112 protein-coding genes and 2 riboswitches (1 of these 114 running past the window's edge) are annotated in these 115,343 nt (G+C 40.0%); of the genes, 42 read left to right on the plus strand and 70 right to left on the minus strand.

Annotated features, from left to right (window positions below; genetic code table 11):
* Positions 1 to 127 precede the first annotated feature (127 nt).
* Both MLE13_RS02905 and MLE13_RS02910 read right to left on the minus strand, forming a co-directional pair.
* The gene (locus tag MLE13_RS02905; protein ID WP_240747963.1) at positions 128 to 769 is read right to left on the minus strand and encodes a pentapeptide repeat-containing protein; all 642 of its coding nucleotides are present in this window, start codon (positions 767 to 769) and stop codon (positions 128 to 130) included.
* 68 nt (positions 770 to 837) lie between these two features.
* Entirely contained in the window at positions 838 to 1,527 is a 690-nt protein-coding gene (locus tag MLE13_RS02910; RefSeq protein ID WP_240747964.1) for a universal stress protein, read from the minus strand.
* Positions 1,528 to 1,845: 318 nt separating this feature from the next.
* On the opposite strand from MLE13_RS02910, the gene MLE13_RS02915 reads away from it, so the two are divergent.
* From MLE13_RS02915 to MLE13_RS02965, 11 genes are all read left to right on the plus strand, one after another.
* Entirely contained in the window at positions 1,846 to 4,248 is a 2,403-nt protein-coding gene (locus MLE13_RS02915; RefSeq protein WP_240747965.1) for a Na+/H+ antiporter subunit A, read from the plus strand.
* On the plus strand, positions 4,235 to 4,657 hold the full coding sequence (locus tag MLE13_RS02920) for a Na(+)/H(+) antiporter subunit B (RefSeq protein ID WP_008498308.1): 423 nt from the start codon (positions 4,235 to 4,237) through the stop codon (positions 4,655 to 4,657). The genes MLE13_RS02915 and MLE13_RS02920 overlap by 14 nt, the downstream gene beginning before the upstream one ends.
* Before the next feature lie 3 nt (positions 4,658 to 4,660).
* Positions 4,661 to 4,999, plus strand: coding sequence for a Na(+)/H(+) antiporter subunit C (locus tag MLE13_RS02925; protein WP_240747966.1), 339 nt, complete (start codon positions 4,661 to 4,663; stop codon positions 4,997 to 4,999).
* Complete coding sequence (locus MLE13_RS02930; protein ID WP_240747967.1) at positions 4,992 to 6,476, plus strand: Na+/H+ antiporter subunit D; 1,485 nt, start codon at positions 4,992 to 4,994, stop codon at positions 6,474 to 6,476. The genes MLE13_RS02925 and MLE13_RS02930 overlap by 8 nt, the downstream gene beginning before the upstream one ends.
* 30 nt (positions 6,477 to 6,506) lie before the next feature.
* Positions 6,507 to 6,992, plus strand: a complete 486-nt coding sequence (locus MLE13_RS02935) for a Na+/H+ antiporter subunit E (protein ID WP_240747968.1) — start codon at positions 6,507 to 6,509, stop codon at positions 6,990 to 6,992.
* A complete protein-coding gene (locus tag MLE13_RS02940; protein WP_008498305.1) occupies positions 6,989 to 7,273 on the plus strand; it encodes a Na(+)/H(+) antiporter subunit F1 in 285 nt (94 codons plus the stop codon). Before MLE13_RS02935 ends, MLE13_RS02940 begins: the two co-directional genes overlap by 4 nt.
* Positions 7,251 to 7,601: a Na+/H+ antiporter subunit G gene (locus tag MLE13_RS02945; protein ID WP_240747969.1), complete on the plus strand. Its 351-nt coding sequence runs from the start codon at positions 7,251 to 7,253 to the stop codon at positions 7,599 to 7,601. Before MLE13_RS02940 ends, MLE13_RS02945 begins: the two co-directional genes overlap by 23 nt.
* 211 nt (positions 7,602 to 7,812) lie before the next feature.
* Positions 7,813 to 8,508: a DUF1538 domain-containing protein gene (locus tag MLE13_RS02950; protein ID WP_240747970.1), complete on the plus strand. Its 696-nt coding sequence runs from the start codon at positions 7,813 to 7,815 to the stop codon at positions 8,506 to 8,508.
* The gene (locus MLE13_RS02955; protein ID WP_240747971.1) at positions 8,505 to 9,233 is read left to right on the plus strand and encodes a DUF1538 family protein; all 729 of its coding nucleotides are present in this window, start codon (positions 8,505 to 8,507) and stop codon (positions 9,231 to 9,233) included. Before MLE13_RS02950 ends, MLE13_RS02955 begins: the two co-directional genes overlap by 4 nt.
* Entirely contained in the window at positions 9,230 to 9,937 is a 708-nt protein-coding gene (locus MLE13_RS02960) for a P-II family nitrogen regulator (RefSeq protein WP_240747972.1), read from the plus strand. The genes MLE13_RS02955 and MLE13_RS02960 overlap by 4 nt, the downstream gene beginning before the upstream one ends.
* Before the next feature lie 195 nt (positions 9,938 to 10,132).
* Positions 10,133 to 11,323 (plus strand): CDP-glycerol glycerophosphotransferase family protein, encoded by a 1,191-nt coding sequence (locus MLE13_RS02965; protein WP_240747973.1) that lies wholly within the window; start codon positions 10,133 to 10,135, stop codon positions 11,321 to 11,323.
* A 69-nt stretch (positions 11,324 to 11,392) separates the two neighbouring features.
* On the opposite strand, the gene MLE13_RS02970 is transcribed toward MLE13_RS02965, so the two are convergent.
* Entirely contained in the window at positions 11,393 to 12,148 is a 756-nt protein-coding gene (locus MLE13_RS02970; protein ID WP_240748275.1) for an exodeoxyribonuclease III, read from the minus strand.
* A gap of 242 nt (positions 12,149 to 12,390) precedes the next feature.
* Between MLE13_RS02970 and MLE13_RS02975 the strand changes: the two genes are divergently transcribed.
* Positions 12,391 to 13,668, plus strand: a complete 1,278-nt coding sequence (locus MLE13_RS02975) for an MFS transporter (RefSeq protein WP_240747974.1) — start codon at positions 12,391 to 12,393, stop codon at positions 13,666 to 13,668.
* Positions 13,669 to 13,729: 61 nt separating this feature from the next.
* Here MLE13_RS02975 and MLE13_RS02980 read toward each other — a convergent pair whose 3' ends face one another.
* From MLE13_RS02980 to MLE13_RS03030, 11 genes are all read right to left on the minus strand, one after another.
* Positions 13,730 to 14,557, minus strand: coding sequence for a YkuS family protein (locus MLE13_RS02980; RefSeq protein WP_240747975.1), 828 nt, complete (start codon positions 14,555 to 14,557; stop codon positions 13,730 to 13,732).
* A gap of 84 nt (positions 14,558 to 14,641) precedes the next feature.
* Positions 14,642 to 15,130, minus strand: a complete 489-nt coding sequence (gene thiW / locus MLE13_RS02985) for an energy coupling factor transporter S component ThiW (protein ID WP_240747976.1) — start codon at positions 15,128 to 15,130, stop codon at positions 14,642 to 14,644.
* The gene (gene thiE / locus MLE13_RS02990) at positions 15,127 to 15,780 is read right to left on the minus strand and encodes a thiamine phosphate synthase (protein WP_240747977.1); all 654 of its coding nucleotides are present in this window, start codon (positions 15,778 to 15,780) and stop codon (positions 15,127 to 15,129) included. The genes thiW and thiE overlap by 4 nt, the downstream gene beginning before the upstream one ends.
* Positions 15,764 to 16,609, minus strand: a complete 846-nt coding sequence (thiD, locus tag MLE13_RS02995; protein WP_240747978.1) for a bifunctional hydroxymethylpyrimidine kinase/phosphomethylpyrimidine kinase — start codon at positions 16,607 to 16,609, stop codon at positions 15,764 to 15,766. Before thiD ends, thiE begins: the two co-directional genes overlap by 17 nt.
* Positions 16,606 to 17,391: a hydroxyethylthiazole kinase gene (thiM, locus tag MLE13_RS03000; RefSeq protein WP_240747979.1), complete on the minus strand. Its 786-nt coding sequence runs from the start codon at positions 17,389 to 17,391 to the stop codon at positions 16,606 to 16,608. The genes thiD and thiM overlap by 4 nt, the downstream gene beginning before the upstream one ends.
* Position 17,392: 1 nt before the next feature.
* Positions 17,393 to 18,076 (minus strand): thiaminase II, encoded by a 684-nt coding sequence (gene tenA / locus MLE13_RS03005; protein ID WP_240747980.1) that lies wholly within the window; start codon positions 18,074 to 18,076, stop codon positions 17,393 to 17,395.
* A 92-nt stretch (positions 18,077 to 18,168) separates the two neighbouring features.
* A riboswitch (TPP riboswitch) is annotated at positions 18,169 to 18,272 on the minus strand.
* A gap of 122 nt (positions 18,273 to 18,394) precedes the next feature.
* Entirely contained in the window at positions 18,395 to 18,952 is a 558-nt protein-coding gene (locus tag MLE13_RS03010; protein ID WP_240747981.1) for a SurA N-terminal domain-containing protein, read from the minus strand.
* A gap of 161 nt (positions 18,953 to 19,113) precedes the next feature.
* Positions 19,114 to 20,187 (minus strand): 23S rRNA (adenine(2503)-C(2))-methyltransferase RlmN, encoded by a 1,074-nt coding sequence (gene rlmN / locus MLE13_RS03015; protein WP_240747982.1) that lies wholly within the window; start codon positions 20,185 to 20,187, stop codon positions 19,114 to 19,116.
* 444 nt (positions 20,188 to 20,631) lie between these two features.
* Positions 20,632 to 22,146 carry an acetyl-CoA hydrolase/transferase family protein gene (locus MLE13_RS03020; RefSeq protein ID WP_240747983.1) on the minus strand — a complete coding sequence of 505 codons (1,515 nt, stop codon included), beginning with the start codon at positions 22,144 to 22,146 and terminating at the stop codon, positions 20,632 to 20,634.
* Positions 22,147 to 23,235: 1,089 nt separating this feature from the next.
* Positions 23,236 to 23,880, minus strand: coding sequence for a LytTR family DNA-binding domain-containing protein (locus MLE13_RS03025; protein WP_240747984.1), 645 nt, complete (start codon positions 23,878 to 23,880; stop codon positions 23,236 to 23,238).
* Positions 23,881 to 23,975: 95 nt separating this feature from the next.
* Entirely contained in the window at positions 23,976 to 25,478 is a 1,503-nt protein-coding gene (locus MLE13_RS03030; RefSeq protein WP_240747985.1) for a succinate CoA transferase, read from the minus strand.
* A gap of 321 nt (positions 25,479 to 25,799) precedes the next feature.
* Here MLE13_RS03030 and MLE13_RS03035 point away from each other — a divergent pair, with 321 nt between their 5' ends.
* Both MLE13_RS03035 and MLE13_RS03040 read left to right on the plus strand, forming a co-directional pair.
* Positions 25,800 to 26,999, plus strand: coding sequence for an MFS transporter (locus MLE13_RS03035; protein ID WP_240747986.1), 1,200 nt, complete (start codon positions 25,800 to 25,802; stop codon positions 26,997 to 26,999).
* Between the two features lie 156 nt (positions 27,000 to 27,155).
* Entirely contained in the window at positions 27,156 to 28,043 is an 888-nt protein-coding gene (locus MLE13_RS03040; protein ID WP_240747987.1) for a MerR family transcriptional regulator, read from the plus strand.
* Between the two features lie 52 nt (positions 28,044 to 28,095).
* On the opposite strand, the gene MLE13_RS03045 is transcribed toward MLE13_RS03040, so the two are convergent.
* Together MLE13_RS03045 and MLE13_RS03050 are read right to left on the minus strand one after the other, a co-directional pair.
* On the minus strand, positions 28,096 to 28,281 hold the full coding sequence (locus MLE13_RS03045) for a hypothetical protein (RefSeq protein ID WP_008498283.1): 186 nt from the start codon (positions 28,279 to 28,281) through the stop codon (positions 28,096 to 28,098).
* 92 nt (positions 28,282 to 28,373) lie between these two features.
* On the minus strand, positions 28,374 to 29,672 hold the full coding sequence (locus MLE13_RS03050) for an NCS2 family permease (RefSeq protein ID WP_240747988.1): 1,299 nt from the start codon (positions 29,670 to 29,672) through the stop codon (positions 28,374 to 28,376).
* Positions 29,673 to 30,051: 379 nt separating this feature from the next.
* Between MLE13_RS03050 and MLE13_RS03055 the strand changes: the two genes are divergently transcribed.
* Positions 30,052 to 30,981, plus strand: a complete 930-nt coding sequence (locus MLE13_RS03055; protein WP_240747989.1) for a nuclease-related domain-containing protein — start codon at positions 30,052 to 30,054, stop codon at positions 30,979 to 30,981.
* A 1,281-nt stretch (positions 30,982 to 32,262) separates the two neighbouring features.
* Here MLE13_RS03055 and MLE13_RS03060 read toward each other — a convergent pair.
* The 6 genes from MLE13_RS03060 to MLE13_RS03085 all read right to left on the minus strand — a co-directional run bounded on the left by MLE13_RS03060 (position 32,263) and on the right by MLE13_RS03085 (position 40,316).
* Positions 32,263 to 33,474: a NupC/NupG family nucleoside CNT transporter gene (locus MLE13_RS03060; protein ID WP_240747990.1), complete on the minus strand. Its 1,212-nt coding sequence runs from the start codon at positions 33,472 to 33,474 to the stop codon at positions 32,263 to 32,265.
* 261 nt (positions 33,475 to 33,735) lie between these two features.
* Positions 33,736 to 36,783, minus strand: a complete 3,048-nt coding sequence (locus MLE13_RS03065) for an efflux RND transporter permease subunit (protein WP_240747991.1) — start codon at positions 36,781 to 36,783, stop codon at positions 33,736 to 33,738.
* A 100-nt stretch (positions 36,784 to 36,883) separates the two neighbouring features.
* The gene (locus tag MLE13_RS03070; protein ID WP_240747992.1) at positions 36,884 to 37,129 is read right to left on the minus strand and encodes a hypothetical protein; all 246 of its coding nucleotides are present in this window, start codon (positions 37,127 to 37,129) and stop codon (positions 36,884 to 36,886) included.
* A gap of 371 nt (positions 37,130 to 37,500) precedes the next feature.
* Positions 37,501 to 38,667: a TraB/GumN family protein gene (locus tag MLE13_RS03075; protein ID WP_240747993.1), complete on the minus strand. Its 1,167-nt coding sequence runs from the start codon at positions 38,665 to 38,667 to the stop codon at positions 37,501 to 37,503.
* 133 nt (positions 38,668 to 38,800) lie between these two features.
* The gene (ypfJ, locus tag MLE13_RS03080) at positions 38,801 to 39,646 is read right to left on the minus strand and encodes a KPN_02809 family neutral zinc metallopeptidase (RefSeq protein WP_240747994.1); all 846 of its coding nucleotides are present in this window, start codon (positions 39,644 to 39,646) and stop codon (positions 38,801 to 38,803) included.
* 58 nt (positions 39,647 to 39,704) lie between these two features.
* Positions 39,705 to 40,316 carry an SAM-dependent methyltransferase gene (locus MLE13_RS03085; protein ID WP_240747995.1) on the minus strand — a complete coding sequence of 204 codons (612 nt, stop codon included), beginning with the start codon at positions 40,314 to 40,316 and terminating at the stop codon, positions 39,705 to 39,707.
* Positions 40,317 to 40,422: 106 nt separating this feature from the next.
* Positions 40,423 to 40,601, plus strand: a riboswitch (Lysine riboswitch).
* 128 nt (positions 40,602 to 40,729) lie between these two features.
* Between MLE13_RS03085 and dapA the strand changes: the two genes are divergently transcribed.
* Positions 40,730 to 41,620, plus strand: coding sequence for a 4-hydroxy-tetrahydrodipicolinate synthase (gene dapA, locus MLE13_RS03090; RefSeq protein ID WP_240747996.1), 891 nt, complete (start codon positions 40,730 to 40,732; stop codon positions 41,618 to 41,620).
* A 51-nt stretch (positions 41,621 to 41,671) separates the two neighbouring features.
* Here the strand turns inward: dapA and MLE13_RS03095 are convergent, their stop codons facing one another.
* The 4 genes from MLE13_RS03095 to rpmG form a co-directional block, all read right to left on the minus strand.
* Positions 41,672 to 42,610, minus strand: coding sequence for a GGDEF domain-containing protein (locus MLE13_RS03095; protein WP_240747997.1), 939 nt, complete (start codon positions 42,608 to 42,610; stop codon positions 41,672 to 41,674).
* A gap of 11 nt (positions 42,611 to 42,621) precedes the next feature.
* On the minus strand, positions 42,622 to 43,422 hold the full coding sequence (locus tag MLE13_RS03100) for an alpha/beta fold hydrolase (protein ID WP_240747998.1): 801 nt from the start codon (positions 43,420 to 43,422) through the stop codon (positions 42,622 to 42,624).
* A 276-nt stretch (positions 43,423 to 43,698) separates the two neighbouring features.
* A complete protein-coding gene (gene rpsN, locus MLE13_RS03105) occupies positions 43,699 to 43,968 on the minus strand; it encodes a 30S ribosomal protein S14 (protein ID WP_240747999.1) in 270 nt (89 codons plus the stop codon).
* A 48-nt stretch (positions 43,969 to 44,016) separates the two neighbouring features.
* A complete protein-coding gene (rpmG, locus tag MLE13_RS03110; protein WP_240748000.1) occupies positions 44,017 to 44,166 on the minus strand; it encodes a 50S ribosomal protein L33 in 150 nt (49 codons plus the stop codon).
* Positions 44,167 to 44,355: 189 nt separating this feature from the next.
* Between rpmG and MLE13_RS03115 the strand changes: the two genes are divergently transcribed.
* Positions 44,356 to 44,919, plus strand: a complete 564-nt coding sequence (locus tag MLE13_RS03115; RefSeq protein ID WP_240748001.1) for a general stress protein — start codon at positions 44,356 to 44,358, stop codon at positions 44,917 to 44,919.
* A gap of 132 nt (positions 44,920 to 45,051) precedes the next feature.
* On the plus strand, positions 45,052 to 45,843 hold the full coding sequence (locus MLE13_RS03120; protein WP_240748002.1) for a DUF2382 domain-containing protein: 792 nt from the start codon (positions 45,052 to 45,054) through the stop codon (positions 45,841 to 45,843).
* A 38-nt stretch (positions 45,844 to 45,881) separates the two neighbouring features.
* Here the strand turns inward: MLE13_RS03120 and MLE13_RS03125 are convergent, their stop codons facing one another.
* Both MLE13_RS03125 and MLE13_RS03130 read right to left on the minus strand, forming a co-directional pair.
* On the minus strand, positions 45,882 to 46,508 hold the full coding sequence (locus MLE13_RS03125; RefSeq protein WP_240748003.1) for a Yip1 family protein: 627 nt from the start codon (positions 46,506 to 46,508) through the stop codon (positions 45,882 to 45,884).
* A 118-nt stretch (positions 46,509 to 46,626) separates the two neighbouring features.
* On the minus strand, positions 46,627 to 47,733 hold the full coding sequence (locus MLE13_RS03130) for a mechanosensitive ion channel family protein (protein WP_240748004.1): 1,107 nt from the start codon (positions 47,731 to 47,733) through the stop codon (positions 46,627 to 46,629).
* Between the two features lie 256 nt (positions 47,734 to 47,989).
* Here MLE13_RS03130 and moaC point away from each other — a divergent pair, with 256 nt between their 5' ends.
* Entirely contained in the window at positions 47,990 to 48,475 is a 486-nt protein-coding gene (gene moaC / locus MLE13_RS03135) for a cyclic pyranopterin monophosphate synthase MoaC (protein ID WP_240748005.1), read from the plus strand.
* Between the two features lie 100 nt (positions 48,476 to 48,575).
* On the opposite strand, the gene MLE13_RS03140 is transcribed toward moaC, so the two are convergent.
* The gene (locus MLE13_RS03140) at positions 48,576 to 50,663 is read right to left on the minus strand and encodes a carbohydrate-binding domain-containing protein (protein ID WP_240748006.1); all 2,088 of its coding nucleotides are present in this window, start codon (positions 50,661 to 50,663) and stop codon (positions 48,576 to 48,578) included.
* Between the two features lie 173 nt (positions 50,664 to 50,836).
* Here MLE13_RS03140 and MLE13_RS03145 point away from each other — a divergent pair, with 173 nt between their 5' ends.
* The 4 genes from MLE13_RS03145 to MLE13_RS03160 all read left to right on the plus strand — a co-directional run bounded on the left by MLE13_RS03145 (position 50,837) and on the right by MLE13_RS03160 (position 54,318).
* On the plus strand, positions 50,837 to 51,523 hold the full coding sequence (locus MLE13_RS03145; RefSeq protein WP_240748007.1) for a response regulator transcription factor: 687 nt from the start codon (positions 50,837 to 50,839) through the stop codon (positions 51,521 to 51,523).
* Complete coding sequence (locus MLE13_RS03150; protein ID WP_240748008.1) at positions 51,516 to 52,793, plus strand: sensor histidine kinase; 1,278 nt, start codon at positions 51,516 to 51,518, stop codon at positions 52,791 to 52,793. Before MLE13_RS03145 ends, MLE13_RS03150 begins: the two co-directional genes overlap by 8 nt.
* 98 nt (positions 52,794 to 52,891) lie before the next feature.
* On the plus strand, positions 52,892 to 53,590 hold the full coding sequence (locus MLE13_RS03155; protein WP_240748009.1) for a polyphosphate polymerase domain-containing protein: 699 nt from the start codon (positions 52,892 to 52,894) through the stop codon (positions 53,588 to 53,590).
* A 44-nt stretch (positions 53,591 to 53,634) separates the two neighbouring features.
* Positions 53,635 to 54,318: a DUF4956 domain-containing protein gene (locus tag MLE13_RS03160; protein ID WP_240748010.1), complete on the plus strand. Its 684-nt coding sequence runs from the start codon at positions 53,635 to 53,637 to the stop codon at positions 54,316 to 54,318.
* A gap of 78 nt (positions 54,319 to 54,396) precedes the next feature.
* Here the strand turns inward: MLE13_RS03160 and MLE13_RS03165 are convergent, their stop codons facing one another.
* The 5 genes from MLE13_RS03165 to modA are packed head-to-tail and all read right to left on the minus strand — an operon-like array spanning position 54,397 to position 58,089.
* Complete coding sequence (locus tag MLE13_RS03165; RefSeq protein WP_240748011.1) at positions 54,397 to 54,897, minus strand: MogA/MoaB family molybdenum cofactor biosynthesis protein; 501 nt, start codon at positions 54,895 to 54,897, stop codon at positions 54,397 to 54,399.
* A gap of 18 nt (positions 54,898 to 54,915) precedes the next feature.
* Complete coding sequence (locus tag MLE13_RS03170) at positions 54,916 to 55,935, minus strand: ThiF family adenylyltransferase (RefSeq protein ID WP_240748012.1); 1,020 nt, start codon at positions 55,933 to 55,935, stop codon at positions 54,916 to 54,918.
* 60 nt (positions 55,936 to 55,995) lie between these two features.
* Positions 55,996 to 56,634, minus strand: coding sequence for an ATP-binding cassette domain-containing protein (locus MLE13_RS03175; protein ID WP_240748013.1), 639 nt, complete (start codon positions 56,632 to 56,634; stop codon positions 55,996 to 55,998).
* Positions 56,635 to 56,638: 4 nt separating this feature from the next.
* A complete protein-coding gene (modB, locus tag MLE13_RS03180; protein WP_240748014.1) occupies positions 56,639 to 57,322 on the minus strand; it encodes a molybdate ABC transporter permease subunit in 684 nt (227 codons plus the stop codon).
* Entirely contained in the window at positions 57,319 to 58,089 is a 771-nt protein-coding gene (gene modA, locus MLE13_RS03185; protein ID WP_240748015.1) for a molybdate ABC transporter substrate-binding protein, read from the minus strand. Before modA ends, modB begins: the two co-directional genes overlap by 4 nt.
* A 197-nt stretch (positions 58,090 to 58,286) precedes the next feature.
* Between modA and MLE13_RS03190 the strand changes: the two genes are divergently transcribed.
* Together MLE13_RS03190 and MLE13_RS03195 are read left to right on the plus strand one after the other, a co-directional pair.
* Complete coding sequence (locus tag MLE13_RS03190) at positions 58,287 to 59,225, plus strand: Gfo/Idh/MocA family protein (RefSeq protein ID WP_240748016.1); 939 nt, start codon at positions 58,287 to 58,289, stop codon at positions 59,223 to 59,225.
* Between the two features lie 227 nt (positions 59,226 to 59,452).
* The gene (locus MLE13_RS03195) at positions 59,453 to 60,124 is read left to right on the plus strand and encodes an HAD family hydrolase (RefSeq protein ID WP_240748017.1); all 672 of its coding nucleotides are present in this window, start codon (positions 59,453 to 59,455) and stop codon (positions 60,122 to 60,124) included.
* Between the two features lie 42 nt (positions 60,125 to 60,166).
* On the opposite strand, the gene MLE13_RS03200 is transcribed toward MLE13_RS03195, so the two are convergent.
* The 4 genes from MLE13_RS03200 to MLE13_RS03215 all read right to left on the minus strand — a co-directional run bounded on the left by MLE13_RS03200 (position 60,167) and on the right by MLE13_RS03215 (position 63,724).
* Positions 60,167 to 61,225 (minus strand): LLM class flavin-dependent oxidoreductase, encoded by a 1,059-nt coding sequence (locus MLE13_RS03200; RefSeq protein WP_240748018.1) that lies wholly within the window; start codon positions 61,223 to 61,225, stop codon positions 60,167 to 60,169.
* 247 nt (positions 61,226 to 61,472) lie between these two features.
* Positions 61,473 to 62,711: a CynX/NimT family MFS transporter gene (locus tag MLE13_RS03205; RefSeq protein ID WP_240748019.1), complete on the minus strand. Its 1,239-nt coding sequence runs from the start codon at positions 62,709 to 62,711 to the stop codon at positions 61,473 to 61,475.
* A gap of 225 nt (positions 62,712 to 62,936) precedes the next feature.
* Positions 62,937 to 63,329, minus strand: coding sequence for an RDD family protein (locus MLE13_RS03210; RefSeq protein WP_240748020.1), 393 nt, complete (start codon positions 63,327 to 63,329; stop codon positions 62,937 to 62,939).
* A gap of 5 nt (positions 63,330 to 63,334) precedes the next feature.
* Positions 63,335 to 63,724 (minus strand): DUF4181 domain-containing protein, encoded by a 390-nt coding sequence (locus tag MLE13_RS03215; protein WP_240748021.1) that lies wholly within the window; start codon positions 63,722 to 63,724, stop codon positions 63,335 to 63,337.
* Positions 63,725 to 63,813: 89 nt separating this feature from the next.
* On the opposite strand from MLE13_RS03215, the gene MLE13_RS03220 reads away from it, so the two are divergent.
* Both MLE13_RS03220 and MLE13_RS03225 read left to right on the plus strand, forming a co-directional pair.
* Entirely contained in the window at positions 63,814 to 64,158 is a 345-nt protein-coding gene (locus MLE13_RS03220) for a hypothetical protein (protein ID WP_240748022.1), read from the plus strand.
* A 76-nt stretch (positions 64,159 to 64,234) separates the two neighbouring features.
* Positions 64,235 to 64,846 carry a hypothetical protein gene (locus tag MLE13_RS03225; RefSeq protein ID WP_240748023.1) on the plus strand — a complete coding sequence of 204 codons (612 nt, stop codon included), beginning with the start codon at positions 64,235 to 64,237 and terminating at the stop codon, positions 64,844 to 64,846.
* A 14-nt stretch (positions 64,847 to 64,860) separates the two neighbouring features.
* Here MLE13_RS03225 and MLE13_RS03230 read toward each other — a convergent pair whose 3' ends face one another.
* Positions 64,861 to 65,595, minus strand: coding sequence for a glucose 1-dehydrogenase (locus MLE13_RS03230; RefSeq protein ID WP_240748024.1), 735 nt, complete (start codon positions 65,593 to 65,595; stop codon positions 64,861 to 64,863).
* A 157-nt stretch (positions 65,596 to 65,752) separates the two neighbouring features.
* On the opposite strand from MLE13_RS03230, the gene MLE13_RS03235 reads away from it, so the two are divergent.
* A complete protein-coding gene (locus MLE13_RS03235) occupies positions 65,753 to 66,337 on the plus strand; it encodes a TetR/AcrR family transcriptional regulator (protein WP_240748025.1) in 585 nt (194 codons plus the stop codon).
* Positions 66,338 to 66,454: 117 nt separating this feature from the next.
* Here the strand turns inward: MLE13_RS03235 and MLE13_RS03240 are convergent, their stop codons facing one another.
* Both MLE13_RS03240 and MLE13_RS03245 read right to left on the minus strand, forming a co-directional pair.
* Positions 66,455 to 66,637, minus strand: a complete 183-nt coding sequence (locus MLE13_RS03240) for a hypothetical protein (RefSeq protein WP_240748026.1) — start codon at positions 66,635 to 66,637, stop codon at positions 66,455 to 66,457.
* 145 nt (positions 66,638 to 66,782) lie between these two features.
* Entirely contained in the window at positions 66,783 to 67,151 is a 369-nt protein-coding gene (locus MLE13_RS03245; RefSeq protein WP_240748027.1) for a DUF4181 domain-containing protein, read from the minus strand.
* Positions 67,152 to 67,516: 365 nt separating this feature from the next.
* On the opposite strand from MLE13_RS03245, the gene MLE13_RS03250 reads away from it, so the two are divergent.
* On the plus strand, positions 67,517 to 68,758 hold the full coding sequence (locus tag MLE13_RS03250) for an AI-2E family transporter (RefSeq protein WP_240748028.1): 1,242 nt from the start codon (positions 67,517 to 67,519) through the stop codon (positions 68,756 to 68,758).
* Between the two features lie 37 nt (positions 68,759 to 68,795).
* Here MLE13_RS03250 and MLE13_RS03255 read toward each other — a convergent pair whose 3' ends face one another.
* Positions 68,796 to 69,218, minus strand: a complete 423-nt coding sequence (locus MLE13_RS03255) for a MarR family winged helix-turn-helix transcriptional regulator (RefSeq protein WP_240748029.1) — start codon at positions 69,216 to 69,218, stop codon at positions 68,796 to 68,798.
* A 110-nt stretch (positions 69,219 to 69,328) separates the two neighbouring features.
* Between MLE13_RS03255 and MLE13_RS03260 the strand changes: the two genes are divergently transcribed.
* A complete protein-coding gene (locus tag MLE13_RS03260; RefSeq protein WP_240748030.1) occupies positions 69,329 to 70,315 on the plus strand; it encodes a YhdH/YhfP family quinone oxidoreductase in 987 nt (328 codons plus the stop codon).
* Positions 70,316 to 70,474: 159 nt separating this feature from the next.
* Here MLE13_RS03260 and MLE13_RS03265 read toward each other — a convergent pair whose 3' ends face one another.
* From MLE13_RS03265 to MLE13_RS03275, 3 genes are all read right to left on the minus strand, one after another.
* Positions 70,475 to 70,921, minus strand: a complete 447-nt coding sequence (locus MLE13_RS03265) for a methionine sulfoxide reductase (RefSeq protein ID WP_240748031.1) — start codon at positions 70,919 to 70,921, stop codon at positions 70,475 to 70,477.
* A 100-nt stretch (positions 70,922 to 71,021) separates the two neighbouring features.
* Positions 71,022 to 73,919, minus strand: a complete 2,898-nt coding sequence (locus MLE13_RS03270) for a DUF3427 domain-containing protein (protein ID WP_240748032.1) — start codon at positions 73,917 to 73,919, stop codon at positions 71,022 to 71,024.
* A gap of 31 nt (positions 73,920 to 73,950) precedes the next feature.
* On the minus strand, positions 73,951 to 74,355 hold the full coding sequence (locus MLE13_RS03275; RefSeq protein WP_240748033.1) for a (deoxy)nucleoside triphosphate pyrophosphohydrolase: 405 nt from the start codon (positions 74,353 to 74,355) through the stop codon (positions 73,951 to 73,953).
* Between the two features lie 223 nt (positions 74,356 to 74,578).
* Here MLE13_RS03275 and MLE13_RS03280 point away from each other — a divergent pair, with 223 nt between their 5' ends.
* The 3 genes from MLE13_RS03280 (at position 74,579) to MLE13_RS03290 (ending at position 80,721) form a co-directional block, all read left to right on the plus strand.
* Positions 74,579 to 75,370, plus strand: a complete 792-nt coding sequence (locus tag MLE13_RS03280) for a putative hydro-lyase (protein ID WP_240748034.1) — start codon at positions 74,579 to 74,581, stop codon at positions 75,368 to 75,370.
* A gap of 361 nt (positions 75,371 to 75,731) precedes the next feature.
* The gene (locus MLE13_RS03285; RefSeq protein ID WP_240748035.1) at positions 75,732 to 78,074 is read left to right on the plus strand and encodes a putative bifunctional diguanylate cyclase/phosphodiesterase; all 2,343 of its coding nucleotides are present in this window, start codon (positions 75,732 to 75,734) and stop codon (positions 78,072 to 78,074) included.
* Between the two features lie 256 nt (positions 78,075 to 78,330).
* Positions 78,331 to 80,721 carry a putative bifunctional diguanylate cyclase/phosphodiesterase gene (locus MLE13_RS03290; RefSeq protein ID WP_240748036.1) on the plus strand — a complete coding sequence of 797 codons (2,391 nt, stop codon included), beginning with the start codon at positions 78,331 to 78,333 and terminating at the stop codon, positions 80,719 to 80,721.
* Between the two features lie 84 nt (positions 80,722 to 80,805).
* Here MLE13_RS03290 and MLE13_RS03295 read toward each other — a convergent pair whose 3' ends face one another.
* From MLE13_RS03295 to MLE13_RS03315, 5 genes are all read right to left on the minus strand, one after another.
* The gene (locus MLE13_RS03295) at positions 80,806 to 81,399 is read right to left on the minus strand and encodes an NADPH-dependent FMN reductase (RefSeq protein WP_240748037.1); all 594 of its coding nucleotides are present in this window, start codon (positions 81,397 to 81,399) and stop codon (positions 80,806 to 80,808) included.
* A gap of 2 nt (positions 81,400 to 81,401) precedes the next feature.
* Positions 81,402 to 82,385: a ring-cleaving dioxygenase gene (locus MLE13_RS03300; RefSeq protein ID WP_240748038.1), complete on the minus strand. Its 984-nt coding sequence runs from the start codon at positions 82,383 to 82,385 to the stop codon at positions 81,402 to 81,404.
* Between the two features lie 237 nt (positions 82,386 to 82,622).
* Positions 82,623 to 82,955, minus strand: a complete 333-nt coding sequence (locus tag MLE13_RS03305) for an ArsR/SmtB family transcription factor (protein WP_240748039.1) — start codon at positions 82,953 to 82,955, stop codon at positions 82,623 to 82,625.
* A 28-nt stretch (positions 82,956 to 82,983) separates the two neighbouring features.
* Complete coding sequence (locus MLE13_RS03310; protein WP_240748040.1) at positions 82,984 to 84,729, minus strand: SulP family inorganic anion transporter; 1,746 nt, start codon at positions 84,727 to 84,729, stop codon at positions 82,984 to 82,986.
* A 179-nt stretch (positions 84,730 to 84,908) separates the two neighbouring features.
* Positions 84,909 to 85,472: an NADPH-dependent FMN reductase gene (locus MLE13_RS03315; protein ID WP_240748041.1), complete on the minus strand. Its 564-nt coding sequence runs from the start codon at positions 85,470 to 85,472 to the stop codon at positions 84,909 to 84,911.
* Positions 85,473 to 85,793: 321 nt separating this feature from the next.
* Between MLE13_RS03315 and MLE13_RS03320 the strand changes: the two genes are divergently transcribed.
* On the plus strand, positions 85,794 to 87,830 hold the full coding sequence (locus tag MLE13_RS03320; RefSeq protein ID WP_240748042.1) for a PAS domain S-box protein: 2,037 nt from the start codon (positions 85,794 to 85,796) through the stop codon (positions 87,828 to 87,830).
* Positions 87,831 to 87,936: 106 nt separating this feature from the next.
* Here the strand turns inward: MLE13_RS03320 and bglA are convergent, their stop codons facing one another.
* Positions 87,937 to 89,376: a 6-phospho-beta-glucosidase BglA gene (gene bglA / locus MLE13_RS03325; RefSeq protein ID WP_240748043.1), complete on the minus strand. Its 1,440-nt coding sequence runs from the start codon at positions 89,374 to 89,376 to the stop codon at positions 87,937 to 87,939.
* 13 nt (positions 89,377 to 89,389) lie between these two features.
* The gene (locus MLE13_RS03330) at positions 89,390 to 91,285 is read right to left on the minus strand and encodes a beta-glucoside-specific PTS transporter subunit IIABC (protein ID WP_240748044.1); all 1,896 of its coding nucleotides are present in this window, start codon (positions 91,283 to 91,285) and stop codon (positions 89,390 to 89,392) included.
* Between the two features lie 168 nt (positions 91,286 to 91,453).
* On the opposite strand from MLE13_RS03330, the gene MLE13_RS03335 reads away from it, so the two are divergent.
* The 5 genes from MLE13_RS03335 (at position 91,454) to MLE13_RS03355 (ending at position 96,151) form a co-directional block, all read left to right on the plus strand.
* Positions 91,454 to 92,155, plus strand: coding sequence for a GntR family transcriptional regulator (locus MLE13_RS03335; protein ID WP_240748045.1), 702 nt, complete (start codon positions 91,454 to 91,456; stop codon positions 92,153 to 92,155).
* Between the two features lie 89 nt (positions 92,156 to 92,244).
* Positions 92,245 to 92,919, plus strand: a complete 675-nt coding sequence (locus tag MLE13_RS03340) for a response regulator transcription factor (RefSeq protein ID WP_240748046.1) — start codon at positions 92,245 to 92,247, stop codon at positions 92,917 to 92,919.
* Positions 92,916 to 94,286, plus strand: a complete 1,371-nt coding sequence (locus MLE13_RS03345; RefSeq protein ID WP_240748047.1) for a sensor histidine kinase — start codon at positions 92,916 to 92,918, stop codon at positions 94,284 to 94,286. The genes MLE13_RS03340 and MLE13_RS03345 overlap by 4 nt, the downstream gene beginning before the upstream one ends.
* A 154-nt stretch (positions 94,287 to 94,440) precedes the next feature.
* Positions 94,441 to 95,475, plus strand: coding sequence for an ABC transporter permease (locus MLE13_RS03350; RefSeq protein ID WP_240748048.1), 1,035 nt, complete (start codon positions 94,441 to 94,443; stop codon positions 95,473 to 95,475).
* Between the two features lies 1 nt (position 95,476).
* On the plus strand, positions 95,477 to 96,151 hold the full coding sequence (locus MLE13_RS03355; protein WP_240748049.1) for an ABC transporter ATP-binding protein: 675 nt from the start codon (positions 95,477 to 95,479) through the stop codon (positions 96,149 to 96,151).
* Positions 96,152 to 96,219: 68 nt separating this feature from the next.
* Here the strand turns inward: MLE13_RS03355 and MLE13_RS03360 are convergent, their stop codons facing one another.
* Positions 96,220 to 96,669: a DUF2231 domain-containing protein gene (locus MLE13_RS03360; protein ID WP_240748050.1), complete on the minus strand. Its 450-nt coding sequence runs from the start codon at positions 96,667 to 96,669 to the stop codon at positions 96,220 to 96,222.
* Positions 96,670 to 97,225: 556 nt separating this feature from the next.
* On the opposite strand from MLE13_RS03360, the gene MLE13_RS03365 reads away from it, so the two are divergent.
* A complete protein-coding gene (locus tag MLE13_RS03365) occupies positions 97,226 to 99,511 on the plus strand; it encodes a putative bifunctional diguanylate cyclase/phosphodiesterase (protein WP_346429150.1) in 2,286 nt (761 codons plus the stop codon).
* Between the two features lie 65 nt (positions 99,512 to 99,576).
* Here the strand turns inward: MLE13_RS03365 and MLE13_RS03370 are convergent, their stop codons facing one another.
* From MLE13_RS03370 to MLE13_RS03435, 14 genes are all read right to left on the minus strand, one after another.
* Positions 99,577 to 100,215 (minus strand): class I SAM-dependent methyltransferase, encoded by a 639-nt coding sequence (locus MLE13_RS03370; protein WP_240748052.1) that lies wholly within the window; start codon positions 100,213 to 100,215, stop codon positions 99,577 to 99,579.
* Between the two features lie 77 nt (positions 100,216 to 100,292).
* On the minus strand, positions 100,293 to 100,877 hold the full coding sequence (locus MLE13_RS03375; RefSeq protein ID WP_240748053.1) for a DJ-1/PfpI family protein: 585 nt from the start codon (positions 100,875 to 100,877) through the stop codon (positions 100,293 to 100,295).
* 324 nt (positions 100,878 to 101,201) lie between these two features.
* The gene (locus tag MLE13_RS03380) at positions 101,202 to 102,221 is read right to left on the minus strand and encodes a CobW family GTP-binding protein (RefSeq protein WP_240748054.1); all 1,020 of its coding nucleotides are present in this window, start codon (positions 102,219 to 102,221) and stop codon (positions 101,202 to 101,204) included.
* Positions 102,218 to 102,547, minus strand: a complete 330-nt coding sequence (locus MLE13_RS03385; protein WP_240748055.1) for a hypothetical protein — start codon at positions 102,545 to 102,547, stop codon at positions 102,218 to 102,220. Before MLE13_RS03385 ends, MLE13_RS03380 begins: the two co-directional genes overlap by 4 nt.
* A gap of 107 nt (positions 102,548 to 102,654) precedes the next feature.
* On the minus strand, positions 102,655 to 103,539 hold the full coding sequence (locus tag MLE13_RS03390) for a polysaccharide deacetylase family protein (RefSeq protein ID WP_240748056.1): 885 nt from the start codon (positions 103,537 to 103,539) through the stop codon (positions 102,655 to 102,657).
* Between the two features lie 59 nt (positions 103,540 to 103,598).
* Positions 103,599 to 105,089: an NCS1 family transporter gene (locus MLE13_RS03395; protein WP_240748057.1), complete on the minus strand. Its 1,491-nt coding sequence runs from the start codon at positions 105,087 to 105,089 to the stop codon at positions 103,599 to 103,601.
* 94 nt (positions 105,090 to 105,183) lie between these two features.
* A complete protein-coding gene (locus tag MLE13_RS03400; protein WP_346429153.1) occupies positions 105,184 to 106,053 on the minus strand; it encodes a carbon-nitrogen hydrolase family protein in 870 nt (289 codons plus the stop codon).
* A 161-nt stretch (positions 106,054 to 106,214) separates the two neighbouring features.
* Positions 106,215 to 107,885, minus strand: a complete 1,671-nt coding sequence (locus MLE13_RS03405) for a sigma 54-interacting transcriptional regulator (protein WP_240748059.1) — start codon at positions 107,883 to 107,885, stop codon at positions 106,215 to 106,217.
* A gap of 235 nt (positions 107,886 to 108,120) precedes the next feature.
* Complete coding sequence (locus MLE13_RS03410) at positions 108,121 to 108,546, minus strand: DUF4064 domain-containing protein (RefSeq protein WP_240748060.1); 426 nt, start codon at positions 108,544 to 108,546, stop codon at positions 108,121 to 108,123.
* Between the two features lie 22 nt (positions 108,547 to 108,568).
* On the minus strand, positions 108,569 to 109,525 hold the full coding sequence (locus MLE13_RS03415) for an ABC transporter permease (protein ID WP_240748061.1): 957 nt from the start codon (positions 109,523 to 109,525) through the stop codon (positions 108,569 to 108,571).
* Entirely contained in the window at positions 109,518 to 110,438 is a 921-nt protein-coding gene (locus MLE13_RS03420; RefSeq protein ID WP_240748062.1) for an ABC transporter ATP-binding protein, read from the minus strand. The genes MLE13_RS03415 and MLE13_RS03420 overlap by 8 nt, the downstream gene beginning before the upstream one ends.
* Positions 110,439 to 110,560: 122 nt before the next feature.
* Entirely contained in the window at positions 110,561 to 110,728 is a 168-nt protein-coding gene (locus MLE13_RS03425; protein ID WP_240748063.1) for a Fe3+ hydroxamate ABC transporter substrate-binding protein, read from the minus strand.
* Positions 110,721 to 110,942, minus strand: a complete 222-nt coding sequence (locus tag MLE13_RS03430) for a hypothetical protein (RefSeq protein WP_240748064.1) — start codon at positions 110,940 to 110,942, stop codon at positions 110,721 to 110,723. The genes MLE13_RS03425 and MLE13_RS03430 overlap by 8 nt, the downstream gene beginning before the upstream one ends.
* 20 nt (positions 110,943 to 110,962) lie before the next feature.
* Entirely contained in the window at positions 110,963 to 111,208 is a 246-nt protein-coding gene (locus MLE13_RS03435; protein ID WP_240748065.1) for a hypothetical protein, read from the minus strand.
* Between the two features lie 155 nt (positions 111,209 to 111,363).
* Here MLE13_RS03435 and MLE13_RS03440 point away from each other — a divergent pair, with 155 nt between their 5' ends.
* The gene (locus MLE13_RS03440) at positions 111,364 to 111,915 is read left to right on the plus strand and encodes a winged helix-turn-helix domain-containing protein (protein WP_240748066.1); all 552 of its coding nucleotides are present in this window, start codon (positions 111,364 to 111,366) and stop codon (positions 111,913 to 111,915) included.
* Positions 111,916 to 111,925: 10 nt separating this feature from the next.
* On the opposite strand, the gene MLE13_RS03445 is transcribed toward MLE13_RS03440, so the two are convergent.
* Together MLE13_RS03445 and MLE13_RS03450 are read right to left on the minus strand one after the other, a co-directional pair.
* A complete protein-coding gene (locus MLE13_RS03445; RefSeq protein ID WP_240748067.1) occupies positions 111,926 to 112,321 on the minus strand; it encodes a hypothetical protein in 396 nt (131 codons plus the stop codon).
* 8 nt (positions 112,322 to 112,329) lie between these two features.
* Positions 112,330 to 113,139, minus strand: a complete 810-nt coding sequence (locus MLE13_RS03450) for an MFS transporter (RefSeq protein WP_240748068.1) — start codon at positions 113,137 to 113,139, stop codon at positions 112,330 to 112,332.
* Positions 113,140 to 113,297: 158 nt separating this feature from the next.
* Between MLE13_RS03450 and MLE13_RS03455 the strand changes: the two genes are divergently transcribed.
* Complete coding sequence (locus tag MLE13_RS03455) at positions 113,298 to 114,827, plus strand: FAD-dependent oxidoreductase (RefSeq protein WP_240748069.1); 1,530 nt, start codon at positions 113,298 to 113,300, stop codon at positions 114,825 to 114,827.
* Positions 114,828 to 115,005: 178 nt separating this feature from the next.
* On the opposite strand, the gene MLE13_RS03460 is transcribed toward MLE13_RS03455, so the two are convergent.
* Positions 115,006 to 115,343 carry the 3' portion of a DUF4181 domain-containing protein gene (locus MLE13_RS03460; protein WP_240748070.1) on the minus strand. Its footprint extends 73 nt past the window's final position, so the window shows 338 of its 411 coding nt (coding positions 74-411); the start codon falls outside the window, past its right edge; it ends in the stop codon at positions 115,006 to 115,008.

Below are 115,343 nucleotides of genomic sequence, written 5' to 3' on the forward strand. Positions count from 1 at the left end.
TCAAAACTGTCGGGGTTTTTATAGTTATTCGAAAAATTATCTCATTTCATTTCGCTTCATTCAAGGATATGATCATTCAATAATTGTTCCAGGAGACCACGACTCATTAAAATTTCCTTCTATAATATTAGTCATTTGCTATAATCATTCCCATTTGACGAGCGAAAGCGATTGCTTGGTCCGTGGAGACGGTGCATCCTTGAAGTTTATCTATCGACACTTGAATGCTTTCAAACGTATTGGTGCTAAGGTCGATTCCTTTCAGACTTGTTTGCGTAAAGTTAATGTCATTCATATCGCACAACCGAAATTCGCTGCTCTTTAGTTCCATTTCATAAAAGTCTGCAAACCGCATAGAAGAAGAAACAAAGCTCACAGTATTGCATAAGGTAAAACCAAATGTGGCATAGTTTAAAATACATTCTTCAAAAAGCGTATGACGAATTCCTGCTTCTGCAAAATTAGCCCCCATCAATTTGGAGTTCCGAAATTCAGTTCGATGAAAAACTGCACGACTCATGTCCATATTTGATAAATCGCAATTTAAAAAAACCACATCAACAAACTCCGAACGTGGCCAACTGGTTTCAAGAAAAGTGACGTTTTCAAATACAACTCTGTCTATATGTAGCGCTTCCTCTATATTCAAGTCAATAGTTTCTTGTGAAATTCGGCAATTGCTTATGTAATGATCATCCAATGCTTCAACAAAAGACTGCATCTCTAATTCTTTTGGGAGCAGTGGTGTTAACCTTTTCGTTTTCCTCATGACGTACCCTCCTCCTACATACAAAAAAGACTGCCCCAATGAAGAAGCAGTCTTTTGTTGTGGTGTATTTATTTTTTCACTAATTCTTTCCCTAAACATTCATCAATGATTTCAGGCAATTCGATTCGATCTTCTGTTACTTCAACTTGATATATCTTATTGTCGTGCATGAATTTAAAGATTCCGTTATCAAAATCGGTACCGATTTCTTTAAAGAAAATCCCTTCAAGCTGACAATTTTTCGATTGTGTAAAGTTGACCTTGTAACTATCGTCATCTTTCATCAAGTAACAGCGTACACCTTTTTCAAACTCGTCACCTTCAACGCCTTTAACTGTGCGCGCTACGGAAACAACATGCAAGTCTACAAATGGAATTTCACGAAGCAACAAGTTCAAGAATGAACCTTTTGTGATTTCTTCCCATCTACTTCTCGCCGTCTGTCCCATGACAATTTGCGTGATATTGCAATCATGCGCAACATCCCCGATGACTTTTGCAGTCGGGCGTTTTTCATTATCACGAACAATAAATTCCTCAGCATCATATTCTTCAGCAAGCTCTCTCCATCTTTCAATATAAGAGATTTTTTCAGCATCAAACTCATCAACAGACCTTGAATCTACCGTTAAAATATACAACGGACAATCCAGCATAGTAGCAAGCTTATTACCCCGATTGATCAACCGTTCACCATTCGGCCCGTAAAAAACACATACCAAAATACTTTCATCCATTCGTCCTCTGATTTTTTTCATCTATGTTCACCTCACTGAAAATATAATCTATACATCGACATTCAAAACTATGAAATTATACTTCTTCCAATAGAGGAAATCAAGTGTTCCAGGCTTTCTCGGAGTTTTTAGTCAGCTCACGCTCTATAGATTCCCCGTCGGCATTAGCTGACAAATGAAAATCAGACTGATTTCCTGTATAATTTAGATTGATTGCTTTACGAACCCTTACTATAGTACAAGACGGGCCAAGCGTAAACCTTTTGTCCTCATTATATACCCGCTTCTTCACTTTTACATTTAAAATTACTTAACTAGTCTAATACAGGAGGTTTTGCTGTGTACCTATTGATCTTGACCATTCTAATCCCTTTTTTCTTTTCTGCCCTTATCCCGCTTATACATAACCGAGTTGGATCAATTCACCTTGGCTGGCTCGTACTGCTTGTTCCGCTTGTTTTGTTTAGCATTTTCACAGCCCAAATCCCCGCTATTTCTAATAGTGATATATTGATGCAAACTGTTCATTGGATTCCTTCACTAGGCATTAACTTTACCGTTTACCTTGACGGTCTCAGTTTAATCATGGCTTTACTAATCACGGGTATGGGAGCTCTTGTCGTTCTCTATTCTATCTACTATTTATCACCATCCGATTCTTTTCCGCATTTTTACGCCTACCTACTGCTCTTTATGGGCGCAATGTTGGGGATTGTCTTATCTGATAACCTCCTTGTATTGTATGTCTTCTGGGAATTAACTAGTATTTCTTCTTTCCTATTAATTGCTTTTTGGTACCATCGTAAAAATTCACGTTACGGAGCACAGAAATCATTATTGATTACAGTGTTTGGTGGATTTGGCATGCTCGCTGGATTCTTAATGTTGCACTCTATGACTGGAACTTTTAGCATCCGGGAAATTATTGCTACGATTGCCCAATATACAGATCATGCACTTTTTTATCCAGCAATGTTCTTAATACTGCTTGGTGCATTTACTAAATCGGCACAATTCCCTTTTCATATATGGCTACCCGATGCAATGGAAGCACCGACACCTGTCAGTGCTTACTTACACTCAGCCACAATGGTTAAAGCCGGTATTTATCTAGTTGCCCGCTTTACTCCAATTTTTGCTGGCAATGCCGCTTGGTTTTGGACAGTTACACTTGTCGGCCTTGTCACCTTATTCTGGGGAGCGTATTGCGCTGTCCGACAAACCGATTTAAAAGCGCTTCTAGCTTATTCAACAATTAGCCAATTGGGCTTGATTATGAGCTTATTTGGTCTTGGTTCAGCAGCTTTGCACTTTGGTGATGGTGAACAAGGAGCATTATACGGTTTAGCTATTTTTGCCGCCCTTTTCCATATGGTCAATCACTCCACATTTAAGGGTGCCCTTTTCATGGTAGTTGGAATTGTCGATCACCAAGTCGGAACACGCGACATACGGCGATTGGGAGGATTAATGGCCGCTCTTCCAATCACCTTCACATTTGCTGTGATTGGTAGCTTTTCAATGGCTGGACTACCATTTTTAAATGGCTTCTTAAGTAAAGAAATGTTTTTCACAGCTTCAGTTAATGCGGCAGGACTTCCTGTATTTGGCGCACCAACATGGGGGTTAGTCATTCCAATTATTGCGTGGGTCGCTTCGGTATTCACTTTTGTGTACTGTATGATTTTCGTATTCCGCACCTTTTTTGGGACACCTCATTTGAAAAAGGCCGATAGAAAACCCGTTGAACCAACGTTAGGGATGCTCGTTTCTCCAGCTATACTTTGCGTATTCATTATTGGCTTGTTTTTTGCGCCAAACTTGTTGGGCGACTATTTATTGAGACCTGCATTGAACGGCATACTCCCAGGAATTTCTGGTGCTACTCCTCATATTTCTGCATGGCACGGTTTTAATACAGAATTATTTATGACCTTAGGTATTGTCGTTATCGGAACAGTTCTTTTCCTTACTTTACGCAGTTGGATTAAAATCATCCGCCTTCAACCAGCAGGATGGACTTTCACCGCTGTTTACAACTCATTTCTGAAGAATTTGAAAAAAGCATCTAACTGGATTACTACGCATTATATGACAGGCCACTTACCTTCTTATTTTGCTTATATCTTTATGTTCTTTATTTTAATAGCTGGAGGCACTCTCATATACACCGGAGCACTATCCATTGATTTGACTTCAGACTCGCCTATTAGTGTTTATGAAGGTTTGCTTGCAGCGGTGATGGCGATTGCGGCAATTAGCATCCTGTTTGCTAAGTCACACCTTGCTGCAATTTTATTGAATGGGGTTTTAGGCTTTTCAATCGCTATTTTCTTTGTTCTCTTCCGCGCACCAGATTTGGCACTAACACAGCTTGTTATCGAAACCGTTACAACTGTATTGTTTCTGTTATGCTTTCTTTTTTTACCGGAATGGACAGCGGAAGACTCGTCAAAACGAACAAAACTTCGAAATGCCCTGATTGCTATCGGTGCTGGCGTGACCATCACGTTAATCGGCTTGACCGTCAATAGCGGAAAGTTATTCGACAGCATTTCAGGTTATTTTGAAAATTCCTATGAACTTACGGGTGGAGACAATATTGTCAATGCGATTTTGGGAGACTTCCGAGCCTTTGATACGATGCTTGAATCTCTTGTGTTGTTTATTGCTGGTCTCGGAGTCTATACATTAATTCGCCTAAAGCTTGGAAAGGGGTCCGGAAAAGATGAACATCAATGATGTGATATTAAAAACGGTATCAAAAGCTGTTGTTCTAATCATTTTAACATTCGGCATTTATTTGTTTTTTTCCGGACATAATCAACCAGGTGGCGGATTCATTGGTGGTTTAGTTATTGCGTCTGCTTTTGTATTGATGTTCTTATCCTACGATTCAGAAACCGTCAGTGAGGCATTGCCGATCGATTTCAAAAAACTTTCTGGGCTTGGCGTATTACTCGCCATGACGAGCGGAATAGCGCCAATGTTCTTAGGCGGTGCTTTTCTAAGTCAAAGTTTCGGATATTTTGATTTGCCGATTTTCGGAAAAACCGAATTGGCCACTGTTACCATATTCGAAGCCGGTATCGCATTAACTGTAATTGGCGTTGTCGTGAATATTATTCTTAGTATAAGTGAGGATGAGTAGCCTGTGGAATCATTGATCATTGTTTTGGTCGGCGTCCTTACCACGGTCGCCATCTATCTTGTTTTATCCAAAAACGTCGTTCGCGTCATATTAGGGACAGCCATTTTATCTCACGCAGTCCACCTTCTCATCTTATCGATGGGTGGTTTAAAACTTGGAACTGTCCCATTACTCGGAGAAGAAGCCGTCAATTATGTAGATGCCTTGCCTCAAGCCTTGATTTTAACGGCCATTGTCATTAGCTTCGCTGTTACGGCATTTATACTTGTCCTTGCTTACCGTGCCTATCAGGAATTGGGAACCGATAATTTAGGGGCTATGCGAGGTTCTGATGATGAATAATATATTAGTTCTTCCAATGCTGCTCCCGATTATTGTAGGTGTTTTACTTATATTCCTACGGACTTACGGTCGAATTCAAGCTTGGATCAGTTTAATTGCCATGGCATTAACCGCTGGTATTTCAGGATATCTTCTGCAAAAGGTTCAAACAGACGGTATTATCCGACTGGACTTTGGTGGATGGGAGCCGCCTTTTGGCATCTTATTTGTCGCTGATTCCTTTGCTGTTTTGCTCGTACTGACGTCTAGTATTATTACGGCTATTTGTTTGAGTTACGCTCTTATTTCTACTAGCAAAGAACTGCAAACCATGTATTTTTATCCCACCGTGCTGTTTCTTATAGCCGGTGTTAATGGTTCTTTTTTAACCGGTGATTTGTTTAATCTATTTGTTTGTTTTGAAGTGATGTTATTGTCCTCTTATGTATTACTGACTTTAGGTAATTCCAAACGGCAACTGCGTGAAGCGATTAAGTATGTTTCCATTAACATCGTTTCTTCTTGGTTTTTCTTAGTTGCTTTAGCGTTTCTTTATGGAGCTATCGGCACTTTAAATATGGCGCATTTGGCGGACCGTGTTGCGGAAGTGGGGCAAACCCCATTACTAACTACCATCAGTATCGTCTTTTTAATTGTTTTCAGTTTAAAAGCCGGCTTGCTTCTTTATTTCTGGTTGCCAGGCTCTTATAGTTCGCCACCTATTGTCACCTCTGCCCTTTTCGGTGCATTGCTGACCAAAGTCGGCATTTATGCTCTATTTCGTGTTTTTTCACTGATTTTTCACCATCAGCCAGAAATCACACATACTGTCATCGGCATTATGGCTGCACTGACCTTAATTGGCGGAAGTCTCGGAGCGATTTCTTTTAATGATCTTCGCAGCATTGCCGCTTACAACGTTGTCGTTGCAGTTGGATTTATATTAGTCGGATTAGCCATTGCAACGCCCGCTGCAATTGAAGGGTCTATTTACTACATCATCCACGATATGGTAGCAAAAGCTCTGCTATTCCTACTTATCGGGACCATGATTACATTAAGCGGCACGTCAAAAATGGCAGGTATGAGTGGTCTTATGAAAAACTATCCTTTACTAGGGTGGTCCTTCTTTATTGCCATGCTATCACTTGCCGGTATTCCTCCGCTCAGCGGTTTTATCGGTAAAGTCCTAATTTCGAGTGCTGCTATCGACAACGGTTCGTATGTATTGTTGGCATTGTCCTTACTATCAAGTATTTTTGTCCTTTACTCTTTGCTTCGTGTTTTTAAGAATTGCTTTTGGGGCGAAACCATTGTTAGTAAAGAAGAGCAGTTGCCATTACGCAGAGGTGTATTAATCCCGTGCTTAGTATTAGTCGGTTTAACAATTCTTATCGGCTTGGGCACAGAAATTATGTCTCCTTATGTAACCGATGCTGCAGAAACATTAGTAAACCCTAGCGTTTATATTGATGCTGTATTAGGTAAAATCCAGTAATCCACCATCTATTGAAAGGAGTGAATTAGAGTGCCGGCTCAGTTTCTATTAAATATGACGATTGCGTTCTTATGGACTTTGTTGATGGATGAAGATGCTTTTTATGCCACAACTTTTTTGACGGGTTACTTAATCGGAATCGGAATTCTTTTCTTGATGCATCGTTTCTTTGGAACAAAGTTTTACTTATTGCGTTTGTATTCCACTATTAAATTATTATTTATTTTCATTTCAGAACTTTTCCAATCCAGTCTGCTAATTATGAAACAAATTTTAAGCCCACGACTAAAAATAAAACCCGGTATCTTCACTTATGAACATAGTATGGAAGGTGATTACGAACTAACGACACTTGCACTTTTACTAACCTTGACCCCTGGTTCTGTTGTTATGGAAGTATCGCCTGACGGAAAAACTTTCTATATTCATGCAATGGATGTAGAAAGTTCTCGAGATTCTGTATTAAAGTCTATTAAGGTATTTGAAAAAGCAATTATGGAGGTGACGAGAAATTGATTGATACAATATTGACGATTGCCCTCTCTCTTTTTATCCTAGCCATCATTTTGGCATTGTATCGCATTATCCGCGGTCCCTCCATGCCAGACCGCGTAGTAGCACTGGATATGATTGGCGTGAATCTGATCTCAGGTGTAGCTGTATTTTCCGTCGTTCTCAGTACACACGCATTTCTCGAAGTCATCCTAATTGTTGGGATACTGGCATTTATCAGTACCCTTGCGTTAGCGCGCTTTGTTGAAAGGGGCGATATCGTTGAGCATAAACATAATCGGTGAATATTTCGGGGTTTTCCTCATTTTAATCGGCAGTATGATGGCGGTCATTAGTGCGATCGGAATTATTCGGTTGCCAGATGTTTACACTCGTTCACATGCAGCTACTAAAAGTTCCACGTTGGCTGTATTGTTATCATTGTCTGGCACATTTATTTATTTCTGGGCAACAGAAAACTTTATCAGCGTTCGACTTCTGCTCGGTATAACGTTTGTCTTTTTAACAGCTCCTGTATCAGGTCACTTACTAACACGAGCAGCTTATCGATCGAACGTTAAACTAGCCAACGCTTCCACAGAAGACGCACTGGAAAAGTTATTTAAGAAATAAACAAATGCTCTATTCATAAACTATAGACATACTCGTTTGATTCGAGTTGTTTGTAGTTTTTTTAGTTAGAGAAATTCGCTCCGAACAATTTCGATAGAACAAAGCCAATCAACTATAATTTAAACGACGTTTTTTTATCAATAAAGCAAAAGTTTACCAAAAATAGAGATAGGGAATAGTGAGAGAAAAAGAGTTTAAGAAGGGATAATCGATGGAAAATGTGAGAGACACTTTTAAAGAAGTTGCCGCCGCAATCCTTCCGGTTACCACCGTTGTCATTTTATTGCAGCTTATTTTTATCCGAATTCCTTTTGAAGCGTTAATCCAGTTTCTTATTGGGGTCGCGTTTGTTAGCGTTGGGTTTTTCTTATTCCTTATAGGTGTGAATGCCGGGCTCTTGCCCATTGGCGAAATGATCGGTAGAAAACTTCCCAGCACAAAGAAAGTCGGTTTTATTATCGCAACAGGGTTTTTGCTTGGGCTTGTAGTAACAATCGCAGAACCCGACGTCCGTATCCTCGCAAAACAAATCGAAGAGACGTCTGAAGGGACTGTCAGTGCCCCAATCCTGATTTGGTCGGTCTCACTTGGACTCGCTATCTTCGTAGCATTAGCGATGGTTCGCACCATCTTTAGAATTCCTCTCCATTACTTGCTCTTCGGTGGTTATACCTTAGTTTTTCTATTATCTTTTTTTGTTCCAAAAGATTTTATCGCGATTTCGTTCGATGCAGGAGGTGTGACAACAGGCCCAATGGCAGTTCCTTTCATTTTAGCGCTCGGGATTGGTGTTGCATCTGTTTTGCGCCTCGAGACTGAGAACTCTGGTGAGAAATTCGGGTTAATCGGCCTTGCATCTATCGGTCCTATCTTGGCAGTTATGTTGCTGGGGGTGTTATTCAGGTGAACATCCAAATTTTCCAAGGATTTCAAACGGTCATGCTAGAAGTGAGTATTGCGCTACTTCCTTTGTTGGTGTTTTTTGCAGCTTTTCAAATCTTCTTGTTAAAATTACCTAAGCAACGCGTCCTGCAGGTTGGCCTTGGGTTTATTTTGACCTTTTTTGGTCTTTCTTTTTTTATCCAAGGAGTTCATGTCGGCTTTATGCCTATTGGAACAATGATTGGAGAAAGGCTAGGCAGTCGAGATTATAAGTGGGTCTTAATCCCGATTGGTTTTGTCCTTGGCTTTTCTGCTACTTTTGCTGAACCGGCAGTTAGTATTATGACAGATGAAGTCGACCAAGAAACAGGCGGTTATATTTCTCGGAAAATGATGCTTTACACGTTATCCATGGGAGTCGGCATTTCTATCGCCTTATCCATGTTACGAATTTTGACGGGTTGGTCGCTTTGGTATTTCATCATTCCTGGTTATTTATTGGCCTTTATACTGGTGTTTTTTTCAACCCAAACTTTTATTGGCATTGCTTTTGATTCAGGAGGAGTCGCAACCGGTCCTATGACAGTCACTTTTCTTGTTGCTGTCACCGTAGGGATTTCTTCTGTTATTAAAGGGAGCGACCCAATGACTGATGGTTTTGGCATGATTGCTCTTGTCGCTCTTACTCCAATCATAGCGGTACTTATACTAGGCATAATTTTCACTAAAAAAGGTGGGAAAACCAAATGATTCTTAATCATAGATTAATGATCGCCATCGTTAAAAGAGGCCAATCACGCGATGTAATTGCTGCAGCAAAAAAAACTGGAGTAGATGGGGCGACTATTATATACGGAGAAGGAATGGGAAGAAACGAAAAACCAACGTTTCTCGGCTTACCTGTAACTCACGAAAAAGATATTATTCTATTTGCATTAGATGGCGACAATGAAACGGCTATAGCAAAAGCCGTATCTTCAGCAGGCAGCTTGGGTAAGTCTGGTCACGGTCTTGGATTTACAATTCATTTGAGTAAATTGCTCGGAGTACCCCACCTATCCCATCGTCAAGACGATCGGAAAAGAAAGAGAGGTTTAATCAATTTGGACTCTGAAATGACAGCTTTCCAACTAATTGTAACCATTGTAAATTCAGGGGATTCTGCAGCTGTTGTGAAAGCTGCTGCAGAAGCGGGTGCAGAAGGCGGCACCATCTTAAATGGCCGCGGGACAGGTGTCAACGAACAGCAAAAATTTATGAACTTTACCATTGACCCTGAAAAAGATATCGTACTTACATTAATCCCCAATAGCTATGCTGAAAAAGTGGTTAAAAGTATTGAAGAGGCTATTGATTTGAACGCTCCTGGCAAAGGTATCTCTTTTTTAATTGATGTGGAAAATGTATTTGGTGTTAACCACTCTTCTTTAAGAAATCAGAAATCGGATGTCTAACTCACTAAATTCAGACCTCCGTAAATAGGTCTTACAAGCCGATATGCCTTGATGGCTCGCCGGCTTTTTCTTACGTGCGTTCAATGCGCTAATTGCCCAAGTAAACCTCAATAATTTACATGAAGTCAAAATAGACAAAGTACACATTATATGAAAAACTAAAGAAATGATAACTAGCAGAAAGCAGGGTTTTAAATGAGTGTAGAGTTAAAGGAAAAAGGCCGTTTAGATGCCTTAAGTGTATTTTTTAAAGTGTCAGCTGCCTATACCCTGTCTTTGTTTACGAAAAAGAAAGACAGAAAGAAAATTGTTTTGATAGGAGGAAATCTAGGGGAAAAATATGAAGATAATGCCGCAGTTTACCATAAATACTTACTAAACAACCATAAAGAACAAGTGACTGCTTACTGGATGTATGATCCGAAAACCACGTATGCCAAAGATCAAAAAATCGAAAATGCGGTACCGCTTGGGAGCTTTAAAAACTATTTACTTTTTTTCCAAGCTGACTATACGTTTCATGGACATTCTCTTCTTTACGATATCGCTCCAGCAGCAGATAAATTTCTTTTTCTTAACCGCAAAACAATCATTACTCACATTAGCCATGGTATTGAAGGATTTAAGAAAATACTCATTCAAAAAGAAGATATTCCTTTATTAAAAAGAACCGATTATTTTAATTGTGCTTCTCAATATGAATACAACTTAAAGCTACATGAATGGAAAATGCCCGAGCATAAATTGATTATCACAGGTTTTCCTCGGTTTGATCGGTACCCGCCTCAACAACCCGCTAAAGAAGTTAAAAATATTTTGATGATGATGACTTGGCGCGAATGGCTTTTCGACTTAACAAAAGAAGAATTTATCGATAGTCCTTATTTTAAAACTACGACTGGTTTACTGCAGCATGAAGGCATTCAAAAACTGTTAGCGGAACATGACATTCGGTTAAATATTGCGCTGCATCCATTTATGAAAAAATTTGAAGGCTATTTCACAAATCTATCTAACGATGAACAACGTGTTACATTCCTCGATTTCAATAAACAAACAATTGCGCAATCCATTGATCAAAACGATATGTTATTAACGGATATCACAAGTGTATCGTGGGATTTTCTTTACTTAAATAAACCGATTATTTTCTATATGTTTGATCAACAAGAATATTTAGAAAAACGTGGAGCCTATTTAAACATGGATACCGATCTATCTGGGTATAAAGCAAACTCTATCGACCACGTTTACGATTACTTAAAAAAAATAGTCGAAGAAAAAATCACTTGGAATGAATGGTACCCAAAAGCAACCGATTATTTCGATTACTTCGATCAAGACAATTGTAAACGTTTGACTCATCGTGTCATGAATTTACAATAGTTCCACGTGAAACTATTAAAAACCAAAATAAAAGGACGCAGAAAAGCGGTATGCTTTTCTACGTCCTTTTTAATATTCTACTTGTAACTCGACAGGGCAATGATCAGAACCCCATATATCTTTGTGTATTTTCGCACTTTGAAATTTTGGTGCTAGTCGTTGAGATGCTAAGAAATAATCGATTCGCCATCCCACATTTTTCTCGCGGCAGTTAGATCGGTACGACCACCAAGAATAATGTCCTTCTTCTTCAGGGTAGAAATGACGGAACGTATCAATAAATCCACTTTCTAAAAACTGCGTCATCTTCCCACGTTCTTCCGGGGTGAAGCCAGAATTCTTTTTATTAGCTTTTGGATTTCTCAAATCGATTTCTTCATGTGCCACGTTTAAATCTCCGCATAAAAGTACCGGCTTATGATTGTCTAGTGACTTTACGAATGACAAAATAGCCTCTTCCCACAATAACCGATAGGCCAAACGCAACAAGCCATGCTGAGAGTTTGGCGTATAAACGGTGATTACATAATAATTATCGAATTCTAGTGTAATGATTCGGCCTTCTGTATCGAGCTCTTCTAAACCCAATCCGTATTGAATCGATAACGGCTTTTGTTTTGTAAAAATCGCGGTACCTGAATATCCTTTTTTATGAGCATAATTCCAATACATATAATAACCAGGAAGGTCCATTTCGATTTGTCCTTCTTGTAATTTAATTTCTTGCAAGCAAAATACATCTGCATTTACTTCAGTAAAAAAATCCATAAAGCCTTTTTTCATAACCGCCCGAAGGCCGTTAACATTCCACGAAATCAACTTCAACATTTACCCCTTCTTTCTCTTTTCTCAATTTTAAACGAAGCTTTACTTAGACTCAACAAATCGCTAGTAGCTACTCAATATATGTAAAATTTCTGTATTTTCTTAAATATTCTGCATCATTCATATGGAACTTCTTGTACAATAAAACTATCTTACAAAGCACAGCGTCACTCGTCGCAAATTTGAGTCTCTTGAATGCCAAGTATTCAATTGAGCTCCTCAGAGACAAAGGGGATTAAACCATGAAAAAGTATTCAAAAGAAGAAAAAAGCTGGGCGTTATACGATTGGGGAAGCTCTGCTTATTCTATTATTATTACGACAGCCGTGTTCCCAATTTACTATAAAGCTTCAGCTACTGGAGCGGGTGTTAGTTTATCCGACTCTACAGCTTACTTAGGGTATACGATTGCGATCTTCACGTTCATATTAGCGATGATTGGACCTATATTAGGCACTATCGCTGATTACGAAGGCATGAAAAAGCGCTTTTTTGTCGGTTTCTTTTTGTTAGGAACCATTTCAACAGCTCTACTAGCTTTTATACCAAATGAAAATTGGTTATTGATGTTAATTTGTTACGTATTCGCTGCTCTTGGCGCGACCGGTGCTAATTTATTTTACGATGCATTTATTGTAGACGTCACGACAGAAAAACGTATGAACAGCGTCTCCTCTTTTGGTTACGGATTGGGGTATATCGGCTCAACGATTCCATTTATCCTCTCAATCGCAATTATTCTATTGTCCCAAAATGGGGTACTGCCCATTTCCGTGACCATCGCTAGTCGAATCGCATTTTTAATCACTGCCATTTGGTGGATTATTTTCTCAATTCCGATGTTCCGTCACGTTAAACAAGTTCACTATATTAAACGAGAACCACGTCTTGTGCGCCAGAGCTTTAAACGCCTAGGTAAAACAATCCGAGAAATCCGTCAATACCGCGCGTTAGTGTTATTTTTAATCGCTTATTTCTTTTATATTGATGGGGTCGGAACAATTATTGCCTTATCGACTGCTTATGGAACTGATTTAGGTTTGGATTCATCGAGCTTGCTAATTGTCTTGTTTGTTACGCAAGTAGTGGCTGCTCCATTTGCCATTCTTTATGGTCGTTTGGCTAACCGATTTACAGGCAAAAAAATGCTCTATGTGGGAATTTGCGTTTATATCGTGATTTGCATTTACGCCTTTTTCCTTGAGACCATTACAGATTTTTGGATTCTTGCTATGCTTGTAGCAACGAGCCAAGGGGGTATTCAAGCACTAAGCCGTTCTTATTTCGGCAAACTTGTTCCGAAAGAAAATTCCAATGAATTTTTTGGCTTTTATAATATTTTCGGCAAGTTTGCAGCAATCCTAGGACCGTTGCTTGTAGCCGTTACTTCTCAAGTAACCGGCAAATCCAATATGGGCGTATTCAGCCTTGTTGTCTTGTTTGTAATCGGACTCATTGTCTTATCTCGCGTACCTGAACCAAAAGCTCATGAATCCATAGATGAAGTATCAAACGTGTAAAGTGATCAGTTTGAACTCAAAAAGGTGCCTTCCAACTAAGTTGGAAGGCACCTTTTAATGATTATTTTTTATTGTGATCTTCAGCTTTTACCGTTACGTTGCCTGCATTGTCTTTTGTGATAGTAGCATCTTTTAAATCGACAACTTCAGTTCCGCTTTCTTCTTTATCCGCTTCTTTATTAGCTTTTTTAATTTCTTTTTCTACTGTTTTTTCAGCTTTTTCATGCTCTTTTTCAGCTTTTTCTTCTTGTTTTTCTTCTTTTTTCATTGTTTTCTCTTGCTCTTTAACTTCTTTTTCAATCGCTTTTTCTTGTTTCTTTACTTCTTTTTCTTCTTGTTTTTCTAGACGTTTGGCCTTAAGTTCATCGGCTTTGCCTTTAGCTGTTTCTTTTATATCATTTGTTCTTTCTTTTAGTTGGTTGGCTCTTTCTTTCACTTGATCTATTGCCCCACCCGAACCTTCAGCGTTCTCTTCTTTTAACGTAACTGCTTTTTCTTTAACGATTTCTTGAAGTTCTTTACCGCTTTTCGGCGCTAGTAATAGTCCTGCTGCCGCTCCGATTACTGCACCCGTTGCAGCACCGATTAAGAATCCTCCGCCTCCGCCACTTTCTTTGCGATCGGTTTCAGTGGATTGTGGGTTATGAATTTTCCCACCGCGTACAAGACGCTCTTCTACTTCTTCTACGATTTCATATAATGTACGACCTTTAGCTTCAACAAGCGATACGCTCATGTGATAATCAGCTAAATCTGCCTGATCTCTTACAACAATCACGTCATAATCAGTTGAATCTGATTTCTCCTCTAGCATATCTGCCTGATAACCCTTTTTCTCTAGTGCTTCGCGTACTGATGTAAATGGATGCTCAACTGCAACTTTTACCATATTCTGTCCACTCCCTTTATTAAATTCTATATCTATTCTTTTTCCCTAATTGGAAAATAATAAACATTCACTTAAATTTAATCTCTATTGCCATACTTGCAGTGTGTTTACTTTGCGCAATCGCACGACCAATAGCATACCTAATATGGCGCCGGTTAAGCTAGAGATGAAAAAAGGAGGAATAAAAAACAAAGCTCCGAATTCTGTGCCTAATAAAAGTCGAGCGTAAGGGACTGCTATTAAAGAAGCGATGATACCTGTCCCTACTACTTCACCTATTGCAGCGAACCAAACTTTACCGAACTTGGCATACATAACGCCTGCCAAAAGTGCACCAATCATACCACCTGGAAAAGCTAATAGTGAACCTGTGCCAGTCAATACTCGAACGGTTCCGGTCAAAAAAGCAATTAATACCGCAGGACCTGGACCAAAGAGAACTGCCGCCATCACATTGACTGCGTGTTGTATTGGATACGCGCGGGCAATACCCGCAGGAAAATAAACAAAAGCAGAACCTGCCACTCCTATCGCAACAAACATAGCCATTAAGATTAGTTTTTTTGTGTTCATCTTCCAATCCCTTCTTTACAAGATAGTTGAAAAGCCTCTACTTGTTTGGCAATATCGGTCGCATTCGCTATTGCCGAAATAACTGCAAGACCTGATACACCAGCCTTCCACACTTGATCAGCGTTTTCTGGTGTAATTCCTCCAATGCCCACAATTGGCAATTGGGGAAATTCGCGTTTGACTGCTATTATTTCTTCGACCCCCGCAGGCTTTTTCGCATCAGTTTTAGAAGTCGTACCAAAAACAGGACCCATTCCAACATAATCAGCGCCGTCTTGAATAGCTAGCCTTGCTTCATCTACAGAATGAACAGAAACACCTAATAATTTATTTTCTCCAATCAGCTGACGTACTTGAGAAGCTGTTTCGTCATCTTGACCTACATGAACACCATCAGCCCCGATACTACACGCTAATTCGATATCATCATTAATGATAAATGGAACTGAGTAGCTTTGACATAATTGTTGACAACGCAACGCAAAATCTCGTAATGCTGCACCTGTTAAAGCTCCCTTTCCTTTTTCACGCAACTGAAAATGCGTGATGCCTCCTTCAAGCGCTTCCTCTAATATGCTCAAAGGGTCTCTTGCCCCTGAATTTTGAGAACCTATTACAAAGTAAATGGCAGGTTTATTGGAAAACCTCAATTTTATTTACCTCTGTCTTTTCGTGTCTTCTCATTTGGTAAGCTCCGTGATTAGTAGGACCATGACCTTTGCCAATATTCAGTGGGTCACTGAGCGCTGCTTGGATAAACTCCTTCGCCGTCAAAATCGCTTCTTTCAGTCCCCGACCTTTAGCGAGCTGGGCCGTTACTGCCGCTGCGAATGTACAGCCCGTGCCATGTGTTTGGTTTGTCGCAATGCGAGCGGCACGGAATACTGCCGATTCACCGTTCAAATGTAAAAAATAATCTTCCGCATACTCTGGGTCTGTTCCATGTCCACCTTTAATGACAACCGCTTGCGCTCCTAATGATAAAATCCGCTCTGCTGCACGGCGGCGGCTAAAAACATCTGTAATAGAAATGCCGGTTAAAGCTTCTGCTTCTGGAATGTTCGGTGTGACTAATAATGCTAAAGGCAATAAATGTGTTTTTAATGCTGCTACAGCAGCTGGTTGCAATAAATCAGCTCCGCCTTTTGCAATCATAACCGGATCTACGACTAGATTTTTCCACCCGTATTGCTGGATTGCCTTAGCTGTTTCTTGAATAATTTCAGGATTGAATAGCATGCCTGTTTTCAAAGCGCTAATGTCAAAATCGTCGCCTACTGCCTCTAATTGTGTTTGAATCGCTTGGACCGACATCGGATAAATGGCATTTACACCTGTTGTGTTTTGGGCTGTGACCGCAGTGATTACAGAAGTCCCGTAAACACCTAGCTCTTGAAACGTTTTTAAATCGGCTTGGATGCCCGCCCCTCCTCCTGAATCTGAACCTGCTATAGTCAAAGTTTGTGGCGTTTTTTTCATACCGTCTCCTCCTGCAAAGAAATTCGCTTGCTTACTTCCCTTTCCGTCAAGCTGAATAATTGATTCATAAAAGCTTGCTGAAAGTCCCCAGGCAATTGGGATTCTTGACGAGCTTGTTCACCTGCAATTGCGTAAAAGCGTAAAACATCACGAACGATTTCTACCGGTTTTTTAGTGGATACAGCAAGACCTGCAGCTACCACGCTACTCAATAAACAACCAGTCCCCGTAATAGAGGCCATCATTGGGTCTCCATAAGGGATTTCCATAACGGATTCCCCGTCTGTCACGATATCTACTGGTCCTGTGACTGCTACGAGTAATCCTAATTTTTTCGAAGTGGTAACAGCAAGCTGTTTAACGTCTAGAGAGCCTTCTCCGGCGTCAACGCCTTTTGACTCCCACTGTTCCCCAGCTATTGCCGCAAGCTCTCCTGCGTTGCAACGAAGAACGTTAACGTGTACTGTTTCTAAAATTTCGTAAACAGCCTTTAGACGAAAGTCACTTGCACCTGCTCCCACAGGATCTAGTACGACCGGAATCCCTAATTGATTGGCTTTTTTTCCAGCAATCAACATGCTTTTTAGCGATTCAGCATGCAAAGTTCCGATATTTAAAGACAAGGCTTGAGATAATGCGGCAAGTTCTGCTGCTTCTTCAGGAGCTTCTCCCATAATGGGCGATGCGCCGATTGCTAAAAGACCATTCGCTTGAAAATTTGATACCACATGATTGGTGATGCAATGAACCAGTGGATTTTTTTCTTTTATTAACTGCAACATATTAGACACCCACTTTTTCAATTGTCTCTATAGACCATGTTTCTTTTCTCCACGCTTGATCCCAAAAGTTTAATTCGTAATAGCTACTTTTTTGAAAATGGTCTTTTAGTTCTTTACGTCGCGCTTCTGGTAACTCTTCTGCTAACTGATTCATCCGTTCGATTTGTTCATTAACAAGCTCCCCAAATTCTTCGGAACCGTATGTTTCAATCCAACGATCATAAATCGGATGATTAGGCTCAGCATTTTTCAAACGTTCGCCGATTTCATAGTACAACCAATAACAAGGTAAAATAGCAGCCAATACATCTGCTAATTCTCCGGCAGATGCGCGATACATATGAGAGACATATGCGTACGCTGTAGGAGAAGGCTCGAATGCTGCCCAATCTTCCTCTGTCACTTCTAATATTTTCATAAATGATTGATGTAGAGATAATTCGGCAGTACTTGTATGTGCGGCATGAATCGCAAAGCGTTGAGTCGTTTCCAAATCTTTTGCTTTAGACGCACCAATTGCCTGTATTTTTGCGAAATGGGATAAATAATAAGCGTCTTGCATGACATAAAAACGGAATATATCGACCGGCAATGTCCCATCTTCAATTCCTTTAACAAATGGATGATCAAAACTCGCCTGCCATAGGTGGTCACATTCTTTTCTTACTTCTTTACAAAAAGTCATTTCTCCATCTCCCTTTTCTGTGTTCATTTACACAAAATAAAAACGCCGCTCCCCAATAAAGGGAAGCGGCGTATGCAGTCGATAAGAAAATAGCAGACGGTCCGCCACTTCCCTCCGCTGGTATGATCCAGATCAGGTTCAAAGGGTCCGAGCTTATGCTCGTCTCAGCCGATATCCGGCTCCCCTAGTGGTGTTTTTATTTATGTTTTCGACATCACTATATCATAGTTTCTGAGAATACTATAGTCTTTATAAAATTCTTCTTACTGATAAAAGATACAAAACTAGATTTTTATCGCTAGTCTACTCTACTAGATATTAATCAATTAACACTTCTATTTCTTTCTCATTTTCTTCTACCAGTTCTTCTACTAAATTATTGTATTCTTCTCCAAATTCCTCCATCCACTTTGGGTCGTTAATGTCTCCCCCACCTAATTTTTCTTCAAGATACGTATTGATATAAGCATTTTGTTGATTGAGTTTTTTAGCGTATTGTTGTTGAAATTCTTCGGGTGTCATACCTAATTTTTTCGCTTGAGCGATGGCATATTTACGAACTTGTTTACTGCCTTCATCTTCTGTGTTTTCAGGAGGGAGTTTTTCAAAATCATCCTGATTTTCTTCAGTCATTAAATGAGGAGAAATATCAAGATTCATTTCTTGTACTTCTTGTTTGATCAGTTCTGCCACTATTACCGAATCTAGATAATCTAATGCGGTTTCATCAGAATACAAAAAACGCAAATCACCTATCGTAATCTCATGACCGTCTACAGTAGCTGCTACTTCATTATCATCGTATGTTGAAACATCGCTACAGCCAGCTAAAACGATTGTTCCAAGTAAAAGTACTATGAACAGAATCTTCTTCAATTCCTCACTCCCCTTATTAGCTTAAAGTTAACTAATTCATCCTATAAAGATGAATACGCTCTTAACGTTCGATAAGTTTCATGAATTAAACAAAAAAGACCACAAACAACTCGAGTTGTTTGTGGTCTATGGTTCCTGAAAATCAGGAATCCTGCTGTTTATTAAACTGTTACTTCTTTTTTATCTTTTTTGATTTGTTTGCTTCGTAATTGACCACAAGCAGCATCGATGTCTGCGCCTTGTTCGTGACGTACGCCACAGTTAATGCCTTTTTTCTTCAATGCATCATAAAACGCACTGATTGCTTCTGGTGTACTTTGTTGATATTGATCGTGCTCATCAACTGAGTTGTATGGAATCAAGTTCACGTATGACAAGTGACGCTTGTCTTCTAGCAATTTCGCTAATTGATTTGCTTCTTCAACGTGGTCATTCACATCACGCAATAAAATATATTCAAACGTGATACGACGATTCGATTTTTCCAAGTAGTAATCGATAGAAGCCATTAGCTTCTCGATTGGATATGCTTTGTTGATTTTCATGATACGCGTACGCAATTCATTTGTTGGCGCATGAATTGAAATTGCAAGATTTACTTGCAAGCCTTCGTCTGCGTAATCGTAAATTTTCGGCACAATCCCACTAGTAGAAACCGTGATGTGGCGAGCTCCAATAGCCAAGCCTTTTTGCGAGTTTACAATGTTTAAGAAGCCCATCAAATTCGTATAGTTATCGAATGGTTCACCGATACCCATGACTACGATATGGCTGACACGTTCGTCTTTTTGTTGTGTATCAAAATGCGCTTGTACTTGCATAATTTGCTCGACAATTTCGCCCGCATTTAAATCGCGGCTCTTTTTCAATAGTCCGCTGGCACAGAAACTACAACCAATGTTGCAACCAACTTGTGTTGTTACACACACAGAATTTCCGTATTTAAAGCGCATCAATACCGTTTCAATCAAGTTGCCGTCATGCATTTTGAAAAGGAACTTGATAGTGCCGTCTGCAGATTCTTGTTTAACCGTTTCTTTTAACGTACGAATCGAAAAGTTGTCTTCAAGCAATTGAATACACTCTTTCGAAAGATTGTTCATTTCCGCAAATTCAGTGACACGTTTAATATACAACCAATCCCATACCTGCTCCGCACGGTATTTTTTTTGGCCGTTTTCTAAAAACCATTCTTTTAACTGGTCTATCGTTATTCCATAGATGGAATTTTTCATTTTAGAACCCTCATTTCAAATTTCACAATTGCTTATTATAATACTAAAAATATCGCTTGACAACAACTATTTTTGTTTAGACAGAAAAATCTGATAAAAAAACCGTGTCATATCAAGGGCTTAAGAAATAGCTTGGGTAAAAAGAAATGAACTCTTTGAGCTCATTTCCCTATTTAAACCGATAAAAATGAGAAAAACCAGGCGCTTTTAGCAAACCTGGTTTTGGTGGCTTATAAATAAATTGAGCTGTGCGGCTGAAAAAACGCCGCTTCGCCAGAGTGTCTTATGCCCGTCGAATCTACACGGGAGCCTCCACTTTCCTTCTTGTCTAGCTCCAGCGCCCAGCTCTTTGGGTCATAAGCCAACCCGACTGTGCGGCAAAGAAAGCCGCTTCGTCGGTTCGTCTTATGCCCGTCAGAGCTACACGGGCGCTTCTGCTTTTCTTTATACTAATTGCTCTTTTTTCTGTAGCATGGTGCCGTTTTTCGCTAGGTCGGTGTACCAGGAGAAAGCTTTTTCTAACACGTGCGGTGTTTGTCCGCCGCGTGTTAATGCTTCGTCGTAATACTCACGAAGTTGAGCACGATAAGTCGGATGAACGCAGTTAGCCAAAATCACTTCTACACGCTCACGCGGTGCAAGTCCGCGAAGATCTGCATACCCTTGCTCTGTTACTACTACATCTACATCGTGTTCTGTATGGTCTACATGGGAAACAAACGGGACAACGCTTGAAATGTTGCCGCCTTTGGCAATTGATTTCGTTACAAAAATCGCCAAGCGCGAGTTTCGAGCAAAATCACCGGAACCGCCGATGCCGTTCATCATTTTTGTACCCGATACATGTGTTGAGTTAACGTTTCCATACATATCAAATTCTAATGCCGTATTGATCGCTATTAATCCGAGTCGGCGGATAATTTCAGGATGATTGGAAATTTCTTGTGGACGCATTACGATTTTATTGCGATAGTTTTCAAATTCACCATACACTTGTTTCATTTTTGGTTCGGATAACGTAATCGAACAACAAGATGCAAAGCTTACTTTTCCGGCATCCATTAAATCAAAAACAGCATCCTGTAATACTTCTGAGTACACTTCTAAATCTTCGAATTCAGAATCAATCATGCCGTGCAAAACGGCATTAGCGACCGATCCAATACCTGATTGCAATGGAGCCAATTTCTCCGTTAATCGCCCTGCACGAACTTCCGAACGTAAAAATTCAAGTAAATGATCCGCCATGATTTTTGTTTCTTCGTCAGGTGGCACGATAGTTGATGGTGAATCCAATTGTTCAGTGAAAACAATTCCACGGATTTTTTCCATGTCGACTGGAATACCTTTCGTTCCGATGCGTTGATCAACTGCTGTCAACGGAATCGGTAATCGTTCACCTTGTTTTCCTGTATCGTAAATATCATGAATGCCTTCAAACAATTCCGGCTGTGCCGTATTGATTTCCACAATGATGTTTTTTGCGTGCTTGGCAAACACAGCAGAGTTTCCAACGGAAGTTGTTGGAATGATCATGCCGTCTTCTGTAATCGACAAGGCTTCCACAATGGCAAAATCAATCGTCTCTGTCACTCCTGTACGAATCCATTCTGCCGTATGTGATAAATGATGATCGACAAACAACATGTCACCTTCGTTGATTTTTTTGCGCATGGTCGGTTCTGCTTGGAAAGGTAAGCGTTTGTTCACAATACCCGCTTCTGCAAAAAGTCGATCAACATCAGAACCTAAAGAAGCACCAGTAAAAACATTTACTTTAAAGCGTTCATTTTCTGCTCGCTTAACTAGCGCTAAAGGAACCGCTTTCACGTCGCCTGCTCGTGTAAAGCCGCTTAGTCCAAGCGTCATGCCGTCTTGTATCCATGAAGCTGCTTCTTGCGGAGTCACTACTCGTTCTTGTAACTGTTTCGCTTTGATTCGGTCTAATTTCTTTTCCATTATTTATCACTCTCTTTCACTATTTGTTTTAATTGTTCGTCGGATTAAATAAAGCGTTTTCATAAGTTTGCGCTCCCTTCAAAATCGCATAGCTTCTAAAAAGGGTGTAATGTTTGCATTATCTAGTAACACTTAATTATTAGATAATTTTAACTTATTCTTTTGCATCACCGATTTTTACAGCGTGGAAAAGCGTTTAATGCTACAAAGCAGTAAATCAAATGCTTTAAGCAGCATATTTTTCACAACAAACATAAAAATGCCTGTCCGTAAAAATTGGACAGGCACTTTTATTATTTTTCTTTGTGACAGTTTTTTGTCGGAGCTACATGGCTGCTTTCGCTTTTCTTATTGTCTAGCTACAGCAGCCAGTTCCTCGGGTCATAAGTCGTCCTGGCTGTGTGGCTGGAAATACGCCACTTCGCCAGACCGTCTTATGCCTGTCGGAGCTAACCGGCTGTTTCCGCTTTTCGTTTTGTCTAGCTACAGCAGCCAGCTCCTCGAGTCGCTTCAGCCTTTCCTGCAATGGCATAAACCGCCATTACCTGAAAGGCTTCCAGCGCTAGTCGGAGCTACATGGCTGCTTTCGCTTTTCTCTTTGTCTAGCTACAGCAGCCAGCTCCTCGAGTCGCTTCAGCCTTTCCTGCAATGGCATAAACCGCCATTACCTGAAAGGCTTCCAGCGCTAGTCGGAGCTACATGGCTGCTTTCGCTTTTCTTATTGTCTAGCTACAACAACCAGCTCCTCGGGTCATAAGTCGGTCTGGCTGTGTGGCTGGAAATACGCCACTTCACCAGACCGTCTTATGCCTGTCGGAGCTAACCGGTTGTTTCCGCTTTTCGTTTTGTCTAGCTACAGCAGCCAGCTCCTCGAGTCGCTTCAGCCTTTCCTGCAATGGCATAAACCGCCATTACCTGAAAGGCTTCCAGCGCTAGTCGGAGCTACATGGCTGCTTTCGCTTTTCTCTTTGTCTAGCTACAGCAGCCAGCTCCTCGAGTCGCTTCAGCCTTTCCTGCAATGGCATAAACCGCCATTACCTGAAAGGCTTCCAGCGCTAGTCGGAGCTACATGGCTGCTTTCGCTTTTCTCTAGAACCCTAGAAGTTTTCTGAAGTAGCTTGAATAGGACTGGCTGACGGGGATTTTTACGCCGTTGTCCATTGCTAGCATGAATGTCGAATGTGTATCTGGGTAAATTTCTTTTATATGATGCACATTGACGATAAACGATCGATGACAACGGATAAACGATTCGCGTGGTAGCAAGAATTCAAATTCTTGAAGCGAGTTTTTATTTGTGCCGGAATATCCTTCTGCGTATACATGGGTTTTGCGGTCTTTTACTTCCAAATATTTTACTTCTGTAAATGGAATTGGTTTCCAGCCATCCGGACTTTTCACCGTTACCACCGATTTCCCTTCTGTAAATGCTGGGTAAATGGCCATAACACAACCTTGGAGTTCACCTTCGTGCTCAAATGGCACCGCCATGCCGTGATAAGGTACGCCAAAAATTTCGCGATTGATAAACTCAGATGTTTTCTGATTGGCCTGCAATGCTTTGTGGGCAATAGTTCCTGGCTTGACTGGATCTCCAGATTTGATTTTCAAATCTACTCGTTTGCTTGGGCGATAATATATGTACTCTTTTGTATTTGTTACAGCTATTGAAATTTCATCAGAAAACAATTCTCCCATAACGTCTAATAGCGAACCTAGTGTAAAGCTTTTCATCGTAACCCTCCCGTTTCGAATCCATGTTTCGATTATACATGAAAATCTTTTCTTCTATTTAAAAAAACCAGCCCGTAAAAGGCTGGTTTCAAAAGTTACTCTGATAGCAACATGCTGCCGTTAGTCGCTAAATTGGCATGCCATGAAAATGCTTTTTCTAAAACGTGTGGTGTTTGACCGCCACGTAATAAAGCTTCGGCATAATAAGCACGCATTTGTTCTCGGTACATCGGGTGGACGCAGTTTTCAATAATGATAGGCACTCGCTCACGCGGAGCCAGTCCACGCAAGTCTGCATAACCTTGCTCAGTCACCACAATGTCCACATCGTGCTCCGTATGATCAACATGCGGAACAAATGGCACTACACTTGAGATAATGCCTTCTTTAGCAATCGATTTCGTTACAAAAATCGATAATCGGGCGTTACGCGCAAAGTCTCCAGATCCACCGATACCGTTCATCATTCTTGTGCCAGATACATGTGTTGAATTCACGTTGCCGTATATATCGAACTCTAACGCAGTATTAATCGAAATTAATCCAAGTCGGCGAATAATTCCGGGGTGATTGGTAATTTCTTGTGGCCGTAAAAGAATTTTGTCTTGATATTTTTCAAAATCCCCAAATACTTGTGCCATTTTTTCTTTAGACAAAGTAATAGAAGATGCCGAAGCGAATTTCACTTTCCCTGCATCAATCAAATCAAAAACGGCATCTTGAAGAACTTCTGAATATACTTCCATATCGTGAAACTCCGAATCGACCAACCCGTGAAGAACCGCATTCGCTACTGAACCAATGCCAGATTGCAAAGGAGCAAGTTGATTGGTCAACCTTCCTGATGCTACTTCCGCTCTTAAGAAATTCAATAAATGTCCTGCCATCATTTCCGTTTCCTCATCTGACTGCAAAATCGTTGATGGCGAATCGGCTTGCTCAGTAAAAACGATTCCTCTCACCTTTTCCAGGTCAACCGGTATTCCGATTGTTCCAATCCGGTCGTGAACATGTGTTAACGGAATCGGCGAACGTTGCCCTTGCTTGCCAGGTTCATAAATATCATGAACCCCTCTAAATAGCTCAGGCTGCGAAAGATTGATTTCAATAATAACGTTTTTCGCATGTTTGACAAAAACCGACGAGTTGCCGACTGAAGTAGTGGGAATAATCATGCCGTCTTCTGTAATCTCCAATGCTTCAATAACAGCAAAATCGATTGGCTCTATAACTCCCGCTCGAATCCATTCAGCCGTCTGAGACAAGTGGTGATCAACAAACATGATGTCACCGTTATTTATTTTTCTACGCATTGCTGGATCTGCTTGAAATGGCACTCGTTTATGAACGATTCCTGCTTCTGCCATTAATTTATCGACATCCGAGCCTAAAGAAGCTCCTGTAAAGACATTCACTTTAAACTGCTCTGTTTCGGCGCGACGAACCAATGCATAAGGGATTGCTTTAGCATCTCCTGCACGTGTAAATCCGCTTAACCCGAGTGTCATTCCATCTTTGATCCAAGACGCTGCCTCATCAGCAGATACAACTCGGTCCTGTAATTCCATGGCTTTTATCCGATGAAGTTTATTGTCCATCCTTATCACCTTTCGAAGGCTTTAGTTTTGTTAGCCTGTACATTAATTATATCTTATTCGCCTCATTCTCAAGAATAGCTAGACTCCTCCAGAAGGATTTCTGTCCATGTTTCTTCACAATCCTGCAACAATATAAAGCGCTAAACCCTTAAGCCAATCCTTATTTCTTGCAATAAAAATAAAAATTACTTCACTCCGATAATGAATGGAAAAAATAGCAAGTCAATTCTATTGACAATCGTTTTACAGCTGAAATACTATAGAAAAGTTGTAGAAAATAAATTCACGAAAATTTATATAGAAGAAAAGAGGCTAACTGCCATGTCGCCAGATCAAAAGAAGAAAATTTTTATTTTGATGATTAATATGTTCATCGCGGTCGCAAGCTTTGGCATTGTCATACCGATTATGCCTTCCTATCTTGTATCCATTAATCAAGGCGGTATGGCAGCTGGCTTAATGATTGCTATTTTCGCCGCTTCCCAATTTCTTTTTTCGCCGATTGCCGGAAAATGGGCAGATCAATACGGTCGTCGAAAAATGATTATTTATGGGTTACTCGGCTTAACCCTTTCTATGTTTGTGTTCTATGCTTCCGACTCTATTTGGACATTGTATTTCTCTCGTGTTATTGGGGGAATCGGAGCGGCGATGCTAATTCCTGCCATTTTTGCTTATATCGCAGACATCACGACATTTGACCAACGTGCAAAAGGCACGAGTCTTGTTTCTGCCTCGATGTCTCTTGGCATTGTTGTCGGACCAGGCATTGGCGGGTTTTTAGCAGATTACTCGTTAAAGCTGCCTTTTCTCGTTTCAGCACTCGTCTCTTTGGCCGCTGTTATTTTCTCTGTCTTATGGTTAAAAGAATATGATGCGACGGATGCCAATCCGGCACTTGCCGCTAAATTAACCGACGAAGAATCCATGTTCACCAAAATCGGACGCTCTACGAAGATGCCTTATTTCATTCCGTTGATTATTACGCTCGTCATGAGTTTTGGGTTACTGGCATATGAATCCGTAGTTGGACTCTATTTAGACAATCAATTCAATTCCACTGCGAAAGATATCGCCTTTATGATTACCGCAACCGGAATTGTCAGCGTGATTGTGCAATTGTTTGTGGTTGACCGCATCGTTCGCCGTTACGGCGAAGTTGCTATTCTTGTTACATTTCTTGGAGTGGCGGCGTTTGGTTTCTTGTTATCTCTTTTTGCCGGAAGTTATGCGATGTTCTTTGCAGTTTCGCTTGTGATTTTCTTAGCCACTTCTATTTTGCGTCCTGTTTTGAATACGTTAATCTCAAAAATGGCTGAAGGCGAAGTTGGATTTGCGATGGGTATGAACAACGCCTATATGAGTATTGGCAATGTAGCAGGTCCTTTACTTGCGGGAATTTTATACGATGTCAATATCGTCTTCCCGTTCATTCTAGGTCTTATGATGTTGCTACTGACACTTGCAATTACAGTCGTTTGGCAACGTTCGCGTGCTGTAAAAGCATCTACTATTGGTTAGTTACGGGTTCTCTCAGGAGAACCCGTTTTTTAGATAGTTAAAATAAGTTTTTATTTTCGGAAGCTTAGCGCTCGGCTCCGGCTTTACGGGTCATTTTATACGTTGTATAATATTTGTACAACATCAACTATAAATCTATAGAATGAAGGTAATGCTATGTATAACATTAAAGCAGCTGCCAAAATCTTAGATATGCCGAAAGTGACAATTCGTTCGTGGGAAACGCGCTACAGTGCGATTACTCCTGCCCGAACAGAATCTGGACATCGCTTGTATTCGGATCAAAATCTGGAAGATTTGAAATGGCTTAAAATACAAGTACAGGACAAAGGTATGAAAATCAGTGAAGCTGTAAAAAAATTACACGCTTCGCGTCACCAATTCATTGCGCCTAAAGAAGAGCTTTCTCAAAATGATAACTCGGAATATAACGAACAAATAAAGCAACTTTTTCAAGCTGCCGCTGAAATGGATACTGAACGCTTTAATTATTTATTGGATTTGCACTTTTCTTTATTCCATCACCAAACAGTCTTTTTTTCAATCATTGCACCGTTAATGATTCGTATTGGAGAAGCTTGGGAAGATGGTATCATCAGTGTCGCTCACGAGCACATGATCACGCATATTGTCCAGCAACGCTTTAATCAGTTTTTCCGTGTTTTCCCGACCTCGCCAACCTTACCAAAAGTGATGGCGCTTAGCCCAAGCGGTGAACAGCATCAATTAGGCTTGCTTCTATTTACTTTGTTTTTGCGGGAAAATGGTTTTTCTGTCGTTTATATCGGACCCGATACACCACTTGAAGGATTAGAAGAAATGGTCGTTAAACACAATTTCAAATTAATGTGTATCTCAGTCGCTTCTCCAGCATTGATGAAGTTAGCTAATCAGTACATGGACACCTTATCTAAAGCTAAGCCAGAAATGCAGTTTATTCTTGGCGGTCAAGGCGTCGAAACAAAGCTGGATGAAAACAATCGCTGGTACCTTGGTACCGATTTAAAAGTTTGGCAACAATGGCTAGCTGAGCAAAAGTTTTAATCTTATAAAAAACGCCCTCAATAATTAAATTGAGGGCGTTTTTCGTATGATTTTATTGCCAATCAAGATCTTGGTAATCTTTCTGATAAGGTCCATTGTCTGTGACTTCTGAGTGATAAAGCGCTTTTAACGCAAAGCCTTTTTCAAGCTCCATCTCATCCTTCAGCACTTTCAACCGTTTTTTCAATTCCGGATGATCACTGACCAATTGCTCCATTTTGGATTTGTTGTATTTCATCTGTATCCGCTCCTTTTGAATCTTCTTGTCTTTATTGTACACTGCTACAGAAAAAAACGCACTTGCTCAGCAAGTGCGTTACTGTGTATTGATTATCCTAAATAATGAAAAATGAAATTCGCTAAGAATAAACTAGCGATGACATAAAGCGTCGGAGATACTTCGCGTCCTCTGCCGACAGCAATTTTTAAAATCGGGTACATAATAAAGCCGATCGCGATTCCATCAGCAATGCTGTACGTAAACGGTATTAACGCCACAATCAGCAAAGCCGGAAAGCTTTCGCTCATATCTTTCATATCGAGGTTTTTGATGTTTTGAAGCATCAAAAAGCCGATGATGATCAAGATTGGTGCAATTGCACTATCTGGAATCAGTTTGATGACCGGAATGAAAAACGAAGCAATGAGAAATAACAGTCCTGCCGTAATCGACGTTAGTCCAGTCCGACCGCCAGCTGTCATGCCGGCAGCACTTTCAACTGTCGCGACAGTTGGACTTGTACCGAAAATTCCAGACGTCATTGCAGACACAGATGTCGCCTGGAAAGCACGACTGAATTTCTCAGGACGCTCGATAAACGCCACTTGCCCATGAACCAGTCCAATGTTTTCAAACACCAACACCATTGTCAGTGAAAATACCGCCACCCAAAATGTTGTGGATAAGATATTGCCAAAAGACAAAGCGCCAAATACTGCAAAAGCTTCTGCCGCATTGATCGAAGACTCGTTCATGCTGCCTAAATCGATGAGTCCGAAAAATGCAGCAATGATGGTTCCAACGACAATGGTAATCAGGAAGTTCCCTGGCACGTTGCGGATAAACAAAACTACCGCAATAATGACCGTCAGTACTGTCGCCAATACGTGTGCATCAGCTAGTGAACCAAGTGCCAAAATCGAACTCGTGCCTCGCTCAACAATGCCGCCTTTTTCCAGACCGATTAACATTAAGAACAAGCCGAGTCCGACAGTAATGGCTTCTTTCAGCGAATGCGGCACTGCAGCGCTCAGCATTTTCGCAAAACGCGTAAAGGCTACCGCCACAAAGATCACGCCTGACACAAATACAACCGCTAGCGCTTCTTGCCACGACAAGCCCATTGACTGAACCATTGTGTAAGAAAATAGCGCATTAATGCCCATACCTGGCACTAACAAAATCGGTGCATTGCCCCAAAAACCCATGAGCAAACAGCCAAAAACCGATGCCACAATCGTCGCAACAATTGCTGCTTCAAGCGGCATGCCTGCTTCCGACAAAATCAGCGCATTGACGGCTATAATGTAGACCACCGTAAAAAAGCCGATTAAGCCCGCTGTCATTTCACGCTTAACTGTCGTGTCATTTTCCTGAAGACCGAAAAACCGATCCATCCAATTAAACATAGTCATAACCTTCTATTAAATTAGCCCTCTCCCTACCCGCTCTGCCTATCGAAATAGGTAAGCCAAGGTAGGAGTGTAATCTAAAATGAAGACGCTGTCAAGATGGGGCTAGCTGTGTAGCGGGTGATCGCATTTTTGTGGCCGTGCGTATTTCTCGCGGGCCGCGCGTATTTTCTTCGCATCGTGCGTATTTCTCGCGGGCCGCGCGTATTTTCCGGGAAACGTGCATAAGAGCAAGTCGTTTGGTTTTGTCGCTTTTCGCTAGCGAAAAGCCGGTAATTAGGGTCTTGAAAATAAGCTTTTGCAGGACCGATGAGAATGCTATAATTCTAGTAATTCACACAAAGGAGGAATTCATATAACAAAAACAATTGGTTTATTGTCACAAGCAGAAGCTTTAGCACTATTGCTCACTAGGCTCAGCCCTCAACACCCACAGCGACAGTTTCTTGAGCAACAACTCTCCTGGACGACCGCTGGCAAACGTGGCGAAGAACGTATCAGAAGAAAATTTAACGAGTTTTATATGGAGGAAGATTTCCGTATTTTATGGGATGTAAATTTGAAAATCGGTACTTGGTCTGTGCAAATGGACGGGCTCCTGCTTACTGAAAAAGGAGCAATTATTATCGAGTCCAAAAACATTAGTGGACAGCTACATTTCGATGAAAAGACGGGCGAATTTTCTCGCGTTAATTTAGCAGGCGAGCGCTCCGTTATGGAAAACCCGAAAATCCAACTGAGGAAACACATTCGCTTCCTCACACATTATTTTAAAATGAAAAAAATTAATTTACCGATTTCTGGACTGATCGTCTTTACTGCGAAAGATTGCGAATTTATTTCCAAGCCGCAAGGCGTTTATGTATGCAAAACCTATCAAATGATTGAATACTTGCTAAGAATTCTGCAGGCTTTCCCCCTTGAAGCCGAAAATTGCAAACTGGCGAAAATCCAGAAATTGATTTTGACCAATCAAACCCCTTATGAACAACCCCCTTTATGTAGCTACTACTTTATTGACCCCAAAGAACTGCAGTCCGGCGTTCAATGCGATTCCTGTCAGTCTCTCGGCATGCTAAGACTGAATAAAAACTGGATGTGTAAAAATTGCGGTTTTCGAAATCCTTCAGCTCATCTTTTGGCAATCCAAGAATACTTCAGTTTTGTTGAAACCACTATTACCAATCAAAAATTTCGCGAGTTTTGCGGATTTGAATCTAGATCCGTAGCTACGAGGATGCTAAGTCAGCTCGATTTAAATAGAGTGGGAGAATCAAAAGCTCGCTCTTATCACTTGCGTAAATAAAATGTAAGCCTCTCACTCAAGTGAGAGGCTTTTTTGCGTTTCGCGGACCCGTTCGCGCGTATTTTTTGTGGAGCGCGCATAAGCGTCTCGCCACCGCGCGCAAGCTTTTTCCTGCGTGCATATCCGCTCCTGGACCGCGCGTATTTCTCTAGAACCATTCATAAGCCTCCGCTCACCGCGCATATGACGCTTCCAAGACCTCCCACTCTCCCCACGCCAAAACCAAAACACGAATGCCCCGCTTTTCGCGAGCGAAAAGCACTAAAACCCACACATCGTCGCCACTCGCTACGCTCTACGTAGAAAGAAATGTTTCTCCCTAACCCGTTCGCGCGTATTTTCTGTGGAACGCGCATAAGCGTCTCGCCACCGCGCGCAATTTTTTTCCTGCGCGCATATCCGCTCCTGGACCGCGCGTATTTCTCAAGAACCGTGCATAAGCCTCCGTTCTCCGCGCATATGACGCCTCCAAGACCTCCCACTCTCGCCACATCAAAACCAAAAGCACGAATGCCCCGCTTTTCGCGAGCGAAAAGCACTAAAACCCACACATCGTCGCCACTCGCTACGCTCTACGTAGAAAGAAATTCTTGTCCCGAACCCGTTCGCGCGTATTTTTTGTGGAGCGCGCATAAGCGTCTCGCCACCGCGCGCAAGTTTTTTCCTGCGCGCGTATCCTCTCCGGGAGCGTGCATATTTCTCAAGAACCGTGCATAAGCCTCTGCTCACCGCGCATATGACGCTTCCAAGACCTCCCACTCTCCCCACGCCAAAACCAAAAACACGAATGCCCCGCTTTTCGCGAGCGAAAAGCACTAAAACCCACACATCGTCGCCACTCGCTACGCTCTACGTAGAAAGAAATTCTTGTCCCGAACCCGTACGCGCGTATTTTCTGTGGAACGCGCATAAGCGTCTCGCCACCGCGCGCAAGTTTTTTCCTGCGCGCATATCTTCTCCCGGACCGCGCGTATTTCTCTAGAACCATTCATAAGCCTCCGCTCACCGCGCATATGACGCCCCCAAGACTACCCACTCTCCCCACGTCAAAACCAAAAACACGAATGCCCCGCTTTTCGCGAGCGAAAAGCACTAAAACCTACGCGTCGTCGCCACTCGCTACGCTCTACGTAGAAAGAAATTTTTCTCCCTAACCCGTACGCGCGTATTTTCTGCGGAATGCGCGTACGCGAGCGCACACCGCGCATACCTAGCCACTCACCCTGCCGAAAACAAAAAAAGACCTGCAATTTCTGCAGGTCTCACATTATAGTTAATTTCTTACACGAACATTCCTGCAATAGCAGCACTCAATAACGAAGCGAGCATACCTGCTGCAACGGCACGAATGCCGAGACGCGCAATGTCAGGGCGGCGTTCTGGCGCAATTGCACCAAGTCCACCAAGTAAAATAGCTAAAGAACTTAAGTTTGCGAATCCACAAAGTGCAAAGCTAATTACAATTACAGTTTTAGGAGACAAGTTTTCAATTTCTGGAGCAAACGCTGTGTACGCTACAAATTCGTTAAGCACTAATTTTTGCCCGATAAAGCTACCAGCTTGTACAGCTTCAGCCCATGGCACACCAATTGCCCATGCAAGTGGCGCGAAAACAACGCCTAAAATGCTTTCGATAGTCAAGCCACCGAAGCCGAACCAGTTGCCGATGCCACCAAGCATACCATTTAACAAAGCGATTAATGCGATAAATGCCAATAGCATCGCACCAACGTTTAATGCCAATTGAAGACCATCAGATGCACCACGTGCTGCCGCATCGACAACGTTAACTGAAGTTTGATCTTTTTCCATAACAAAGTCTTTTTCTACGACTTCTTCTGTTTCGGGGATCATCATTTTTGCCATGATTAAACCAGCTGGTGCAGCCATAAAGCTTGCAGCCAATAGGTATTCAAGCGGCACGCCAAGAAGAGCATATCCTGCCAAAGTTGAACCAGCTACTGAAGCAAGTCCACCAGTCATAACTGCGAATAATTCCGACTTCGTCATGCCCGCGATAAACGGACGGATAACAAGCGGTGCTTCTGTTTGTCCAACGAAAATATTCGCCGCTGCTGAAATCGACTCCGCTTTACTTGTTCCTAGAAGTTTTGATAAAGCTCCTCCAAGAATCTTAATAACAATTTGCATAAGGCCTAAATAATAAAGCACTGAAATTAAAGAAGAAAAGAAAATAATAACTGTCAATACTTGAAAAGCAAAGACAAATCCAAAGCCGCCTACATCAGCCGCTGGACCGAATAAGAAAGCAATACCTTCACCTGCATAATCGATTACATTCTGAACAAGATTCGATAGACCTAATAATATTTTTCTCCCGAATTCCCATTCCAATACCATAAATGCAAACGTAATTTGGATAGCTAATCCGCCGAGAATTGTCCGTGGCTTAATAGACTTCTTGCCGCTTGATAACAGAAAGGCGATTCCAAGAACAACGAATACGCCAAAGATGCCCCACAATAAATTCACAACTTCACCTCATTGATATATTTTTATCAGAAAATTAAGCAAATAATTTGTTTAACTCAGCTGTCGTCAGACATCTTACCAAATCTAAAACGAGATGTAAATGGTTATCGTGTGACGAAATGAGAACGCATTCATAAACACGACTTTATACCTTCCAAGTCACTTCACACACCTCCTATCCTCTTCCAATAAAGGTTTTATTGTCCTAGCAATAAAACCTAGAAATAAAAAAGCGCAACCCGAAGGCTGCGCAGTTGATTGTTATGCTGTAACTTTATTTCTGCGGCGATTCATGCGATAAAATACTAAGTAAAGCGCTGGAATCATCACTAATGTAAACAAGCTTGAGAACGTCAGTCCTGCGATGATAGTAATCGCCAATGGTTCAAATAACGGATCCCCTGACAATGCAATTGGTACAAGGGCAATAATCGATGTAATCGTTGTTAACAGAATGGGTTTGATTCGGGCGTAGCCTGATTCGATAATGGCTTCCTTAATATCAAGTTCTCCTGACAGACGACGAACTTCTACAAAGTCGATTAATACGACCGCATTTCGGACTACAATACCTGTCAGTGAAACAATTCCCATCACTCCTAGGAAACTTAATGGTGTTTGCGTTAAGAACAAGCCAAGAATAGCACCGGAAATACCTAAGTAAACAGCAATTAGTACTAAGAACGGCAAGCTGAACGATTTAAACTGGAATGCGATAACTAAATACACCAGTAAAATAACAACTAAGAACAAAACACCAATTTCAGCAAAGAAAGCTTCTTGGTCAGAGTTTTCTCCACCCGTTGATAATTCATAGCCTTCTGACAATGATTCGCGCTCTGTATCAACGACATCTAACATTTTGTTTTCGAAGTCGGCCACGCCACCAAATGCGCGAAGGGTAATTGAACGATCCCCTTCTTTATGTGGCACTTGTGCTATTTTTGTAGTGTCCTCTGCTGTTAACAATTCATTCATTGGTACAAATGCCGGTGGTCCTTGTTCACTAAGTGCCGGAACTTCAAATTGAGACAAATCAATTGGCTGTCCTTCATCAATTCCGGATTGCTTCAAGAACACTTGATACGGCATTTGACCTTCATAAATGGTGTATAGAGGCACCCCTTGTGTCAAAAGCTGAAGTTGATTCGTGACTAGACTTAGCGCAATTTTGTTTTCTTGTAATGCATCTTGGTTTGGTACATATTCAATTGCTGGAACCGGATCGCCTAAATTATCCGTAACAATCGTTGCACCGCTCGCAAGCATTTGCTCTTTTAGTTGATCACGAATAGACGCTAATTCTTCGATATCTTCGCCTTTAATATCGACTGTAACTGGAGCTCCTACAGGTGGACCTTGAACAATCGTATCCAAGAAAATTTCAGCTTCTGGGAAACGATCACGTAACTCGGGCTGCCATTTTTCGATAAAATCAGCAGACGTTGTTTGGTCACGGTCAATTCGGAATACCACTTGACCCGTATTGCCGCCTGTATTGTTCATTGAAGAGGCAAACAAGTTCGGTAAACCTTCGCCTGAGAAAATAGAAATTTCCGCGACATTGTCATCTTCAGACTCGACTTCCTCTGTTAAGTTCGTAAGAAATTCATCGGTATCTTCAATCGTTGTGCCTTCTGCAAGGCGGACATTCATGGTCACTTCTTCACGGTCAGCTGCTGGGAAAAATTCAAACGGCGTAAAGAGCGCGAGTGACAATAATCCCGTCGCTATTAACAAACCGCCGCCCCCAACAATTATTGGACGTTTTAATACACCACGTAAAACTTTATTAGAATAAAACAATGCAAGTTTCTCGAGTGGTTTTCCTAAAAACCCAGGAGTTTCGGATACTTTGTTTGCTTTCCGTTTTGTTTTTAAATATTGCATCATTGGTACAAGTGTAATCGATAGTATCGTTGATGCGATGATCGTTGTGATTAAAATACTTGGCAAGGCTTTGATAAAAGCCCCATTGCCACCGGACAATAGCAATAATGGTGTAAATGTAACGACAATCGCCAAACTAGAAGCAATAATTGACGGATAAACTTCGCGGACGCCAGTAATCGCGCCATTAAGTGCGGAATCTCCTAATTTATAACGTCGCTGAATATTGTCATTTACGACAATACTGTCATCGACTAAAATCCCGATTGCAATAATAAGGCCGATCACTGAAATTTGGTTTAAATCGACACCCAACCACGGAATCGGAATCATCCCAATTAACACAGAAGCCAGTACCGTTAACGCAACCGCAAACGATCCAAATAACGTCAACCCTGCTGTTGTGACGATCAATACAGCAAGTACGGCAATTGCCAATGAAACATACAGACTGTCAAAGATTTCATTGACACTTTCTGCTTGAGATACGTATTTTTCAGCTTGAACGCCCGCCGGCAAATCTGTTGTAAATTCTTCAATGATACTAGACACTTTTTTATCAACTGCAGGAACATCTTGTTCTGTCTGTAAAAAGACCGTGTATGAAATGGCGATTTCACCTTCAAATGTCACAATATCTTTTGTTTGTTGATCAACTATTTCAATCGTTGCAACATCTGCCAGTGGAACTGCGGCTGCGCCGACTTGTAATTCTTTAAGTTTCTCAATGCCTTGCTCTTGTTGCACAGTTAAGCTTATTTGCTCGTTGCCGTTATCATGTGTACCAAGAGACAATGGCTGATTTGCTTGTTGAAGCGATTCGAGCACTTCAAATGGCTGAAGCTGATTGGCTGCCAGTTCTTCACTGTTCAACTCGATTAACACTTCTTGTGAATTCAACCCTTTAACAGTTGTGCCAGCAACGCCAGAAACGGCCTCTACCTTTTTAGATAAAGCTGACAAAGCTTCTTCCATATTTGCCAACTCTTCTTCATCTCCGTAAAACATATACGAGACTAAAGGAGAAGTGAAGCTCAGTTTTTCAACGGTTGGTTCTTGCGCGTTATCGGGAAACCCCGAAGCAGCAATACTCGCTTGCTGTTGAAGGCTATTAACCAATTCATCCGGATTTTCTCCATCCTCTATTTCTAATGTAATAATAGAAGCAGAATTAGAAGAAATCGATTGCAACGAGGCAATACCATCCACTTTTTGAATTTCACGCTCGAGTGGGTTCGTAATAGAAGTTTCAACTTCCTCAGGTCCCGCACCTGGCAAAATTGTTGATATTAATACGAGGCTTGACGGTGTTTCTGGAATTTCACGTTGTGGCAACGTAACAAAAACATACGCGCCAACAATCGACAGAATTAAAATTAAAAATATGAATAACTTGCTGCGATCTAATATGTATTTCATTATTCCGCCTCCTTCACCTTTTGTATAATTATTGTATAACTATAAAATTTAAAACACTAGTAAAAAGCTCGAAAAAAACCAGATGGATAATCCATCTGGTTTACAAGCTTGGCATCTGCTGCTGTTTCATCCAATATGCGGCGACAAATAACAACAGCGGTAGCAAAATAGACATTCGGAACCAAATGCCTTCTCCACCCCAAAATATGAGCGCCATTGGGGGCAAAAGCGCAATTCCGCTCCAAGCTAGCGCTTTCCATGATCGTTTCCATAGACCGATAATCGCCAATATAATTGACCCAATCACCAGAGACCACAGCAAAATTCCAACCAGAAAAAAGCTCACTTTAACGCGCCTCCGTTCATCATCTTTCTTACTTAATCTATACCCGATTTTCAAAATAAACATACGTTACAGCAAAAAAAGACAGCCTCTTTAAAGAGTTTGGAATAAGTTAATAACCTACAATACTTCATGCAAAGCAGATACTTTTACTACCTAAAACAAATTAACTGTCTATGTATTTGGAGAAGCGTTTGCTCGACTCCTGTGGGAATAGCGGGCTTGAGAGACCCCGCAGAGAGCGTCAGCGAACGAGGAGGCTCGATGTCCGCCCCACGGAAAGCGAGCGATAAGCTTCGGAAAACACGGTTATTTAAGACCTTCTCGTCAGCCTAAAAAAAGACAGCCTTTTTGGCTGCCTTCTAAATTAAATTTTATAGGTTTTGGAAAAACAAACGAATAACATCTAAGCCACCGATAACGTTACCAGCTGCCGTACCTAAATTGGTCAACACGACAACCAATAAGACACGCGTCACTTTATTGTCCCAAAATCCTTTGAGAGTAAAAACGTCTTTCGACAATGTTTGGAAATCCCCAACGTTCGGGCGACGAACATAGGCTTGTGCCAGCCCGGAAAACCAGCCAGCAGCCAAAAGCGGATGCAAGGCACCAATCGGCCCGCCAACAAACGCTGTTAAAATCGCCAATGGATGACCAAAAGCAATCGTCGCTCCAATTGCGCCGAGACATGCTGTCCACAAAATCCAGCTAACTGTTTGGTCAATTCCTGCTGCAGGGTTGTTCATGAATGTAATAGCGATCATTGCAACTAACGCCAATGGAATCGCCCAGCCGATAATTTTTGGCCATTTCGATTTTGGTGGAACTTTTGATAATTCTTCTAAATCGTGATTGTTATGAACTTCTTTGATGATTCCTGGAATATGAGCGGCACCAAGAACAGCGACGACTTTTTTACCAGGAGCTTCTTTTATTTTTTGGGCCAAATACTGATCACGCTCATCAATAAGCGGCGTTTTCAATTTCGGAAAAGCTTGTGTAAAGTCATCCATCACAGCGTTCAACGTATCTTGTGACTTCATCTTTTCCAAGTCTTCTTCTGAAATGGTCTCTTTGCTAAAAATGCTGAAAAATACAGACGTCAGAAGTTGTGCTTTTCCCATAAAGCCGATATTGCCCCAAATGCGTGAAAACGTCACTTGAATATTGCGATCCGCTAATACAAGTTCTGCTCCAGCTTCTTTAGCAGAGGCAATTCCTTGAATCATTTCTTGTCCAGGCTTAATACCAAACTGATCGGCTAGTCGATTTTGAAATGAAGAAATGGCCAAGTTCATTAATAATAAACTCGCTTTTTTGTCTTTAATGACTTTAAAAATATCGGTTTCTTTCCATTTGCTATCTTGCGTTACCGATTCATAGCGTTGTGCATCTAATTCGATACAAACCGAATCAGGCTGTTCTGCTTCAATAACTGCCTTCACCTGCTCAGCACTTGCTTTAGATACATGTGCCGTACCGATTAAGATCAATTCTTTTTCGCCGTATTCTATGCGTGTGATATTATCCTCAACCATACTGTACTTCCTTCATAGAACTATATTTCTTCTCATCTCAGATGAAAAGACTGTCTATTCTTTATAATGAATTAGAATAGCAAAAATATCAATGCTGCACCCTTCCCATTAATAGAGAAAAAGCAGAAAAAGGTCACAAATCAGTCGCATTGAACGTATCGCCATCTTTTAAATTACCGGATTGAAACCCTTTTTTAAACCAGCGCTGACGTTGTTCTGAACTGCCGTGCGTAAAACTTTCAGGAACGACATACCCACGCGCACGTTGTTGAATGGTATCGTCTCCTACAGCACTTGCCGCCGTTAACGCTTCTTGTAAGTCACCTTCTTCTAAATATCCCATGCCTTGTGCGTGATGAGCCCAAACACCTGATAAATAATCTGCTTGAAGTTCTAAACGAACCTGCACTTTATTGTATTCTTCTTCACTTAATTCATTGCGCAGTGGTTGCACTTGTTCCATCACTCCAAGTAAGTTTTGAACATGATGACCGACTTCATGTGCCACTACATAAGCCATCGCAAAATCTCCAGGCGCTTTGAACTGAGTTTGTAATTCATTGTAGAAGCTTAAATCGATATAAAGTTTATAGTCACCTGGACAATAAAAAGGTCCAACTGATGCTCCCGCTGTTCCACAAGCCGATTCAACACTGCCTGTATACAGGACGAGTGTCGGTTCTACGTACTCCATGCCTTCTTCTGCAAAAACTTCTGTCCATACTTCTTCCGTATCTGCAAGAACGACCGAGACAAATTCAGCCAACTCTTCTTCTTCAGGCGTTGCTTCGTAAGGCTGATTGGAAGTGGTTCCTGTCGATCCACCTAATTGATCCAGGATAACACCCGGATCGCCTCCTAAAAAAGCGACGAGTAGGACGATCAAAAGGCCTCCGATGCCACCTCCGGCCACAATCGCACCACCTTTACCTCTTCGATCTTCAACATTTCTACTGGCTTTTCTACCTTTCCAATCCATAAGGGTCCCTCGTTTCACAATGGTTTTATAGTTAAGCATACCCATTTCCACTATTGTTTTAATCCATCTTAGGTAGCCGATAAATTAAAAAGCGTTCACGTGGATCTTTATGAAAATCAGGCAATGGAATTTCTTTTACTAATTGAAAAGCCGTGCTCATCTCTAAGTAATCGCCATACTCTTGTGAGCCAAAAAATAAAATCACATCAATTGTTCGCGGAGTTTTTTCAGCCGAGCGCATCACTTGATTGAGAAAAGCGATAAACACTTGCACTGAAAAAGGATTAAAGAAATAAAATTTATTGTCTTGGTCTGCGACTTGATAGTCTTGCGCCAAACAATTATAGAAGCTAATGCTCGACTCAGCGTCTTCGTGCTGCCCAAGATATCTTTTTTTATTTTCAAGAGCTTCAGCGTAAAATAAGGGATTCATCTCAATCCCTGCACTTTTCGCACCGAAGAAATGATGAACATAAAAGTTTAAGCGTCCCTTGCCACATCCAACATCCACAAGTTGATCTTCTGGAATCACAGGATAATGCTCGAACAAGGTATCGAGTAAATCATATGGAGTTGGCTCGTAACGATTGTGGTGCAAAGAATCGGTCAACCCTTGTTGGTGTCCCACAGTTACAATGTTTAGTTGGCTATCATATGCTTGCTCGTCCATCCTGAATCACTTCCTTCCCTATAAAATTTTACGTTTTTCATCTTGCAATTAACAAATATATTTGTTATAGTACAGCTAATTCAATATTTCTTGCTCCATTTTTATGGAGTAGGATAGAGGCGCAAAAACCATCAGTACGCAAAAAGAGGACGATGAGGTCCATTGACGTTTGCCGAAAGGGGGATTTGCCGAAGTGACGGAAAGCTCATATTTCCGTGCGCTGGGTCTGTATTTAACAAATGCAGGACTGTCATATAGGAAACTATATGGAGGGCTATCTGATGCACAGGAACGAATGGTAAACATTGTTTCTACTGCAGCAACAGGACCCCCCTGTTGCTGCTTTTTTGTTTATTCCTGACTGGCCCCTCACCTCTAAGCTACGAAAAAAATTAGAAAAGGGTGTGTTGTTTATGAATTTCGGCCAAATTATTACAGCAATGGTAACACCGTTCGACCAACAAGGAGAAATCGATTTCCCAGCAACCAAAAAATTAATCGAGCATTTAATCGCGAACGGCTCTGACGGACTTGTCGTCGCAGGTACAACAGGTGAATCACCTACCTTATCAATTGAGGAAAAAGTAGAGTTATTCCAATTTACCGTAAACACAGTCGCGGGTCGAATTCCGGTTATTGCAGGAACGGGATCGAATAATACGCGTGCTTCTATTTCATTGACGCAACAAGCAGAAGAAGTTGGTATTGACGGCGTTATGCTTGTAACGCCATATTACAATAAACCTTCACAAGAAGGCATGTTCCAACATTTCCAAGCGATTGCCGAGTCTACGAATTTGCCTGTGATGCTTTATAACATTCCTGGTCGCAGCGTAGTTAATTTGTCTCCTGAGACAATCATTCGCTTATCCCAAATTAGCAATATTGTTTCCGTTAAAGAAGCGAGTGGCGATTTAGACGCAGCTGCTGAAATTATCGAAAATACGCCTGACTCATTTACTGTATACAGCGGTGATGACAGCTTAACACTGCCAATGCTATCAATTGGTGGCACTGGAATTGTTTCGGTTTCTGCGCACATTATTGGCAATGATATGCAAGACATGATTACGAGCTTTAAAACAGGTGATGTAAAAACAGCAGCAGCTATTCATAGACGTTTAGTACCAACGATGAAAGCATTGTTTGCTGCGCCAAATCCGACGCCAGTTAAAGCAGCTCTTAACATCACGGGCGTTCAAGTAGGTGGCGTTCGATTGCCGATGATTCCATTAACAGAAGAAGAAACATTGACGTTACGTGCATCTTTACCAGATTTGCATTCAGAAGCTGTAACAAACTAAAGTCGAAAAAACGCTGAAGTCTACAAACTTCAGCGTTTTTTTTGATTCGATTTATATTAGTCCGTAAGCACAATTTCTCCCACCAGCTTTTGCTTTATAAAGGTAGCTGTCTGCCCGTGACAACCAGCTGCTTATTTCATCGCCAGGCATATATACCGCGACGCCAATACTGACAGTAACCGGTACATTTATCCAGTTAGCAGACTCCATGTATTTGCATATGGCATTGCCTTTAGCCAAACCTTCTTTAGCCCCAACGTCAGGCATAATGATGACAAACTCTTCTCCACCAAAACGTGTCACAATGCCAGTTGATCCGACGACTTCTTCCAAACGTCTCGCTAACTCTTTTAATACTGCATCCCCTATATGATGGCCATGTGTATCATTGACTCGTTTAAAATGATCGATATCTAAAATGAGAACAGTCACTTCACGCCCTTTTTCTGCCTGTACTAAAAAATGGGTTAGTCGTTCTTCAAGATAGCGACGGTTTTTGGAACCAGTGAGTGAATCTGTGATGGCTAATTGTTGAAGCTCTAAGTTTAAAGCTAGCAACTCTTGCTGTTTGTTTTCGACTTCATTCATTAAAGTTTGTAACTTTTCATAAGCGTCAGCTGTCTCACTATTAATTTTTTCGGCAGTGCGCTTAGCCAGTAGCAATTCCTTTTCATACTCTCCGCGAACACTCATTTGTATCACAGCACATTCATAAAATCCGTCGCGCTCTACTACATTCATTAATGCCGGCATAGATCCTGTTGTACTTTTCAATGTTAAAAACATCTCGTTGACAGTTCCGTGCATTTTAATAGAAGGAGTAAAGTAAGTCTGAAAATACATCCGTGATGCGATGGTCTGCAACTCATGAATATGTTGCGGATTTTCTACACCTGTTAAGTTCCGCAATGTGCTATTGATTTCAACTATACGTAAGTCCCCGTCCAGAACTAAATATCCACAAGGTGCTCTATCAAGTTGCTGTTCCATTGTCCTCACTCCTACTCTGCCAAGTACCCCTTGATGCATGCCACGGTCTCCTCAACATCGCTTAAATGTGGGTTATGTCCCACTGCTTCCATTATTACCAATTTACTGCCGGCGATTTTTTCGTGAATGTAGGTCCCAATTTCTAACGGTACAATCGCATCAAATTTCGGTTGAAGAATTAAAGTTGGGACTGTTACTTTATCCAATTGATCCCGAAGGTCTGAAGTAAATGTCACTTCAGCAAATTGTCTTGCAATCATTGGGTCATTTGAGCATAATATCTCCTCAAAATTTTCTGCTAGTTGAGGTCGTTCTTCATTTAGCATTACTACAGGAGCCAAATATTTTGCCCACTCTTTGTAATTTATCTCCATCATATCCAATAACTCATCTATGTCCGATCGCTCAAATCCGCCATTATAGCCAGGTTCGTTCATATAATAAGGCGACGGACCAATCATAATCATTTTTTCCATCAACTCAGGTTGTTCAATCGTTGCTAGTAGCCCAATCATCGAACTAACAGAATGCCCAACGAAAATCAGCCCTTCTAGCTCGAGTGCAGCGCAAACTTCCAATAAATCTTGTTTGTAACCATCTAACGTTCTGTAACGTTCTTGTGAGTATGCTGATTTATCACTATTTCCTGATCCAACATAGTCAAAAGTAACGACTCGATAATTCGCTTGAAATTCCATAATGGTATTATTCCAAACTTGCTGATCACACCCAAATCCATGACCAAATACTAACGTTTTTTCTCCTTGCCCAGTCACTCGTACATTGTTACGCTTTAAAATATCCATTTTCACTGTTGCTCCGCCTCTTGTTTGCTTCTCATGAGGAGAATAAATTAGATTACAAAAAAGTTAAATATACCTAATCATAGCATCAATAAATGGATTTAAAAGAGTTCAAACTAAAAAATATATTGGCTAAAAGCACTATTCGCTGACAATATACTTGATAACAAAAAAAGACAGCAGACAAAAGTCTGCTGTTCGGCATATTTTTACAGTATAAATTAATAGAAATCGAATGAACGACTATCTTTTTGCGCTTACTAAATAGGAGATTACAGGATCCATTTACCAGCTTGCTTTTTTAACCCCTGGAATCTGCCCTCTATGCGCCAGTTCTCGAAAAGTAATACGAGACATTCCAAATTTGCGCATAAAACTCCGTGGTCTTCCTGTTACTGCACACCGATTATTTAAACGCGTTGGTGATGAATCTTTTGGTAACTTAGCTAATGCCTCCAAATCGCCTTTTTCTTTGAGTTCTTGTCTTTTTTCTGCAAATTTGGCAACTAGCGCTTGCTGTTTCTCGTAACGCGCAACTTTCGATTTTTTCGCCATTTCTCCACCTCCAAAATAGTAATGATTACGTTTTATAGATTAAAAAAATTATTTTGTTTCACGATGAACAGTAACTTTCTGAAGACGCGGGCTGTATTTTTTCAACTCGATTCGTTCAGGATTTGTTCGCTTATTTTTTGTTGTACTGTAATTTCGATCTCCTGTTTCTGTGCATGCGAGTGTTATATTAACTCTCATTATTTTTCCTCCTTCATTTTACGATATTGTTTTATAAATAGTAATGATTACGTTTTATATTGTATAAAAAATGAAACTGTAACGCAAGCTTTTATTTAAAAACCCGTTGGTTTGTTTTAAAAAACAACAGGGTACATTATTATTACCATGCTTTACAGGGGATTTATCACTATTTAGGAGGAATTCGAAATGACCAACGAAGGAACAACATTAATTCAGTCATACGATGTACAAGCAGAAGTTTTGCATAAAATTACCGAGCTAAAAGCACAAGGCTTTAAAGAAGAAGATATGTATGTAATTGCTAAATACGATGATCAACTATCTATGGTCCAAGGACAAACGAATGTTCATTTAGAGGTCCAAGAAGATGAAAACATTATGAGCAAATTTAAAGCATTTATTTCAGGGGAAGATTCTACGCGCCATGCTTTTACACAAATGGGCTTAGGAAGTAGCGAAGCAGACGATTATTACCAACAAGTCGAAAATGGAAAACTTGTACTTTACGTTAACAGCGAATACAGCACAACCTATAAGCCCGAAACCAATACATCCACAACTGCTCGAATGACAACTGCTGAAGAAGTGCATTTGCGCTCTCAACCAGAATCATTTAACCCTAAAGAAGAATCCAAGCCTTCAGAGCGCACTATTCAAGATACAGAAGCGATCAATAAAAACCATCACCGACAAGAATCAGATATTACAAACATGGTAGAAGCCAAAAAGAACCAACATCATTTATTTTAGAAGCTAAAGACGTATCCGAATGATTATTCGGATACGTCTTTTTTCCTATTGAGAGGTTTATTTTATACGTGTTCAAGGGTAAATAACTTTTAGCAAACTGAATCGGCACAATCAACATAGGAGGAATTAGGCATGGAAAAAAAAGAAAATAAACTCATCGGGCTTTTTGATGCACAAGCAAAAGTATTGATCCAAGTCGGCCAATTAAAAGCAGCGGGATACGAAGAAGAAGAATTGTATTTAGTATCCAAGCACGATGAACAAATAGACTTGCTGATTACTCATACCGCCGTTCATATCGATACGCAAGACCGTGATAACTTCAAAGGCAAACTCATATCGTTTTTAGCTGGTGATGATATTACAAAAGATGCTTTTAACCGAATGGGATTAGATGAAGAAGAGACCGATTATTATTTCCAGCAAGTCGAACTCGGTAAACTCCTCCTCTACACGAGCAGTCAACCAGTATCGGCAATTCACTCAGAAACCGATTTACAGATGGAACCTCGAGTTGATACAGAAGAACAATCTCTTGCATTACACGAAGAACGTTTAAGCGCTGAGAAGAACAAAACCCAAACAGGTGAAGTCCAAGTTCATAAACAGATGATTGAAGAAGACAAAGAAATCCAAGTACCTGTGGAACGCGAAGAAGTTGTGGTTGAAAGAAAAACTGTTCCAGCAGCAACAACTGATTATGATGAGTCAACACTAACTCCAGCACAAGTATATGAAAAAGGCGATGCCATTCATATTCCACTTACTGAAGAACGTCTCGAGATCGGCAAAAAACAAGTGGTTCGCGAAGAAATTGTCATTGGTAAACGCAAAGTTAAAGATGTTCAAGTCGTGAACGAAACTGTACGTCGCGAAGTAGCAGACGTTGAAGAAAGCGGAGTCGTCAATCACGTAGACAAATAAACAAGGCAGCCAAATGGCTGCCTTGTTTTTTGTACATATTATAAAATGGCCATCGTAATGGCAACGATAATAGACACAATAATTCCCACAAACAAAATTGCAGGAATTGTGATAACAAAAAACCCTTTCCAAGCAGAAAATCTATGTGCTTCCCCTACTGCATTACTTTGAACAAAGAGCGTCCAAATAGACACAACTCCTAAAATAAGGGTGAAAATTATTGTCATAATCCCCATGTCTTCAGCTGGCAATTGGCCAGCCTCTGCAAAATAAGTTTCTGGCAGTAGCAACAGCCATAAAATAATGATTGGCGTCAACCAAATTTGTGGAATCTGCCCTGTTAGGAGAGCACGAAACATTTCTTTATACGTGGCTTCCCCTTTAAATAATCGACCGACTAATAAGTAAATCCCAGAACCAATAGCCGTACTCACGGCCGCTCCAATCGGTCCTAAGAAAAGAGCAAGCAAAAAAATACCCACTATAGGTAATAACTGCTCGGCATTTAACGTAGCGAGCAGTCCGCCCACAAAGCCGGACAACACAATTAACAGAAACGTAAAACGTGATGATTTCTCTTCAATAACATATCGAACTGTCACACGCGGACGCGTCCAAACTGCTATAAACGGATTTAGATTTTTGGGGTATTTTGTATGCTCCATTCGAATCCCACCTTTTCTTTATATGCTTCCTATTCAAACACACCTACTAATGCCGAATATTACGAACCGTATCTAACACCCGTAGAAGTATATGAAAAAGGCGAAGCTATCTATATTATTATTCCCCTTTTATCTCCGGCATGCTTTTAATATGCAGGTCGCGCTGCGGGAATGGAATTTCGATGTTCTGCTCAGCAAACAGCCGGTTAATGCGGAAATTCAATGCACTTTTTGTTGTGATGACTTGGTTGGAGTTGGCAATCCACACCATCAATTCAAAATCGAGCGATGACTCGCCAAATGCTGAAAAATTGACGAACGGCTCCGGGTCCAATAAAACCACGCCACCTTCCTGCTGCTCTTCTTGTGCCGCTTGCAACAGTACACTTTTAACCTTTTCAGCATCTGTTCCGTAGGCGACACCGATCGGTACGACAAGCCGCATGCGCGGATCGCCATACGAACGGTTGACCACTTGCTCCTCTAGGAAATAGGAATTCGGAACGATCACGTGTTCATTATGAATCGTCTTGATGACGGTCGAACGCAGCGAAATTTTCTCGACATCGCCGATCAAATCATCAATGATTACCCGATCACCGACTTTTATCGGTCGTTCGAACAACAAGATAATACCCGAGATAAAGTTCGAGGCAATGTTCTGCAAGCCAAAGCCGATCCCTACGCCAAGCACCCCAGCAAATACTGTCAAGGCGCTCAAGTCCAAACCGACCGTCGTCAAGCTGACGAGAATGGCGATAGCCATCACAGTATAATGGAACATGCGATCGAATGTGTAGCTCACGCCCCGATCCAAATGGTAGCGCTGATAGACGTTCGGCAAAATATAGCGTGTAATGATTTTTGCTGCACGATTGGCGAGCGATACGATCAAGATGACCAGAATTAACAGGAACGCCGTGATTTCAACATTGCCAAATTCAAATAGCCGGTTGAACATCCAGTCCGAATCGGAAAAATAAAAAATCATGAACAGCAAAATCCCGTAAGTCGTCGCCCAGTTCAATAAGCTTCGCAAAATCGAATCGATGTGCCGGAACATCCGTTTTTTGCTTAAGCGGCGGGAAATTGCAAGTACGACAGCCCTCGCGATAAAAATACACGCTACGTAAAACAAAAACAGCAGCACTTCGGTCCATTCGATTTGCTCAAACACATTGTACCAATGTTCAGTCAGCTCTTCTGGTTGTATCGTTAGCAGCATGCCCTTCCTCCCCCTTTCTGCATCGTACGTTTTACTCACTCTTCTTCGATCCGCGCAAAATATTGACCTTTCCGGTTCGAAACGCCGCCCGTAGCAATTATATCCTCTTTCTATTCTTTTCTATATATAGTTTCTATTCAAACACACCCCTATAACAATGTATATAACAGGAAATAAATCTACTCCGTCAACTTCCCATCTCACTTTCTCACGTCATGCTATACTAAAAACAGCCACTATCGAAAGGATGATTCTTTTGTCAGAACTAACTCATTTTAATGCTCAAGGTCGTGCCAAAATGGTCGACGTCTCCGATAAAAAAGACAGTGTACGAACTGCTCGTGCAACTACTTCTGTTTTATTAAACAAAGCAATTTACCAACAAATTAAAGAAGGTACTAATAAAAAAGGGGATGTTTTTGCAGTGGCTCAAGTAGCTGGCATTATGGCAGCTAAAAACACTTCACAAATCATCCCGATGTGTCATCCATTAGCACTTAGTGGCGTGGACATTGAATTCCAGTGGAATGTCGATGAAGAAAAAAATCATTTCGAAGTGTTGTTGACCGTTGAAGTAAAAACAAAAGGACCTACAGGAGTTGAAATGGAAGCCCTCACTGCCGCTTCTGCTGCTGCACTGACGATTTACGATATGTGCAAAGCTTCTGGTAAAGAAATGGTCATTGGACCGACGATGCTGCTTCAAAAAACTGGTGGGAAATCTGATTATGCACGCGACTAAACCTTTCAATTAAAAAATTACTGATTATAGCTTACAAATTTGCACATATAAAAAGCCGGAGAAAACGAATTCGTTTTCTCCGGCTTTTGCTATTCACGAACTATTGTACAGGTCTTGTTGGCATTTCTATGCCCAGTTCCGCCAGTTGCTCTTGCGCTTGTTCTTCCGTAATAGTTCCCGCCATTTGCTGATCTCTAATTTCTTGCACTTTTTGTTCTGTTTCTTCATCCATCTCCGGCATGTCAGGTGGAAGTGCTCCAGCCTCTGGCGGCATTCCGCCGCCTCCAGCTGCTCCACCTGCTCCACCGCCAGGATTTTCAACACTCGCTTCTGTGATTCCATCTTCGTTTAACCACGTAACCGGTTCGGTAATTGTAAAGTCTAGAAGCTCTGTTCCGCCTTCATACCCGCCATCTTCGTAAAGACCCTCTGTTTCTTCGGCTGATGAGGTACCTCCTGAAGAAAGCGTATAAGATGCGCCTATCTCTAAGTCTGGCGTGCTAATAAATATAGCCGAAAACTCTCGAGATGGAGCATATGTCGCAATCGTTGTCCCTTCGCTATCTTGCAGGTGAACAATTGTTCCAGCCTCTTGAATTTCAGGGAAGGTCATGACAACGGATTCTTGAGCCGTTTCTTCTGAAGTGGCTTGAACCATACCCGTACTACCCGCAGCGATTATTAACCCTCCCGTAAGGTCAAAGCCATTATCATAATCAATCGAACCGTCCATCGTTCTTGTCGGACCTTCAACCAGTACGGTACCACCTGTCATTACGATTGACCCGTTGGCATCGAGACCATCTCCAAGACCATCAACTGTTATAAATCCACCATTAATCGTCAACACAGGTTCTCCACCTTCACCTATTTCAACTTTATCTGCTTCTTCCACTTCTACCGGTGGGCCTGTTGTCACTGTAGTACCATCGCTTACATTAATGCCATCATCAGTTGCGGTTACATCAATCGTTCCATCATCAATTGTGATGAAGTTACCTTCTAGACCTTCGTAACTTCTTGTAACCGTTAGTTCACCGCTTGTGATCACCAGTGAATCATCTGCGTGAACGCCATCTTCTCCGGTTGCAATTTCCCACTGTCCTCCAGCAATCGTGATATCACTATTGCTATTCACTGCATCGTCAAGCGAATCAATAGTGAAAATACCACCGCTTACGTCAATAGCTCCGCCTGCTTTGAGACCTTTTGTGCTTTCTGTGTCTTCAACAACTTCTGTTTCAACTGCTGTGCCTGGCGCGGCATCTCCTGCTTCTTTAATCGTTTCTGGGCTACCGCCACCTGCAAGTATCGTATACGTTCCATCTGTCACCACTAAATCGGTTTCCGCTTGAATAGCATCGTTGCCAGATGTGATATCAAATGTTCCACCTTCTAAAGCAATGCTACCTTTTGTTGCATCTTCATCGTTTGTAGATTTGATACCGTCACCACCCGCTTCAATAACAAATGCACCGGCCTTTATCGCGACAAGATCTCGCCCTTTCAAGCCATCATCAACTGCAGTGACTTGAATATCTCCTCCGGTTACTTTCAGTTCATCTTTGCTGGCGATGCCATCATTGTAGTTACCCGTTACTGTTAGTTGTCCGGAACCGTTAATCGTTAAATCAGATTTACTAAAAATTGCTGCGTCTAGTTCATCCTCAGTTGAATCATCCATTATATAGTTAGCACTATCAGAAATACTGTTTTCGGTACCATCCGCTAAAGAAATCACAGCTTTTTCTGCATCTTTAATATAAATTGCTGAGTTTTCCGATGAGTTGATTTCCACTCCGTTCAAAACCAATCGGACTGTTTTTTTATCTTCGGAATCGACTACAATCTGACCATCATCTAAATTCCCTGTAAATACATATGTGCCCCCTGCTTTAATCGTCAGTACATTGTCTTCAAAAATAATCGCCGCTGATGATGCAAATTCTGCGCTGTCGCCGTTGAGTTCGACTTCGAAAGGATTTTCATCCTGCCAATCTGTATATTCATCTTCATCCGTGTAAGTTACCACGTCATTAACCAAACTCGTCATTTGTTCAGCCACCACTGTATCTGAAGTAGCGGTCGTTGATGATTGATTTTCAGTTGTTTCATTTGTACATGCAAATAACAAACTTGCACTTAACAGTGTTGCGGCTAATTTAAACATTCTTTTATTTTTGGGCATCTTGTGCTCACTCCTTAAGTTGTTGAAAGGCTTATTGCCCTCTCGATAATCCTTATTATTCATCTTCAACCTTAACCGAACCTTAAAAATAATAAATTCGTGAAAAAATTTGCAATTTCAAAACTTAGTCCTATAATCAACTTATTCTTAAATTTCCTGAAGGGGCGCTCAAAATGAAATTATTAATTATAGAAGATGATCAGCATCTCTCGGATACAATTAAAGAAACAACACAAGAAATGTTCCATATACAGCAAGCTTTTGATGGAGAAGAAGGCTTGTTTTTAGCCGAACAAAATATTTTTGACTGCATCATTTTAGACATTATGCTCCCATACTTAAATGGATATGAAGTGTTAAAAAAACTAAGAAGCCAAAACATTACGACTCCCGTCATTATGTTGACCGCTAAAGATGGCATCGGGGATAAGATTCAAGGATTTAAAGCAGGGGCGGATGATTATTTAGCAAAGCCCTTCCACCGGGAAGAGCTACTTTTGCGTCTTGAAGCCATTGTTAGAAGATCGGGAGGCGAACTCAAGCAAAACACATTGTCTTTTAAGGAACTCAAATTAAACATCAAAAATAAAACCGCTCAATTTGGAGAAGAAACGGTCAAACTAAACGGCAAGCAATTTGATTTACTCGAGTATCTAGTCAACAACAAAAACATTATTTTGACGAAAGAACAGATTTTCGACCGTATTTGGGGATTTGAATCCGATACTTCGACAACTGTTGTCGAAGTATACGCTAGTAACTTGCGGAAAACACTTAAGAAATTCAACTACGATCAGTATATTAAGACTTTCCGTGGACTAGGCTATATGCTGTCAGATGCAGGTGAACAAGATGAATAGGCAACCCATTTTTCGCAAACAGCAATTACGTTTTATGATTTTGAACTTGATTGCTTTTAGCATCATTTTCACTATTTTCGGGGTTATTATTTTCCAACAAGTCCAAAATACACTTTTTTTAAAAACCGATGATGACTTAACGCAGGCAAAAGAATTCGTTTTAAGTGAAGACTTTACAACTATCCGTTCACCTTTAGAGAATGGTCCGGAACTTGGTCCTCCCGCAGGCATTAATCCACGGATTATCGTTCTGAACTGGAATACCGCAGGTGACATCGTCAACGAAGACCAAATCGGAACTTGGTTGTATGAAAATTTCTCTCAAGAATCCATATTGGCTGTTGAAAATCTCAATACCATTACAAATTTATCGGTTGACGATGAATATACGTATCGTTCACTGCTCATCGAAAACGAAACAGCAGATGGTGAAATCGCCTATACGCAACTATTGGTCAATATTGATGGTGAACAAACGATTCTCGATAACTTTGGTCGATTGTTAATTATTTGTTCACTGATTTTCATTGTTTTATCAATTTCTGCGAGTTACATTTTGTCGAAAAAAATGATGGAGCCAATCATTAAATCATGGAACAAACAAGCAGAGTTTGTTGAAAATGCCTCTCATGAATTGCGGACACCTTTAACCATCATCCAAAACAAATTAGAGCTTTTGCTAGTGGAACCTCAACAAAAAATCATTCAAAAATTCGAAAACATAGCACTCAGCCTATCGGAAACGAGACGCTTATCTAAATTGACGTCTGATTTACTAACTTTAGCTCGAGCTGATTCTGCTGAAATTCAGCTTGATAAACATCCTCTTCATGTCGACGAATTTATCGAACGCGTTAGTGTCCCTTATATAGAAATTGCCGAATCGCAAAACAAAACCTTGCAACTCGATTTAAATTGCACAACTAAAATTCAAGCAGACGAAGTACGACTGCATCAATTACTGGTCATTTTATTGGACAATGCTTTGAAGTATACAGATGAAGAGGAACATATCTTCGTCAAAACCTATACAGAAGACCAAAAAGCAGTGATAGAAATAAGAGATACCGGTCGTGGCATTCAAAAAGAAAACCTTCCGTATATATTTGACCGTTTTTACCGGGAAGACAAAGCTCGGTCTAGAGAAAATGGAGGCATCGGTCTTGGCTTATCGATTGCCCAGTGGATTGTTACCCATCACGGCGGCACCATCATCGCCTCTCAGAACGGACAAGTCGGTACGCTATTTAAAGTGAAATTACCACAATAAAACCCGCATATTTTGCGGGTTTTTTATTTGTTTAAAATTTTTAAGGTTTGTTTAAGGTTTCCCGTTAATAATGGGGTTATCCAAAGGAGTAGATGATGATGAAAGCACAAAACTTAAACGGCATACAAGGTCGCAGAGAGATTAAACACGAAATGACCAAAATGGATTGCTACTTGCTACGAAACAAGTTAAAACACTATATGGAAATTGATCCTCATGCTAAAGAAAATGGAACGTATTCTATCCGAAGCGTTTATTTCGATAACTTTGATAATAAAGTGATGAACCAGAAAAAAGAAGGTCTTTTCGAGCGAGATAAGTTCCGAGTCAGGCTTTACGACTCAAATAATAGCTTTCTAAACTTGGAGAAAAAAAGCAAACGCAACAACCTCACCTATAAACAAAAATGTTCAATGACCGCAGAAGAATACGAAAAAATTCGAAGCGGTGACTTGAACTGGATGGAAAGCGATTCACGAACACTTATTCAAGATTTATATTGGCAAATGAACTTGCTGCAACTCAAGCCTTTGACAGTTGTAGACTATGAAAGAGAAGTATTTATATACAAACACGGCAATGTGCGGGTCACTTTTGATAGTGAAATTAAAACAAGTCTTCGCAACAACGATGTGCTCAATCCAAACATTGCCATGGTAGAAACTGAACCAGATGTAGTGATTTTAGAAGTCAAATTCGATGAATTTCTACCAAATGTCATTAAACAATTGCTACAAGTCAGTGACATGCGGGCAGGCGCCTACTCGAAATACCAAATCAGCCGGATGTATGGCTAATTGCAATAAAACTAAAAAAAGTAATTTAATTGGAGGAAGTAAAAATGGAAAGTATTAATTTTAGCGACATATTTAAATCAGGGTTTTTAGAAACTACCAGTAGTTTTTCATTGATTGATTCATTGATTGGTTTGGTGTCTTCTTTTGCCATCGGGTTGTTCATTTATATGATTTACAAAAAAACGTTTTCTGGTGTTATTTATTCACACAGCTTTAACATCTCTCTTATTGTGATGGGGATGGCGACTTCACTCATTATTATGGGGATTTCTACAAATGTCCTGTTGTCACTTGGTATGGTAGGGGCGTTGTCAATCGTTCGTTTCCGGACGCCGGTGAAAGATCCGATGGACTTGGTTTACTTGTTTTGGACCATTGTTTCAGGTATTTTATGCGGAGCGGGTTTTGTTTTACTCGCAATCGTTGGAGCTTTGCTGATTGGCCTAGTATTAATCGTTTTCGTCAACAAAATTAAAATTGAAAACCCTTATCTGTTAATCGTCAAATACGAAGACAATCAAATTGAAAAAACGCTTGATCAAGTACTTTCAGCCAACGTAAAAAAATATTTAATCAAATCAAAGTCAGTTTCGCATGATAATGACTATGAAGTAACGTACGAAGTACGAGTTAAAGATACCAATATCGATTTTATCAACCACATTTCCGAGATGATGGGCGTAAGGTCAGCCATTATGCTGAGTTACGATGGAAACTTTACTGCATAATCAACTGTATTCAAAAAAGCTTATGCGTTTGTCAGTTTGCTGACAGACGCATAAGCTTTTTTATACTGCATTACCTGTTTAATGTTTCGTCAATTCCGAGTAAATATGCTGAATCTCTGGCACTATCAAGCGCTCCATCGCCAGCTTTACAGCGCCGCGAGATCCTGGCAATACAAAAATGGCTTTGTCATTGGCTACTCCTGCTGCCGCTCGGCTAAGAAGTGCTTTAGTGCCGACATCTTCAGTGAAGCTTACGTAACGAAAGAGTTCTCCAAATCCTGATATTTCTTTTTCAAACAGCGGCTGAATCGCTTCTAAAGTAACATCACGCTTAGCTATTCCGGTTCCACCAGTCGTAATAATCGTATCAATTTCATCACGGCCCAACCAGTCAGAAATCGTTAGTCGAATGCTTGCGATGTCGTCTGGAACTAACGCATAGTCACTAATTTCTAGCTCATGATCTTTAGCCATCTGTTGTACAAGCTGACCGCCAGTATCGGTTTCTTCTGTCCTTGTGTCACTAACAGTTAACACCGCAATCCGCACTTGATGGCCTGTGTGAAACGTTTCTGACATACAATCGCCCCTTTCTGATTAGCCAAATACTTGGTGATATAATTTCCGACCTTCTGCTATATTGTGAACGCCATGAATTAGCAAGCGACCATTGCCGAACAATACCATGCGGTGATTGAATACTTTCAGTTCAACAAAATAAGGCGTTCTTTTTACACCAGCTGCTAATCGGTTGCCGACCTTTTCGGCGTCATCTAATGTAATTGGGCGGTTCGCATCAGGTAAAATTTGAACAGCATCGCGTCCGCATAAAACTGCATAAGAACTTGAGGCTGTTTCATTAAGTGACGGGAATACCGCATCTTCTCCGCACGTTTTGCAGTTAGGATCTTTAATGCGCGATACGCCAATATCCATTTGACTATTGTCCCATAAGTTGAAATGATAAATTTTTTTACGCATTGCATCACGGTTGCCACTCAACCACTTTAAAGCTTCTGTACATTGAAGCGCTGCTGTCACTTGAACAGCTGGAGAGATAATACCGACTGTATCACATGTTTCATTAATGGCTGGAAGAATGGGTATTAAGCAACGAAAGCATGAGCTTTCTCCCGGCACAAATGGAAATACGACTCCTGAACTGCCAACACAAGCACCGTATATCCAAGGCACGCCAAATTTCACAGAAGCATCGTTGATCAACAAACGTGTTTCAAAATTATCCGTCGCATCCAAGATCAAATCACTTACTGCTGCCAACTTTTCCATACCTGCTGCATCGAGATGTTCTAAATAGGTGATTAACTGCAAATCGCTGCGAATGGCTTTTAGTCTTTGCTCAGCCGCTGCCACTTTTGGCATCATTTGCCGCGCATCTTCTTCCGTAAATAATTGCTGGCGCTGCAAATTGGATACTTCAACGTAATCACGATCGACCAAATGAATCGTTCCAATACCAGCTCGTGTCAAGGTTTCTGCAATCGCTGAACCTAAAGCTCCGCAACCAACAATGGTAACGGTCGCACGTGATAAGTGTTGTTGCCCCGACTCCCCAAGCGGTTTGAATAAGACTTGTCTTGAATAACGTTCATCCACTGTGATTCCCACTCTCTATCCGTTTAATCTTTCAAACGATTTTATCTACCCTCAGAATTATTAGCGTGCAGTTTCTTCGGTCATCTGTCCTTTTTCAATTCTCATAATACGGTCGGCTAATTTTTCAGCATCCGCAATTCGGTGTGTTACGAAAATAATGGGAATTTGCCACTTTTCGTGAATTCGCAACAGTTCATTTTGACAGCGGTCACGATTGGCATCGTCCAATGCTGAAAAAGGTTCATCCAACAATAAAATATCTGGTTGTGCGGCTAACGAACGCGTCAATGCGACACGCTGTTTTTCACCACCAGAAATTTGGTGTGGGTATTTTCCTAACAAACCTGTAATGCCAAGAATTTTCGTTAATTCCGTAATATGTGCAATAGCGCTTTCTCTTGGCACTGCGTAGAGAATATTTTGTTCTACGGTCAAGTGCGGAAATAGTGCATAGTCTTGAAATAAATAACCAACTTTGCGCTTTTGTATTTTTAGTGGCTTTTGATCATCGCTATAAAATTTTCGTTCATTCAATGAAATTTCACCAACATCCGGATGGACAATACCCGCGATGCAGTTTAATAGCGTCGTCTTACCCGAACCAGAAGAGCCAACCAATGCTAAAATTTCTTTATCCAATCTAAATTGCATCGTTAAACTAAAATGATCTAATTGCTTTTTGAAATCCACTTGCAGCATTTGCTCATTCCCTTCCGATTCGTACAGCGGTCTTTTTACGCCAATAATTAACCCACGTAATTGCAGCTATCCCAAGCGACGACACAATCAATACCCAAAACAAAGATTTTTCCATGTCGCCTGCTTCATAAGCAAAATAAATAGCCAGTGGTATAGTCTCTGTTACCCCTGGAATATAGCCGGCAATCATTAGCGTCGCACCAAATTCACCGATGCCGCGTGCAAAAGCCAAGATTAATCCTGCCAATATACCCGACCAAGCAAGTGGAAACGTAATGGTCCGAAAAATTCGCCATTCAGATACACCCATGGTTCGCGCTACATTTTCCCAGCGCGGATCTACTTTTTCAAAAGCAGCCAAAACACTTTGATACATTAGCGGCAACGACACAACAAAAGAAGCGATCGCCGCACCAATCCACGTAAACACTACGCGAAAGCCAAACCACTGTTCCAGTAAAATACCTAGTGGCCCATTTACGCCAAACAACACAATTAACCCAAAGCCAATTACTGTCGGTGGCAATACTAAAGGCAATAGGATCAACGCTTCAAGAAAGCTTTTGCCAAAAAAATCACGTCTCGACATAAAGCGAGCCAGCGCAAGACTCACGATAAACACAAATAACGTTGAAATCACTGCGACTCTGAGCGATAACCAAAGTGGAGACAAATCATAAGCCATCATGGCGTTTCTCCAGCTATGGGCATAAATCCATATTCTTTAAGAATGGCTTGCCCTTTTGAACTGGTGACAAACTCTAAAAAAGCAGTTGCTGCAGACTGATTTTCGGAATCTGTGACGACTGCTCCTGGATAGATAATAGGGTCTGTCTGCCCTGGCACTTCAAGTGTTCCACTTATTTCCCGGGAAATAACAGCATCTGATGAGTAAATAATTCCGAGTTCTGCATTTCCGCTTTCCACATAAGTAACGACTTGACGAGCATCTTTTGCATAAATTAGACGATTACTAAGGGAGTCCCACAAGTTTTCGTTTTCTAATGCTTTTTTTGAATATGCGCCAAGTGGAACACTGTCAGGTTCTCCAATCGCAATCTTTTCATCTGTATTCAAGACGAGTTCTTGAAAATCAGTTGTTTCCGGAAATTCTTCTAACGACGCTAAAACGAGCTGATTTTCAGCAAACGGCTTGATGCTATCTACATCTATTAGCTGTTGGGATTCCAGTAATTCCATATCTATTTCACTAGCTGACAAAAACAAGTCGGCCGGTGCGCCTTGTTCAATTTGGCTTCTCAGTTTACTAGAAGAGCCATAATTGAAGGTCAGCTCAATATTCGGTTCGATTTCATGAAATTGCAGTTCCATTTCTTTCATTACATCTGTCAGACTAGAAGCTGCTGAAACTAACAATTTTTCGTCATTTGCCGAAGTATTGCTACAACCACTCATCAACAGAGCCAAGCTTATAAGACCCATCGTTTTTTTCATTTTAAGGACTCCTCATGCATTAAAGTAGAGCTCAGCTATTCCAGTGAAGCTTCTGTGTACTTACAGTATAACTTCCGTAGCCGAGAAGCTGAATCATTTTCCAAACAAACTTTAGAAAGAACACAGCCCCCGCTCTTTTTGGAGATATTTAGGTTAGAATAGAAGATAAGAATCGTATTTATACAGGAGGAGTTACAATGAAGTTTGGCATTATCGGCACAAATTGGATTACCGACCGATTTATTAAAGCGGCTAAAGAGCATCCTGAGTTTACAATTGGAGCTGTATATTCCAGAAAGTTAGAAACTGGCACCGCATTTGCGGAAAAATACTCGATTGATAACGTCTATACCGATATGGCAGCTATGTTCAGCAGCGGACAAATTGAAGCTGTTTATATCGCATCACCTAATGCTATGCATGCTGAGCAAAGCATATTGGCGATGAAACACGGCATTCATGTTCTTTGTGAAAAACCGGCTGTTACGACAATTGAAGAAATGGACCAAATCATTGAAGCTTCAAGAACACACAAAACAACTTATATGGAAGCGATGAAATCGACATTGGTTCCTTCTTTTTTGAACTTGAAGAAAAATATCGATAAAATCGGGCCGATTCGTCGTTTTGTGTTTCATTACAACCAATATTCTTCACGTTACGATAAATACAAAGATGGCATTATTGAAAATGCCTTTAAGCCCGAACTTGGCAATGGCTCTAAAATGGATTTAGGGGTTTATTGCATCGCACCGATTATTCATTTGGTTGGCTCCCCTGAGTCTGCAATGAAAAATCAGTTTCTATTATCTACAGGTGCTGATGGACAAGGCAGTATGATTTGGAATTACGCTGATATGGAAGCAATTATTATGTATTCGAAGATTTCGGATTCTTTTCTGCCAAGTGAAATTCAAGGCGAGAATGGCACCATTGAAATCGACCGCATAAGTGATCCAAAGAACATTACGATTAAGTATAGAGACGGGCAGACTGAAGACTTGTCTGTGGCGCATGACTTTGACTCGATGTATTACGAATTGGCAGAGTTTATCAGCTGCGTGAAAAACGAGCAGTTAGAATCAACGATCAATACACATGCTATTTCACGTGAAGTGACGAAGTTGTTGACGTAGGGAGCACAGAAGAAAGCGCTCCAGGCGGACGCTTTCCGGGGGGCCGGCTTCAGCCGCTTCCCTCGCTCCGCTCAGTCCAGGGTCTTCAGCTCGTCCTGTTCCCCCTGGAGTCGCCGCCTTTCGCACTTTCTTCTGGGTATGTTGTATTTAGACATATAGCAGAAAAAATAGAGTATCTTTAATTTTGAAGAATAGCTTATTCAATTAAACGGCAAAGGATGTGCCTTATGATAAAAGGGATTATATTTGATTTTGACGGGTTGATTTTTGATACGGAAACACATCAATATCATATTCTTCAAGAGATGTTTAGCGAATACGGCAGTGAATTGCCGCTTGGGCTGTGGCAAAACGAAGTAGGTACGGACGGTGGATTTTCGCCGTTTCATTATATGGAGCAGCAAATTGGCAAACCAGTTGAACACGCGTTGCTCAACAGACAATATGAAGAAAAGTTTCTTTCGGTATTGTCTAAGGAAAAACCACGCGATGGCGTCATCGAGTATTTGCAGGTGGCTCAGGAGCTAGGTTTGAAAGTCGGATTAGCATCAAGTTCTAGTTATCGTTGGGTTTCAGGTCATTTGAAAAACCTGGAGCTGTTTGATCACTTCCACTGCATTCGCACTTCGGATCATGTTGAAAAAGTAAAACCTGATCCCGCTTTGTATCTTCAAGCAGCCGAGGGTTTAGAGTTATCTCCTGAAGCCTGTCTTGTTTTTGAAGATTCGGCTCACGGGGCAACAGCTGCTAAGCGCGCGGGTATGAGTTGTGTCGTTGTGCCGAACAAAATAACGAGTACAATGGAGTTCGGTCCCGTAGAGCACCGGTTGGATTCGATGGCGGATATGCCGTTGAGGGATCTACTGGATTTTGTAGCGGCGATAAAAGTAAAACAGTAAGGATCAAAAAGATGGTTCAGGCATTGCGCCTGAACCATCTTTTTATTTTTTCGCTGTATATTTTCGAATAGCTGGCAAAATTTCTGTACCAATCAAGTCGATATTGCGTTTTAAGCGGTCAATCGGCACCCCACCAAAATCCATTTGTGCGATATAGCGTTGATGACCAAACAATTCATGTTGGTATAGAATTTTTTCGATAATTTGCTGGGGACTGCCAATGTTCATGACGCTATCCATCTGGGCGCCGTGCATGAATGCGGCTTGTGGGTAACCTTGACCGTTGGTTTTTCGCATCCCTTTATCCACATGTGGATAAACTTCTTCCATGGCTTGTTGAGTCGTTGCAGCCACGTTGAAAAATCCAGCAGTCGCGACAGGTAACGCAGAGGGACTAAAGCCACTTTCTTCCGCTGCTTCGCGGTAAGCATCAATCGTATGCTTGAACGTTTCTGCAGGACCACCAAGTGTCGCAAGCATCATCGGCACACCCGCATGCCCCGCTTTAATCGCACTTTCCGGATGACCACCAACCGCACGCCAAATCGGCAGCGAACCTGTAAGCGGTCGCGGTATAACTTGCGCGCTACGTAGTGGCGCACGAAACTTCCCACTCCAATCAACCGTTTCTTCTTTGTTGATTTGCAGTAGCAACTCAAATTTCTCTTCATACAATTCTTCGTAATAGCGAATATCGTAGCCGAGCAAGTCAAACAGCCCTACACGCGACGCTCGCCCCGCAATGATTTCTGCACGGCCATTTGAAATCAAATCGATCGTCGCGAAATCTTCAAATACGCGTACCGGGTCTGACGTGCTAATGATAGTAGAAGAACTAGAGATTTTAATGTTTTTCGTCGCTTGTGCAATAGCAGCAAGCACAACGGTATGTGCTTGCGTAGCGAAATATTCTTGATGACTTTCACCGACACTGAAAAAGTCGAGTCCCGCTTGATCTGCTAGTTCCGCCAAACCAATGATTTCTTGAATGCGTTCTCCTGCAGAAATTCTCTGTCCTGTATGAGGGTCTGGAAGATGATCTCCCAATGTGTAAATCCCAAACTCCATGCCCTTGTCTGGATTGATGCGGTATTTTTCCATATCCACTATCCTTCCTGTTCCACACTCATACTTTATAGTCTCAGTATAAGTTAGCCTGCAGATAAACTAGAACTAATCTGCCTACCTTTATAAAATCTAGCTTAAAGATTTAGTATTTATTTTAATTGCGTAGGGACAATACCCAAATAGGAAGCCGATTCTTGCGAATTTTTACATGTTTATTTTCTCCACAAAAAAAGACTTTCCTTATGATCGGAAAGTCGAGTGATAAAAACTTATACTCCAATTAAATACTATCTGCCAATTCTTTTTTACTTTTTTTAGCTCGTTCTGCTATTGTTCCTTCTTTACCAGATACAATACCTGCCAGCAAGATGATAATCGAGATAAACAATAAGAATAACAGCGGCAATGTCCAGCCACCGCCTATGTCGTACAAGACGCCTGCAAAAACAGGCCCAACAGCCGCTAACATATAACCAAATGATTGAGCCATTCCTGACAGTTCTACCGCTTCTTTTGCATCTTTCGTTCTGAGTGTAAAGAACACCATGGAAAGACTGAATCCACTTCCCCCGGCAATCCCAAGCAAAACGGCACATAACGGCACAAGCATCGCACTGCCAAAAAGTAATCCGGAAAACCCAGTCATAAACAACAAAGCGGTTCCAATAGCGAACCCAACTTGATTTTTTAGTTTTACAGCAATCACCGGTACGACAAACGTGGTCGGAATGATTGCCGCTTGCATTAAAAAGACCATCCAACCGGCAGAGCGGGCATCATATCCGATTGTATTCAGTATATCTGGCATCCAGGCGATTAACGTATAAAACATCAGTGACTGTCCACCCATAAATAGAGTGACACTCCAAGCAAGCGGTGAACGCCATAACTTGGTTTTTTGTTTTGGCTTGATCGTTGTTTTTGGTGATGCCCTTTGTTGTTTGCGTAACTGTGGAAGCCAAACAACAAATGCAACAATGGCAAGCAATCCCCAAATACCAAGTGCACCTTGCCACCCCATATCACCGATACCAGAAATCGGTACGCTTAAACCAGAACCTAAAGCACCAAAAATATTCATGAAAACAGCATATATGCCCGTCATAACCCCAATTCGATAAGGAAAATTCATTTTGATAATTCCTGGAATCAAGACATTTCCAATCGAAATGGCCAAACCGATCAAAAGTGTTCCTATAAACAAGAAACCGATTCCTGTTACAGATCGTATGGCAATCCCGATAATCAGTACTACCATGGATAAGGCAATGGTCCATTGCATACCAATTCGATTTGCGATTTTCGGCGCAAATGGAGACAGTATAGCAAAAGCGATCAAAGGCAATGTCGTAACCAATCCTGCCACCGCATTGCTAATGTCCAAATCTTCCCGGATAAACGACATAAGTGTTCCGACTGACGTAATCGGTACTCGTAAATTCGCCCCGATTAACACAATACCAATTAGCAATAACCAGCCAGCTTTCTCAGTATTGTTGATTTCTGTTTGTTTCTTCATCCTAATCCTCCAACAAATTACTTATCTATTCTTTTGAACCATCTATATCGGTTTTGATACACGGTGTTGCACTTTTTGAGTTGCTTCTCTTCATACATTCCATCCCTTTAAATTTTCAGGATGATTGGCACCTTGGATATTGTAGCGTTAAAGAATAGTTTTGTATATCACTATAATTTTTACAAACCATAAAAAATCCCTCCTTTTCTAAAGGAGGGAAAGTTTTTAATCTACTTTTTTAACCACAGTATGTGCGTAAAGGTCATTCGGGTATTTTTCACCTTTGTACTTATCGTAGCGGCTACGGTCTTTTGCATACATGAGAGGGCCTATCGTATCTCGGTAGACAATGTGTTTTAGAATTTGCTCTGAGCTCAGCTCTCCACCGGCTTCATCTTTTAAGGCAATACCCATCATTTTCTGACCAGCTGTTTGACCGTTCATTCGGAGCTGCGCATACTCAAGTCCCCAAAACACTAAATGTGGAGAAACCATTGCATGGAAAAACGGATTTTTTATTTTCTTTTTCAATAGCGGTTCTAACGCAAATGACACAGTAGTAGCAATCGCCGAATCGATCAACAACGCTTTGGCACGTTTTTTCGTCAATTCATACATGACCATCATCCTTTCGTTAGTAGTAGTAAACCCAACACTAGTCCAACAAATATTGTTTCAGACCAGTCATACCAATATCGCTTTTTGTCTCTGTGCAGTAACCACTCTTCAAGCCCCGCAACAAATGTTTGGAGAATAAATAGACCGGCCAGAGGGCTTATCAGGATAGCTACAGAAAGTTCTGTGGAATCTAGTTCTGCCACCAGATACATACTCGCGTAAATAAAACCTACGAAGATAACTCCTTGCAAAATAAGTACGTACCGATTTTTGTCTTCGTGAAAAAAACTTCTCGAATCTCTTTTTATTCCACGCTTTTTCTTCAAATATACGTTTGAAACAAAAAAATAAGAAATGACAAGAATAAACAATCCAATATATACCATAGCCTCCATATGCAAACCCTCCTTTAACTGTTAAAATTCTACAAAAGAAGCACGTTTACCTTCTATTTATTTTTCCTAATCGACTGGGGGCATATACATTGAATACGGATACAGATTCACTTGTCACTTTTCTTATTGCTTTTGGTGTACCTGTTAGCATGATGATACGCGCTTATTTCAAAATGAACGAGACGGATCAACGATCGGTAAAGTCCGATTTTACTTCACGCAACTTCCTATTAAGCATAGGCTCTGTTGCTTTAGGGAATTTTCTTATTGAGTTTAGCGATACCTTTTCCACCCCTACCCTACGATTAGTCGGTTTTGTTTTACTGGTTATAGGTGCCATTGGCTCGGGTATCATTACATGGAAATCCAGCAAAGTCAGAAGTTTGCTCATTGTCGCCTTGTTTTCAGTTTTAATCTACTTCCAGCTTAGCTGACTCACCCATTCGTTTGCTTGGATCTATTTTAGGGAACTAATAACTTAATAACTTAGCCTTAAAAGGAGTGATAGCAGTGATTTTCTTAACGATTTGGCTCTTACTAATTGGCTATGCTGTTTTTTTGGCACCCGGCGGCGAAACAGATCCGATTTTGTCGAAGATTTTTAGCGGCGACCTCGGTGCAATTGATCCACTCGTACTTGCCGTCTTTAATTCACTCGGCTTGTTTCCGATGATGTTTCTCACATTGCTGTTACTAAATGACCGTCAAAAATGGCCGGCGTGGCCGTTCGCGTTACTATCTTTTGGCATTGGTGCTTTTGCGCTTCTCCCTTATTTTGAGTTCGGCAATCGAAAGGCAGACAGAAGACTCAGAACTCCCGCATGGCTCGTTCGGTTTCTCAGTTCGCGGTTTTGGCTTATTGTTTTTATGCTGTTTTGGGTCGGTAATGCATTAACGTTATTGCAGGGATTTTCACTCGCCGCTTATCAAGAGGCGTTCTTTGCGTCAGGTCTTGTCTCCGTTATGACCGTCGACTGGTTTGTGTTATGGGGATTATCTGTTTACACCGTTTATCATTTTTATCCACACGCCAAACGTAAGTCGCTTGCTTGGATTCCAATTTTAGGACCTATACTCGTACTGTATGTAAATAAAAAAGCCGTTACGCTGAAATCAGCGTAACGGCTTTAACTTTTTTACTGAGCTGTTAGCCCACCATCAATGATGAATTCTGAACCTGTCGAATAGCTTGCATCGTCAGAAGCTAAAAACAGGACCATGTTCGAAACTTCTTCAGACTCTGCCAAACGTTTCATTGGAATTGATTTGGAAAACGCTTCAACTGCTGCTTTTGTATCTTCTTGAACCACCATTGGCGTTGCAATAACACCTGGGTGCACAGAATTTACACGGATGCCGTAGTTTGCGCATTCTAGAGCAGCGGCTTTTGTCATTCCACGAACTGCGAATTTCGTATCCGTATAACCAACTGCTCCACCTACAATACCGTTCATCGAAGAAATATTTACAATCGAACCGCCACCAGCTTTTTGCATTGCCGGTACGACTGTTTTCATTCCAAGGAATACCGATACTTGGTTAATGTCTACAATGCGTCGATATTCTTCTTCAGTCATTTTTAAAATCGATTTAGCCATCGTGATCCCCGCGTTGTTTACCAATACGTCTACTTGACCAAATACTTTTTCAGTTTCAGCTACAACTTTCTCCCAATCTTCAGTACTTGTTACGTTTTGCTTTATAAAAACTGCATTGTCTCCAAGTTCTTTTGCTAACGCTTGGCCTTTTTCTTCGTTTAAATCTGTGATGACTACTTTCGCACCTTCATCGATAAATTTCTTCGCGTGAGCCGCACCCATCCCTTGTGCTGCTCCTGTAATGATTGCTACTTTGTCTTGTAAACGTGCCATTTTTTCTTCCTCCTATGATTGAACTTAAATACGATTTATATTTAAACTACACTTGTAAATTAACAAATAACTAATCTACTTGTCTACTAAAAAGCTTTAATGTCATACTTACTATATAGTCCTGTCCATTTTCCGGACACATTAGGAGGAAAACGAGATGCCTAACACAGAAGATCGCCGTATTCTTCGAACTCAAAAAATGCTAAAAAACGCTTTACTACAGCTATTAACTGAAAAAGAACTGTCACAACTGACCATTACAGAAGTTGCAAAGCAAGCTGGGTGTAATCGCGTGACATTTTATTCACATTATAAAGACTTGAACGAATTGCTTGCGGCTATCGTTGAAGATTACTTGGATGGCCTCGCTGACTATTTCCGAAAAAGCTTCCAAGGGTTAGAACGTTTTTCTTCGACAGACGTTCAGCGGCAACTGCCGATTTTCGAATACATTTATCAGCACCAATCGATTTTCACATTGATTATCACTGGGGAAATACTTCCTGGCTCACAAAACCAGTTTTGCGAAGCCCTTGCACAAGTTGCTGCAACCGAACTGCGTCTCGAAGAAGAAAGCGATTTGGAAATTCCAACACTCAATTCCTTCATGACTTACGGAACATTAGGGTTCTTTCTCTATTGGATCAAACAAGATTTTAAGGATTCTCCAGAAGTGATGGCAGCTAAACTAGCCAAGTTACACGGTAAAATGTATGACGGATCAGTTGTATTAGATAAATAATCCCTCAAAAAAGAGACTATCCCAAAAGTTCATGAGAAATGACTTTTGGGATAGTCTCTTTATGTCGTTCGATTTACTGTGTTTTTTCATCAATATAGGCTGCTTAACAATTATATCCTATTGATTAGAAGACCTTTTTGTCGCAGCCAAGAAATGTGCATTAATGCCCATCAATCCTCCTCCAAGAATCGCAATGAATGTACCGATTACAACCCAATGCGTTGTTAAAAGGCTAGATATATATATGCCAGTCATAAGTAATGTAACACCAAGAAACAAAAGGATAATACTTATTCTCATAATTCTTCTCCCTTCCAACACTTCTCAATAGCAATTTTTAACATAGCTACTTTATACAATCTTTCTTTGAACTAACTAGTCCATTCCCGTATTCCTTACTTCCATCAAATATTGTTAACATCTCATCGGATTAAACAGCTCGCAACTAAATAATTTGTAAATAGATGACCATATAAATCGCAATCATCCATATTGCTAAAAACGTAAAATCAACGAACGATAATAAGTATTTTCGAGATCCTTTCAAGTATTTCCACTCTAGGAAAATTTGTATCGTGTGCCCTACTACGAAAACCGCTATTGCTGAAACTATAAGTATACTGAATGAGTTATAGAAAACGAGTATCAGCCCAATCATTATTGATACAGAGACCCCCGAATTCCAAAACTCAAATTTTTTGATGCGAATCCCTGTCTTCTCTTCTTTATCAATTCCAAGATGTTTCTTTATACGGTGTCGTAATACTGCAATGCCCATTATCACTAAGAACAAAAGGATCATTAATTGCTCCATTTGCCACACCTCCAAAACCTTTTTCTATTCTACGAAGCAATGTGGTAAAAGTTCCGCTTTAGAAGGGAGGTTATCCCCAATTGACATGCAAAATTTACATAGAACTTCTATTTACCCACCATTCCATTGAATATGTGGATGATTCTGCGTTAAAACGGGGATAACTATGTCGTTTCGTCACCCTTTCACTTTTATCCACATGTGGATAAATATAATTCGGTGAAATAGTTATTTCTTCTGTTTCTTAGAGGAAGTAAAAACGGGTCTGCTGGTGTGAAAACATTCGGATACGGGTATTTTATAGTTAATAAATTATAGACATATTGGAGGGTGTAAAACAGCTTGAGCAGAAAGAGGTGTGGACGGTGGAGCATGAGAAAAATAAACGGGCGTTAAGCCAAGCTGCTTCTTGGTTTGTTAAATGGGTGCTGAACAACAAAGCGGTATCAGTACTGATTATTGTTTTATTAATTCTGCTTAATTTATTACTCTTGCCTAAGGTTAGCTTTGTTTTCCAACCATTTGTGGCCTTTTTTGATGTTATGGGACTGCCCCTTATTATGGCGGGTGTTTTTTATTATTTGCTAAATCCGCTTATTGACTGGATGGAGACTAAAGATATTCCACGTACCGCTAGTATCTCCATTGTGTTTATCGTGATTGCTGCATTATTGGCATGGGGCGTTGCGACATTAATCCCGATTATCCGAGAGCAACTGATGAGCTTGATCGATAATTGGCAAGATTATTTGAATACGTTTATCTCTCAAATCGATAATTTTTTCAAAAATGATTTGCTGTCACGGTTGCAAACACAATTGATGGGAGGTACAGAGCCACTGTCCACGTCAATAACCGGCCAAACGGAAAACGTCGTTGGTTCGACTGTCACTGGACTTGGCAGTGTTTTCGGGGTACTCTCTACCACTTTACTGGCTTTAATCACAACGCCTTTTATCTTGTTCTATTTGCTAAAAGACGGACATCATTTGCCTTACCATATTATGAAACTTGTTCCTTCAAACATGCGTGAACATAGCTATTTGTTGCTGCGCGAGATGAATTTACAAATCAGCCAATATATTCGAGGGCAACTACTCGTCGCTTTTTTTGTAGGCTTAATGTTTTGGATTGGATTCAGCATCATTGGGCTCAAATACGCATTAACACTCGGCATTATGGCAGGTGCGTTAAACTTAATCCCTTTTTTAGGTTCTTTTATCGCTTTTATCCCCATTGTTATTATCGCGATTGTGGTGCACTCTCCCATTATGTTAGTTAAAGTGCTTGTGGTTTTCTTTATCGAGCAAACATTGGAAGGTCGTGTTTTTCAGCCGCTTATTCTCGGCAGTAATTTACAAATTCACCCGATCACTATTATTGCCGTTCTTTTAACTGCAGGCAATTTGTTTGGTGTTGTCGGTGTCATTCTCGGTATTCCCGCATACGCGGTTATCAAGGTCATCTTTAGCCATCTATTTAGCTGGTACCAGCGCTATACCGGATTGTATGACGATCCATTTAATCCAGCACCCAAACCACCTGTCTCTGAAAAGAAAAAGAAAAAACAATTAATCTTGAAAAGAAAACTTCGCCAAACCAAATAAAACCGCTGAATCCAATGATTCAGCGGCTTTGTTCTACTCAGTTAAAATCTGATTGAATAATCGTACCCAATAATTTCTTTAATGTTTGTTGGTCACTGTCCGACAAGTCTTGAAGAACCGTTTGGTTTAATCTCTCTGTTGTTGCTTCTACATCTTTTTGAATGGCTATTGCTTTTGGCGTCGGAACAACTAAAATATTGCGCCGATTTTCAGGATCAATCGAACGTTCGATAAATCCAGCTTTTTGCATCTTATCCAAAATTCCAGAAACCGTTGAAGCTTCTAAATGCATCATTCCACCAATTTGCTTTGGAGACAGTTCGCCTTCGCTCCATAAACAATTCAGTACACCGTATTGGGCTGGCGTTAAATTATGCTCTTCTAGAAGAACACTAAAGTATTTGAACACCTTATTTTGACTAACACTTAATAAGTAGTTGATACATTGTGTGATATCCATAAAATCTCCTCCATATTGACATTTTCTATCTTAACATGTTAGGTTTTGTATGAAAATAGTTTTGTCACAGAACTATTTTGTCGTAAAACATACTGAAAGGGGCAATTACTTTGAATTCATTTAATGCCGTTCGCGTTAAGGAACAAGAAGACCAAATTATTTATGGGGTAGAAGAGATCAATATCGATCAACTTTCTGAAGGCGATGTGTTGATCAAAGTCGCTTATTCCTCGATTAACTACAAAGACATGCTTGCTGTACAGAAAAATACAGGGGTCATCCGAGATTACCCAATGACTCCTGGAATCGATTTGAGCGGTACGGTGGTTTCTTCAACAGACGCTCGTTTTACCGAAGGACAAGAAGTAATCGTTACAGGATTTGCGATGGGCATGAGTCATACAGGTGGATTTTCGGAATACGCACGCGTGCCTGCAGAATGGATTGTCCCGTTACCTAAAAACTTAAGCTTAAAAGACGCAATGGTTTTCGGAACAGCTGGATTTACAGCTGCTCTTTCTATTCATGCATTAGAGCAAAACGGCATGGACCTTGCGAAAGACCCTGAAATTTTAGTAACCGGCTCAACAGGTGGCGTAGGCAGTATCGCATTACAGATTTTATCTAAAATGGGCTTTAAAAACATTTCCGCTTTAGTGCGAAAAGAACATCAAGAAGAAGTTGCAAAATCACTCGGCGCAACAAATGTCGTTTTTGCAGATGATTTAGGTGAATTGAAAAAGCCATTAAATAAAACACGGTTTGATTATGTATTAGATACGGTTGGTGGAGACGTTGCTTCCGTCTTGATCCCGCAAATTTCATACGATGGCAGCATGAGCATGTGTGGCAACGCCGGCGGTCTACAAATCACGACGACGGTCTTGCCGTTTATCTTACGTGGCGTAAACTTACTCGGCATCGACTCTGTTAACGTACCCATCGAAAACCGAGGTCCGATTTGGGGCAAAATGGCCAACGATTGGAACATTACGCAAACTACATTAGTAAATGAAATTGCACTGAGCGAACTAACTGACACCATTGATGCCATCAAAAACGGGCAGCATTTGGGTAGAACGATTGTGAAGTTGTAAGATTTCCCAGGATTAAACGTAAAGCAATAGATAGGCTGTCGAGAAACTTTTAATAAGTCATGGTTTTCCGAAGCTTACCGTTTGCGTTAGCGAATCGGATAACTTTTCAAAACCTAAAAAGCGGAAAAGCTCAAATGAGCTTTTCCGCTTTTTTTCACTTTATTTATTATTAGCTGCTTTCCAATCATGCGAACCCCTTACCCAGCCACCAATTACCGCACCCATTGCCATCATTGGCGAATCAAACTCGGTGTCTTCCATTAATAAAAGTTGGTGTTGAAATGGCACAAGTAATTTATCGAGCACTAAGTTCTCGCGCAACTTTATATACTTTTTTGGACATTTTGGCGAAGTGGATGCCGCAAATTTGGCACCTCGTTGAACAATGAATTTATCTCCTCGGTAAAACCCTGTCGCATCCGCTCCACGCTTTGACGTGATAAAAAACAATTCAGGCGTTTCTTCAAATGGTTCGTGCAAATGCAACATGCCCGATTCAAACGGATCGATAATTTGTTCCTTACCTGTTTCGTTATCCAACTCCAAAAATTGATAAAGTTCGCCTTCTTGTGGGTGTTGGATTTTCTTTACATAGTATTCTTTCATTGCTTCTTCCTCCTCTAAAGTAAGTTTCAATTCCTTACAATAGAAATAGAGAAAGCGTTAAAAAACGGATACATGTTTATTAAAACGGGATACCCTCAAATCATTCCTCACTCGCAATATAATGATATAACTTGCTGTTTACGGCGTTTTGCAAAGCTAAATGCATATGAACGACCGGAATTTCCTTTGAGCTTTTATCTTTCATTAATGCTTGCTCGATGTTTTCTTTATCTGGCAATGCTTGACCTAAATAATAAAAATCTCCACCTTCATCGTCATCTTTTTTGATGAACAAGTGAAGGTCAATATTGTTTTCAGCGGCATCGATGATCGTTTTTACTTCTGCGGATGCTAATGTGCGATTACTTCTTGTTGACCATTTGAAAATTTCAGGACTGACAAAGCCTTCTGTGTAAGCAACACTCGATTCGACCTCATCAGCTTTATGATACGTAACGAAAATCGGACACGACCCATGCTTTGTTTTGTATCCGTAAATGGTCGAACTTTCATCACTTACCCAATTTAATAACCGGCAAGCATCTTTACGTGTGTACTTTTTATAAAGCGTTAATGGTCGGTTGCATTCATAGGCTTTGCTTAACTCTTTAGCACTCACAATCAAGTCCGTAAACATCGCTTTAAAGCTCGAATTCTCTTTCAAACTTGTTTGAATAGCTTCATTAAAATGAATGTCAGTTTCTCCAAACACCACAAGCGGTTTATCTCCATACTTTTTCCGAGGACCTTGATTGAAAAAACGTAGATCTAGAACTCGTTGCACAGAAGCCAAAGTTGCAGCGTCCACAGAACAGTTGTGAGATTTCACATACTCGATATATGATTCCATCGTGGTTTTTTCTTTATCCATTAATAACTCTAGCAACAAAATTTCATGCAGTCGTTTACCATTTAAAATTTCTAGCGAAAGCATTGTCAAAACCTGTTCTTCATAGACCGTTACAAGCGGATCCACTTCTTTCAGCTTCAGTAAAAACTGATGATACGTTGTGTATTTTTGAACAATCACTAATGGATCAATTGAATTATGATAGATAAAATCTTGGAGTTGCGGAATATGACCAATTCTATTTTTTAATTCGATATACGCTTCACGAAGAATTTTCATATCACTCAAATTGCTTTTTTTAATCGCTGAAAACACACGATTTTTTGCGATTTCTTCAAAGTTCACAGTAGAAATCCCTTTAATATAACTCGTATCTTTCATGCGGCGACGAATATTGTCTTTGTTTTGCGAGCGTTCTCCCGACAAGGCAACTGGAATCAGGTAGTTATTTTTATAATTCCCAATAAAATCAATAATCGTCACAAATTCTTTAGAGCCATGCTTACGCAACCCACGTCCAAGTTGTTGAATAAAAATAATGCTCGACTGCGTTTGTCTTAACATAACGACTTGGTTAACACTTGGAATATCAATTCCTTCGTTGAAAATATCGACCGTTAAAATATAATCCAGTACACCATTTTCCAATCGATCGACTTGTAACACTCGCTCTTCTTGCGAATCTTGACCGGTTAATGCGACTGTCTTTAATCCACGCCGATTCAATTCTTCGGAAAGCTTGATTGCTTCATCTTTTCGACTGCAAAACATCAATCCTCTTACTTTTTCACCCGAGTGACCGTAATAATGAATTTTCTGCATGATATGGTCGACACGTTCTGTTGTGATGAGCTTTGAAAAAGCCGTTGCTTCATCAATGACGCCTTCTTCATACTCCACATCGGTTACTCCGAAATAATGAAACGGACAAAGCATATCTTCTTCTAACGCTTCTTGCAAACGAATCTCATACGCTACGTTATAGTCGAACAGCTCATATATATTAAAATCATCCGTTCGCTCCGGTGTTGCCGTCATGCCCATTAAAAACTGTGGTTGAAAATGCTCGATCACTTTTTGATAGGATTTCGCCCCTGCTTTATGTACTTCATCAATTAAAATATAATCAAAAGCTTGTGGATCTAATTGCTTGAGCGTTTCTTCCTTGGAGATTGTTTGGATCGTCGCAAACAAATAACGCGCATGGGTTTCTCTTAAATTCCCCGAAAGAATCCCAAAATCACTTTCGATGCCACCCAGTATTCGAATAAAGTCAGATTTAGCTTTTTGAAGAATTTGTTCACGGTGCACGATAAACAACATTCGTTTTGGCGCAAAACTCCGCACATCAAAGGCCGATAAGTAGGTTTTCCCAGTACCAGTTGCTGAAATCACTAAGCCTTTATCATTCCCTGATTCTCGCACTGACTGTATTTCTCGAAGAGCTGCTATTTGCATTTTATTCGGTTCAATAGTAACTGCTTCTTCTAGTGGATTTACCTTGTCTGTATAAATTTCCGGAAACTCTGCTATATTTTTTAACTCTTTGCGATATTCTATTGGCACATACGACTGTTCATAAGTCTCAATCCATTGTTCGGATAACGATTGTGCATTGTCCCAAACTTCTTCGAACTGACGATAGAAATGAGAAACCAATTCGCCGTTTTCATGCGAACTTAATTTAACATTCCATTCATAATTCACTTTTAACGCTTGCGCCGTTAAATTAGAGCTGCCGACGATTAAGGTTTGATGGGTGTCATGCGAAAAAATATAACCCTTAGAATGAAACCCTTTCATGCTTGATAATCGGACTTCTATATTATTGATTTTCATGAGCTCTTTAAAAACTTTCGGCTGGTTAAAATTTAAAAAAGTCGAAGTTAAAATTCGGCCTTTAATTCCTTTTCGTTCAAGGTCTGATAAGTGAGTTTTTAACGTGGCCAACCCACTTTCAGTCACAAAAGCAACAGAAAAGAGAAACGATTGGCAGCCATCTAACTCCTCAGTAATCGAGTTCAGCACCGTTTCGTTCGTTTTTGTATTATTGATCAGCAAAGTCGGTTTGAAACGTTCACCGCTCGGTTTAGCTTGATCGATAAAACCTTTGTATAGTGATTCCTCTAAATTCTGAAGAAAGTTCATCTCTATCCCTCGTTTCTCTCATCTAACTCTATTATTGCTGAGCTTGATACGTCTTTTTTAACTTCTCGATTGCCGGAATATCAGCAGGCGCCCATTCTAATTTTTCTAAGTCATGTGCTGCTAACCATTCAATCGCAATGTGTTCTGTTAACACAGGAGTTCCTCTAACTAAACGACAATAAAAAGTCGTCAAATGGACAATGCCAAAGTCATATTCGTAAATGGTATGCTCGACTTGCTCACCGATCTCTACGTGACAATGCATTTCTTCTTGAATCTCTCTTTGCAATGCCGATTGCGGTGTTTCTGTTTCTTCTATTTTGCCGCCAGGAAATTCCCATAGACCAGGCAAGCTTCTTTCCATTCCACGTTGCGCACATAAAATTTTGTTACCGTCTGTGATTACTGCTCCTACTACGTGTATGTTTTTTTTCATTTTTGTTCACCTTGCTTCTTTAGAATTTAATTTTTATCCTATGTTACTTTATTGAACTTTTCAATGATCTATATATTAACATGAAATTCTTACCAATTATCTTTCGATTTCGTGCACAATGCTGAATTTGATGAAGAATGATAAAATGTCACTATATTTAAAAAATTACTATTACCAGAAGACGAATCCATAAAACTCATTTTTTCAGATGGGAGAAGATTGCATGCTCAACTTACAAAATTCCACACCAGAAGAAATCCGACAGAAAATTCGAGAAGGCAAGTTGAAAAGTCCAACTTCAGGAATGGCAAATGGTTTTCTGCAAGCTAACCTTGTCGTTCTTCCGAGAGACATGGCATTTGATTTTCTGCTGTTTTGCCAACGAAACCCCAAATCTTGTCCGTTAATAGATGTTACGGAAGCCGGGTCATATACGCCTGTCCAATCTGCACCTACGGCCGATCTCAGAAGTGACATTCCTCTTTATCATGTTTACCGTGACGGCAAACTGACTGAAACACTCAGTGATATAACGGAACATTGGAACGATGAAATGGTAGCATTTCTTATTGGGTGCAGCTTTACATTCGAAGAAGCATTAGTCAGAAATGGCATCTCCATGCGCCATAACGACGAAGGGGTAAATGTGCCGATGTACAAAACATCGATTCCAACTGTCAAAGCCGGAATATTTGAAGGTCCTACTGTCGTCAGTATGCGCCCTGTTGCCGAACAAGACATTGTGCGTGCTGTCCAAGTGACTAGCCGGTTCCCGACCGTTCACGGGGCGCCGCTCCATATTGGCCATCCTGAAACGATCGGCATTACCGATTTGGACCAACCTGATTACGGAGACCGTGTGACGATAAAAAAAGGGGAAGTTCCGGTATTTTGGGCATGTGGCGTAACGCCGCAAGCAATCGCCACACATATTAAGCCACCCTTTATGATTACTCACGCTCCTGGTCATATGTTTATCACCGATATTAAGACAGAAACAGTTGGGGTTATGTAAGTTCGTGTTTTTTTCTAGTAGCGAAATTTAAACTCACCCACTATTATAAAAAGGTCGTCTTTTCTCGGGAGCTCCCTGGAAAAAAGACGACCTTTTTCTATTCCTTAATAAGTTTCAATTGAAAAATAATAGGTAATTAGACTTTATAACATATAGTCAATAGTAATTCTTATTTTACTTTTAAATTACATTATCTGTATCTTTTTGTTTCTTTATTCTAAAAATCTCTTTATACTAAAAGATATACCAGTTAAATTCATTAAATTGAAAATTTTTGTAATTATCCTATTTCCTAAAAGAGGTGAAGCTTATCACTTTTTCTAAAACTAAAAATGTTTTCTTATTCTATATTGTCTTTTACATGCTTGTTTATTATTCTTGGACTGTTTTTGGTGGTTCTAGTATTCACCATGAATTGGGACTTAACCTGCTTTCCTTGTCAGCTCCTTTAGTTGCTGCCATAACAATCTTCATGATTTCTTTGAATCCGAAAAGCCGAGATCGAAGTTTTTGGTTATTGATTTCTTTGGGGTGTTTTAGCTATGCCATTGCGGAAATCATTTGGCTCTATAACTACAGTATTGCTCACATTCCTGTCATTTCCCCAGAGTGGTCTGATGTGTTTTACTTTCTTCAAATTTCTTTCTATATCGCTGCTTTTATATATCAACTGTGGCAGAAAAAAGAAACAGCTTACCAGATTAAGTTCTTTTGTGATGTAGCCATTATCGTTACCGTCTTTACAGCACTCAGCTGGCATTTTCTTGTTCAACCTTTGTTTACACTAGATGAGTTAACGCCTTTATTGCTTATTATCTCGGTTGGTTATCCAGTGGGCGATTTGCTCTTACTTTTTGGAGCGATTAGCTTTTATCTCGGTTCTGCCCATTTTTTCTCCAGCCGTGTGCTTACTTTAATCATTACGAGTTTATTGCTCCAAGTATTTGCGGATACCGCTTACCTTTTCTCAATCGCTGAGACTAGTTATGTCGAGAACAACTTGTATAACCCATTATGGTCACTGGCTTTACTGCTAATGGCGGTAGCTGCCTTGCAGTCACTCAAGCCTTTAGATAAACCACTTCCCACTGTTCTACCTGAACCACCTAACGAACGAGTTACATTTCAAATGTTGCTTCCTTATTCCACTATCATTTTATTATTTATCGTTATTGCGATTGAACAAAACAAGGACATACAAGGATTAATCGCCGGAGCTAGCCTTTCGGTCAGTTTTATCATTGCTAGACAAATTTTCACGTTGTTGGACAATCAAAAGTTACTGTTCAACTATGACCACCTGACTTCCGTACTTGAGCATAAAATTGAAAACAGAACAGCAGAGGTGACGAACAAAAACCAACAATTAGAAAAAGTGATTCAGAAAATGGAGGAATTGGCCTATTACGATGTATTAAGTGGTTTGCCCAACAGAAGGCTGTTTTTGGAAAAGCTAGAAGACTCTATACGAGACGCGAAACAATACTCAGAAAAAGTAGCGGTAGTGTTTATCGACTTGGACCGTTTTAAAAACGTTAACGATTCTTTCGGACATGAATTTGGCGATTTGTTGCTACAAGGATTTTCTGAAAAAATAAAAGAAAATCTACGCTCAGACGATGTCATTTCTCGACAAGGCGGAGATGAATTCACAATTATTCTCAATAATATTTATGATGAACACGATATTTCGCCGCTCATTCAACGGCTGCAAACGGCTTTAGCAAAACCCATGATCATCAATGGACAAGAATTGCATATCTCGATGAGCATCGGCATCGCCGTTTATCCAAAAGATGGGGAGACAACAGGCGAGTTACTAAAACACGCTGACAGTGCGATGTACAGTGCCAAAGCAAAAGGCAAAAACAATTTCCAATTTTTCTCAGAAGATATGGCTTTGATCGCTTCTCGAAAAATCGCACTTGAAAATGAAATGCGTCGTGCCATCACTAATAAAGAATTTATGCTTTATTACCAGCCACAAATTCAAGTTGAAACAGGTGACATCATTGGTATGGAGGCTTTAATACGTTGGCAAATTGGCGATGGAGACATTGTATCTCCTGGAGAATTTATCCCGTTAGCAGAAGAAACTCGGTTAATCCTTCCGATTGGCGAATGGGTTCTTTATACCGCATGTGAACAGGCTAAAAAATGGCATGATGCGGGACATTCTCACTTAAAAATCGCTGTTAATCTATCGCCTCTTCAGTTTTTACATGACGATTTAATGGATGTTGTGAAATTCACACTCCGTAAAACTGGGTTCCCTCCCTCTTCGTTAGAGTTAGAAATAACAGAAGGTGTGGCTGTGGATGATGCAGAAATCGCGATGGCGCGAATGCGCGAATTGAGAGAGATTGGCGTACGAATTGCCATTGATGATTTTGGGACAGGGTATTCTTCACTCAACTATTTGAAACAATTCCCGCTTAATAATTTGAAAATTGCTCAGCCTTTTGTTCAAGACATGGCAAACAATCCTTACGACAAAGCACTTGTGGAGGCAATGGTATTCATCGCTCACAACTTAAATATGTCGGTCATTGCTGAAGGTGTAGAAACAGAAGAGCAGTTAGCATTACTCAAAGATCTTGGTTGCGATGAAATCCAGGGTTATCTCTACAGCAAACCGTTATCTGCCGAACAATTTACAGAATTAATCGTTCATGGCATGGTTTCCACGAAATTGGTTACTTAATACTCTATAAACATCATCCCAAAACCGGAATCTGTGCATAACAGATTCCGGTTTTTACTGTTTCTTACGGGTCAACTGAAGTAATATTATGCTCTTTCACTGATAAAGATTGATATTTATCAAAAATTTGTAATTATATGGAAAATATCTATTTCTTTATTTTTAAAAAATCTTTATACTAAAGAGAAAACATCTTTAAAAACCAATCTTCCTATACTTGCAAGTTTTCTATTCCTAAAATGAGGTGCCATACATTATGTTTTCTATCACTAAAAACCGCTTCTCTATTTTCATATTACTTTACATATCTATTTACTACTCTTGGATTTTATTCAGTAGTACTAGCGATAGTGTTTACAAAGTGGGCCATCAATTTCTTTCATGGTTAGCACCTATTGTTGCCTTTGCCATCCTATTTTATGTCTACCGAAAAACGATTGGCAGAAACCGCATATTTTGGTTGCTACTTTCGCTCGGGAGTTTGAGTTATATTATCGCTGAAAGCATTTCAGTTGTTAGTTATAATTTTTTCCATATTGTTATCGGCTATCCTGGAGCGCCTGATTTCTTTTACTTTCTTCAAATCTTTTTCTATTTAGCAGCTTTTGTGTACCAGCTAAAACAAAGAACCGAAATTTCTTACCACATAAAATTTCTTTTTGATATCACGATTATTATTACTGTCTCTACCGTGCTTAGCTGGCATTTTCTTATTCAACATTTGCTCCCAGGAAACGCGGCATCTCCCATGCTTATTGCCGTATCACTTGGGTATCCGCTCGGAGATTTGTTGTTATTGTTTGGTGCAATTAGTCTTTATATCGGCTTTACCCATACGCTACCGTACCGAGTAGCTGCTTTAATCATCACTGGGTTGATCTTTCAAGTTTTTGCAGATACGGCTCATCTCTATTCAACATTTTCTGCTACTTACAGTTCAGGCAATTTATATGACCCTTTGTGGGCTATTAGCTTACTACTAGTAGCACTTTCGGGGTTGCACGCTTTAGAACCATCAGAGAGACGCAGTTCAAAACTAGCTCTAGCACCCACCGAAGAACACATATCCATACGCATCCTGCTACCTTATTTTAGTTTGATGATTTTATTCATTGCGATGACCCTTGAACAAAAAGAAGACATGACAAGCTTGATCATTGGAGCGGGGATATCCGCATTCCTCATTCTGACTAGACAAATCTTTACGATAGTAGACAATCGACGATTATTATCCAGCTACAATCAGCTGACTTCGGTTCTTGAACATAAAATTGAACAACGAACAATAGAAGTCACTTCTAGTAACAATCAGTTAAAAGAAACCGTCCAACAAATGAAGCATATGGCTTACCACGATGTGTTAAGTGGACTGCCAAACAGAAGATTGTTTCTTGAAAAACTAGAAGCTTCTATAGTAGAAGCAAAACACAAGTCGCACAAACTTGCAGTCGTGTTTATCGACTTAGATCGCTTTAAAAACATTAACGACACGTTTGGCCACGAATTTGGAGATATACTCCTCCAAGCTTTTTCACAACGAATCCTAGATAACTTGCGTTCGATCGATACGCTATCTCGCCAAGGCGGCGATGAATTTACGCTCATCTTGAATAAAATTAAAGAAAAAAAGGATATTGCACCCATTATCCATAAGCTTCAAAAAGCACTCGAAAAACCTTTAATCATCAAAGGCCAAGAGCTCTATATCTCAATGAGTATTGGCATTTCAGTTTATCCAAAAGATGGCGATACTACTGACGAATTGCTGAAACATGCTGATAATGCCATGTACAGCGCAAAAGAAAAAGGGCGAAACAATTATCAATTTTTCTCTGAAGATATGGCCTTTGTCGCTGCTCGAAAAACAGCACTTGAAGGCGATTTAAACCGCGCCGTTATCAATAAAGAATTCACTTTGCACTACCAACCGCAAATCCTGGCCAAAACAGGTGAAATTATTGGCATGGAAGCCCTGATCCGTTGGCAAAAAAATGATGGCAGCATCGTTTCGCCGGGAGAATTTATTCCTTTAGCAGAGGAAACTCGGTTAATCCTGCCGATAGGTGAATGGGTTCTTTATACAGCGTGTCAACAAGCTAAAAAATGGCATGATGATGGAAATTCTCATTTAAAGCTAGCAGTCAACTTATCTTCTTTACAATTTATGCACGATGATTTAATAACAACCATCCAAAAAGTTCTGAAGACGACAGGATTTAAAGCATCATCTTTAGAATTAGAAATTACAGAAAGCGTCGTACTAGACGATGCTGAAAAAGCCATAGCCCGGATGCGAACATTACGAGAAATTGGTGTTCAAATTGCGATAGACGATTTCGGCACCGGCTATTCATCGCTAAGCTACTTGAAGCGCTTCCCACTCAACAACTTGAAAATCGCCCAACCTTTTGTTCAAGACATGGCGACAAACCCACGGGACAAGTCACTAGTCGAAGCTATGATTTTCATCGCTCATAGTTTAGATATGTCCGTTATTGCAGAAGGTGTGGAAACAGAAGAACAGCTAGCCTTGTTACAAAATCTAGGTTGTGACGAAATCCAAGGCTTCCTTTTCAGCAAACCATTGCCTACTACTCGCTTCACAAAACTTCTGGAGAGCGGAATCACTTCGATGAAAGTCATTTAATGCATTTCTAAAAATTAGTAAACTAAAACAAGGCAAGATGCTGTCAGACAGCGTCTTGCCTTGTTTATTTGTAGTAAAGATAGCTTATCGAATTGTTTTCAATGCCGTTGACCATGGAATCACTTGGTCTAACATTTGGTTAACAGAATCTGCTTGAACGGGCGCTGCTTTTAGTTCTGAGCCGTTTTCAAAATCTGTGAATAGCGACAATGCCGGATGCACACGTACGTCTGCGACAGACAATTCACCTAAAATGCCACGTAAATGTTCGGCTGCCCGTGCCCCGCCAACAGATCCGTAGGAAACGATTCCGGCTGCTTTGTTGTTCCATTCTGCACGCAAGTAATCGAGTGCATTTTTCAGTGAACCGGTGATTGAGTGGTTGTATTCTTGTGTGATAAAGACAAAGCCGTCTTGTTTCGCAATGGCTTCCGACCACGCTGCAGCACCCGATGCATCCGTATCCGCTTCACCAAGCAATGGCAATTTGTAGTCGGCGATGTCGATTACTGTATAGTTCGCGTCTCCGCGTTTGTCTGCTAATTGTTTTACCCAGTTTCCTACTTGCGGGCTTAAGCGCCCTTCACGTGTTGATCCTAAGATGATGCCGATATTTAAGTTTGTCATTGTTGTTTCCTCCTCTAGTTTCGTTCCAAATAATTTACTGAATAAGCTCATGTTTACAGATACTCCTTTTCAAATGTACGTGTACTACGAACGGTATCGATTGGGCGAACCAATTTTTCAATTCGCTCGCGTTCGCCTTCTAAAAATGGCGGTAGTGATAATTTTTCGCCAACTGTTTCGTATGGCTCGTCTCCCATAAATCCAGGACCGTCTGTTGCCCATTCGAACAATATTCCTGGTGCCACACGTGCATATAACGATTCAAAGAAGAAACGATCGACATAGCCTGAAGTATGGAAACCTTGGTTTTGCATGTGGTTGATCCATTCTTCTAAAACGTTTCGATCTGCCACGCGGAATGCGGCGTGGTGAACCGTTCCAAAGCCTTGTCGACCTTGTGGCAATAATTTGTTATGCTCCACGATCACTTGTGCTCCGTTGCCACCTTCACCGATATCGAACAAGTAGAACGAACCTTCTTTGGCGATTTGACGCATCAACATCGCTTTTTCCAACACTTCTTTAAACGCTTCAAAGTCGGCGATGTGGATATGAATAGGACCCAGTCCTGTAATCGCGAATTCAAGTGGTACTGGACCGTTTTGCCACGGTGTACCTGACGCAACGCCTTTGTTTGTTTCATCAGAAATTAGCATGTATTGTTGATCGTCAAAGTCAACGAACGAAATGTTTTTCTTGCCGAATACTTCTTGAATGCCTTTGTGGGCTACGTTGTATTGATTAAAACGTTTGATCCAGTAATCAAGTGCTGCATCTGTTGGCACGCGGAACGCGGTTTTGTAAATTTCGTTCGTGCCGTGCGATCCTTTCTGGATGTTCGGGAAGTCAAAGAACGTCATATCCGTTCCAGCCGATCCTTTATCATCTGCGAAAAATAAGTGATAGGTTTGGATATCGTCTTGGTTGACCGTTTTCTTCACTAAACGCATTCCTAATACATGCGTGAAAAATTCATAGTTTTTTTCAGCAGAGCTGGTAATCGCGGTTACGTGGTGTATTCCTTTTAATTCGTTCATGAGTCATTCTCCTTTGATGTTTAATTTTATCTCGAATTCGAGATATATGATTAAAAAAATTTAATTGCTAATTTGCTTATTGTGATATTTACCTTGAAACTATTTATCTTTAATTCAAAGTAATAATATCATGTGAAGTATTAAGTGTCAACAAGTTGGATTAGATACTAGACAAATAAAAGAGAACAGGAAAATTCCTCTGTTCTCTCGCATCCATCATTCATCCCGAATATCCCTCTATTTTTCATCCTCATTCAGTCGATTGAGTATCGTAATGGTTTCCGACAATTGGTTATTAAAAATTTTCTTGGCTACTTCTAATAAATCGATAATCATCGGATCACGTAAAGAGTAAATGACGCGGTTTCCTTCTTTACTGCCTGTAACAATGTTTTTTGACCTCAACACGGTTAATTGTTGCGATACTGCTGAGCCTTCGCTTTCGGCAAGTTGCTGGATTTCGTTTACGCTTTTATTACCATCTGCCAAAATTTCTAAAATGCGAATGCGAAGTGGATGGGCTAAAGCTTTGAAAAATTCGGCTTTAAATTGCTGCATAGCCATATTCAAAATGATTTTCTTCCTTTCTATCACGGTTTTAAGTTTCTTCGTTTTTTTTATAATCTAGACCTGCTGAAAGAGCCGTACATTCCTTAAAGGCAAAATGCTGGCAATTTAAACATTTGTTTCGATCCAGTTGTTCTAGCGAAAAATCAATTGCTTCCCCAGTATGCTCAAAGAAATGCTCTTCTCCAGTATAGTCATACAAGCCCGTTTTTTTCATGATACTTAATGGATGTAGATTCATTCCTGAAAAAATAACAGTGCCATGTGTTGAAAAATCTTTTACGATACTCGATAAATACGCTTCACCCGTCGCATCCATAAAAGGCACTTTCCCCATTCTCAAAAGTAAGATATTCGGCTTGTAGTGAATGGTGCGCATAATGGATTGTTCGAAAGTTTGAGCAGATCCAAAAAATAATGGCCCTTCAATATTAAATATACTGATTTGTGGACAATCACGACTATTGGTTACACGGTGAGTCTCTACTCGTTTATTCTTATGCTCAGGATCTGGTAATGCTTTCGCAATGATCAATTGTTCACTCATTTGTTTCGCAAATAAAATAACCGCAGCAATTAATCCAACTTCGACTGCAACCGTCAAACTTACAAACACCGTTAATAAGAACGTCACCAACAACACAAGTGAGTCTGTCGTTTTTGTTTTTAATAGTAAGACGAATACACGACGCTCACTCATATTCCAAGCCACAATCATTAACACTGGTGCCATACTGGCCAATGGAATTGCCGAAGCATAAGGAGCGAATAAAACAAGAACTAATAACACTACAATTCCGTGAATAACTCCAGAGAAGGGAGATACGGCTCCATTTTTAATATTTGTTGCTGTTCTCGCAATCGCTCCTGTCGCAGGGATTCCCCCGAACAAAGGTGTTACCATGTTGGCGACTCCTTGTCCGATTAGCTCTCTATTACTATTATGTTTAGTGCCAGTCATGCCATCTGCAACAACCGCAGATAATAAGGATTCAATCCCGCCAAGCATCGCAATGACAAAAGCCGGACCAATCAGCAATTGAATTCGTTCAAAAGTGATTTCTGGAAAATGGAATTCTGGCAGTTTGTTTGAAATTTCACCAAAAGCTGAACCAATAGTCGTCACTTCACTCGGGAAAAAAATTATCGCAGCCACAGTTGAAACCAATAAACCAATTAACGGTCCTGGAACTTTTGGTAATATCTTCGGTGTTAGTATGACCGCGATCAAACAAATCACTGCCGTCAACACACTATAAATATTAATGGTATCCATGCGAAGAATGATCTCTTTTACATTCATTAAAAAAGATTCGTGTTTTTCCACATTGCTTAACCCCAAAAAGTTAGCTATTTGTCCAACAAAAATAAGGACGGCAATCCCTGCAGTAAAGCCAATCGTTACTGGTCGCGGAATATACTTAATCAACGAGCCCAGTTTGAAAATCCCCATGAGAAAGAGCATGATTCCTGCCAAAAATCCTGCCAATAATAAGCTCTCATACCCATAAGTTAGCACGATAGCAAACAAGATGGGTATAAATGCGCCAGTCGGACCGCCGATTTGAAATTTAGATCCTCCTAATAAGGAAATCAAAATCCCTGCAATAATGGTCGTATAAATTCCGTACTCTGGATTTACACCAGAAGCAATCGCAAAAGCCATACCCAGCGGAATCGCGATGATTCCGACAACTAATCCAGACAATACATCCTTCTTAAAACTTTGAACTGAATATCCTGCGTATCTACCCATGAAAATTGATTTCTTTTCCATACTAGGACCTTCTTTTTCTTATTATAGTATATCTGATTATTTGAATATATAATGATACAAACATACTCCTCTCAAAACAAATTGTCAAAGTCTCTAGTCATTGAAAACAAATAAAAAAACTGCTTCAATGTCATGTTCATGACAGTTTGAGGCAGTCTTTTATAAGATTCGGCTTATATTTATTTATTTCTTAAAGGTTCAAAAGCATTGGTCCACGCATTTACTTGATCCAGTAAAGTCGTCACTGATTTTTCATGAAAATCTGCAGGTTTGAATTCATGCATCTTAACAAAATCAGTAAACAACGACATCGCTACATGAGTTCTAACCGTAGCCACTTGCAGCTCGGCTAAAATAATACGTAAGGCTTCAGCTGCTCGTACTCCGCCCGATGAGCCATAACTGACGATTCCCGCGGCTTTATTATTCCACTCTGGATATAAATAATCGATCGCATTTTTTAACGCAGAGGTTACGCCATGGTTATATTCTGGGCAAATAAACACATAGCCATCTAACTCTTTAATTTTTTTAGCCCACGGAATCGCTTCAGGGGTTTGATAATCTTGACTGACCCCCGCTGGAATTGGCTCTGCGTACATCGGTAAATTGAATTCAGCTAAATCGACAATTTCGTATTCGGCATCTCCACGTTTGTCTGCAATTTCTTTAACCCATTGTGCAACCTGCAAGCTATTGCGTCCAGGTCTTGTACTTCCGGTAATAATACCGATTTTTGTCATGAATAATTCCCTCCTCAATTTGTGATCCCGTCTTAGCTTTTAAAACCCTCACTCCTCAATGCCTCTTCATCATAAGGGAAATAAATCCGGAGTTCAACAAATAAACAGACTATTAAAATAACTGATAACTCGAGTATTTGAGTTCATTTCATTAAATTATGTAATAAACAGTGATTTGTTAGAAAACTCTATCTTGTTTTTGCTTTATCCACTAAACTTATAAAAAGATGTTAAATAATAACTGATAAAATTAGGGTAAACAAACAATATAGAGTACACTGTCACTCTTACTATTTTTATACCGAAGGGAGGTCTATAGTTTTGAAAAACTTTATAGACAAATCACAACATCCTGTTCTAGCTTCAGTTGAATTTTTTGACATGATACAAGATCCTATTTTTTTAATAGCTGAAGATAATGAGACGTTCCGTTATGTTTACGCGAACCCAGCTGCTGTCAAAGTACTTTCTCTCCAAAAGACGGATATCGGCAAAAAATTAGAAGAAGTCTTATCTTCCGCACATATCCCTCTTCACTATTATCGTGAAGTCCAATCTTCAAAAATATCAATCGAAGTTACCGAAACCATTCAAACGGAAAATGGAGATATTCTTGGAGACATTGTGCTGAATCCAATCCTGTCTGATGAGGGTCACTGCTCGTATATTTTAGCTACTCTCAAAGAAATGACAGAGCTGAAAAAAATAGCTCGCCTCTTGCAAGAAAGTGAGCAACGCTACCAATCATTAGCTTCTAATCATCCTTATGGCATTTTTGTATTCGACGAAAATGGTCATTTAAAGAGTGGAAATATCGGAACCGAAACGATTACCGGATACTCTGCGGAGGAATTGCTGGAGACATCGTTTTTATCCATGATTGTCGAAAACGAAATCGATAAAATTAAACATCATTTTTACGAAACTTTACACAAAAATCGCCTGGAGCGTTATGAATTTGCATGTCGCCATAAAAATGACCAACTTCTCTATCTTCAAGCAACCAATATCCCAATACGCCTCGATGGAAAATTAGTGGGCATGCACGTCGTAGTGACTGATATCACGGAAATGACCTATGCGAAAAAAAGTTTAAATGAAACAAAGGAAAAGTTAGAAATCTTTTGGGAAAACTCCGCTGTTCCTATTTTTTATATTGATGCCAAAGGAGATATCGTAAAAGTAAATCCAGCATTTGAAGAAGTATTTGAATATACGGAAGAAGAAATGCTAAACAAGAAAGGCACTCTTATTCCCCCTGCGATGAAGCCTGATCAAATTGCCATATTGGATAGAATTCTTCAAGGAGAAACGATCAAATCACACGATACTGTCCGCATAACTAAGTCAGGTAAATTGCTGAATATCATTTCTTCCTACTCCCCCGTGCGCAATGAGAAAAAAGAAGTAATTGGTGCAACAATCATATCAAAAAATGTAACCAACCTTAAAAAGATGGAAAAAGAGCTTCAAAAAAGCCAAGAAAAATATCGACTCATTACAGAAAGTACCTTGGATATTATTACGTTGATTGACCTTTCTGGTCAGATTGAATATGTTTCCCCTGCAAGCGAGAAAATCCTAGGGTTTCCTGACAACGTTTATATCGGAAAACTCTTTACTCAAAACATCCATCCAGAAGACACCTTTACGTTAATAGACAACGTGACTGCTGTTATGAATGGGGGAAAACCAACTCCATTAGATGTTCGTTACTTGCACCGGGACGGTCATTATATTTGGATGGAGGTTTCACCTACTCCCGTCTATTCAAATGGAGAAATGACGCAATTGTTTACACTTGCGCGAGATGTGACAGAACGAAAAAGACTGCAAAACGACATTGCTAAAATGGCGTTTTATGACCATTTATCCGGCATACCAAACCGCCGCAGCTTTGATGACAAATTAGAAAAAGCGGTTCTTCAAGCCAATCGCACAAACAAAAAAATCGCTGTTTTAATGTTAGACGGCCGCAAGTTCAAAACAATTAACGATCAGTTTGGCCACGACGCGGGAGATGCCGTTATTAAAGAGATGGCTACCCGTCTACAAGCCTCTATCCGTTCCAGTGATACGGCAGCACGTTTAGGTGGGGATGAAATGGGGGTTATTTTACCTGAAATTGACTCTGTAGACGTCGCGGTTGCTACTGCTGAAAAGATCCTTAAGTCTTATGAAACTCCCGTTCTTTTTAACGGTCATGAAATTACAATGGGTGCCGGTATTGGTATTTCTTTATATCCTGATGATGCCGTTAATGAAAAACAACTGATCAAACATGCAGATTTAGCTTTATATGAAGCAAAAAAAGCGAACCGGGATGCGTATCACGTTTACGAAGAGGATCAGAGATAACGAGAGCTGTTCTTACTCTTTATAAAAAAAGAAAAAGCCTTTAATTTGTTTGCATCGCAAACAAATTAAAGGCTTTACCTATACCCAATTTACTTTTCTACTCTCTTTATAGTTGCTCGCCATTCGTGCGAATCACCTTTTTATACCAGTCAAACGAATCTTTTTTAAATCGTTTCATAGTGCCATTTCCTTCGTTATCACGATCGACGTAAATCATGCCGTAGCGTTTTTTCATTTCACCTGTCGTGAACGAAACGATATCTATGATTCCCCACGGTGTATAGCCCATCAAGTCAACGCCATCATATAGAACAGCTTTTTTTAACGCTTCGATATGGGATTTCAAATAGTCGATTCTTTGCGTGTCGTGAATGTCACCATCTTCTTCTACGGTATCAATTGCACCAAAGCCATTTTCAACGATAAATAATGGGATTTGGTAACGATCGTAAAGACGATTTAATGTATACCGTAAGCCTGTAGGGTCAATTGACCATCCCCAGTCACTAGATGAGATATATGGATTTTCTACGCCGTTTGGCAACCCCCCATTGACGACATTACCCGGATTTTCATTTTGCACATCACTCTTTACAGTAGTCGACATATAATAACTAAATCCTAAATAATCGACTTTGCCGTCTTTTAATATTTCATCATCGCCCGGTTCCATGTGGATATTGTAGCCTTCTCGTTCGAATTCTTTTAATACATAGTTTGGATAATAGCCACGTACGTGCACATCCGGGAAGAAATAGCGCTGTCTCATTTCTTCTTCTGACAGCATGACGTCTGCTGGATTTGAAGAATACGGATAAACTGGCACATGAGACACCATTGCGCCAATTTTAAAATCAGGGTTAATCGCTTTTCCTTTAGCTACAGCCAATGCACTTGCGATTAGTTCGTGATGTCCCGCTTGGTACATTACTTCTTTTGCATTCTCCCCGTCTTCGATGACTACACCTGAGTTTGTCCATAAAAATATCGGGTTATGGACATCCATTTTATTGTTGATCTCATTAAATGTCATCCAGTATTTTACTTTGTCTTGATATCGGGCAAAACAAACTTCCGCGAACTTCACAAAATAATCTACGACTTTCCGGCTTCTAAATCCACCATATTCTCTTGCTAAATGCAGCGGCATTTCAAAGTGAGAAAGCGTAATAACTGGCTCTATACCATGCTTCAACAATTCATCGAATAGATTGTCATAGAATATCAAACCTTCTTCGTTTGGCTCTGTTTCGTCGCCTTTCGGAAAAATTCGGCTCCATGCAATCGAAGTCCGTAAACACGTTAATCCCATTTCAGCAAACAAGGCGATATCTTCCTGGTATTTGCTGTAGAAATCAATCGCCTCATGGTTTGGATAAAATTTGTCTCTTTCAATCGTCGCTGTTATTTGTCTTGCGACCCCGTGCGACCCGGCCGTCATCACATCGACAACGCTAGGCCCTTTTCCACCTTGGTCCCATCCACCTTCAAATTGATGAGCGGCTAATGCGCCGCCCCATAAAAAATCTTTTGGTAATTTCTCCATTATATATCTCTCCTTATTTAACAACTGTTAGTAATTTGTCCCCTACGAGGCCATCTAAAATGTTTTCGATAATGACTTCTTTATACGATTGCGTATTGGTGATGATTAAAGGTGTTGTTATTTTAATGCCTTCGTTTTGGATAAACTCCCGATCAAACGTCATAAGCAAATCACCTTTTTTGATCCTCGCGCCGTCTTCTACATGCAATGTAAATGGCTTTCCTTTCAACATAACGGTATCTAACCCAACATGAACAAGCAGTTCTACACCTGAATTTGAACGCAAACCGATTGCATGTTTTGTCAGCGCAATCATCACCACAGTGCCATCGAACGGTGCATACAATTGGTTGTCTAATGGCTCTATTGCTACGCCATGCCCCATTGCGCCAGAACTAAACACTTCGTCCGAGACTTCTGAAAGAGGAATTATTTGTCCTCGAAGCGGCGCATGAATCGATTCTTCGTTAACGTTTATGGTTTCCACAGCCAAGTCGGGTTGTTCTTTCGTGGAATCTGTAAGACCTTCTTTTTCTACTACGTTCTCTCCATACCCAAAAATTTGGATCAAAACAATAGGGAGAATAATCGCAATCGCACAACCAATTAAGATTCCCCAAATTGACGAGGGTGATTCAGAACCGATTCCATTTACTATTGTTAAGGGTCCTGGCAAACCGGCAAAAGCAAAGTAATACGGATTAAAGAAACTTGCCGTTATCGCACCGACAGCCCCCGCAATACTCCCAAAGATGAACGGTTTCTTGAATTTCAATGTAATTCCATAAATGGCCGGTTCAGTAATGCCAAATAATCCCGTGACACCAGCTGAAACTCCCATTTTCTTCGTTTCTTGACTTTTTGTTTTAATAATAACGCCCAAGACAGCGCCAATTTGCGCAATTACGGCAATGGTTTGATATGCCTGGAAAGAATCACGCCCATACAAATCAAAATTAGCAATTACCATTGGTGTGACACCCCAATGAATACCAAAAATAACGAGGACTTGCCAGAATCCACCGATGACCGCCCCAGCGACAGCCGGTGCGTTTTCTGCTAAGAAGTTGTAGCCATTTGCAATTCCGTTGGCGCCTATCGTAGACAGAGGACCAATTAGTAGGATTGTCAGTGGAACCATAATGACTAAGCTTATAAATGGAACAAATAGAGGACGAATAACCTCGTGTATGCGCTTATTTAAAAACCGTTCCAAGTAAGACAAGATCCAAACTAAAAATAATGGTGGCAGTACAGAAGATGTGTAAACAGTCTGAGTTAACGCCATTCCTAGCAACGAAATGGTTTCTCCTTCTGCAATTCTGCCAGCCATCGCTGCCCAAGTCGGACTGACTAACGCTGCAATAGCAGCTACGGCAATATAAGGGTTTGACTTAAAATGATTAGAGGCAGTGATCGCGATGAAAATAGGCAGAAAAGTAAATGGTGCCCACGAAATAAAACTAAAAACTTCATAAGTCCCTGTTTCCGCAAAACTAGGAAACAATAAATTTAATAGAATCAATGTTCCTTGTAAAATACCGGCTGCTGCTAAAATATAAACAAATGGTGCAAAGACAGCTGACATCGTAGCAATGATGCGATTTAAAATAGTGCCTTTGTTATCGCTAACTGCTTCTGATGAATCTAGCTTTACCAAATTTGAAAATTCTTCAAACACTTCGCCAACATGCTGACCGATGACCACTTGAAATTGTCCGCTGTTTTCCACAACCGTAATAACACCCGTCATTTCCGACACCATTGCTTTAGCTTCTGGTTTGGAACGTTTTAAAACAATCCGTAGCCTGGTCGCACAGCGAGTAGCATTTACGATATTCTCTTCCCCACCCACAGCTTCGAGTATATCTTTTGCTAGTTTTGAATAATCTCTAATTTTTTCTCCCATTTGTTTCACCCCTTTATTTGAATACTCTATCATCTTAATTGTACCGGTACAATTAATCAAGTACCAAACAAAATTATTATTCGCTATTTATTAAATTAGATGAGCCAATACTTAGTTTATGGTATACTTCTGTTATCTTTTCAGACATTAAAGTAAAGAGGTATGCATATGTTAAAATATCAGCACATCGCAGACGAACTAGAAAATTATATAGAAGAGCATAAGTTGCAACAAGGCGATAAACTGCCAATCTTGCAAGATTTAATGACTCAGTTCGACGTGAGTAAAAGTACGGTTACAAAAGCTTTGGATTTACTTGAGAAAAAAGGCGTGGTCTTTCAAGTAAGAGGAAGTGGAATTTTTGTCAGAAGACATAAACGCCAAGGCTATATTAGCCTAACTTCAAACCAAGGGTTTAAAAAGAACTTGGAAGAGTTCCAAATCACTTCAGAAGTGATTACGCTGGATATACGAAAACCGACAAAAGAAGCAGCAGTAAACTTGAATATTAGTCTTGACGATGATATTTACTACGTAAAAAGAATTCGGTTTATCCACGGACAAACACTTTGTATTGAGGAATCCTATTTTAATAAATCCATTGTCACTTATTTGAACAAAGAAATTATTACTGAATCTATTTTCAACTACATTACTGAGGGATTAGGATTGAGCATTGGATTTGCCGATACTTACCTTCATGTCGACAAGCTGAATGTTGAAGAAGCGGAGTATTTAGGGTTAATAAAAGACGATCCTAAACTTGAAGTTGAATCTGTTTTCCACTTAACGAATGGCCAGCCGTTCGATTTTTCAAAACTAACTTATAACTACGTCCAATCCCAATTTTTTCTTCAAGCAGTTTTATAATCTGCAACAAACTCGCCCTCTTTTAAGAGAGCGAGTTTTTTCGTTCGTGCAGATTCACTGTATAATACAAATCAAGGAGGCTGATTGGCATGATCCGGATATTAGCAGTAGATGACGATATACATATGTTGAATTTCATTGCAGCTGAACTTCGCCAAGCAGGGTACGAAGTGGCAGAAGCTCTTTCAGGTGAAGAAGCTTTAGAGGTATTAGAAAATGAAAAAATGGATTTAGCTGTTGTGGATGTCATGATGCCCGGCATTGACGGCTTTGAACTGACACGAATTGTCCGGTCCGATTACGATCTTCCGGTTATTTTATTGACAGCTAGACATCATATTGAAGATAAAGAACGTGGGTTTTTAGCAGGATCAGACGATTATTTAGTCAAACCTTTTGAAGCGAAAGAATTGCTGTATCGCGTCAAAGCGATTTTACGACGATATGACCACCCAGAAGACGACTTGATCGTTGTTGGCTCTTTATCCATTGATTTGAAAAGCTATGAAGTCAAATCAACCAATGGGATTTTGTTTATCCCGTTAAAAGAGTTTGAATTATTGGCTTTAATGGCATCAAAACCTGGACAAGTGTGGAGCAGAGACTCTATCATTGAAAATGTTTGGGGAATTGACTTTCAAGGGGACGAACAAACCATTAACGTTCACGTAAAGCGACTGCGTCAACGGCTCGAGCGATTTGCGCCTGACGTGAAAATCGTCACGGTAAGAGGTGTCGGATACAAATTGGAGGTTATCACATGAGTCTTTACGTGAAATTCATTTGGTTTACGTTTGCGACTATGTTGATTAGCAGCACAATCGCTTTTTTCGGGATGAATACGTATTACCACAGCCAACTTAAAGGTGAAAATAACGATAAGAATATGACCATCGCCATGTCTTTTGCAGATTTTCTGGATGAACTTCCTGCCGATCAAACTCGAGATGCATTGGTGACATTGGGTGATGCTGGCTATCAGCTTTATGTGACAGACGGCGCTACGGTCGAGCGCTATGGAGGTGACTATCGCGATGAAACGATCAGTCCATCAGAAGTCCAACAAGTTTTGGACGGCACAGAATTTAACGGCATCCGTGACTTTCCTAAAGAAACGTTTGTCACCGGTTTTTTTGCCAATGAATTAAAAAATACAGTCGGCGTTCCGGTTGAACTAGATGGCAAACCGCATGCTTTTTTTATGCGTCCAAATATCGGGCTGTTGTTTCAAGAGCTCCACTTGTTGTTTGGCGGCTTGGCAGTGGCGATTATTTTATTGAGTTTTGTTGGCATGTTAGTCGTTGCCCGATTGCTGATTCAACCCATTACAAAATTGACCGAAGCGACCGAAAAAATGGGGACAGAAACATTCGATGTTCCACTAGCCATTCACCGGAAAGATGAGATTGGCCGTCTCGCAGATCAGTTTTCGACGATGCGTTCACGAATCGAGCAGTCAACATTAAAACGTAAAGAGTTTGTGCACAATGTATCACACGATATCCAATCACCACTTCATACCATTCAAAGTTATTTAGCCTTGCTTGAAAAAGACGGCATTGCCAAAGAAGAAAAAGAACAGTACACAGCGGTTATTCAAGACGAAACAACGCGTTTATCTTTACTAACAAAACAACTGCTGACGTTGGCGTCATTTGATGCGGAAGCAGCAGAATTGGTCGAAACCGTATCTGTGGACCAGCAGCTTCAGCAAACTTTGTCGCATTTACGGTTTGCTTTTGAAGAAAAAGAACTTGGTATATCAGCGCAACTCGCAGAAGGGCAAGTTAAAGGCAACGGTGTCCTTCTACAAACAGTGTGGGAAAACTTACTGACCAATGCGATTAAATACAGCGAACCTGGCAGTCTGATTGACGTTCGGTTAAGGTCTACTGCAGAACACGTGATTTTGGACTTGCAAGATGAAGGTATTGGCATGTCACCGACAGAAGTGGAACACGCTTTTGACCGTTTTTATCGAGCAGATCACGCACGGACACGTTCAACAAAAGGAGCTGGTCTTGGACTCGCGATTGTAAAAGAAATTGTCGAGTTACACGGCGGAACCGTTGAGATTTCCAGCACGTTTGGTAAAGGCTCGACTGTTCATGTACAACTTCCGCGCGTTTAGTTTTTATAAAGCTGTACTAAAACGTTTTTTACTACGTTTTAGTACAGCTTTTTTCTCGTATGAACATGCTTTTTCATAATTGTCACCCGTCGTTCATGTTCCGTTCATGTTGGTAACTTAAATTAGAGTTATCAAAGAAACCGGAGGCGTTCCCATGAACATCGCGTGGAAAGAAATTAAGAAAAATAAAGTGAGATTTGCCATTTTAGGTTCGATTGTATTTCTTGTTAGCTTATTGACGTTTATCATATCAGGTCTAGCAAATGGCTTGTCGCAAGACAATGCGGCGCTTATTAAAGATTTACCAGACGGCCAGTTTTACATGACCGAAGATGCGGAAGGCACGCATAATTTGTCACGTATCGACCTTGAAATTCAAGATCAAAATTTGGCAGAAACAAAAGATGCTGTCGCTTTGTCGATTCAAATGGGCTTTTTGAATGACGAAGAAGACAAGCAACGGAGTGTCGCATTTGTCACTACGACTGAATCTCCCCTATTTGAAGATGTGAAAGCCGGCGAAATTGTACTCGATCGTTCATTAGAAGAAGCAGGCTTGAAAGTTGGGGATGTTTTAACGAATGATCAGTTTAGTGGAGAGTTTATCGTTAAAGGCTTTGCAGAGCAGCAAAAATACAGCCACGCTCCTGTTGCTTTTATCAATATTGAAAACTACAAAGAAATTTACCGTACCGATGAAATGCAGTTGCTCTTTGTGCCTGAAGGTGACGAGTACCCAACGATTGCAGGACTTGAATCTTACACAAACAAAGAATTTCTATCTGCTATTCCAAGTTATAGCGCGGAACAACTGTCACTTAACATGATAGTTTGGTTTTTAGTTGTGATTAGTGCCTTACTGTTTGCGATTTTCTTCTATATGATGAACGTCCAAAAAATTGGCTTGTATGGCATTTTAAAAGCAATTGGTGTAAAAACAAGTACGCTTTTCAAAATGATGTGGACGCAAATGTTCTTTATTACGACCATCGCACTTGTCTTTTCAATCACGTTGAGCCAATTGTTCAATCAATTTGCCCCAGCAGGAATGCCGTTTAGCTTAACCGCTACTGTGACGATTCAATTGTCGATTGTGTTTTTAATCATTGGATTTATCGGCGCTACTTTATCTGGTATTCAAATTAAAAAAGTCGAACCATTACAAGCAATTCAACAAGGAGAGGTTTAACATGACGATTTTTGCAGCTCAAGAAGTTCGAAAAACATTTACAAATGGGGAAGTCGCAGAAGAAATATTAAAAGGAATCGACCTGTCTCTTCACGAAGGTGAAATTACAGCATTAGTTGGTGCTTCAGGTTCTGGGAAAAGTACGTTACTAACAATTGCAGCGGGATTGCAACCCACTTCAAATGGTCAAATTATCTTTAACGGACAAAACATGACGGTTATGACTTCTGAACAAATTCGGCAAATTCGGGCAAGTGAGTTCGGTTTTGTTTTCCAAGCGGCTCACTTAGTACCATTTTTAACTGTAGAAGAACAATTATTCCTTATGCTCGATGTTGCTGGAACTAAATTGTCGAAAAAACAACAACAAAAAGAAGTTGCCGAATTGCTTGAACAAGTCGGCATGGACCACCGAAAAGACGCTTATCCTGCTTCTTTATCCGGCGGTGAAAAACAACGCGTTGCTATTGCTCGCGCCATTATCCACAAACCGAAAATGTTGTTCGCCGATGAACCAACGGCAAGTCTCGATTCAAAACGATCAAAAGATGTCATGTCTTTAATTCGCGAGTTGACGAAAACCTTGCGTATTACCACCTTAATGGTGACGCATGACGAAGAAATGCTGTCGTATGCGGATCATGTTATTACGATGAAAGATGGGCTGGTTGAGTAACTAACAACTTATCAATACAAACAAAAAAACAAACATCAACTCTGTTTGTTTTTTTGTTTGTATTTAAATTAATCGCCAACATCATTTACTTGCTCGTTAATCGGATCTTGTTGATATACAATCTTTCCACCATAGTGTCCAGTCAAAGTCAGCGTAGTTCCACCAGCAATACACAAGACAAGAATAAGAGGTAGCACAAAAGACAATTTTTTATAATGATTAAATACCTTTAAAGCAAGGACAGCTCCAATGATTATCAAAGTGATTAAAGCATACGTCTCATGGGGCTCAAGATTAACTTCAATTCCTTTACCCCATGTTTTTTCTGCATAATCCTTTGCTCCATCGCCAGCGATATATGAAAAAATCCCCATCACAAATCCTGTAGACAACAATAAAAAAGTAGCTTTGTCGAAAAAATCTTTTTTCCAAAAAATCAGGAACTGTGTCACAATTCCCATACTGATAAGTGCAATTGGAAAATGCACTAAGATGGGGTGTAAAGGTGTTGAAAACATTGACCTTCAGCTCCTTTTCCTACTACTCAACATTGGATGTATGGTTCTCCTGCTTTAACAGGACAAAATTGATATTCACTGCTCACTTCTGTAAAACCTCAAAATTTTTGCAAGTATCATTTCCTAAATAAAAATCGAACAATTCAAAAAACAAATTTGAACTTGTCCACAGATTATACTCCTATCGAGTAAATGTAAAGATTATTAACATATTATTTTTTAGACCTTCTTTTTGTTTTTCGACATTACCTTAAAAAAATCCGATTTCATACAAAAAAATTATTAAACTCTAAAATAATGAATATTTTTTACTCTAAAATACCATTTTTTGGATAAAAAGTATTCTCTTATCCCATTAAAAGTTTTATAATGGGAGTCATAAGAATCATGCTATCCCAATAATTTGGTAAGCAATAATCCTGCTTTCCAAAACGAGGTGAACCATATCACTAACTTCCGTACGATCCATTGGTTCGGCCTATATATATTCCTCCACATTTCCATTTACTATTCTTGGATTTTTTTCAGTGAAACAAGTGACAGCATATTTGTGTTGGTGGAAAATCTTATCTCGTGGTTTGCGCCAGTCGTAGCTTTTGTAACCTTGTTTATTGTTTACCGAAAGTCAGCCGGCAGAATGCGTCTTTTTTGGTTATTGCTTTCTCTTGGTAGTTTAAGCTATGCCATTGCTGAAGGCATCTGGGTTTATAGCCATAATGTTTCACTTGTAGAGCCTAATTATCCGGGTTGGCCAGATCCTTTTTATTTTCTGCAAATCTTTTTCTATTTAGCAGCGTTTATTTACTACCTTGTACAAAGGAAAGAAAACGCTTATCAAATTAAGTTCATCTTTGATATTATGATTATCATTGCTGTCTCTACTGCTTTAAGTTGGCATTACCTAATTCAACTTTTGCTGCCAGAGGCCACTGCTTCGCTACTCTTGTTTGCCGTATCTATCGGTTATCCTGTCGGTGATTTACTACTTCTGTTCGGTGCAGTTAGTTTATATATTGGCTATTCTCACACCTTATCACCGCGTGTATTGACTTTAATTATCGCTGGATTGGTTTTCCAAGTATTCGCTGATACTGCTTACTTATACTCTACCGTTGCCGATACGTACAGCTCGGGTAGTTTTTATGATCCGTTGTGGTCTTTAAGTCTATTGCTCGTGGCACTTTCAGGCTTGTATTCGTTAGATCCCATTAAAAAATCTGTTTCAGGCAAGACTTTTATGCAAATAACTGACCGAATTTCGGTTCGTATGCTGCTGCCTTATTGTAGTTTACTCATGCTGTTTATCGTTATTATTGCCGAAGAAAGTAATCATACGAGAGGCTTGATTGCTGGGGCTTTTGTGGCGACTGCCTTAATCGTCACGAGACAGATTTTCACGTTGCGTGATAACCGTAGATTGTTGTTTAATTATGACCAACTGACTTCTGAACTGGAGCAAAAAATTGAACAACGAACGGTAGAAGTTACTTCTAAAAACGAACAATTAAAAGAAGTTATTCACCAAGTAGAGCACATCGCTTATCACGATGAATTGACTGGACTACCTAATCGAAGATTATTCCTGAAAAATCTGGAGACTTCTATAGCTACCGCTGATAAAAATTCCAAAAAACTCGCTGTGGTGTTTATCGATTTAGATCGTTTTAAAAATATTAACGATACGTTTGGCCATGAATTTGGTGATTTGTTGCTCCGAGATTTTTCAGAAAAAATTTCAGAAAACCTGCGCTCTATTGATACGATTTCACGCCAAGGCGGCGATGAATTCACCCTTATCCTTAATAATATTCAAGATGAAACAGATATTACGCCAACCATTCACCGAATACAATCTGCTTTTCAAAACTCCTTATCTATAAAGGGTCAAGAACTGCACGTTTCCATGAGTATCGGTATCGCTGTCTACCCTGATAATGGAAACACAACAAGCGAATTATTAAAACACGCCGACAGCGCCATGTATAGCGCAAAGGCAAAAGGCAAAAATAACTACCAGTTTTTCTCGGACGATATGTCACTCGTTGTTTCTCGAAAAATAGCACTTGAGAACGAACTTCGCCGCGCCCTTGCCAACGAAGAATTTCTCTTGCATTATCAGCCACAATTTAATGCTCATACAGGAGAAATTACGGGGATGGAGGCATTGGTTCGCTGGCAGATTACCGATGGAGAGATTATTTCTCCTGCTAAATTTATCCCTTTGGCAGAGGAAACTCGTTTGATCCTTCCACTAGGAGAATGGGTTCTCAATACAGCTTGTGAACAGGCAAAAATATGGCACGATGCAGGGCATTCTCACCTGAAGTTGGCCGTGAACTTGTCCCCTCTTCAATTTTTGGATGACGACTTACTGGATATGGTAGGACGTGCATTAGATCAGACCGGATTTCCAGCATCTTCGTTAGAGTTAGAAATCACGGAAAACGTGGCAGTTGATGATATCGATTTAGCCTTACTGCGCATGCAAGCCTTAAAAGAGCTTGGTGTAAATCTTGCTATCGATGATTTTGGCACTGGTTATTGTTCATTAAGCTACTTAAAAAAATTCCCGCTCACAAACTTAAAAATTGCACAGTCCTTTGTTCGAGACATGGCGACTAACCCACATGACGAGGCATTGGTCGAAGCCATGGTATTAATCGGCCATAAACTCAACATGTCTGTCATTGCAGAAGGTGTAGAAACTGAAGAGCAACTAGCTTTGTTAAAAGAGCTCGGTTGCGATGAAATCCAAGGTTATCTGTTTAGCAAACCGCTCACTACCGATCATTTTTCTCAGCTCTTGTCGAAAGAACTTGCTACTAAAAATCCGATCCATTAAAAACCAAGGTTTTACTATGCACACAAACCCAGCAACCTGTAAAAGGTTGCTGGGTTTATTTATTGTTATCCGATTTCAAAATTCTTTTTAGCACAAACCGCAACTGTATGAAACTGCCTAGATTTTGGACCTTTTATTACTCTTGTTTCGATGAAACCTGTCTTCTCCATAAGTGGAACCACTTGTTCATCTATTAACTGGTTTATACCTGTCCACGACTCTTCTCCCTTGCCATTACAAAGCGTAATAACACAAGTTCCTCCTGGATTTAACACTCGATGTATTTCTGATATCGTAGTAGCTAATTCCTCCCAAAAGTAAATGCTGTGAATGCTAACTATTTTATCGAACTGCGTTTCTTCAAACGGTAAAAAACTCACATCCCCTTGCACCAATTCGGCTCGATTATTCTGCAATGCTTTTCTATTTCGGATGGCAGCTGATCGAATGACAGCTGGTGAAATGTCCAACCCTACTACTTTGTTTACGGAATCGTGCTCTAAAATAAGCTTCATCGCATACCCTGAACCGCACCCAAGCTCTAAAATACGATTTCCTTGTTGAAGATCTAGTAATTCAATTGCCCAAAGTGTTTCAGGTTTGTGTTGCCAGACCATCTTTTCACCAAAATACGTTCCGATCCATCCTTTTGGGAATTTGTATTGTTGATCAACAAATGCTTGAATCTTATCTTTCAGCTTCATAATTCACTCACTTCTTTTAAAAATTCTGTAGTGTAGGTAATTCGCTAAGTGCATTATTCTTCCCTTCTAACATCTCATCATACAAATCCCATCAATTCTTTTACTTTGTCTTTATTCTCCTTTGATGTAACCATTTCAAGCAGTCTAAAAGCCACATCAAATGCCGTTCCAGGGTTTGAAGAAGTGATGATGTGATCATCACAGACAATTCGCTGGTCGATCACTTGAACACCGTATTGTTTTAATTGATCGCGCCGTTTACTTGTTGGGTGATCGTAAGTTGTGGCTCTTTTGTTTTTCAAAACACCGCTATGCGCCACCATCAATGCAGCGACACAAATCGAAGCAATCGGTTTTTTATGCGCATCAAAATAACGCACTACCTCTTGAAAATCTTGGCTAAATGCGTCTTCATAAAATCCTGCTTCTTCAAAACCACCAGGAATCGCTAAAGCATCAAATTCTTCTAATGAAATGTCACTCAATTGCTGCTCCGGAATCACTTGAAAGTTCCACGTACATTGCAGCTGTGAGTGTTTTCCGACAGTCACTACTTCTGTAGAGCCGTCTCCTTCCCACTTGTTCCACCCCATTACATCCGTGAAAACACTCGCTTCAGAAGCTTCAAATCCATTGGCTAAGAGTAATAATATCTTTGTCATAGAACATCTCTCCTTTATATTAGATTGTATAGGATAGTTACTTTTCTACAAATGACTTTATAAAAGATAGTTGAGCTTTTCACCTTACTTTTCTTTGAAATAACATTCATATTCTTTTTATAAGAAGGTGCTAACAGTAATGGATCATAATACTAAAAAAGCTTTAAGAAAATACTAAAATTCCAATGAAGGACATCGCCTCGTAAGTTCATCTATCAGCTCCTCAGCTTTAGAAGAACGTGTAAAAAAGACTAATCCACTTAAAAAAGGAAAAGAAAAGCTATTTCAATAGCATTTCTTTTCCTTTTTCAGATTTCTACTAGATTAAAGAGCCGCATTTAACTCCAATACATCAATATTTGTTCCTAAAAAATATTGGAAAGCTTTCAGAGACCTTTCGATTTCCGCAGGTTGAATCGTTCTTAAAATAAATACTAAATGTGAATGGTGTTCTTCTTCGGGCCAAGCATCTAAGTGTTCTGGAGGGTGGATGATATGTTGTACTCCATTTAAGACAATTGGCCCCTCTTCTCCAACATCCAATAATCCTTTGACACGCAGAATATCTTCGCCATTTGCATGAAGAAGTGCACTTAGCCACAAGCCGAAAGCTGTCCAATCCAACGGGTTATGAAAGGTAAAAGATATAGACTGAATCGTAGAAGAGTAATGATTTTTGCTTTCTAAATCAGGTATTTCTTTTTGCACTACAGTGCGTGACAGTTGTCGATAATCTCCTTTTAAGTCATCGAAATCGATATTGCCATGAACGGCTTCTAGTATTTCACAAGAAGGGTTGATTCTTTTCAGCTGTTGAATCAGCATTTCTTTTTCTGCCGTTGTTGAAATATCGGTTTTAGTTAAAACAATTTTATCTGCTACAATCACTTGTTTTATCAATTCCGGATTGTTCTTCATATGAAGCATACCGTTCTTTGTGTCTACAGTTACAACAACGCTATCAATATAGTAATGATGCTGTAGCAGTGGATTTGTTAAAATCGTGAATAGAATAGGGGCTGGGTCAGCCATCCCGGTTGTTTCGATGACAATCCGGTTGATAGCTGCTTCTTTATTGTGGTCCATACTTAAGAACGATTTAAGTTCATTTTCTAGATCTTCACGGTTATTACAGCAAATACACCCTCCTTTTAGAAGGGTCGTCTTTTCGTCAGCTTTTTTCAATAAGTGATGGTCCAGCCCTACTTTACCAAATTCATTTACAATTACCGCTGTATTATGCTGCAATTGAGGTTCTTTTAGTAGTTGCCGTAACAAGGTCGTTTTTCCGCTGCCTAAACAACCTGTAATAATCGTAATCGGTTTCTTATTTGTTTTTGTCATGATCGTTCCGCTCCTAATAGCTGCCGTTGTTCTTCTTCAATTTGCTGTAGCAAATGCGGATCTAGCGGATTTACAGGTCTCCCAATCATCTTTTCTGCGGTTCCCCAAAGTGCACCAAGGTCATGGACAATTTCTTGATTTCCTTTAAGGTCTCGTAAAACAAACTTACTGCTATTCCAGTCTTCCAGTTTTAGGCGGTAGTAATGCAGGATTTTGTTGGATAATTTAGCACGTTGCAGCCGTGTTCTATGACGACTACGTTGAAGATCACCTACTAGAATCTCTCCATCATCATTCGAGGTTTGGTCGGTCCAGTGTATTTGCATGACGAACTCTCCACATAGAATGCACATTCCAAAATCATCCTTTCCTTTGTTATATAAACAGATGAATCCGCTCTTATAATAAGAGCGGATTATTTTATAAATGAGGTCTATCCTTTAAATGGATTTCGCTTTGAAAAATCATCTGCAATTTCGTCAAATGTCACCCATTTAACTCCCTCATGCTTGTTAATGTGTTCAATAATCCGTTCGTGCATTTTCAAAACTTGTGGCCGACCACTTACATCCGGGTGAATCGTCATTGTAAATACGGCATGTTCCATATTTTCATAAACCCAGTCGAATTGGTCCATCCACATTTGTTCAATATCCCGAGGATTTACAAAGCCATGGCTGTTCGGTGATTTTTTGATGAACATCATTGGTGGCAGGTCATCTAAATACCAGTTTGCTGGAATTTCTATCAAACTCGTTTCTTTTCCTCGCACTAATGGCTTCATCCATTCTTCAGCCGACTTAGAATAGTCAATTTTTGTCCAGCTGTCACCAATTCTAACGTAATAGGGTGAAAAATCGTTATGCATTAAACTATGATCATATTTAATGCCGTTTTTGTGAAGTAACTCATTCGTTATATTGGAAAACTCCCACCACGGTGCCACGTAACCCGTTGGTTTTTTCCCGGTTAATTCTTCTACTAAAGTGATAGATTTCAATAATACTGCTTCTTCTTGCTGAGCTGTCATCGCAATCGGGTTTTCATGAGAATAACCGTGGATTCCAATTTCATGTCCTCTTGTATGAACATCTTTCATTTGCTCTGGAAAAGTTTCGATTGAATGTCCTGGAATGAACCATGTCGTTTTCAGATTGTACTTATCGAATAAATCAAGTAATCGCGGAGCTCCTATTTCCCCTGCAAATAGTCCTCGAGAAATATCATCTGGAGAATCTTCTCCTCCGTACGAACCTAGCCACCCGGCTACTGCATCTACATCTACTCCATAAGCCACTAAAATTTCTTTTTTTGCCATTTTCCATTTCTCTCCTTCAATCATATTTTAGAAACATCAAATTATGCTTTCTGAAAAAGTTACGGTTTCACGACATCATTCGGTGCCGGATTTAACTGATCTATTTCCCAATCTCCTTTTGAATTTGGCTGTTCTTCAACCAAACCTTCTACTTCCCAATCTCTGCCCACAGTTGTGCCAAGGTACGCATCTGAATAATTGGATACGACTTCTTTTTGTGGATGTTTTTTCAAATACCAGAATTTCATCAATAGATAGTAGAAAATAACCCCAAGCGGGAATCCAACAAGGTACATATATTGGATAAAGTAAACTGCCAGTCCTCCTGCAGCAATCCATGCAATCATTCCTGCCCAGTTGACACCTTTATCAAATCTGAATTGCCCTTGTGGATCATACAAATCTCGTACGGCAAGACGTCTTTTGCGAATGATGTAATAATCACAAATGATGATACCCGCTACTGCTGATAAAATAGCTCCGTAATAACCTAAGAAAGTAAATAACTGATTGAGTATCGACCACGGCTGGAACAAGGTACCCACTACTCCAGCAATGACAATCCCTGATGTATAAGATAAGTTGAATTTAGCGCCTGCGTTAACGAACGTTAATGAAGCAGGGATTAAATTTGCTGCAGAGTTTGTTGACCATTGAGCTAATACGACCATCGTTAAAAGAATGATCAAGACCCAGCCTGAAGAAGTTGCTTGAATAACTTCAATTGGATTCCAAAGCCCCGCTGCAAGAAGGCTGACTGCCCCAATAACGCCCATGAAAGTTTGAACGAGCGGCAATGCAATAATATGAGGCAAATAATTATTTTTGTTTCGCTTAAACCAATTACGTTCATTCATTGGTGCTTTTACATAGCGAGTGATATTTGGAATATCGACAGCTAAAGCAGACCAGAATCCCATATTGGCGACCATAACCAAAAACCATGTAGTAGATTGTGTCGTGCCAACATAGTTAAATACGTTTATCCCATTATCAGCGGCCAACCCTACCATATCTATGAAAATCCAAACAGATATCACAATAATCGCAGGTGCTGCAATAGCTGCAAAGCGATCTACTGCTTTAATTCCGATAGCGGTATTAATTATTTGAACGGCAGCAAACACTAAGTACCATACAAACCAAGAATCAAAGCCTGTTAACATGTTTACAATATAGTTAATCGCTGTTGCTCCTAGATACGTTTGAATACCAAACCATATCGCCGCAATAATTCCTCGACTGATAGCTGGAATATGAACTCCCGCTGTTCCAAAAGGAGCACGCATATAAGCAGCAAATGACAATCCGTGTTCTATACCAATATCGCCACTCAAACTACCAATGATTGCGATGATTAAGTTTGCTAATAAAATTGCCCCTGCAAGTTGCCATAACGACATCGATTCAATACCGTTGGCACCAATTTGAAATGTAGCGATAATGACGGCCATCCCTACCCAAATGTTAAAAAATCCCCATCCAGATATAACTCTGTTTTTTCCCTTTGTAGGTATAATATCTTTTGAAATCAGCGAGTTTTTTCTCATGTTTTCCCTCTTTTCTTATTAAGTTTATTTATCCAACTGTAAACACGCTTTTTTGTAAGCGCTTTAAATTCATAATTCTTTTAAACGAATAACTTTATTCATCTGAGGATTTTTGAATTTGTTGGAGCTCTTGCGTAAATAAGTTTTTATTTAGATCTCTTAAATAAGGTAAGGTTCTCCGATGCTCTGTGACTTTGTTCAAGTCAATTTCTGAAACGATAACATCTCTTTCCTCTTCCGTGTGAACTAAAACCTTTCCAAAAGGATCTATTATGGCACTGCCACCGCCAAATACAGTTTCCCCTTTTTCAATCCCTGTTCTATTAGAAGCAATTACAAAAACCCCGTTTTCCAAAGCTCTCGCTCGTGTAGCAATATCCCAAGCATATCTTCGAGCTTTTCCAAATGCTGATGGATATAAAATGATGTCAGCACCTTTCAAGGCTAAAATTCTCGCTCCTTCAGGAAATCCGATTTCATAACAAATTTGAAGTCCGATATTTCCAATCGAAGTTTTAAAAACTGGTAGGTTATCTCCTTTAGCAAATCTAATGTTCTCAACATTCCAGAGATGTGTTTTGCGGTAATTTCCGATTAATCCTTCCGGTCCAATCAAAATAGCCGTATCGTATACAATTCCTTTAACATCCCCTTTTTCTAAAATAGCTGTCGACAAGTAGATATTATGCTGTTTCGCAATCTGTTCCAACCAATTAATCGTGTAACCAGGAATAGTTTCTGCCAATTCTACATCTTTGTCTTCTACTCTATAGCCGGTATTAAATAGTTCAGGGAGCACCACTAGTTTTGCGCTTTTTTGAACCGCTTCTTCTATTAGCTTTTTCGCTTCTTCTAAATTTCCTTGAAGATCATAAGGAATGGCATTCATTTGGATAGCTGCAACTGTCAGTTTTTCATTTTCCAGTTTTCTTACACCTCCTTCCCCTTTGAATCTTGTACCTATTTATAACACCATTATTTTATTGTCACAATACTTTAAATATTAAAAAACTATGCAATATTGCATAGTTTTTTAATATTTAAAGCTATAATACTGAGGAAAATCATTAATATCGTAAGTGATAATAACTATGTAAAAAAGCATAGTTATTATGCGTTTTTGCATTAATTTTTCCCTCTCGTATATTTCTGAAGTTTTCTGCTGATAGTAGATTGGTTTACCTGTAATACTTCCGCAATTTTTGTTGTAGACCCGTACTTCTTTTCCGTCATTTCTAATAGTTCTTTTTCAAGTAATGCCACCGCTTCTTTAAGCGGCATGATTTTGTTAATACTGATAGTTTTTTCACTAATATTGTCCACGTTAATATATTCCGGAAGATCTTCTAGTTCGATTAATCCTCCCTCTGAAGTTACAAATAACCGTTCAATTATGTTTTGCAATTCCTGAACATTCCCAGGCCATGAATATTCCTGCAATTTTCTTAATACCCGAGGTTGAAATTTTTTCTCTTCGCTATATTTCTGATTCAATTGTTCGGTAAAGTGAATGATTAAAGGAATAATATCTTCATTCCGTTCTCTCAAAGGAGGGATCATGATTGGAACGACGTTTAGTAGATAATATAAATCTTCTCTAAAATCACCCTCTTCTACTTTTTTTCTAAGGTTTTTACTAGATGCCGTTATTATTCTGATATTGCTAGTTTTGACCTTATTCCCTTTTCCTTGTAATGCTTTTAAAAACTTTATTTGGGTAGACATAGGCATCTCTTCTATTTGTTCTAGAAACAAAGTTCCCGAGTTCGCCATCTCAATCAGGCCCATTTCACGTTCTTTGTTTTCATAACCAAACAACTCTGCTTCTAATATATTTGACGGCATCGAGCCGCAATTGAGCGTTATAAAAGGATGATTATTTCGATTGCTCCATTTATGTATAAAAGAAGCAATTACTTCTTTGCCTACTCCAGATTCACCTAAAAGTAATACTGTAGAATCTACCTTCGCTATTTTTTGAGAAAAACTAACGATGCTCTTCATTTTTTCACTTCTGGAAATAATCTCTTTCTCGATTTCTTCTCTTGCTCGAAACCCTTCAATTTCTTGGCGGTAACCTTCTGTCATTTGTCTCAATAAGTCCACTTCAGATTCTAGTTCTTTTACTTCCGTGACATCTCTTGAGGCATTGATCACTCTAATGACATTGCCTTCGTTATCTTTAACCGGTGTACCGACTACCATCAAACGTCTTCCTGTTTTCGTTGTCTGGATAAACGATACTTTTTCCTTTTTCTCTAGCACCAACCTTGTAACAGAAGGCTTGAATACCCCTTCTTCTTCTAACTGATAAACCGTCTTACCGATTAAATCACTTTCTTTATATCCCCAAAGTGCCTCACACGCTGCACTAACCCTTAAAGTTTTCCCTTCACCATCTGACACATAAATAACATCATACGATGTATCAAAAATCGTCTTAAGATCCAGCACTAAATCTTGATAAGAATCCAGTTCTTGTGTAAATTCCTCTAACGATGATTTTGTTTGAAAAAAAACACTAAACCCGGAATCCTCATTTAAAAAATACAGTGATTTTTTTGCTACAAAGCTTTCTTCTGCAAATTTAAATTGAAAGATTTCCGCCTCTTCATCTCTGAGCTCTTCAGTAAACAAACGCGGGAATACATCATCCCAATAACGACCAATAACTTCAGCCTTGTTACAATATAGTTTTCTTTCAGCGAACTTGTTGAGCTGAGTAATTTTATAATCTCGATCGAAAAAGATTAATCCCATAGGTATCAGATCTATTAGCTGAGAGTGATTATTCATTGCTTCCCTACACGCCCTTTCCTACACAGTAACAAGTTTTTCTCTAAATTTTCACATTACTCATTTTAACACTCAAAAGTAGCATGTGTAACTAGTTGTCAGTGAGAGAACTAATTACACACCTATTAAACAAAATTGAGTTCCAACTAATTCCCAAGAATATTTAATGGTGCACAAAAAAATGACTTGAAATATACAATCGTATATTTCAAGTCACCTATTTCTTTATATGAACTTATCCTTCAATAATGGTCTTAGGTTTTCTTACAAGAGCCATAATACCAGCAATCAGGTAGAAAATTCCTGCTAAAATACCGGCTCCACCACTCACAAATGCAACAATCACCGCTGTTGCGATAAAGATGATTCCTGCGACTACCGGTTTTTTATTGCCTTTAAGCAAGACCATCGCGACAATTCCTAAAATGATAGCTACTACTGAAGCAACCGTGAGAAACCATCCTCCCGTACCTAGCATATCTAGCATTTCCTCAAAATCGCCCATGCCCATATTCGGGTTTTCTGTAGCCATTTCATTAAATGACTCTTCCATGACCCCTCTATTGTTTTGAAGCCAAATCATCATGCCACCAATTGCTGCGGTGAATGCATAACCCAATGCTCCGATAATTGCTAATACCATTTCTGCTGTTCTTTTCATACTACTCCTCCTCAAGTTTGGTTTATTGTCCTGCGATGTCGCGTTTTGTAAATGCGGTCCACGCTGCACCTAAGAATACGATAAAGTAAACGACTAACACAACCACTGAAAACGTTAAGGTCATGTTTTCATTCAACGGCATGCCACCGTCCATATACTGTTTTAAGTTGGTATTGGCAAATAAAATATATTTCGACCATTCGTATTGTGCCAAGAATGCGACAATCGCATTACCTGCCATCATTAAGAAAATTGCCAAGCCAATTGCCATTCCACTGCTTCTGAAAATCGCAGAAATCATAAACGCAAAAGTCGCCATCATTACCAGTGTCACTAGGCTCAAGCCGTACCCTTCCACAATTTCACCAATCACACCGGTTTGTGCAAAGCCCGCCACTTGCTGTTGAACGATTGACGGGTTCAAACCATTCAAGCCAAAAAGAATGGCTCCTACAATCCACGAAGTCACTAACAAGAAGAGGAGCAAAGTAAGTGCAAAAATCAATACGGAAACATATTTAGAGAATAAAATCTTCGTTCTGGAAATGGGACGAATTAATAATAACTTAATCGTTCCCCACTTAAATTCGTTTGAAATTATACCTGCTGCCACAACAATCGTGAACAAGCTAATTAGTGATGACAAGAAACTGTTTTCAAGCACATATTCCCACCCATCATAGGGCCGTGGTTTTAGATTGTTTTCTAAATGGTAGTTATTTTCTGCAATGATCTGAGGATTGGCGAATTGTAGAAATTCATCCGCTTCCATATCAGCGAGAAGCTGTGCGTTTTCTTCTTGAAGCTCCGTTCGCCAGTTGTCGCCGTATTCTTTAAAGTCAGCTTCTTCCCCCATAAATTTCGTTAACAATCCGCCGCCGATGGCAATCGCGAGTATGGCAATAAACATAACCCACGTTGATTTTTGGGCATATAACTTTATTTGTTCGTTCCAGATTAAGTTTACAAAATTACTCAATGGTATTCTCTCCAATCAAGTCAAAGAATTTATCTTCCAATGTCGCTTGCAACACACGAACGCCGTAAATGCTAATTCCTTGTTCGACTAATTTTTTCAAAATAGCTGGAATTTCTTCACGCTTGACCGACATCGAAAGTTCTTTCGCCGTCACGCCGATTTTGTTCGCCAATTGTGTTTCCAAATACGTTTTAGCAGGCGCTAACGGTTCTACTTCGATATAAACTTCTTGAAGCGATTCTTCCGTTTCGACGCTCTGTACGTTTTCAATGGCAACCAATTCACCATTTTTGATAATGCCGATTCGGTCACACATTAATTCGATTTCCGACAGCAAATGACTAGAAACGATGACTGCGACATTTTCTTTTTCTGCTAAATTGCGTATGTATTTACGAATCTCTCGAATACCTGATGGATCTAGTCCATTTGTTGGTTCATCTAATATTAATATCGATGGTCGGTGTAACAACGCTTGTGCAATCCCGAGACGCTGGCGCATTCCAAGTGAATATCGTCCTGCTTTTTCGTGAATGGCGTTACCTAAACCGACAAGTGAAACCACTTCGTTCATTCGCGCTTCTGTCACACCATCTACCATACGCGCGTATTGCTGCAAGTTTTTCCAGCCGCTTAAAAATGGGTACATCTCCGGATTTTCAACGATTGCACCTACATGCTGAATCGCATTTTTGAAATCCGTTTTGATACTTTTCCCTTCGATCAACACATCACCTTCAGTAATGTCGATCAAGCCCACCATCATGCGGATCGTGGTCGTCTTGCCCGCTCCGTTTGGTCCTAAAAACCCGAACACTTCGCCAGCCTGGATCTCAAAATCCAGTCCTTTAATAATCGGTTTTTTCCCAATCGTCTTTTTTAACTTCACCAATTGCATTGCTGGTTTAGACATACACTCGCCCCCATAAATTATCTTTCCTTCTAACTTTACGAACTGGAAGACAAATAGTTCCTTTAAATGGGAAATGAGATATAATATCAAAAAAATATCATACCTATTTCCTTTTTTACATACTATCTATTTCCAAAACAAGCCTCACAAGTAAACTGAGCTTCGTTTCTCAAATAAGCTTTGATCTCGGTCATTCCTCTCTTTTTTGGATAACGCATTTTCATATGTACGATTTCACCGTCTTCTATTTCCTCTTTACATATAATGCATATTGGTTTTTCGTTAAACAATAGCTTCGCCTCCTTCGTTAATCATTTTTCTTGTTTTATCGAGTAGTAGTGCAAGCAAAATGGAAAAAATGATACAGATATAGGTCAGTTGCGTTAACACCCGAAACTTCTCTGCATCCGGCTGATTGAATAGGTAGATACTTATCCCAATGCCCATAGAGGCTAAAATTAATCCAATCATTCGTAAAATAGACCTTCCCTTTTTCATATTCATCGTTATTCTCCGTTTCCTACTCACAAAACATATTTAATTAGTACAAGGACAATCGTAATAACGGTAATCGGCAACCATAACCAATCTAAGAATGGATGTGCATACTCTTTTTCTCGTTTTGTTTTTTCAAAAAAGTAATTGGACCCTACAAGTAAAATGGAAATGATGAAAAATGGCAAGATGGTAAATGTATTGCTGATGTGTAAGACAAAAACCACAATTGCCCATAAGGCGTATCTGTTAGTTGTGTATGCAAAAAAATTCATGGCTACTCCCCTTTTTACTTATTACGATTTGAGTTGCGATAGGTTTCAGTAGCATAGATAATCCTCCTACAATTAAAAATGTATTTTAATCACCCATTGTTAAAATAATTTAATCCGTTAAAATTAATTTATATGATTGATAAAGGAGTGAAGTTATGACGAGTAATTTTGATTTGATGAAATTGATATCCGATCCTAAAATAGAAGCGATTTTGTATTCCATTCAAACAGTAGATAAGACCGTAAAAGAAATTGCGGCTGAATTAGAAGACAAGCCTTCACGACTGTATTATCCAATTCAAAAACTGTTGGCTACAGGGCTTATTCAAGTGAGTGAAGAAAAGCAAATTGGCAATTTGATCGAAAAGTATTACACGTCTCGCCCGTTGTTTAGTAGTAACGAAGAGTTTATGAACATCGAAGGAGAACTTGCCCGTACGCATTCAGCGGCGCTATTGTCTCATATGTTTTTGACATTCAATAAAGGTGCAAATTTGCTGAAATCGGATTTAGAAAATGCAGAGGAAACGCATGCCATGTACACTGAAGCAACGGTTTCACTTTCTCATGATGAATGGCTGAAAGTAACTGAGGAAATCAAAAAACTGATCACCAACCGTACTCCTACAGAAGAGACCACAGATTATACATTTTCGCTCCTGAGCTATGAAACCAACGCAAAAGCCAGTAAGCCTGAAAAAGCTTAATGGCTTTTTTCTATTCTTGCAGTTGAATGTCTTCAATTTTCGGCAACGATCGAATGTTTTTATTGAACAAAAAGTAAAAGACAATGGCCAGTAACCCTGTTGAACTTACGAGCATCATGTTCCCAACACCAATCACGGGTGCGAAAATTCCGCCAAGTAAAGCACCAAGCGGCATAGCAGAAACTAAAACACTATCAATAATTGACGATACTCTTGCCAGCAAATGTTCTTCGATAGATGTTTGTAAAAATGTGATCAGTAAAATACTCATCATGCCAAACGGGATAAAAGTTAATCCTAAAAGGAGGGTCGATAGTCCATTGTGGCTTATTACAATCGACGAAAACCATAAAAGAAAAGACAGCAAAGGCAACACCATCATTAACTGGCCTAACGGATACTTCATGACTTTTACTACGAGTAAAGATCCAGTAGATTGCCGAGTGTGATGGCGAGTATAAAAATACCATATTGTTCAGCTCCCCCTCTTTCATGAGCGTAAACCGGGAGAATGGCTTCTGTCATTCCAAACGAAAAGTTGGCGATTAAAAAAGGCAAACAAATAAAAACAATTTTCGATTTGAAAAAATAAGAAAATCCGCTTTTAAAACTGGTTTTATACTCATTCCAGTCTCTTACACTTTGTTCTTGCTCCCCTGTAGTCGAGTTGATCTTCAACAAACTAAAAAAGATGGCGGCTACTAAAAAACTAAATGCATTAAACAAGTAAATATTTTGCACACCAATCGTTAAGATAAACCCAGCAAAGACTGCTTTCATCGCGATATCAACCATTTGCTGCGAACTGCTGATCAAAGAATTGAACTTTCCGCGATGTTCTTTTGGCATGATTTTGGGGACTACCGCAACTTCAGCAGTGCCTTGGAAATTCTCTAAAAATGAGATACAAAACAGGATCCCGAGTACAAGAAAAACTGATTCATATCCTAGCCAAATTCCTAAAGGAATCAAGAGCATTAAAAAAAACTGAACAAACTGTGCATAGACGACGATTTTAACTTTGTTCATGCTTTCAATTACGGGACCTAGCAAAAAGTTAAAGCATTTGGGGATCATGACAATAGCTGCTGCTACTCCTGTGTAAAACGCATGTTGCGTTAGTTCAAAGACATACCAAATAACCGCAATTTCATACAAACTATCCCCGGCCGTTGAAACGAGTCTTCCTAAAAAGAGATGTCGACTATTTTTATTCTTCAACAATCTTTCACCACCCAAATAATATTTATCGTTAAAATATATTTTAACGATAAATATTATTTTGTCAACAGTGCTTAAAATTGGTCGATAAAGGATATAGTAACAGTACAAGATAAAACAGAAACCGGGAAATAGCTGATATTCAATAGGAGGTCTTCACCGTGAAACCACAAATATTGATCGTGGGAGCTGGTCCAACAGGTCTTGCCCTTGCTCATAGCCTTGCCAATCAAGGCGTTCCTTTTCGAATCATTGAAAAAAATTCTGGAACAGGAAAAGCTTCTCGTGCCTTAGCTGTTCATGCGCGAATCTTGGAGCATTATCAACAACTGGGGTTGTCTGAGAGGCTCGTCAGTAGAGGACAGCCGATTTTGTCACTGGATTTGAGTGATGGAAAAGAAGTAAAAGCCAATTTGAAATTTAACGATTTCGGTAAAGGGCTGAGTCCTTTTCCGTTTATCCTTAGCTTGCCGCAAGATGAACAAGAAGAAATGCTTGTGGATGAATTAAAGAAAATCGGAGTCGAAATTGAATGGAGTACAGAGTTGTCTTCTTTTGCAAATAAAGGTGAATCGGTAACTGCAGTTTTAAAGAAAGAGGGACTTCCAGAAGAATCGGCTAACTTTGAGTATTTATGCGGATGTGACGGTGCCAGCAGCATGGTGCGAAAAGGAATGGAATTCGAGTTTCCAGGTGGCACGTACGAGCAATTATTTTTTGTCGCCGATGTGGAAACCGAAAAACTAGAAGAAAGAATGGAAAAAATGGACATGTATATGGACGATGATGGCTTTATGTTGTATATGTCTGTACGAAACGCACGCACCAAAAGGATTCTCGGTGTCGTCCCTGAAGAATTTAACGATCAAAAGGATATCGAATACCGTCATATTGGCGAATATATTGAGGATAAAATTAAAGTGAAAGCATCAATCGTCAATTGGTTTTCTACTTACCGCGTCCATAACCGCGTGAGTGAGCACTTTTCCAAAGGACGCGTTTTTATATTAGGAGACGCAGGACACCTTCATAGTCCAGCAGGCGGACAAGGGATGAACACCGGGATTGGGGATGCCATTAATTTATCGTGGAAACTTGCAGCGGTGTGCCAAGGAAAAGCTACCCCCTCCCTATTAGATACTTATGAATTAGAGCGGATTGGTTTTGCCCGAAAATTGATCGCTACGACCGACAAAGCGTTCCAAACCATCATCAACCAGCATCTTCGCGGAACCTTATTGCGCAAAGTTGTAGTGCCACATGTTTTACCTTCCATGTTCAAGTTGGCGTTCGTCAAAAAGAATGGTTTTAAAATCTTGTCCCAAATCCACATCAACTACCGAAACAGTCCCATAAGCAAAGGCAAAGCCGGCAAAGTTTTTGGCGGTATGCGTTTGCCGTGGATCCAAACAGCAGGTCGCGACAATTATACGCCCTTACGATCCGTGGATTGGCAAATTCACGTATACGGCAAAGCCAGTAAAGAACTGTTAGAGTTTGCTCGCTCGCATTCTTTCGAGATTCATGAATTTGCATGGGAACCTAAAATAAAAAAAGCTGGGTTCCAACAAAACGCTTTGTATTTTATCCGCCCTGATGGTCATGTGGCTTTAGCGAATAAAACGCAAGACTTGAGTGTGTTAAAAGATTATATAGATACTTTTGAAATAATTCCTTTTCGTACTCCTTAATCGATAGGTACATTTTTTATAGCTTTTTACTTTAATTGCATCTAGAGAGTGAATTGATCATTCAACGAATCAGCTAACATTAGTTTTTGCGGTGATGATTGTGCTAATTACACTGCTGTCATTAAAATTTCATCAAAAACGCCCTCATCCACGAAAAGGATGAGGGTGTTTTTCGATGTTAAAATTGCAGGTTAACTAAATCTAATTGGATTGTCGCGATAATTGACACCATGACCAAAAATATAATTTCACCCATTGTCAAAATCCATTGTTTAGGTTGATCACTGTATTTCCATTGGAAAAAGGCTTTTACGGACGATTCGACGAACATGAATGCCACCCAAATAAAGATATAAAATGCGAAAGAATACCCTTTGAAAAAGACCAAATACAAAACAACAAACATGACTAACATCGTTGTAATACGAAGTCCCCTATCGATTTTTTTGTGTAAGTAGTTTACGTGATTGTATGAAAACCAAGCATTCTCTTCTTTTTCAATGTTGAAGCTTTTTC

This window comes from Planococcus halocryophilus (genome assembly GCF_022489025.1).
GTDB lineage: Bacteria > Bacillota > Bacilli > Bacillales_A > Planococcaceae > Planococcus > Planococcus halocryophilus_A.

Bases quoted from the DNA above. Each gene is read 5' to 3' on its own strand.
- MLE13_RS02905 (WP_240747963.1), bottom strand. From the start codon at position 769: ATGAGGAAAACGAAAAGGTTAACACCACTGCTCCCAAAAGAATTAGAG.
- MLE13_RS02910 (WP_240747964.1), bottom strand. From the start codon at position 1,527: ATGAAAAAAATCAGAGGACGAATGGATGAAAGTATTTTGGTATGTGTT.
- MLE13_RS02920 (WP_008498308.1), top strand. From the start codon at position 4,235: ATGAACATCAATGATGTGATATTAAAAACGGTATCAAAAGCTGTTGTT.
- MLE13_RS02930 (WP_240747967.1), top strand. From the start codon at position 4,992: ATGAATAATATATTAGTTCTTCCAATGCTGCTCCCGATTATTGTAGGT.
- MLE13_RS02950 (WP_240747970.1), top strand. From the start codon at position 7,813: ATGGAAAATGTGAGAGACACTTTTAAAGAAGTTGCCGCCGCAATCCTT.
- MLE13_RS02960 (WP_240747972.1), top strand. From the start codon at position 9,230: ATGATTCTTAATCATAGATTAATGATCGCCATCGTTAAAAGAGGCCAA.
- MLE13_RS02965 (WP_240747973.1), top strand. From the start codon at position 10,133: ATGAGTGTAGAGTTAAAGGAAAAAGGCCGTTTAGATGCCTTAAGTGTA.
- MLE13_RS02975 (WP_240747974.1), top strand. From the start codon at position 12,391: ATGAAAAAGTATTCAAAAGAAGAAAAAAGCTGGGCGTTATACGATTGG.
- MLE13_RS02980 (WP_240747975.1), bottom strand. From the start codon at position 14,557: ATGGTAAAAGTTGCAGTTGAGCATCCATTTACATCAGTACGCGAAGCA.
- thiW (WP_240747976.1), bottom strand. From the start codon at position 15,130: ATGAACACAAAAAAACTAATCTTAATGGCTATGTTTGTTGCGATAGGA.
- thiD (WP_240747978.1), bottom strand. From the start codon at position 16,609: ATGAAAAAAACGCCACAAACTTTGACTATAGCAGGTTCAGATTCAGGA.
- thiM (WP_240747979.1), bottom strand. From the start codon at position 17,391: ATGTTGCAGTTAATAAAAGAAAAAAATCCACTGGTTCATTGCATCACC.
- tenA (WP_240747980.1), bottom strand. From the start codon at position 18,076: ATGACTTTTTGTAAAGAAGTAAGAAAAGAATGTGACCACCTATGGCAG.
- rlmN (WP_240747982.1), bottom strand. From the start codon at position 20,187: ATGAAAAATTCCATCTATGGAATAACGATAGACCAGTTAAAAGAATGG.
- MLE13_RS03020 (WP_240747983.1), bottom strand. From the start codon at position 22,146: ATGGAAAAGAAATTAGACCGAATCAAAGCGAAACAGTTACAAGAACGA.
- MLE13_RS03025 (WP_240747984.1), bottom strand. From the start codon at position 23,880: ATGAAAAGCTTTACACTAGGTTCGCTATTAGACGTTATGGGAGAATTG.
- MLE13_RS03030 (WP_240747985.1), bottom strand. From the start codon at position 25,478: ATGGACAATAAACTTCATCGGATAAAAGCCATGGAATTACAGGACCGA.
- MLE13_RS03035 (WP_240747986.1), top strand. From the start codon at position 25,800: ATGTCGCCAGATCAAAAGAAGAAAATTTTTATTTTGATGATTAATATG.
- MLE13_RS03040 (WP_240747987.1), top strand. From the start codon at position 27,156: ATGTATAACATTAAAGCAGCTGCCAAAATCTTAGATATGCCGAAAGTG.
- MLE13_RS03045 (WP_008498283.1), bottom strand. From the start codon at position 28,281: ATGAAATACAACAAATCCAAAATGGAGCAATTGGTCAGTGATCATCCG.
- MLE13_RS03050 (WP_240747988.1), bottom strand. From the start codon at position 29,672: ATGTTTAATTGGATGGATCGGTTTTTCGGTCTTCAGGAAAATGACACG.
- MLE13_RS03065 (WP_240747991.1), bottom strand. From the start codon at position 36,783: ATGAAATACATATTAGATCGCAGCAAGTTATTCATATTTTTAATTTTA.
- MLE13_RS03075 (WP_240747993.1), bottom strand. From the start codon at position 38,667: ATGGTTGAGGATAATATCACACGCATAGAATACGGCGAAAAAGAATTG.
- ypfJ (WP_240747994.1), bottom strand. From the start codon at position 39,646: ATGGATTGGAAAGGTAGAAAAGCCAGTAGAAATGTTGAAGATCGAAGA.
- MLE13_RS03085 (WP_240747995.1), bottom strand. From the start codon at position 40,316: ATGGACGAGCAAGCATATGATAGCCAACTAAACATTGTAACTGTGGGA.
- dapA (WP_240747996.1), top strand. From the start codon at position 40,730: ATGAATTTCGGCCAAATTATTACAGCAATGGTAACACCGTTCGACCAA.
- MLE13_RS03095 (WP_240747997.1), bottom strand. From the start codon at position 42,610: ATGGAACAGCAACTTGATAGAGCACCTTGTGGATATTTAGTTCTGGAC.
- rpsN (WP_240747999.1), bottom strand. From the start codon at position 43,968: ATGGCGAAAAAATCGAAAGTTGCGCGTTACGAGAAACAGCAAGCGCTA.
- rpmG (WP_240748000.1), bottom strand. From the start codon at position 44,166: ATGAGAGTTAATATAACACTCGCATGCACAGAAACAGGAGATCGAAAT.
- MLE13_RS03115 (WP_240748001.1), top strand. From the start codon at position 44,356: ATGACCAACGAAGGAACAACATTAATTCAGTCATACGATGTACAAGCA.
- MLE13_RS03120 (WP_240748002.1), top strand. From the start codon at position 45,052: ATGGAAAAAAAAGAAAATAAACTCATCGGGCTTTTTGATGCACAAGCA.
- MLE13_RS03125 (WP_240748003.1), bottom strand. From the start codon at position 46,508: ATGGAGCATACAAAATACCCCAAAAATCTAAATCCGTTTATAGCAGTT.
- MLE13_RS03130 (WP_240748004.1), bottom strand. From the start codon at position 47,733: ATGCTGCTAACGATACAACCAGAAGAGCTGACTGAACATTGGTACAAT.
- MLE13_RS03140 (WP_240748006.1), bottom strand. From the start codon at position 50,663: ATGCCCAAAAATAAAAGAATGTTTAAATTAGCCGCAACACTGTTAAGT.
- MLE13_RS03145 (WP_240748007.1), top strand. From the start codon at position 50,837: ATGAAATTATTAATTATAGAAGATGATCAGCATCTCTCGGATACAATT.
- MLE13_RS03150 (WP_240748008.1), top strand. From the start codon at position 51,516: ATGAATAGGCAACCCATTTTTCGCAAACAGCAATTACGTTTTATGATT.
- MLE13_RS03155 (WP_240748009.1), top strand. From the start codon at position 52,892: ATGAAAGCACAAAACTTAAACGGCATACAAGGTCGCAGAGAGATTAAA.
- MLE13_RS03160 (WP_240748010.1), top strand. From the start codon at position 53,635: ATGGAAAGTATTAATTTTAGCGACATATTTAAATCAGGGTTTTTAGAA.
- MLE13_RS03165 (WP_240748011.1), bottom strand. From the start codon at position 54,897: ATGTCAGAAACGTTTCACACAGGCCATCAAGTGCGGATTGCGGTGTTA.
- MLE13_RS03175 (WP_240748013.1), bottom strand. From the start codon at position 56,634: ATGCTGCAAGTGGATTTCAAAAAGCAATTAGATCATTTTAGTTTAACG.
- modB (WP_240748014.1), bottom strand. From the start codon at position 57,322: ATGATGGCTTATGATTTGTCTCCACTTTGGTTATCGCTCAGAGTCGCA.
- modA (WP_240748015.1), bottom strand. From the start codon at position 58,089: ATGAAAAAAACGATGGGTCTTATAAGCTTGGCTCTGTTGATGAGTGGT.
- MLE13_RS03190 (WP_240748016.1), top strand. From the start codon at position 58,287: ATGAAGTTTGGCATTATCGGCACAAATTGGATTACCGACCGATTTATT.
- MLE13_RS03195 (WP_240748017.1), top strand. From the start codon at position 59,453: ATGATAAAAGGGATTATATTTGATTTTGACGGGTTGATTTTTGATACG.
- MLE13_RS03200 (WP_240748018.1), bottom strand. From the start codon at position 61,225: ATGGAAAAATACCGCATCAATCCAGACAAGGGCATGGAGTTTGGGATT.
- MLE13_RS03205 (WP_240748019.1), bottom strand. From the start codon at position 62,711: ATGAAGAAACAAACAGAAATCAACAATACTGAGAAAGCTGGCTGGTTA.
- MLE13_RS03210 (WP_240748020.1), bottom strand. From the start codon at position 63,329: ATGTATGAATTGACGAAAAAACGTGCCAAAGCGTTGTTGATCGATTCG.
- MLE13_RS03215 (WP_240748021.1), bottom strand. From the start codon at position 63,724: ATGGAGGCTATGGTATATATTGGATTGTTTATTCTTGTCATTTCTTAT.
- MLE13_RS03230 (WP_240748024.1), bottom strand. From the start codon at position 65,595: ATGGCACGTTTACAAGACAAAGTAGCAATCATTACAGGAGCAGCACAA.
- MLE13_RS03235 (WP_240748025.1), top strand. From the start codon at position 65,753: ATGCCTAACACAGAAGATCGCCGTATTCTTCGAACTCAAAAAATGCTA.
- MLE13_RS03240 (WP_240748026.1), bottom strand. From the start codon at position 66,637: ATGAGAATAAGTATTATCCTTTTGTTTCTTGGTGTTACATTACTTATG.
- MLE13_RS03245 (WP_240748027.1), bottom strand. From the start codon at position 67,151: ATGGAGCAATTAATGATCCTTTTGTTCTTAGTGATAATGGGCATTGCA.
- MLE13_RS03255 (WP_240748029.1), bottom strand. From the start codon at position 69,218: ATGGATATCACACAATGTATCAACTACTTATTAAGTGTTAGTCAAAAT.
- MLE13_RS03265 (WP_240748031.1), bottom strand. From the start codon at position 70,921: ATGAAAGAATACTATGTAAAGAAAATCCAACACCCACAAGAAGGCGAA.
- MLE13_RS03270 (WP_240748032.1), bottom strand. From the start codon at position 73,919: ATGAACTTTCTTCAGAATTTAGAGGAATCACTATACAAAGGTTTTATC.
- MLE13_RS03275 (WP_240748033.1), bottom strand. From the start codon at position 74,355: ATGAAAAAAAACATACACGTAGTAGGAGCAGTAATCACAGACGGTAAC.
- MLE13_RS03280 (WP_240748034.1), top strand. From the start codon at position 74,579: ATGCTCAACTTACAAAATTCCACACCAGAAGAAATCCGACAGAAAATT.
- MLE13_RS03285 (WP_240748035.1), top strand. From the start codon at position 75,732: ATGCTTGTTTATTATTCTTGGACTGTTTTTGGTGGTTCTAGTATTCAC.
- MLE13_RS03290 (WP_240748036.1), top strand. From the start codon at position 78,331: ATGTTTTCTATCACTAAAAACCGCTTCTCTATTTTCATATTACTTTAC.
- MLE13_RS03295 (WP_240748037.1), bottom strand. From the start codon at position 81,399: ATGAGCTTATTCAGTAAATTATTTGGAACGAAACTAGAGGAGGAAACA.
- MLE13_RS03300 (WP_240748038.1), bottom strand. From the start codon at position 82,385: ATGAACGAATTAAAAGGAATACACCACGTAACCGCGATTACCAGCTCT.
- MLE13_RS03310 (WP_240748040.1), bottom strand. From the start codon at position 84,729: ATGGAAAAGAAATCAATTTTCATGGGTAGATACGCAGGATATTCAGTT.
- MLE13_RS03315 (WP_240748041.1), bottom strand. From the start codon at position 85,472: ATGACAAAAATCGGTATTATTACCGGAAGTACAAGACCTGGACGCAAT.
- bglA (WP_240748043.1), bottom strand. From the start codon at position 89,376: ATGGAGAAATTACCAAAAGATTTTTTATGGGGCGGCGCATTAGCCGCT.
- MLE13_RS03330 (WP_240748044.1), bottom strand. From the start codon at position 91,285: ATGGGAGAAAAAATTAGAGATTATTCAAAACTAGCAAAAGATATACTC.
- MLE13_RS03335 (WP_240748045.1), top strand. From the start codon at position 91,454: ATGTTAAAATATCAGCACATCGCAGACGAACTAGAAAATTATATAGAA.
- MLE13_RS03340 (WP_240748046.1), top strand. From the start codon at position 92,245: ATGATCCGGATATTAGCAGTAGATGACGATATACATATGTTGAATTTC.
- MLE13_RS03345 (WP_240748047.1), top strand. From the start codon at position 92,916: ATGAGTCTTTACGTGAAATTCATTTGGTTTACGTTTGCGACTATGTTG.
- MLE13_RS03350 (WP_240748048.1), top strand. From the start codon at position 94,441: ATGAACATCGCGTGGAAAGAAATTAAGAAAAATAAAGTGAGATTTGCC.
- MLE13_RS03355 (WP_240748049.1), top strand. From the start codon at position 95,477: ATGACGATTTTTGCAGCTCAAGAAGTTCGAAAAACATTTACAAATGGG.
- MLE13_RS03360 (WP_240748050.1), bottom strand. From the start codon at position 96,669: ATGTTTTCAACACCTTTACACCCCATCTTAGTGCATTTTCCAATTGCA.
- MLE13_RS03370 (WP_240748052.1), bottom strand. From the start codon at position 100,215: ATGAAGCTGAAAGATAAGATTCAAGCATTTGTTGATCAACAATACAAA.
- MLE13_RS03375 (WP_240748053.1), bottom strand. From the start codon at position 100,877: ATGACAAAGATATTATTACTCTTAGCCAATGGATTTGAAGCTTCTGAA.
- MLE13_RS03380 (WP_240748054.1), bottom strand. From the start codon at position 102,221: ATGACAAAAACAAATAAGAAACCGATTACGATTATTACAGGTTGTTTA.
- MLE13_RS03385 (WP_240748055.1), bottom strand. From the start codon at position 102,547: ATGCAAATACACTGGACCGACCAAACCTCGAATGATGATGGAGAGATT.
- MLE13_RS03390 (WP_240748056.1), bottom strand. From the start codon at position 103,539: ATGGCAAAAAAAGAAATTTTAGTGGCTTATGGAGTAGATGTAGATGCA.
- MLE13_RS03395 (WP_240748057.1), bottom strand. From the start codon at position 105,089: ATGAGAAAAAACTCGCTGATTTCAAAAGATATTATACCTACAAAGGGA.
- MLE13_RS03405 (WP_240748059.1), bottom strand. From the start codon at position 107,885: ATGAATAATCACTCTCAGCTAATAGATCTGATACCTATGGGATTAATC.
- MLE13_RS03410 (WP_240748060.1), bottom strand. From the start codon at position 108,546: ATGAAAAGAACAGCAGAAATGGTATTAGCAATTATCGGAGCATTGGGT.
- MLE13_RS03420 (WP_240748062.1), bottom strand. From the start codon at position 110,438: ATGTCTAAACCAGCAATGCAATTGGTGAAGTTAAAAAAGACGATTGGG.
- MLE13_RS03430 (WP_240748064.1), bottom strand. From the start codon at position 110,942: ATGAATATGAAAAAGGGAAGGTCTATTTTACGAATGATTGGATTAATT.
- MLE13_RS03435 (WP_240748065.1), bottom strand. From the start codon at position 111,208: ATGAATTTTTTTGCATACACAACTAACAGATACGCCTTATGGGCAATT.
- MLE13_RS03440 (WP_240748066.1), top strand. From the start codon at position 111,364: ATGACGAGTAATTTTGATTTGATGAAATTGATATCCGATCCTAAAATA.
- MLE13_RS03445 (WP_240748067.1), bottom strand. From the start codon at position 112,321: ATGAAGTATCCGTTAGGCCAGTTAATGATGGTGTTGCCTTTGCTGTCT.